We start from the raw sequence: 113,226 nt of genomic DNA, 5'->3' as shown, positions 1-113,226 counted from the left end.
CAACGGTTACCGATAAGACGGCGTCTTATTTCGGCAAGCCGTTCACCATCGACTATAGCGGCGGAACCGTCGGCGATCCGTTTACCGTTACGTTCTATTCAGACAACAGCCTCGCTACGCCGCTGGGCACGACTACCGGTGCCTTTGCTGTGGGTACAGTTGCTATTCCCGGCGCGGGGGTGAGCCTGGATATCGCGGGCGCGGCAGGCGCCGGCGACAAGGTCACCGTTCAGCCTGGACAGCCTACGGAGTTGAACATCTTCGATACCCTGGATGGCGTCATCAAAGCCCTGACCGCTCCCACAGAAGGCGACGCCGTCAAGACAACCGCCATGCTCAATACTCTGGGCGGGGCCATTCAGCGCATCGACCTGAACTACAACCAGGTGCTTACAGTCAATTCCTCGCTGGGTTCGCGCTTGAACGAGATCGATGCCATCGGCGGCAACGGCACCTTGCGCAATCTGGGCTATACCTCGCAGCTGTCCAGGCTGGAAGATCTGGACTACTACACCGCGACGGCGCAATTGCAATTGCGCCAGTCCGCACTTGAAGCGGCCGCCTTGGCATTCAAACAGCTTCAGGGAACAAGCTTGTTCAACATGGGTTCTAAATAAAATGCAATCGACGCGCGCGCAGCTTAAAGTCAGCTTGTTTTTGCTGGTTCTGCTTTTGTCCATTTCGACCTTGCTCGCGGCGGGCCTGGGCTGGTATAGCCTGCCGGAAGGCGGGGGCGACAGCCTGGCGCAGACTCGATACGCTTTTGTGGCCCTGGCTGTATTGTCAATAGTACTGGCGCTGCTTACCTGGGTGATACTGTCGCGCAAAGTCTGGCGGCCTCTGAAGCAGATCGGCCAGTATTTCGACCGTATTTCCGTGGGCGACCTTACTCAAAGGGTGGAAGCCGCCAGCCAAAGCGAAATCGGCGCCCTGTATGCCGCGGCCAAGCGCCTGCAAGAAAACCTGAGCCGCAATGTGGGCGCGGTACGGGCAGGGCTGGAGCGCATCAGCGTGGGAACGCGCGATATTGTCGTTGGCAATACCGACTTGAGCAGCCGCACCGAACAACAGGCGGCGGCATTGCAGCAAACCGCGGCCAGCATGGAACAGCTTGCCAGCACGGTCAAGCAGAACGCGGATAACGCCCGCCAGGCCAATCAATTGGCGGCCACCGCTTCCGAAGTGGCGCTGCGCGGAGGCAGTGCGGTGGGCGAGGTCGTGTCCACCATGGAAGGCATTTCCGCCAGCTCTCGCAAAATATCCGATATCGTAGGCGTTATCGACAGCATTGCCTTCCAGACCAATATCCTGGCCCTTAATGCCGCGGTCGAGGCCGCCCGGGCAGGCGAGCAGGGCAAAGGCTTTGCCGTGGTCGCGGCCGAGGTTCGTGCCCTGGCCCAGCGCAGCGCGAATGCGGCCAAGGAAATCAAGGGCCTGATCGACGACTCGGTCAAGAAGGTGGCCGAAGGCTCGCAACAGGTCGAGCACGCCGGTGCAACCATGCAGGAAATCGTTTCGTCCGTTGCGCGGGTTACCGACATCATGGGTGAAATTACCGCCGCCACCACCGAGCAATCCAGCGGCATCGAGCAGATCAATCTGGCGGTAACCCAGATGGACGGCGTTACGCAACAGAATGCTGCGCTGGTTGAACACGCGGCTCGGTCGGCCTCCGAATTGCAAGAGCAGGTGGGGCAGGTCAGCACTGCTATTTCGGTCTACAAGCTTTCTTCGGGCAACAAGGTCATTGACGTGACGCCAAAGACCCCAGCCCCCGCAGCCGCCGCTGGCCGCGCTGCACCTTTGGGACGCTCAGCATTGGCCGGCGCGCCGGGCAGCGCTGCGCTTCCCAGGCCCGCCGCAACCCCCGCCCTCGACAAACCAGCGTCTGCAGCCCGTTTGACAGGTGGTGCGACGGCCAGGGACGCCACGAATAACGACGGCGACTGGGAAGAATTCTAAAAATCATGAAACATTCGGCCAGAACGGTAGGGCGTTTTTCGTGGCGCCTGGCGACGGCGGGCGCCGCATTGGCCCTGTTGGCGGCATGCAGTACAACCGGCCAGTCGTTCGACTCGGCTGGCTTGTCCAAAATTGTCCCCGGCACTACCACCTTGACTCAAGCCGAGGGGCTACTTGGTGCAGCGCCAACGGATATTTATCGGCAGTTGGACGGCTCGCTTACCGCGCGCTGGGCCCAAAAGTCGTCGGTGCTGACCGATGCCATTTACTTGCGTAAAGAATTATGGCTGAGGTTCGACTCGTATGGGCGTTTCGAACGGGTGGTGAACAGCGTCAACGTGATGTCCGAACCCGGCAAACCGCCCGCTGCGCCAAACACGGTCCCCGGTCAGAACGCTCAGGCCGCGAGCCCGGCGCCCAACCCCCTGGCCGATACGTCGGCCAAGAGCATCGACAACACCGTCGTCAGCTATCCGTTGTCGGCTGAATAATCTGGTCGAACCCTGGACAGCGGCGTCGATGCTCGGGCCTTTGGGCTGGAGCCGTTCGCCTAGTATTCGAATTGACAGGCCAGCGCTAGCCGCCGGCCAGCGCTTGCGTCAGGCGGCTCATGGCCGCATACCCCGAATCAAATAGCCGGGTCAGGAACGGCGAGGTTTGCGGCAGCACGACCATAAGCAGGATCAATCCGGTCGTGAGCGAGATGGGAAAGCCCACGGCGAAGACTGAAAGCTGCTGCGCGGTGCGGTTCAGTATGCCCAGAGCAAGGTTGATGGTCAGCAGCACAATGATCAAAGGCAGGGCCAGCAGCATGCCGCTGGTCATGACCTGGGAGCTCCATTCGAACAGCACGCTGAAGCCGTCGGTATTCATGGCGTGTGCGCTGATGGGCAGGACTTCAAAGGTGCGCAGCACGCCGGCCAGCATTAGCAGATGGCCGTTCAGTGCCAGGAAAAGCAGCGTGGCCACGACATTCATGATGCGCGCCAGCACGGCGGTGTTGGCGCCGGTGGCCGGGTCGAAGAACGAGGCAAAGGAAAGCCCCATCTGCAGTCCGATGAATTCTCCGGCGGTCTGCACGGCGGCAAACACGATGCGCATGGTCAGCCCCAGCGCAATGCCTATCAATACTTGCTGCAGCGTAATCCACAGGCCTTCGTACGAGGCGGGTGCAACGGCGGGCATGGGGCCCAGGCTGGGCGCTATGGCAACGGTAACCATGGCCGCAAAGCCGACTTTGACGCGCAATGGAATGGATGCATCGCCCAGCACCGGGGCCGTGCCCATCAGCGAGAGGATGCGAAAGAACGGCCAGAGAAATGCCGTGATCCAGCCGTAGAGTTGATCCAGTTCGAATGAAACCATGACTTAGTGCATGCGGGCCGTTTGCCTTGCCCTGCGCTCAGGACACCATGCCCGGAATTTGCGAGAACAGCAGGGTCATGTAGTCCACCATGGTGCTGATGAGCCAGGGCCCCAGCAATACCAATGCGGCGCCCACCGCCAGCAGCTTCGGAATGAAAGACAATGTCATTTCATTGATCTGCGTTGCGGCCTGGAAAATACTGATGAGCAGTCCGACGGCCAGGGTAACCATCAGAAGAGGGCCGGCCATGATCAACGCCACTTTCATGGCGAGGTAAGTCATGGACATCACGGTTTCTGAAGTCATCGCATCGCCTTATTGGTAAAAGCTTCGCGCCAGCGAGCCAAGCAGCAGGTGCCAGCCGTCGGCCAGCACGAACAGCATCAGCTTGAACGGCAAAGAAATGGTAACGGGCGGCACCATCATCATCCCCAATGCCATCAGCACGCTGGCAATGACCAGGTCGATAATCAGGAAGGGGATGAAAATGGTAAAGCCGATCTGGAAAGCGGTTTTCAGTTCGCTTGTGACAAAGGCGGGCACGAGTACGCGCAAAGGAACTTCGTCCGGGCTTTGCAGTTCGCCAATATTGGCCATGCCGGCAAACAAGGACAAGTCGGTTTGCCGCGTTTGGTGCAGCATGAAGGTATGCAGGGGCTTGATGCCGCGGTCCAGGGCCGTGTCGAACGAAATCGTTCCGGCGTTCAGCGGCTGGTAGGCATCGGTGTATACCTGGTCGAATACCGGGGACATGGTGAACAGCGTCAGGAACAGCGCCAATCCGATCAATACCGAATTGGGCGGCGAGGCGCCCGTTCCCATGGCGTTGCGCAGCAGGCCCAGCACAATGATGATCCGGGTAAAGCCGGTCATCATCAGCAGGATGGCCGGCAAGAACGACATCATGGTCAACAGCAGCAGGGTCTGTATGCTAAGCGAGTAAGTCTGGCTGCCGTTGGGGCCGGTGGTCGACGTAATTGCAGGCAAGGCCGCCTGGGCCAGGCTGCTTGCAGGGTAGGCGGCCACCAGGAAAATCAGGCCGAAGAATATTGCAATTCTGAACGGCGGCGGCAAGCGGCTGGCGAAGGTAAAGGCATTCATGGTTGGTGATGCGTTGCGTCAGGCGCGGCGGCGGGACAACACCCGTGTAAGCGAACTCGCAAATGAAATCGGTTCGGCGGCGGGGCGGTCCGCTTGCTTTAATCCTGGCGCGGGCGAAGGAGGCATGGTGTGCAGCAGCGTCACCTGGTTGCCGGTCACGCCGATGACCAGCCTGGCGTCTTCGACCTCGACGATGGAAACGTAGGCGCGCCCGCCCAGGCTCTGGGTGCCGGCAAGCTTGATGCTTTGGCCTTGCGCTGCGCGCAGCCAGCCGCTGCGGCGCGTGATCCAGGCACAGGCCAGGATCAGCGCAACAATAATGAACAGGCTGGTTATCAGGCGCAGAATGTCGGCTTCGATCATGTTTAGCGGCGGCTGTTCAGTCGGTTCAGCCTGTCTGACGGCGTGATGATGTCGGTCAGGCGTATGCCGTACTTGTCTTCGACAACCACCACTTCCCCTTGGGCGATAAGGTAGCCGTTAACGAAAATATCCATGGGTTCGCCTGCCAGTCCGTCCAGCTCGACGACCGAGCCCTGGCCCAGTTGCAGAATATTCTTGATGGTGAGCTTGGTGCGTCCCAGCTCAACCGACAACTGCACCGGAATGTCCATGATCAAGTCGATATCGCTGTCGCCTTCGGCGGCGCTATCGACCAGCGGCTGGAAAACATGTGCGGCGGCGCTGGGGGCGGCGGGCGCGGCGGTATCTTCGGGTGCGGGTCCGATGGCCGCGGTTTGTTCGGCCAGGGCGCTGGCCCAGTCGTCCATGTCCTGCTGCAGGCCGTCGGCCTGATTGGCTTGCTTGGTTTGCGCCGTCTGCTCGGACAGGGCGGCAGCCCAATCCGCGTCCGTGGTTTCCGGCGTCTTGCTTTCTTTGTCGGCGTCTTGGTTTGGATCAGTCATGGTGAGTCGCTTTGGTTGGTTCGATTTCAGAGTTGGCCAGCATTTTTTGCACGCGCAGCGCATAGCGCCCGTTGTGCGTACCGTAGGTGCACTCCAGGACGGGGACTTCTCCGGCGCGGGCGGTGATGACAGGCTTTATGTCGATAGGCAATACATCGCCAACCTGCATCCTGAGCAGTTCGGCGATAGAAGAGGGTATGGTTGCGAATTCGGCGGTCAGCTCGACGTCGGCGCTGCGAACCTGGCGAGAAAGCTGGTGCATCCAGCGCTGATCCACCGCTTCCATGGTGTTTTCCTGCAATGGCCGCGTAAGCAAGTCGCGCACGGGTTCTATCATGGAATAAGGCAGGCAGATATTCAGGTTGCCGCCCGATGCGCCCAGTTCGATATTGAACGAAGATACGACCACGATTTCGTTGCCGCTGGTAATGCTGGCGAACTTGGTGTGCATTTCCGAGCGGATATATTCGAACTCGACCGGATACACGCTTTGCCAGGCTGTGCCGTAGCTGTCCAGCGTTAAATTCAGCAGACGGCGGATGATGCGCTGTTCCGTCGTGGTGAAGTCGCGGCCTTCGACGCGCGTGTTGTAGCGGCCGTGGCCGCCGAACAGGCTGTCGATAACAAGAAAGACCAGGTTGGGGTCGAAAGTGAACAGCGAAACACCGCGCAGAGGTTTCATGCTGACCATGTTCAGGTTGCTGGGCACGGGCAGGTTGCGTTCGAAATCGGAGTACTTCTGGACTTTGATCGCCGACACGGTGATGTCGGCATTGCGACGCATGAAGCTTAGCAAGGTAGAGCGCATGCGCCGGGCGAACCGCTCGTTGATGAGTTCGAGCGTCTGCATGCGGTGGCGCACGACGCGATCGGGGGAGCTAAGGTCGTAGGGCCTGACGCCGTTGGTATTTTTGGCCGCCGCTGGTGCGCTGTCGCTTTCGCCCGTTACGCCCGCCAGCAGCGCATCGACTTCATCTTGCGAGAGAAAGTTCGAGTACGGCATTTATTGGACCACGAACGCGGTAAACAAAACGCTGGAAATGGCGGGAGCGGCCAACTGGCTATCGTAGGGAGCTTTAAGGGCGGCAAGTACGTTATTGGTAAGCTGCGAGCGGCCTTCGGTGCTTTGCAGGCTGATCGCGTCGTATCGAGCCATCTCGGCCAATACGCGGCTGCGGACTTCGGGCATGTAGGTTTGAAGCTGTTGGCGCGCTGTGTCGTCCATCACGCGCAGGCTGATTTCAGCGTACAGGATGCGGTTGGCACGTGGTTCGTTCAGGGTAACGGTGAAGGGTTCAAGAGCCAGGAAAATAGGCTTGGGCACTACAGGCGCCTGCGGCTCGACGGCCAGCGCTGGCTGTGCTCCCAGCAAGCTGGGGCCGAACTGTTTCAGCAGAAAAAATGTGCTGGCAATGCTTATCCCGATGATCAGAACTATAAGCAATATGGTTTTAATGAGCTTCGAGGTGTTTTTTGCTTCAGGGGTTGCCATGGTTTCTTCGGGATCGATTCAAATGGTTCTTGGACTGTAGGTGCTGCCGGCGTTATGCGAAGGTGTCTACCAGCGAATTCGGATTCTGGGTTGCGCGTGCGCCGGCCTGGGCGACCGCGCTTTCAAGGCCGTTGGCGGCACCGGCGCTTGTGGAGCGGCCTGTGTGCTGGCCGCTGGCCTGGAATGATTGCTGGAAGGCGGACTGTTGCTGGCCTTGGTCGCTTACGTTGGCTTGCCCCAGGGAAATGCCTGCCTGCGCCAATTGCTGCTGCAATTGAGGCAGGGCATTTTCAATGGCGCTGCGTACTGACGCATGAGCGGAAACGAATACCGCATGGGCGACATTGTCATTGATGTTGATGGTAATGCGGATAGGCCCCAGTTCGGGGGGATCCAGGCGCAATTCGGCGGTTTGAGGCTGGTTGCCCGCATTCTGCGACAGCATCACGAATTGGCGGCCGAAGTCGCTGGGCCATTGCGGGCTTTGCAGCGGAGCGGAAATTCCCAGGCTGGCGCCGGTAAACATAGCGTTGCCGGCGTTTTGTGTCTGGGGGGCCGCGCCTGCCAGGGCCGAGATGTCATACGTGGGCGGGGTACTGAGAGGCGTTGAACTTATGCTGTCCGGCAGCGCCGCGGCGGTGTTTGCCGCGGCGATTGCGCCAAGCGCGTTCTGGGTGGAAGTGGGGACTTGCTGTGCGGCCTGGCCGGCCGGCTTGTCGACCGCTTGTGCGCCCGCGGCCGACGCGCGTACAAGCTTGGTTGCCGTACGTGCGCCGGGGGCGGCGGCTTCGGTCAGCGCAGGGTTGGCTGGTGCAAATTGCTGTGCGCCCGCGCCCGCGACGCTGAACCGCGCGGAAAGGACGGCTTCGCCGCCCACGGCCTGAGGGTCGGCCTTGGCGGGCGTGTCGCCTTGCGCTGGCGCGGCCTTGGCGAGCAGGGTGGCCAGATCGGCTTTGCCGCGTTGTAAAGCTTGCGTTGGCGCCTGCGCGGCCAAGTCCGAGTCTTCAGACGGCTGTGCCGGGCCTTGCGCTGTTCCTGCCAGGGCGTGGGCGGCAAGGCTAAGCGCGATCTGCGGCAGAGACAAACCTTGTTCGCCCGCCAGTTCGGACAGCGCGGCGTCGCTTGGGGCGTCTTCAGCGCCGGCCTTGTTCTTGGCGGACGGTTCGGCTTTGCCCTTTACGGTTTGCCCCGTTGCGCCGCCGGCGGCCGGGTGGGTCTCGGTGCGGCCTTGTTGCCCGATGGCGGCCTGTTGATCGCCCAGCACATGAGAAAAGCTGGCGCCGCTTTCAGCGTCGCTGGAATTGCCGGCCGCCCGCCCCGCTTGCGGGGAGGGGCTGGAAAGCGCAGCGGCGATTGTCGGTGTGTTCATGGCTGGACTCGAAATTAATGTAGGTTGCCGGTTCGGCGAAAAATATTGGCTGAAATTTCGTCGTTGGCGCGTTGTTCGTTGCGGTTGTCAACGACACGCTGCTGTTGTTTTTTCCTGGCTTGCAGCGTTTCAAACGAGCTAAGGCGGCGTTTTTCCGCATACCAGTGCTTTTTGCCGGCCTCGATTTTCAGGTCGATATGTGCCACCACTCTATTTTGCTGTGAAATGGCCTCGTCCAAAGTGGCGATAAACTGCCTAAAATTATGATAGTTCGAGGCCGACATCCCCGATTCCGTGGATTTCATCAGTCTCTCGGCGTAATCCTGGCGATAAACATGCAGGGTGGAAAGCTGTTCTTGCGCATTGCGCCGTTCCGCTGTCAGAAGCTGCAGTTTTCTTTCCGCCTGCTCGGCCTGGTTCAGGGTAAGCTCGATGAGCGTGTCGAGCGGATTGGATTTATGCATGGACGGCTCCCGGGTCCGGCTTTTCGTGGCCCAGCACGGCAGCCAGTTCGCCGGTGGCGCGTGCATAGTCGATGCGGCTTTCTATGCCTTGCTGCAAGTACGCTTCCAGCCAAGGGTATTTTTCGATCGCTTCGTCGATGTTCGGGTCGTTCCCCATGGTGTAGGCGCCCACGGCAATCAGGTCGCGGTTGCGCTGGTAGCGCGACAGCATTTTCTTGAACTGATGCACCATGCTGAATTGTTCCTTTGGAACAATGGCGGACATGACGCGCGAGATGGACGCTTCGATGTCGATGGCCGGATAGTGGCCGGACTCAGCCAGGCTGCGCGACAGTACGATGTGTCCGTCAAGTATGGCCCGGGCCGAGTCGGCAATCGGGTCTTGCTGGTCGTCGCCTTCGGTCAGCACGGTATAGAAGGCCGTGATCGAGCCCGCGGGCCTGCCGTCGACGGATGCGCCGTTGCCGGCGCGCTCGACCAGCGCCGGGAGTTTGGCAAAAACCGATGGAGGATAGCCTTTGGTGGCGGGCGGCTCGCCGATGGCCAGCGCTATTTCACGTTGCGCCATAGCATAGCGGGTAAGCGAATCCATGATCAACAGTACGTTCTTGCCCTGGTCGCGAAAATGCTCGGCAAGGCGGGTGGCGTATACGGCGGCCTGTAGGCGCAGCAAAGGCGACACATCGGCCGGCGCGGCGACGACGACAGAGCGCTTCAGGCCTTCGGGTCCGAGATTGTGTTCGATGAACTCCTTGACTTCACGGCCGCGTTCGCCGATGAGCCCGACGACGATGACATCGGCGGCGGTATAGCGCGCCATCATGCCCAGCAGTACGCTTTTCCCGACGCCCGACCCGGCGAACAGGCCCATGCGTTGCCCGCGTCCGACGGTCAACAGGCCGTTGATGGCACGCACTCCGACATCCAGGACCGAGTCGATCGGCGCCCGGGCCAAAGGATTGATGGCCGTCGCGCTGAGCGGAGCCGGTACGACGTTGCGCAAGGGGCCCAGGCCGTCCAGGGGCTGCCCAGCGCCGTCCAGCACGCGCCCCAGCAAAGCGTCCCCGACCGGCAAATGGCGGGTTTTGGTGGTGATGGGGTTCTCGGCCACAGCATACAGGGGCAAGTCGATGGCATGCCGCAATCCGGCCTCGACCGGCACGACGCGTGCGCCCGGGGGCAGGCCCGAGATATCGCTTTGCGGCATCAAGTACAAAGTGTGGTCATTAAAGCCAACGACCTCCGCGTCCGCCCAGCTATCTTGGCTGGGCGAAATTTCGATCTTGCAAGCCGCGCCGACGGCCAGGCGCAGTCCGGTCGCTTCCAGTACCAATCCCGTTGCGCGCGTGATCCTTCCTGTCGTGTGCCAGGACTCGGTGCTGGAGACCCGGCTTGCGCCGATATCCAACTGCGCCCGCCAGCGCTGAGCGGCGTTGGCAAGCCGGCCGGCGGGCGCGCCGCTCATGGAGCGATTTCCCAGGCGCCGGGCAAGCCCAGTGCGGATGTAACGCGTTTCCAGCGCGTTTGCAGCGTGGCGTCAATATTGCCCAGCAGGGTTTCGGCGGTGCAGCCGCCGCGCAGTATGGTTTCGTCGGCGATCAGACGCCATTTGGCGGCGCCCGGCTCATCGGCCAGGTGCTCTCGTATCAGTTGCAGATCGTCCGGGTGCACGCGCAGCTGCAGGGTACCGTCCTGGCCGCTTTCCAGATACAGGATGTCCCGTACGGTATCGAGGATTTTTTCCGGGTTGGCCTGCAATGTGCTGCGCACTACTTGTTGCGCAATATTGATGGCCAGGCCGATCAGCGCCTGCCCCACGTCGTTCTCTATAGTGCTTAGCGACTGGGCGCATGCCGAAGCCAGGGCGCCAAGTTGCTGGGCTTCTTGCTTGCTAAAGTCCAGGCCTTGCGCATGGCCGGCCTGGAAGCCCTGGTCGCGGCCTTGTTTGGTGCCGGTGTCGAGCCCTTGGGTCAGGCCGGCGGCGTAGCCTTCGGCGTGGCCCGCCGCGTAGCCGGCATCGTGTCCCGCGCGCTGGGCCTTGACACGAATAGAGCGGCCCAGCTCTTCGAGCTGAGCCACGACGTCGTTGGGCAAGGCGGCAGGGGCATTGCCTGTTTGCTCGGCGGCCGGGGCGGGCGGTTGCGCGACAGTGTCCATTTCCCAACGCCGCCAACCCAGGTTGGCGTAGGGCTGCGAAGATGCCGGCTTGTGTTCAGACATATTCGTCTTTTCCAAGACCGCCCAAGGTAAATTGACCGGTTTCGGCCAGGCGGCGGGCTACTTGCAGGATGGCCTTTTGCTCTTCTTCCACTCGGGACATGCGTACCGGGCCCTGGGCCTCGATATCGTCGCGCAGCATTTCCGCGGCGCGGTTGGACATGTTCTTGAGGAATTTTTCGCGCAGCTCTTCGGCCGAGCCCTTCAGGGCGATCATCAGCGAATCGGTATCGATTTCCTTGAGGATGAGCTGGATGGCAAAGTCTTCGATGTCGATCAAGTTTTCAAACACGAACATCTCGTCGACGATGCGCTGGGCCAGGTCGGCATCCAGATCGCGCAAGCTGGCAATGACGGCTTCTTCTTCGCTGGAGTTCATGAAGTTTAAGAGCTCGGCGGCTGTGCGCACGCCGCCCATCTTGCTGCGCTTGGCGCCTTGGCCGGACAGCATGTCGTTGAGCACATCGGTCAACTCGTGCAAGGCGGCGGGCTGTACTCCACCGAAGGTTGCGATACGCAGCATGACGTCGTTGCGCAGGCGTTCGTTCAGCAAGGCCAGCACGCCTGAGGCGCGGTCGCGTTCGAGGTGGACCAGGATGGTGGCGATGATTTGCGGATGCTCGTCGGCGATCAGTTCGGCAACGCTGTTGGCATCCAGCCAATTTAATGCATCTATACCGTTGGCGCCGTCCCCCGCTTCCAGAATGTCTTCAATAAGGCCCGCGGCCCTGTCATTGCCCAGCGCCTTGTTAAGGACGGCGCGTATGTATTCGTCGGAGCCGACAGTAACCGCCATGAATTGGTCCGCCTCCTGGCGAAAGCCTTCCAGGACTTCGTCGACGTCGTGCCGGGTAATTTGCTTGAGATTGGCCATGGCCGCGCCCACTTGCTGGACTTCATGGGCGGACAGGTACTTGAATACTTCGGCGGCGGAGTCTTCGCCCAGCGACATCATCAGAATGGCGCAGCTCTCGAGGTTGGGATTCTTACTTGCCATTTTTTTCCATCCAGGAGCGCAATACCATTGCCACGGCGCGCGGATCTTTTTCAGCCAGATTGCGCGCCACGTTCAGGTTGTCTTCGTAGCGGCTGATCTCCGAGGCCCGCTTGGCCGCGATTGCGGCCGCTGCCGCCGCTGCCGCCTGCTCGGACTTCAGTTCGGCGCTGGCAGCAAGCTTGGCGGCGCCGGCCTGGCTTATGTTATTTACCAACGGCTTGACGATTTTCTTCCAGACAAAGAACAGGCCGATGATGATGAACAGGTATTGCGCTAATTGCATGGCTAAAGCCTGGTATTCCGGGTCCTTCCAGATGGGCAGGCTGGCCGCCGAATTGTCGTTGAACGGGCTGTTGATGATACTGAGCGTGTCGCCTCGTTCAGCCGAATACCCCATGGCGTCCTTGACCAGGCTATTGAGTTTTTGCAGTTCGTCGTCGGACACAGGAACGAACTTGCCGTCTTCATTGAGCTGGTGGTTGATGACTACAGCAACCGACAGGCGCTGCAGCTTGCCGGTGGGATCCTTGACATGGCTGATCGTGCGGTCCACTTCATAGTTGATGGTTGCGTTGTTCTGGCTGCTGCTTGGCACGGTGTTTTGTGCGGCATTGCTGCCGGTGCCCAGGGCTGTCTGCGCGGCCGCGGTGTTTGCGGCGTTATTGGCAGCGTTATTGCCGGCTCCGGCGCCGGGCCGGGCGGGCGGCTGCGCCGGTGCTGTGGTGATCGGCGCCGTGGCATTGGCCGGCGGCTGGTTGGTCAGCGCGCCGGGAATGCCTTCGGGCGGCTGGACGCGCGATTGCACCGATGAACTGGTTTGTTCGCTGCGCACAGCGGCTTCGCCCGGGGTTTGATTGGGGCGGTAGACTTCCGATGTTTGCTCGCGCTGTGAAAAGTCGACCTCGGCGCTTGCCTGTGCGCGGACATTGCCGGCGCCGACCAGCGGCGTAAGCAGGGTCATGATGCGTTGCACAGTGCGCTGTTCTACGTCGTGAACAAAGCTGCGTTGCGTACCGTCCACGCCGGCTTCGCCGGTGGGCGAGGTAAGCAGGCGCCCGTTCTGGTCGATTACCGATACGTTCTCGGCGGACAGATTGGGCACGCTGGACGACACCAGCCAGGTAATGGCTGCGACCTGGCCGGCGCTGAGAGTTCGGGCCTGTTGCAAGGTCAGCAGCACCGATGCGGTCGGTGCCTGGCGTTCGCGCACGAACAAGGATTCGCGGGGAATGGCAAGATGAACGCGGGCGGTTTTTACAGCATGCACGGCCTGGATGGTATTGGCCAGTTCACCTTCCAGCGCGCGCTGGTATGTAATTTGTTCGGTGAACTGGCTGGCGCCAAAGCGGGTGTTGTCCATCAGCTCGAAGCCCACTCCGCCGCCGCGCGGCAGTCCCTGGCCCGCCAACTGCAAGCGTACTTCGTGGACCTTGTCTTTGGGAACGAGAATGGCGCTGCCGCTTTCCGAAAACTGGTAGGGCACATTCATTTGCGTCAATGCCGTAACAATGGCACCGCCGTCGCGGTCTTCAAGATTCGAGAACAGCAAGCCATAGGCGGGGGCTCGGCCCAGCAGAAGAAGCACAACGACAACAGCGATCACGGCGGCCGCGGCACCGATCAACACCGGCTTGGGTAGATTGCTTAATTTCTCGAGTGCGGGAAAGCGGGCCAGCAATGCGGCCTGTTGGCTCATCGAGAGCCTCTTGCTGCGCAGGGGCGAAAATACGGCGGTGGCGTAAGGCAGTTCGTGAACAGGTTAGGCATGCGGCGGGAATCAGGTTGACGATATCTTGTGGCCTGAATTATTGCGTGTATCTTTCGGTAGCCAATGGTTGAAAAACGATGGTTTTGGGGCTCAGTTATCTGTAATGGATAGCGTGGTCGCCCATTTGCAATGTCGTAAGAATGGAATAAGCCGGTGTTTTGCCGCTTGATGCGCCGCTTGCTTGCGGGGCGTTTTGGATACAGTACGTTATAGAGAAGGCCGGCATGTTTTGTACTGGCCCGTTTTTCCGCTTTTGTATCCGGACATAATGGCTATTTCACAATTATCCAGTATCGAGAACATGCTTGCGCAGATGCGCGCGGTGGCGCAGGCGGCTTCGTCGCCTTCAATGCGCACCGACGACAAGCCTTCGGTCCAGGGTGGCTTTGCCGCAGAACTGCAGCGTTCACTGCAAAAAGTATCGGCAACCCAGAACGCTGCCACGGCACAGGCCCAGGCTTTCGAGTTGGGAGCCCCTGGCGTTTCCCTGAATGACGTAATGATAGACATGCAAAAGGCGGGCATTGCATTTCAGGCAACGGTCCAGGTGCGCAATCGCCTTGTGGCCGCCTACCAGGAAATCGCCAGCATGCCTGTTTGATGGCGCCGGCTATATACATACATATCAAGCTACATATCAAGCGCGGTTTGCGGGCCTAGCCTGCCTTGGGCCGATGATGCCGCAACGGCATGGGCCTGCAGTCAGGGCTGCTTGAAAGATTCGCCTTCCAGCTTGTAAAGCCAGGCAAGCAGTTCCGCGATGGCTTGATAAAGCTGGGGCGGAATATGTTGATCCAGGTCTACTTGCATCAGCAGCCCGACCAGTTCGGGCGACTCATGAACATACAAACCATTTTCCTTGGCCGTCCGGATAATGGTTTCGGCCATCGTTCCATAACCTTTTGCCACGACGCGCGGCGCGGTATCGCTTTTGTCGTAGGTAATGGCGACAGCGCCGGGGCGGCCCGCATTGGGTCCGGGGACGGGGCTCATGCGCGTGCCTCCGGCGCCGCGGCAACTTGCTGCGCAGGCTGGTCTTCCGCCGCTTGCTCACGCACGGACAATGCACCGACTTGCAGGCCGCGAGCCAGCAAATGGCTTCGCAATGCATCCTGGTTTTGATCCAACAGCGTGGCCGATTCGGGCGCGACGAGCTGCATGACGATTTGCCGGTCCGAAAGGTTGATGCGTGCCTGGATTTCACCCAGATTGGGCAAGTTCAACGTCAGGCGGGTTGCCCAATGCGAAACGGCTTCTTCGTGTTCCGAGCTGCTGTTTTCGCGTGTCACTTCCCATTGCATGGGCGCGTTGGGCCAGGCTTCGCCGCGCCAGGCGACGGTTTGATTGGCCAATACTTCAAGTTGCTGGCGCACCAGCAAGTGCGTGTCGGGATGCAGTCCTGCAAGAGCGCTGTTCTGGGCGGCACCGGCTTGCGCCGCGGTTGCCGTGCCGGCGGTGTTCGGCTGGGCCGCATCCGCGCCGGAGCGGGGGGCGGCTTCGGCCGGCGCTGGGGCTGCCGTAGAACCTGGATGGGCGCTTGCGTTGCGTCCGGCGTGGGCCTGGGGTTCATTATGCAGGGTGGCGGCATCTTGCGCGCCGAAGGCGACGTTGCTTAGGTGTGACTCGTAGAACAGGCCGCTGTTTTGCAGGGTTTGCGACAGCGCCTGGACGAACTGCGCCGCGGTTGCCGCGGGTGCGTTGGGCACCGCGCCCGGCGGCGCGCCTGCCACGCCGCTGGCTGCGTTGCCGACGGCCGAGTTTGCGGATGGCAGGCCGCCTGAAGGCGCGGAGCCGCCGCTTGGGCCGCCGGCTTGATTCGTTGCTGCCGCGCCCGCCGTTGTTCGTGGAGTTTGCTGCGAATCTTGCGTCGGCGTGCCGGCCTGGGCGGGCGCTGCCTTGGGGTCGGCCCCGGCAAGTGGCGACTTGCCTTTCAATGGGGGCGCGCTTTCGGGGAAACTTTGCAGCAAAGCCAGAATAGCCCTGGCTGCCGATCCCAACGTAGTGGGTGCGGAGGGTGTGCTGGAGGTGGCCGGCTGGTTGCGTCCGGCCAGAATGGACTGCTGCGCATCGAGCTTGGTTTTCTCCACAGTCTGGCGCAGTTGCTGGCCGCTTTGCTCCAGCACTTTGTCGACCGTACTGCGCGAGTCGCGCGCTGTCTGGTTTTGCGCGGGGTCGGGACTAAGCGGCTGCCCCGGCTGGCTGACCGCGTCGGGCCGGGCGCCCGAAGCAAGATTCGTCTGTTGCGAAAGCGTCGTTCCCAGGACGGCATCCAGCCGCTGGACCAGCAAGGTGCCAAGAGCGGAAGGGCCGCCTATGCTCATGAACGCTCAGTACGGGCGGGAGCGCAATAGGTTTCCAGAACGGACTGTTGGCGTTTCATGTTGCCCAGCATCGCACCCAGTCGGCGCAGCTCGGGCGAGGCCAGGTCGCGGATGCGGGCGTCGTCGTCCAGGATTTTGGTGAGCAGGGATTGACGGGCGATTCTGTCGTTCTGATCCAGCGGTGCGAACCTGCGCAACTGCTCCACAGCCTCGTAGTAATTTTTACTGAGCTCAATAACAGTGTCCCAGTCGTTGGAGCGAGCTTGCTGCAACATATGTCCGGATATCTCTGCAATGATTTCGTACTGGCGCAGCACGGGTGCGGAGGTTGGCGTCATAAATTTTTGCCGTGCCGAGGCGACGGTCTTGCTTAATAGGTGAAAACAGTGCAAACAGCGAGGCTTGGCAAGCAAGCCTTGTTCCTTATTGGGATGGAGCGTGCTCGGAGCGGCTTGGGTCGACGGAAATTCGCCATGCGTCGCCGATTTCGGTAAGCAGGCGGTTCGCCAGGTCCAGCTTTTCCAGGTCGGCATTAAGATTGGCCAACAGCAGATTGCGGATGATCAGTTCATAGGTGGCTGTCAGGTTGGTAGCCAGTTCGCCGCCGGCTTCCCGGTCGACACTGGCTTTCAAACCCGAATCGACGATGTCGATGGCTTTTGAAATGGCCGTGCCGCGGCCCTGGATATTGCCGTTCTGCATATATAGCCGGGCCTTGGCGATGGCCGCCTGCGCCCCGTTGAACAGCAGGGTGATAAGGTGCTCGGGACTGGCGCTGAGCACCTGGGTTTCGAGCCCAATAGTGGCATAGGCCTGGGCCGATCGAGGGCGCCGGGCGCCTTGCGGTAAGGAATAGGTCATTTATTGCTGCTATTGTTGCCCAGCATGGAAAGCTGTTGGGTCAGGTAGGTACTGACAGAGTTCATCTGGGCCACCATGGTGTCCAGCGCGGTGAACTGTGCGCGATAGACTTCCATCTTGGAGTCGATGCGCGCCGATGTTGCGTCGTATTGTTTTTTCAGGTCGACAATGCTGCGGTCGGTGCCTTCTTTTGCTGCGTTGATGAGCCCGTCTGTGGCCAAGAAGCTATCGGCGATCGTGGCTATTTTTTTGGTAAGCCCATTTTCGCCGGTAAGCAGATTCTGCACATCCGGCAGATGGTCCTTCAGAGCGGCGGTCAGTTTGTCGTTGTCGATGCTGAGCACGCCGGTCTTGGGGTCGGACTTGATGCCTATCGCGCCCAGGCTGCGTATTGTGCCGGTATCGCCGACGACGTTCAGGACGCTTTGAAACTGGGTTTGTACGCGCCGGGCCAGGGAGTCGCCGGTAAGGGCGCTGCCCTGTTTTTGAGTGACATCGTATGTAGTCAGCGACTTGATCGTACTTTGCAGGCTGTTGTAGGCCGATACGAAAGCGCCGATGGCCTTGGTTGCGGCAGAATCGTCGCGGGAAATCACGACGGTATTGGTGGCGTTGAGGTCTGCCTTGGTCAACGAGAGCGTCACGCCGTCGATGGCATCGGTAATGGTGTTGGCCTGGCTGCTGATGGCAATGCCGTTGATCGTAATGGCCGCATTGGTTGCGGCCGTTACGGACATATTCGCAGCAGGGGGAGTGGTGGCGCTGTCGTAGCCGATGATGCCTTGCAGGGTGCTGTTTCCTGAAACGTCTATGGACGCCACCGAGGCCTTAGTGCCGGTTTTCGTGCTGGTAAGCAGCAGGCGGTGGGGAGTGCCCGAGCCGTCGTTGACGATGGTGGCTTGTACGCCCAGCTTGGGGTCGGCATTGATGGCGCTGACCAGGCCTTCGAGCGAGGTGCTTTTGCCGGCAAGATCCAGCGTCTTTGCCGTGCCGTCGTCCAGGGTGATGGTTATGATGCCGTCAGTGCCGTTGGCGTCGGTGCGGCTGGCCTGCCCCGAAGTAACCAGGGTTTGCGCGGTGGCCAGGGTTTCTACCTTGATGCTGTATTGCCCGGCAATTGCCTTGCTTGAGGCGCTGACGGTCAGGCCGTCCCCGGTGACGCTGGATTTGAGCGCGCCGAATGTGTCTGTGTTGGAAATAGCCGCGCCGGCGGCCTTGAGGGCGTCGATGCTGCTGGCCAGCTTGCTGTAGGCCGACAGGCGGTTCTCGGCCGTGATTTGCTTGGACTGGATAGCCAGCAGCGCGTTGTTTTCGCTGTTGCGCAAGTCGTCAAGCAGCTTATCCAGAGGCAGGTTCGAACCTACGCCGATTGAAGAAATTGCCATTTTAAAACTCCTGATCCATGTATTGTCGCGTAGTCGAAGCAGGTTTAATGTAAGTGATAAACATGCTAAAGCTACCTATTTTGTTCGTTTGCCTTGCCGTCCAGCGGCAAATGCCGCAAGCCGAACCGCGTTCAGGCCTGTGTGTCGATGCCTTTACCCTGTAACTGCACTATCATTTTCGCGACCCGCACGACCGCGTCGCTGGGAACGGTACGCAGCACTTCACCGGTTGCGCTGTCAATAATGGAAACAACAACCCGTTGGGCGTCTTCATCGACGTCGAAGCGCATTCCGGTGGACCAGGCCTGCATGCTGTTGTTCAACTCTTCCAGCGCTTTATCCAGCGGCAATTGGAAGGTGTCTTGCGGGGTTTGCTGCCTGGCGTCGTTGAAGGCATTGGCGCTTAAGGTTTCTGCCGTAGCGGTTACTTGCCGGGCCGGTTCCGGAAAGACGGCAGGTCTTTCGATTTCAGGCGGAGCCGGGTTGATGGCGCTAGACAAAGCGGAAGATATTGGGTTGACCATGAAAAAATCCCCGAGTTTCGGAAAACCAGCCGCTGACGGATAATGCAGCGCCCCCAGGTCTTGAGTAATTGGCCATGTGGCCAGCCTGCTAGGGCTCTGCTCGACAAACTGTCGAATACCTTAACGGTGTTCCAAAGGGAAACTTTAGGGTTTTTTGCGTCTAATCCGGCGAATAGGCGATAAAAGTCGGGGCAGCTTCAGTCTATCTTTTGGTTGAAACCGGGGAAAATACGTAATCTGTTCATTTTTGCGACCAAATTATTAACGCATGTCGAGTTCCGAAGACCAAATGGTCGGGCAGTACGCTCCTATGGTGCGCCGCCTGGCTTTGCAGCTTATCTCAAGGCTTCCCGCCAGTGTCGAGCTTGATGATTTGATGCAGGCGGGGCTTATGGGTTTGCTGGATGCCATCCGTCGCTACCAGAAAACGCCCGACGCTCAATTCGAGACTTATGCGGTCATGCGGATTCGCGGGTCCATGCTGGACGAACTGCGCAGCCAGGATTGGCTGCCGCGCAGCGTACGCACCAAAACCAAAGGTATCGAGCAGGCCATTCATCAATTGAGCCACCGGCTGATGCGCCCGGCCACCGAGCTTGAAATAGCCCAGGAAATGGGGCTGTCGCTGCAGGAATATCAAGAGCTGCTGGAAGATGCACGCGGCGTTCAAGTCATTCACTACGAAGATCTGGCACGCAATCACGGCGAGTCCGGCGACGGCCTGGATCATCCGCAATTGCAGTCCGAAGCACAGGGCGAATGGTCCAATCCCTTGAATGCACTGGTTTCGGACGGCTTGCGCGAAGCCCTGGTCGGCGCAATCCAAAGCTTGCCGGAACGTGAAAAAATGCTGCTTTCCCTGCAGTTCGAGCAGGATTTGAACCAAAAGGAAATCGGTGCGGTCATGGGGATTACAGAAGGGCGGGTGTCGCAGTTGCGCTCGCAGGCCGTAACCCGCATCCGCGCTATGCTGGCCAGCGACTTCTGGGACGAAAGCCCCGGCGAGTACGCCTTGCAAAACCTTTTGTAGCCTCCGAATCGTCCATTCGGGGGCCGCGAGCCGCGCGGCAGCGAAGCATCGAGGCGCCCCTTTCCGCCTCGCGTTTATAATGCAGCATTGCGGTTCTCGAGAATAAAATTGGACTACGTTACTTCCTGCAAATTGCCCACGCCCTGGGCCATGTTCCAGTTGCATGCCTTTGTCGTGCCTGAAACAGGCAAAGAACACGTCATGCTTACGTTAGGTGACCTGGACAACGGCGAACCCGTGCTTGCGCGTGTCCATTCCGAGTGCCTGACCGGCGACGGCCTGTTCAGCCAACGCTGCGACTGCGGCGCCCAACTGGAAACGGCGCTGGAAATGATCGCGGCCGAAGGGCGCGGAGCCTTGCTTTATTTACGCCAGGAAGGCCGCGGCATTGGCCTGCTGAACAAGATCCGTGCCTATAACCTGCAAGACCAGGGGGCCGATACGGTCGAGGCCAACGAACAGCTTGGCTTTCCCGCCGATCTGCGCCGCTACGACCTATGCAAGCCCATGCTGGACCACTTCGGCATTGAGCGTTTGCGCCTGATGACCAACAATCCGCGCAAAGTCGACGCATTGCGCGAACTGGGCATCGATGTAACCGAACGCATTCCATTGCAGGTCAACCGAAACCGCTATAACGAAGGCTACCTGCGCACCAAGGCCATCAAGCTGGGCCATTTGTTCAAAGGCTATCTCGTCGAAGAAGAGTAGGAGCCCAGAAAATGAACGATTGGTATATTTTGCCCAATGGCAATATCAAACATTTGGATGGACTTGAAGTCCAGCCCGAGCGCGACTGGCTGCCCACCGACGAGAGCCTGGAGGCTTATGCCGGCCGCCAGCGGGAAGCCGGCAAGACCGAGCTGCAGATCGTGCGGATGGTCATGCAGCTTGCCATGGACGGCGAGGCCTGGGTCAAGGAAAATCTGAGCTAGGGCAGGCGTTTGCCGGCAATCAAAGATACAAGTCGTTGTGCATGAAGCGCATTCTGAAACGGCGGCCTTTGATAGTGCCTTCGCTAAGCTTGTCGAATACATCATTGGCGATATGCCGGTTCAGCGCAACGAAAGTCACAAACTCGAATACCGTGATTTTGCCGATTTGCTCGAAGGCAAAGCCGGCGTCCTTGGTCAATGCGCCCACCAGGTCGCCCGGGCGCAGTTTGTCTTTTTTGCCGCCCTGTATGCACAAGGTCACCATGGGGGCCTGAACCGGGCCTTCGCCTGTCGGTTTGAGCTTGTCCAGCTTGGACCAGACGATGGGTTTGCCTTGATACGCTTCTATAAGCGCCGCCCATCGCATTTCGGCCGGCGCCACCAGGCTTAGGGCCAGTCCTTTGGCGTCGTTGCGGCCGGTGCGGCCGATGCGGTGGATATGCACTTCCGCGTCCGGTGTGATGTCCACGTTGATGACGGCATCCAGCGTCTGGATGTCCAGGCCTCGGGCGGCCACGTCGGTTGCGACCAGCACCGAACAACTTTGATTGGTAAATTGCACCAGCACATCTTCGCGCTCGCGCTGTTCCAGGTCGCCGTGCAGGGCCAGCGCCGAGAAGCCGCGCTCGCGCAGGTCCACGACCAATTCGCGCACCTGTGCCTTGGTGTTGCAAAATGCCAGGGTCGATGTGGGCCTGAAGTGTTCAAGCAGCTTGGCGACCGCGGCATTGCGGTACGCCGGGTTTATTTCATAGAAAAACTGTTCGATTTGCGAGCCGTCGTGCACGGATTCCAGCCTGACCTCGACGGGTCGATTCAGGAAGCGGGCGCTGGCCTTGCGAATATTGTCGGGATAGGTGGCCGAAAACAGCAAGGTTTGCCGGCGTATGGGGCAGGCTTTGACGATAGTGACCAAGTCATCATAGAACCCCATGTCCACCATGCGGTCGGCCTCGTCCAGCACCAGGGTTTTCAGGCCCGACAAATCCACGCTGGCGCGTTCGATGTGGTCCAGCAGGCGCCCGGGCGTTGCCACGATAATGTGGGCCCCGTGCTGCAGCGATTCGATCTGCGGCCGGATGGGGGCGCCGCCGCATAGCGTCAGAATCTTGATGTTGTCCGCGGCCCGCGCCAGGCGGCGCAATTCGGTTGCTACCTGTTCGGCAAGCTCGCGCGTAGGGCAGAGCACCAGGGCCTGCGTGCCGAACCAGGCTTGTTTGAGCGTATGCAGGATGCCCAGCCCGAACGCGGCGGTTTTGCCGCTGCCGGTCTTGCCCTGGGCTATGACGTCCTTGCCTTGCAGTATCAAGGGCAGGCTCTGGGCCTGTATGGGCGTCATGCTGCGATATTCCAGCCGCTCGAGGTTTTCGAGCAGGGCGGGAGACAGGGGCAGGCTGGAGAAAGTAGAAGAGGTCACAGTGCGGCAAGGCCAACGTTTGAGGAGAAGGCCAATTCTAACAGGCCGGCTGCCCGCTACTTGCACGTCGCCGCATATTGGGGATTCCAAGGGACGACCGGGTTTGCCGGGCCGCCCTTGGATTAGCCTTGATGGCGTGTTATTGCGATTTCCCGAATAGGCCGGCCTGGAAGTCGCTGACCGCTTCAACCAGTTCCTGCTGGGTATTCATGACGAAAGGTCCGTACTGGGCGATAGGTTCGCGCAGCGGCAGGCCGGCAATCAGCAGCACGCGCGCCGAGCCCTGGCTTTCCAGGACGACGCCGTCGGCTTTGGGGTCGTTGCGCAAAATGGCCATCGTATGTTCCGGCACCGTTTGCCCTTCAATGCTGGCGCTGCCCTGGTACACATAAACAAATGCATTGGCGGCCGCCGGCAGCGTTTGGCTGAAGCTGCCCGCGGAGTCGAAATGCAGGTCGAGGTAGAGCGGTTCGGTGGTGGCGCGCTGCATGGCTCCGTCCAGCCCGTGGCTGCGGCCGGCAATGACGCGCGCCTTGACGCCGTTGTCCAAGCGCAATTCGGGAATGGAATCGTTCTGGAAGTCGTGATAGCCCGGGGCCGTCATTTTGTCTTTGGCGGGCAAGTTAAGCCATAACTGAAAGCCTTCCATGCGGCCTTCTTCCTGCTCGGGCAATTCCGAGTGCACGACACCCCGGCCGGCTGTCATCCATTGCACGCCGCCGTTTTGCAGGATGCCTTCGTGGCCGTAGCTATCGTTATGGCGCATGCGCCCTGAAATCATATAGGTAACGGTTTCGAAGCCCCGATGCGGATGGTTCGGAAAGCCGGCAATATAGTCGTCGGGATCGTCGCTGCCGAAAGCGTCCAGCATAAGATAAGGATCCAGCCGCTGCTGTAAATCGTGTGTCAGTACGCGGGTAAGCTTTACGCCGGCGCCGTCGGAAGTCGGCACGCCCTTTACCAGGCGTTCGATGCCGCGAGGCTGCGTAACGGTTTCGGGCGTATAAGCGGTTGTGTTTTGTACAGTGCTCATGGTGAGGCCTCGCAAGTATGATGGGCCTGGCATCAGGCGCCGAAATTGACCTTGCGCACCGGACAGGCAGGACGCTGGGTTTTGATGAATCCATTATAAGTACTCGGCGCGGCGTCGGTAAGCCGTCCCGGTGCGCCACAGCGTTCTGTTTTTGCGGCCTATGCCGCGCGACCCTTCCGCGGGCGCCGCAGCACCGAGCGCAGGGGGGCTTTAGCGCGGCATTCGACGCGTCGGCGGCCATCCTGTACAATCACGCCGTCATTAGGGAGTAGCTTCGCCCCGCAACGGGGCGGCTTGCATCAACATACTTGGCATTGTCCATGGTGCAAGCGGCGCGGCAATAGCCGTATGTGCTTAGCAAGACTTTTGGCCATAAGGTGTCCGACGCTGGCGGGACCCTCATGGTCAATCGTGTCCGCCAGCACACTAGGTACTCCAATCCATGGAAGCTTTTCTCGTTTCAACAGGCGTTGTTGCGCTGGCGGAAATCGGCGATAAAACGCAATTGCTGGCCTTCATTCTTGCCGCCCGTTTCAAGAAACCCGTGCCCATCGTCCTGGGCATACTTTGCGCCACTTTGGTCAATCATGGCCTGGCGGGTGCATTGGGCACCTGGATCACGTCGGTCTTGAATCCGGAAGTGCTGCGCTGGGTATTGGGCCTGTCGTTTCTGGGAATGGCCGCATGGACCTTGATTCCCGACAAAATGGAGGACGACGAGGCGCAACTGGGCCGGCGTCTTGGGGTGTTCGGCGCAACCTTTATTACGTTTTTCCTGGCGGAAATGGGCGACAAGACGCAGATCGCCACCATCGCCCTGGCGGCCAACTACATGGCGCCTTACTTGGTGATTGCCGGAACGACGCTGGGTATGTTGATAGCGGATGTGCCGGCGGTGTTCGTAGGCAACAAGTTTGCCGCGCGCATTCCCATGAAGCTGGTGCACACGATGGCTGCCGCCATTTTTGCAATTATGGGACTGCTGGTTCTGTTCAAGGTGGAGCAACTGTTCTAGGCCGCCACGCACGTGCGCCGCGGCAAAGCTTAATGCACTTGTGCCAGTTCGTAAGCCAGGCGGTTGTGGCGCTCGCACAGCAGCGCGGTGTCGAGTGTTGTAAGCCGGCCTTCCCGAACCACCACGCGGCCGTTGATCAGGCTGTAGGCCACGTTGGACGGGGTGCAGAACACCAGCGCGGCCACCGGGTCGTGCAGCGCGCCGGCAAAGCCGATTTGCCGCATGTCGAATAGTGCGATATCGGCGGCCATGCCGGGCTTCAAGGCGCCTATATCGTCGCGGCCAAGCACCTGGGCTCCGCCCAGCGTGGCAATTTCGAGCGCCTGGCGCGCGCTGAGGGCCGCCGGGCCCAGGCTGTCCCAATGCGCAACCCGCTGCAGCAGCATGGCCTGGCGCACTTCGCCCAGCATATGGCCGCCATCGTTCGATGCAGAACCGTCCACGCCCAGCCCCACCGGCACCTGCGAGTCCAGCATCTTGCGCACCGGCGCTATGCCGGACGCCAGCCGCATGTTCGAGCACGGACAATGGGCGACACCGGTACGAGTGCGGCCGAAGACCTCTATACCGGCATCGTCCAGCTGCACGCAATGCGCATGCCATACGTCATGGCCGATCCAGCCGCAATCCTCGGCATACTGGGCCGGCGTCATATTGAATTTTTCGCGGCTATAGGCTACGTCGTTGGTGTTTTCCGCCAGATGGGTATGCATCGACACCTTGAAGCTGCGCGCCAGCACCGCCGATTCGCGCATAAGATCGCGCGAGACCGAAAACGGCGAACACGGCGCCACTACGATGCGCTGCATCGCATAGGGCTGTGCATCGTGATAGCGTTCTATCAAGCGCTGCGTATCTTTCAGAATGGCGGCTTCGTCTTCCACCACGCTATCGGGCGGCAGCCCGCCTTTGGACTGGCCCACGCTCATTGAGCCGCGCGCGGCGTGAAACCGCATGCCGATTTCCTGCGCGGCTTCGATACTGTGGTCGAGCGTGCAGCCATTGGGATAAATATAAAGATGGTCGCTGCTGGTAGTGCAGCCCGACAGCATCAGTTCGGCCATTGCCGTCTGCGTCGAGACCCCGACCATCTCGGGCGTCAACCCCGCCCACACGGGGTAAAGATTGGTGAGCCAATGAAAGAGCTCCCCGTCCTGCGCGGCGGGCAGCGCACGGGTCAGGGTCTGGTACATGTGGTGATGCGTGTTGATCAGGCCGGGTATAGCCACATGGCCGCTCGCATCGATGACTTCGTCGGCCGTTTGGGGAAGCTCATTGCCGGGGCCGACCTGCTCGATGACATTGCCGCGAATGAAGATGGAGCCTTGCGCAATCTCACGTCGTTGATCGTCCATGGTGACGACTATATCGGCATTGCGGATAAGCAGGGTTTTCGTCATGCGCAGCTTCTTGTGTTTATTCCGGACGCGGGCACGCGCCGGCTGATAAATAAAGGCGTCTGGTCTTCAAACAGCTTGCCCCTGCACAAAAAGGGGCAAGCTGCTTTTTTATGCGCGCATGGTCTTTAGCGGGCCGGTCCAGCGATGCAGTTCGTCCAGCATGGTGCGGGCCGAAGTGTCGATGAGGTCGTTGGACTTGAATTTGCGGTTTTCGTCCAGAAGCGTGGCAACCATGGGGATGGCGACGCCTTCGACCATGGGCATCATCTTCAGTGTGGTGACCAATTGCTTTTCCATTTGCACAGCGCGCAGGCCGCCTGAAACCCCGCCATAGCTTACAAAGCCGCAAGGTTTGTAATTCCATTCCTTGTAGACGTAGTTCAGTGCGTTGACGAAAGCGGGAGGAGGGTTGTAGTTGTATTCGGGCGTGACAAAAACATAGGCGTCCGCCGCGGCCACGCTGGCGCTCCATTTTTTGGTGTGGTCTTTTTCGTATTTTTGCATTACGGGATGGACCGGCTCATCGTACAAAGGCAGATTGAATTCCGCGAGGTCGACGAGGGTTGTTTCGAACTTGCCGTGCTGGGCGGCAAAGTTTTCGAACCACTGGGCGACGGAAGGCCCGACACGGCCGGGCCGGGTACTGCAGATAATCACATGAAGCTTGAACGCCATTTTCTACATCTCCAGATATAACGGGAAGCAAGCCGCCAGGCTATCGAAATGGCTGAACGGTTGCGGTGTTGGGCAGAGCAACGATGACGGAAGTCAGCGTGCTTGGATGGTAGCTTGAATTCGTTTCCAGATCAAAATCAATGTGGGCCCGTTGTGCCGTGCCGTTGCGAATGGGATCAATAAGCTGCGTTATGCGTGCGGGATGGGCATGCTGCTTGCTTTGGCCTTGGCGGGGCCGTGGTTCCCCCAATAAAAGGAGAAAACATATGCGATCCATTCTGCTGTGGCTGTTGGGCGTTCCTATCCCGATAATTATTTTGCTTGCGTTGTTCTGGCATTGACTCTTTGCCTGGCAAAGAGCGGTCAATCACTGAAAGGATATGTCATGCAAAGAACTGAACCGATTCCCGCGTATGCGCAAAGCCCGGATATTCTGGTGGGACCCGCACATTCCGCGGTATCCTGGGGCGCTGTAATAGCCGGCGCCGTCATAGCGGCGGCCCTGACGGCCACCTTGATAATCGGAGGCACCGGCCTGGGATTTCTTGCGGTGTCGCCTTGGCATAGCGAGGGCGCCTCTGGCACCGCGTTCGCCGTTGGCACCCTTGTTTGGCTGTTTGTGACGCAACTTATCGCCTATGGCATTGCGGGATATGTGGCGGGAAGGCTAAGGACGAAATGGACGGATGCAAGAGGCGATGAGATCTACTTCCGGGACACAGCCCACGGCTTTCTGGTCTGGGCGCTGAGTGCCGTGGTAAGCCTGGTCTTGTTGGGAACCACAGCGGCTTCGGTTGTTTCGGGCGCGTCGCAGGCCGGCGCCTCGCTGGCGGGATCCGGGGCGGGGGCGATCAGCGCGGTGGCGGGTCAAGCCGCGGGGGGCGGCGAAAGGTCCGCGATGGATTATCTCACCGACACCATGCTGCGTCCGGCCGACCCCGCCCAGGCGGTCGGCCAGGGAGACGTTCGCCCCGAGGTCAATCGCATTCTGGCCAGGAGCGTGGCACAAGGAAAGTTGTCCCCCGAAGACCAGTCGTATCTGGTGAAACTTATTTCCGCATGTGCGGGCATCCCCGAAGTCGAAGCTCAGCGGCGCTTGAGCCAGGTTACTGCCCAGGCAGTCGAGTCGGCGCAGGATCTTAAGAAAAACGCCAAGGAAGCGGCGGATGCGGCACGCAAGGCGGCCGCTGCGTTTTCCCTTTGGGCATTCGCCTCGCTTTTGTTCGGCGCGTTCATAGCCAGTTTTGCCGCCACCATCGGAGGCCGGGCCAGGGACCTGTAGAACCGTGGTCCGGGCTTGCCTGGCAGCCATGTTTCGTTACACAAACATGGCTGTTTTTTTCATGGTAAATATGGATTTCGCTTCTTGCTTATTGTTAATATGTGTACGCCGTACACAAGGAAATGACATGGTTGTGTTTTCTCATTAAGCAAGGAAATATCATGCAAGTCTTCTCTTATTTGTTCCTGGATGGCAAAGCCGACCAGGCCATCGAGTTCTACCGCCAAGCAATCGGCGCGAAGGTCGAGGCGCTTATGCGCTTCAAAGAATCCCCGGAACCGCCGCCGCAGCGCGAAGGCCAGCCCGACAATTCTGAAAAAGTCATGCACGCCAGCCTGAAGATCGGCGATACCACCCTGTTTCTGTCCGACGGCGAGTGCGCGGGCAAAGCCAAGTTCGAGGGCTTCGGGTTGGCCCTGACGACGCGCGACGAGATCGAGGCCAAAAAAATGTTTTCGGCCTTGTCCGAGGGTGGCCAGGTTCGAATGCCATTGGCGAAAACGTTTTTCTCGCCCAGCTTCGGCATGGTGGCCGATCGCTTCGGTGTCTTGTGGATGGTGATGGCCGAGAGCAAAGGCGCGTCTTAGGCGGCTTCTGCCGTTGTCGGCAAGTTCTGTGGCTTCGCGACATGTGCAAAGGCACGACGCTGGCGGTTTTTCGTAAAACGGGCTGTTTTCGGAAAAATTTGGCCGTTCTGCTCCAGGCCCGGGAACTAAATGCGGTAACGCCACTCCAACCTAGTAATGTAAGGTACACTTGCATTACTGGGGTCGATCCGGTTTCGACGTGGGTCGCGAAACAGAGCAGGGCATGCCGAGCGCCAGTGAGCTCGTAAATCCAACTGGAAACAATACAAACGCCAACGACGAGCGTTTCGCTTTAGCCGCTTAATGCGGTAAGCCGTTGCACTGATTTGTCTTTGGGTCAGGTAGGGTAAAACCTACAGCAACGTCACTTACAAAGAATCGGGGTTGGTTGGGTCACTCAGCCAATTCTTAAATTAATGTGAATCGCCAAGGAAGGGCCTGTTGGTTGGCACGCACCGAGGTTAAAACTTTAAAATTAACCGACTAAGCATGTAGAACTGCCTGCAGAGGGCTTGCGGACGGGGGTTCAATTCCCCCCGACTCCACCAGCTAACACTACGCTACACTATGTAGCACTAGACGGGGCCAGACGAAAATCTGGCCCTTTTTAGTGTCTGGTGGTGTAGCAGTCAGGCCGGAGCGCAGTCCACCGGCAAAAGCCGCTGTACCGCATGCCAGATTTCGGCAGGGGTACGCGCGATGGCGTCGGCTTGCCACGAGCTGACTTCGCCCAGGCCGCAATAGCCATAGGCGGCAGCTATGGTGGGCATGCCGGCGGCTTTGCCGGCGATGACGTCGCGTTCGTCGTCCCCTACGTAAATGCATTGCTCGGGCGTAAAACCGGCCTTATCGGCGGCGTACAGCAGGGGGGCGGGATGCGGCTTGGGATGGCTTGCGGTGTCTCCGCCTACTGTTACCGTGCAGTCGGCGGCCAGGCCCAGATGTTGCACGATCGGCAAGGCCAGGTATTCGACCTTGTTGGTGACAATGCCCCACCGGTAGCCATTTTGCCTTAGTGTGGCCAGCAACTGCGGAATACCGTCGAACAGGACGGTCAGCGAGGTCATGTCTTGTTCGTAATCATCGAGAAACTGCCGTTTCAGCACTTCGTATTCGGGATGGCCGGGGTCGATGTCCAGCCCAGCCTTGAGCAGCCCGCGCGCACCTTGCGAGGCCATGGGCCGCAAAGTTTCGTAGGGCAGGGGCGCAAGCCCCTTGCGGGCGCGGGCCTTGTTGGCTGCCGCAGCCAGGTCGGGGGCGGTGTCGGCCAGGGTGCCGTCGAAATCGAACAGTACTAGTTTGCTCATGGTATATATCAGGCTTCGCGCCGGGTGGCGACGAGGTAGTTGACCGAGGTATCGCGGGAAAGCTTGTAAATGTCGGTGATGGGGTTGTATTCCATGCCGGCCAGTTCGGTCAGGCTTAGGCCTGCGCGCCGCGCCGCAGCGGCCAGTTCGCTGGGCTTGATGAAATTTTCGTAGCTGTGGGTGCCGCGCGGCAGCAGGCGCAGCAGGTATTCGGCGCCGACGATCGCGAACAAGAAAGACTTTGGGTTGCGGTTAAGTGTGGAGAAGAACACGTGACCGCCCGGTTTGACCAATTGGCTGCATGCCTGGACGATGGAGCCGGGATCGGGAACGTGCTCCAGCATTTCCATGCATGTTACGACGTCGAATTGGCTAGGCTGCTCGGTGGCGAACTGTTCGGCGCTGACCGCGCGGTAATCGACCTTGACGCCCGATTCCAGGCTGTGGAGCTTGGCGATCGTGAGGGATCTTTCGGCCAGGTCGATGCCGGTGACGTCCGCGCCCGCCTGCGCCATGCTTTCAGACAGAATGCCGCCGCCGCAGCCTACATCAAGGACCCTCTTGCCCAATAACGGGCCGGCATGCTGCAAGATCCAGTTCAGTCTTAGCGGGTTGATGGCATGCAGCGGCTTGAATTCGCTTTCAGGATCCCACCAGCGCGAGGCGAGGGCGCTGAATTTGTCCAATTCGGCCTGGTCGACGTTCGCAGAAGGGGCGGAGGAGGTAGTTGCTGTCATAAGGGGCCTGCTGAAATGAATAAGGGCCCCGCTATGCGGGGCCCTTTATTGTAGCCGTTGCGGCAACAAATATTACCCGAAGGTATTATTTGCGAACGCCAACGATTTCGATCTCGACGCGGCGATTTTTAGCACGGCCTTCGCGAGTCTTGTTGCTGGCGATGGGTTGTGCTTCGCCCTTGCCTTCAACATAGATACGGTTGGGGTCCATGCCTTTTTGCACCAAGTATGCCTTGACGGCATTGGCGCGGCGCTGCGAGAGCTTCAGGTTGTAAGCATCAGTACCGATGGAGTCGGTATGGCCGGTAGCGATCAGGGTTTCGAGGTTGATCGAACCAGCTTGCTGAGCAACTTGGTCGAGAACCTGGCGGCCTTCAGGCTTGATGGTGGACTTGTCGAAGTCGAAGAACGTATCTGCATTCAGGACGACTTTAGTGGACGTAGGTGCGACCACATTGTTTTGAGCGACTGGCACGCCGTCGCAGCCGGCGATGCCGGTTGCAGGGGTCCAGAAGCTGTCGCGCCAGCATAGTTCGTTGGTACCGTTTTTCCAAACGTGACCGTCCGAATTTTGCCAATTATCGACTGTTTGCGCAGATACTGCACCCGAAGCCGAGAAGGCTGCAATGGCGAGCGCTAATGCGATTTTGGAGGGTTTGTTCATGTTTCTCCTCATTGAGCTTAATGCTGGTAAGTGATCGCAGCGAACCTCCGCCGCACATATAAAAATAAAGAAAACCAAAACGTAACCAGTATAGCAACGCAGTGTGTTCAAACAAAGAATTGCACTGTATATCATTCGTTGTTAGGGCAAATCTTACGGCATTTCCGCTGGCTAAGCTAAGCCCGTTTTACGTCTGGTAGCCAGATAGACGGAATTCTACCGTAACTTTTGCATTAATGTTGGATTTAGGCAACAGGGGCTACTACTTAATGTGGTTTCTCACCTCGCATAAGCAAAAGTGCGGTTTTGCGCTGTCCGGATGCGTCCAGGTCTTTTAGTGGGGCTGTCTTATATGTGCCGAAGGGGGAAGTGCTAGAATTTCCTATTCGCCCGCTAGCGGTCACCATCACGATTTTACCTTTTAGATACTTCTATGGATTCCTTCGCCAAGGAGACCCTTCCAATTTCGTTGGAAGAGGAAATGCGCCGCAGTTATCTCGACTACGCCATGAGCGTGATTGTCGGGCGCGCTTTGCCGGATGTACGCGATGGCCTCAAGCCAGTGCACCGCCGCGTTCTATTCGCCATGCACGAACTGAACAACGACTGGAACCGCGCTTATAAGAAATCGGCGCGTATCGTCGGTGACGTTATCGGTAAGTACCACCCTCATGGCGACTCTGCTGTCTATGACACCATAGTTCGCATGGCGCAGGATTTTTCCCTGCGCTATATGTTGGTCGACGGGCAGGGCAACTTCGGTTCGGTCGACGGAGATAGCGCGGCAGCCATGCGTTATACCGAAATCCGCCTGGCCAAGATCGCTCATGAGCTGTTGGCCGATATCGACCAGGAAACCGTCGATTTCGGGCCCAACTATGACGGCAGCGAGCAAGAACCGCTATTGTTGCCTGCGCGTCTGCCCAATCTGCTGGTCAACGGCAGCTCGGGCATTGCCGTGGGTATGGCAACGAATATTCCCCCGCACAACCTCGCCGAAGTCATCGACGGCTGCCTGTTCTGCTTGCGCAACCCGGATTGCAGCGTCGACGAGCTGATAGAAATCATTCCGGCCCCCGACTTCCCCACCGGGGGAATCATTTACGGCATGTCCGGGGTACGCGAGGGCTACCGCACCGGGCGCGGGCGCGTCATCATGCGCGCCAAGACCCACTTCGAAGACATGGAGAAAGGCAATCGGCAGTCCATCGTCGTCGACGCCATTCCTTATCAAGTCAACAAAAAGTCGTTGCAAGAGCGCATTGCCGAGCTGGTCAACGAGAAGAAAATAGAAGGCATTTCCGATATCCGCGACGAGTCCGACAAGGACGGTATGCGCCTGGTTATCGAACTGAAGCGCGGCGAAGTGCCCGAAGTGGTCCTGAACAACCTGTATAAGAATACGCAGTTGCAGGATACTTTCGGGATGAACCTGGTTGCGCTGGTCGACGGCCAGCCCCGTTTGCTCAATCTTAAGCAAATGGTCGAATACTTCCTGCTGCACCGTCGTGAAGTCGTTACGCGCCGCACGGTGTTCCAGCTGCGCAAAGCGCGCGAGCGCGGTCATGTGCTTGAAGGCCTGGCCGTGGCGCTGGCCAATATCGATGAGTTCATCGCCATTATCAAGGCTGCGCCCACGCCACCCGTGGCGCGCCAGGACTTGATGGCGCGCACGTGGGATTCGTCCCTGGTGCGCGAGATGCTGGACCGTGCCGAAGGCGGCACGCCGGGCGGGCGGGCGGCGTATCGCCCCGATGGGTTGACCGAGGACTTCGGCCTGCAAAACGACGGCATGTATCGCTTGAGCGATGTCCAGGCGCAGGAAATCCTGAACATGCGCCTGCAACGCCTGACCGGTCTTGAGCAAGACAAGATTGTCGGCGAATATAAAGACATTATGTCCACCATTGCCGACCTGCTTGATATCCTGGCCCGGCCCGAGCGCGTCACCACGATCATCGGCGACGAGCTGATCGCCATCAAGACTGAATTCTCGACCAATGCCAAAGATACCCGGCGCGCCGAGATCGAATACAACGCCACCGAGCTTGATACCGAAGACCTCATCACCCCCATGGATATGGTGGTGACCCTGTCGCAGAGCGGCTATATCAAGAGCCAGCCGCTTTCCGAGTACCGGGCGCAGAAACGCGGTGGGCGCGGCAAGCAGGCCACGGCAATGAAGGAAAACGATTGGGTCGACCAGTTGTTCATTGCCAATACGCACGACTTCCTGTTGTGTTTCTCCGACCACGGCCGCGTGTATTGGCTGAAGGTCTGGGAAGTGCCGCAAGGTTCGCGCAATTCTCGCGGCCGCCCCATCGTCAACATGTTCCCCTTGGTCGACGGCGAAAAAATTACCGTCGTGCTGAATGTCAAAGAGTTCAGCGAAGATCATTATGTCTTCATGGCGACATCGCGCGGCACGGTTAAAAAGACACCGCTCTCCGACTTTTCCAATCCGCGCAAGGCGGGCATTATTGCCGTTGCCCTGGATGACGGCGACTACCTCATCGGCGCCGACCTTACCGATGGCGAACACGACGTCATGCTGTTCTCCGATTCGGGCAAGGCTGTGCGCTTCGACGAAAACGATGTGCGCCCAATGGGCCGTACGGCTCGCGGCGTGCGCGGCATGATGCTGGAAGAAGGGCAGGCCGTCATTTCCCTGCTGGTGGCCGAAGATGAAACGCAAAGCGTGCTGACAGCCACTGAAAACGGCTTTGGCAAACGCACCTCCATACTCGAGTACACACGCCATGGCCGCGGCACCAAAGGCATGATCGCCATCCAGACCAGCGCCCGCAACGGCAAGGTGGTTGGCGCCGTGCTGGTCAGGCCGTCCGACGAAATCATGCTCATCACCACGGGTGGCGTGCTGGTTCGCACCCGCGTTTCTGAAATCCGCGAAATGGGCCGGGCAACCCAGGGCGTGACCCTCATCAACGTTGACGAAAACACCCTGCTGTCGGGCGTACGCCGCGTGGCGGAAAGCGACGTCGATGACGATGACGAAGCATCTGAGGCCAATGGCGACGATGCTGCCGTGGATTCCGGCTTGAACGCCGCGGGCTCCGCCGGCAGCGATTCCGACGGCACCGGTCCTGAAGACGGCGATGCCAATGATGCCGATTCGGGCGAGGATGCAGGAGACGACGAGTAATGCGTCCGTGGAATTTTTCGGCAGGTCCGTCGGCCATGCCCCTGGAAGTGCTGCAAACGGCTGCCGCCGAAATGAGCGATTGGCACGGCAGCGGCATGTCGGTCATGGAAATGAGCCATCGCGGCAAGCAGTTCATACAGATCCATGCCGAAGCCGAAGCCGATCTACGCGAATTGCTGGGCGTGCCCGACGATTTTGCCGTGTTGTTCATGCAGGGCGGGGGCATAGGCGAGAACGCCATTCTGCCTTTGAACCTGATTGGCCGCGGCGGCGCGGGCAAGGCCGATTACGTGCTTTCGGGTTCGTGGTCGAACAAGTCGTATAAAGAGGCAAGGCGCTACGGCGACGTGGCCATCGCGGCAAGCAGCGGCGACTCCTGGGAAGCCGGCGAGGCCGAGCAAGGACCCTGGACCTGGTTTCCAGACCCGGCTATCTGGAAGGTTCGTCCTGATGCGTCGTATGTGCATTTTTGCAGCAACGAAACCATCGACGGAGTGGAATTTACCGACTGGCCCGATCTGGCCGAACTGGGTGCGCCCAATGCGGCGCTTACCGTGGATGCGTCTTCGCACATTCTGTCGCGGCCCATCGACTTTTCCAGGACGGGCCTGGTGTTCGCGGGCGCCCAGAAAAATGCCGGGCCGGCGGGCGTGACGCTGGTTTTCGTGCGCCGCGACCTTATCGGCCATGCATTGCCGATATGCCCCTCTGCATTTGACTACAGCAATGTGGCGGCGGCGGACTCCATGTTCAACACGCCGCCAACCTACGCCATTTACATGGCGGGCCTGGTATTCAAGTGGCTTAAGAAACAGGGCGGCATCGCAGCCATGGAAAAGGCCAACGCGGCCAAGGCCCAGGCCTTGTACAGCTACCTGGACAGCAGCGGCTTCTATGCAAATCGGGTCCATGCTGATGTGCGCTCGCGCATGAATGTGCCGTTTTTTCTGGCCGACGAAGGGCTGAATGCCGAATTCCTGAAGCAGGCCGACCAGGCCGGCCTTTTACAGCTTAAAGGGCATAAAAGCGTTGGAGGCATGCGTGCCTCCATATACAACGCCATGCCCATCGACGGTGTGAACGCCTTGATAGCGTTCATGCAGGAATTTGAACGCCGCCATGGATAATTCACTTCAAAACCAGTTATTGCCTCTGCGCGAGCGGATCGATGCTTTGGACGAGCAAATTCTTGCCTTGTTGAACCAGCGCGCGCAAGCGGCGCTGGACGTTGGCAAGGTTAAGCAAGAATTCGATGCCGGCGGTCCCATCCTCAAGCCCGAGCGCGAAGCCAGCATTATTCGCCGGCTGCAGGGTGCCAACCAGGGCCCATTTCCATCGCAAGCCATCGATGCCGTCTGGACCCAGATAATTTCCGCGTGCCGCGGCCTGGAAAGCGTACTGACCGTGGCCTATCTGGGACCGCAAGGCTCGTTTTCCGAACAGGCGGCGCTTGAACAGTTCGGCAATTCGGTCGAAAAGCTGCGCTGCGCTTCGTTCGACGAAGTGTTCCGCGCCGTCGAGGCCGGCCAGGCCCAGGTCGGCATGGTGCCGGTCGAAAACTCCACCGAAGGCGCGGTCAACCGCACGCTCGATCTACTGCTTAATTCGCCCTTGAAGGTGCTGGGCGAGCGTTCTTTAAGCATTCATCATTGCCTGATGACCCAGTCGGGCAATATGCAGGGCGTTACCCGCGTGATGGCGCATCCGCAGGCGTTGGCGCAGTGCCAAAGCTGGCTGACGCTGCACCATCCCGGTTTAATCCGCGATGCGGCGTCCAGCAATGCCGAAGCGGCGCGTATTGCGGCCGAGGACCCCACAGTTGCCGCGATTGCGGGTGCGATGGCGGCCGAGGCCTGGGGCCTGGGCCTTGTCGCTTCGGGGATCCAGGACGACCCTCAAAACCGTACACGCTTTCTGGCCGTGGGCGCTATCGACACCCTGCCTACCGGGCATGACAAGACCAGCGTGATCCTGGCCGTGCCCAATCGCGCCGGCGCGGTCTACGACATGCTTGCCCCGCTGGCCGATAACGGCGTGTCCATGACGCGGCTGGAGTCGCGCCCGGCTCGTACCGGACAGTGGGAATATTATTTTTACGTCGACTTGCTCGGCCATCGCAACGACCCTGCCGTAACCAAGGCCCTGGCGGACTTGAAGCGGCGTGCGGCCTTCTTTAAAGAGCTAGGCTCTTATCCCATCCAGTAAGGGCCTGTACGCATGACCCTGCGCGATTTCGATTCCGAGGCACCGGCCGCCGCATCGCCCGTACTGGTCGGCGTACTGGCGGTGGTGGGTGTCGGCCTGATCGGCGGTTCGCTTGCCGCCGCCTTGCGCCAGCAGGGCGCCGTGGGCCGTGTACTGGGCGTCGGCCGGCAGACGCGAACGCTCGAGCGGGCTTGCGGGTTGGGGCTTATCGACGCGGCGGCCAGCCTTGAAGAGGCGGCGGCGCAAGCCGACATGATAGTGCTGGCGGTGCCGGTGGGGGCGATGCCGGCCATTTTGCAGGAGCTTGCACCGCTTTTGCGTCCGCATACGCTGGTGACTGACGCCGGCAGCACCAAGTTCGATGTTCAGCAGGTAGCTTACGCGGCGCTGGGCGAAAAGGCCGGCCAGTTCATTCCGGGCCATCCGATCGCGGGTTCTGAAACGACCGGGCCCGACGCCGCCGATGCCGGCTTGTACCGGCAGCGTACGGTGGTGCTGACCCCCTTGCCCGAAAACAGCGCCAAGGACAAAGCTTTGCTGACCAAGGTATGGGAGCGCTGCGGCGCGCGCGTTGTCACCATGGACGCGCAGGCGCACGATATTGCGCTGGCCTCGGTAAGCCATGTTCCGCATTTCCTGGCCTCGGTCTTTATGGAACAAGTGGCGGCCGCCTCCGACTCCGATCTGCGCATGGCCCTGGCCGGCACCGGGTTTCGCGACTTTACCCGCATCGCGGCGGGCTCGCCCGAAATGTGGCGCGATATCTTCCTGGCCAACCGCGAAGCCCTGTTGTCCGAGCTGGGCGAAGTCAAGGCGGCGCTGGAGCGCGCCGAGCAGTGCGTGCGCGATGGCGATGGCCAGGGTTTGCACGATTTTCTTGAGCGCGCGGCGCTGGCGCGTCGTTTTTGGGGCAGCAGGAGCGGTTTGTCATGACATCAGAACCTAAATTGTGTTTGTCGCCGGTGCGGCTTGCCCACGGCGATGTCCGCTTGCCGGGTTCCAAAAGCATTTCGAATCGGGTGCTGCTGCTGGCGGCTCTGGCCCAGGGCGTCACTCGTCTTGATGGACTGCTCGACTCCGACGATACGCGCGTCATGCTGGCCGCCCTGCGTCAGTTGGGCGTGGTTGTCGATGACGTTGGGCCGGCCCAGGTCGACGTCCATGGCGTAGGGCGCTTTCCGGCGGCCAGCGGCGAGCTGTTCCTGGGCAATGCGGGTACCGCGTTCCGGCCCTTGACGGCGGCGCTGGCTTTCATGGGCGGGGACTATCGGCTTTCGGGCGTGCCGCGCATGCATGAGCGCCCGATCGGCGACCTGGCCGATGCCTTGACGCATGCGGGCGCCGAGATTGAATACCTGGGGAACCCGGGTTATCCGCCACTGGCGATAGGGCGGGGACGCATCCGTACGGACAGTCCTATTCGAGTCAAAGGTTCGGTTTCCAGCCAGTTTCTTACCGCTATTCTTCTTGCCGCGCCGATCCACACTTCACAGTATGACGAGGCTATTACCATCGAGGTCGATGGCGAGCTTATCTCCAAGCCCTATATCCTCATTACGCTCAATCTGATGGCGCGTTTCGGCGTGCATGTTCAGCGCGAGGGCTGGCAGCGCTTTACGATTCCGGCGGGTGCGGCCTACGGTTCGCCTGGTTCCATGCTTATCGAGGGCGATGCTTCGTCGGCTTCGTACTTCATGGCCTTGGGCGCCATCGGCGGCGGTCCGGTCGTGGTGCGCGGCGTGGGTTCGACCAGCATCCAGGGCGACATTGCCTTTGCCGACACGCTGGAAGCCATGGGCGCAAGCGTGCTCAGGCGCGCCGATGCGTTTGAAATAAGCGGCATGCGTGTGGCCGACGGTGAAAAGCTCAAGGCCTTCGATGGCGATTTCAACCTGATTCCCGATGCGGCCATGACGGCGGCCATGCTGGCCTTGTTCGCCGACGGCCCGTGCACATTGCGCAATATCGGCAGTTGGCGGGTAAAGGAAACCGACCGGATTCACGCCATGCATACCGAACTGGTCAAGCTGGGCGCGAAGGTGGAATCGGGGCCGGACTGGATACGGGTATATCCCATGGAGCCCGGGCAGTGGCGGGCGGCCAGCATTGCCACGTACGACGATCATCGCATGGCGATGTGTTTTTCGCTGGCATCGTTCGGCCCAGCGCCGGTTACAATTCTCGATCCCGACTGCGTCGTCAAGACCTTTCCCGATTATTTTTCTGTTTTCCATAGCCTGGTTCATGCATGAGTTCAGCCGATAAAGCCCCCGTCATTGCCATTGACGGCCCGACCGCGTCGGGCAAGGGCACGATTGCCCATTGTGTAGCCCAGGCTTTGGGCTGGGCCGTGCTTGATAGCGGGGCTTTGTATCGGCTTACCGCGCTGGCTTGCCTGGATTCGGGTATAGATCCGGCCGATGAAGCGGCGGTGGCGAATGCAGCCCGCGAACTCGATGCGCGCTTTGAAGGCGGGCTTGTTTTCATGCACGGCCAGGATGTTACCGACCGCATTCGGGCTGAAGTGGTGGGCAATCTGGCTTCGCAGGTAGCCGCGGTGAACGAAGTGCGCCAGGCTTTGCTCGATCGCCAGCGAGTATTCCGGCAGGCTCCGGGCCTGGTCGCCGACGGGCGCGACATGGGCACGGTGGTGTTTCCCGATGCGCCCCTGAAGATATTTCTTGTGGCCGATGTGGCGGCCCGTGCGCAAAGAAGATGTAAGCAGTTGAAGGAAAAGGGTTTTTCTGCTAATCTAGCAAACCTCATGCAAGATATGGAAGCGCGTGATGCGCGCGATCGTTCTCGCACGAATGCGCCGCTGGTTGCTGCAGCGGACGCAATTACTATCGATTCGTCGAATTTAAGCATCGATGAAACGGTTGATGCAGTTCTCGGCCTTTGGTCGAAATTGGTGTCTTCAAAGGCGTAGTTGGTACGTAAAACTGATACGTAACAGGTGATACGTAACAGGTGATACGTAACAGGTGATACGTAACAACAGGCTTTTGCAGGCTTCTACTCACTCCACCAGGGCTTAGGCCCCAGTGTGTTTTTAACAGCCATTCCGGCTTAATGGAATTATTTAATGTCCTCCATTCCAACCCCAGCCGCCTCCGGCGGCGAAAGCTTTGCCGACTTGTTTGCAGAAAGTATCAAGAACCAGGACATGAAGTCCGGTGAAGTCATTTCCGCTGAAGTCGTCCGTATCGACCATAATTTTGTCGTGGTCAATGCCGGCCTCAAGTCCGAAGCGCTTATCCCACTTGAAGAATTCCTGAATGATCAAGGCGAAGTCGAAGTCCAGCCCGGCGACTTCGTTTCCGTAGCCATCGATTCGCTCGAAAACGGTTATGGCGACACCATCCTGTCGCGCGACCGCGCCAAGCGCCTCTCGGCCTGGCTGCAACTCGAGCAGGCGCTCGAGTCCGGCGAAATGGTCACTGGCACGATTACCGGCAAGGTCAAGGGCGGTCTTACCGTCATGACGAACGGCATCCGCGCGTTCTTGCCTGGTTCGCTGGTCGACCTGCGTCCCGTCAAAGACACCACGCCCTACGAGGGCAAGACCATGGAATTCAAGGTCATCAAGCTTGACCGCAAGCGCAACAACGTTGTGCTGTCGCGTCGCTCGGTGCTTGAAGCCAGCATGGGCGAAGAACGCCAGAAACTGCTCGAAACCCTCAGCGAAGGCGCTGTGGTCAAGGGCGTGGTCAAGAACATCACCGATTACGGTGCGTTCGTCGACCTGGGCGGTATCGACGGCCTGCTGCACATTACCGACATGGCATGGCGCCGCGTTCGCCACCCTTCCGAAGTCCTGCAAGTGGGCCAGGAAGTCGAAGCCAAGGTCCTCAAGTTCGACCAAGAGCGCAGCCGCGTTTCGCTGGGCGTCAAGCAGTTGGGCGAAGACCCATGGGTCGGCCTGGCTCGCCGCTATCCGCAAAACACCCGTTTGTTCGGCAAGGTTACCAACCTGACCGACTACGGCGCGTTCGTTGAAGTGGAATCGGGCATTGAAGGCCTGGTGCACGTTTCCGAAATGGACTGGACCAACAAGAACATCGATCCGCGCAAAGTGGTTACGCTGGGCGATGAAGTCGAAGTCATGGTTCTGGAAATCGACGAAGAACGCCGCCGCATTTCGCTGGGCATGAAACAGTGCCGCGCGAATCCCTGGGAAGAGTTCTCCATCAACTTCAAGCGCGGCGACAAAGTCCGCGGCGCCATCAAGTCCATCACGGACTTCGGCGTGTTCGTCGGCCTGCCTGGCGGCATCGACGGCCTGGTTCACATGTCCGACATTTCGTGGGCCGAAACAGGCGAAGAAGCTGTGCGCAACTTCAAGAAGGGCGACGAGATCGACGCTGTTGTACTGGGCATCGACACCGACAAAGAACGCATCTCGCTGGGTATCAAACAGCTTGAAGGCGACCCGTTCAACAACTTCGTGGGCACCTACGACAAGGGCGCGGTTGTTCCTGGCGTGATCAAGTCTGTCGAAGCCAAGGGCGCTGTCGTAACCCTGTCGCTCGACGTCGAAGGCTATTTGCGCGCTTCCGAGATCTCTTCGGGCCGCGTCGAAGATGCAACGACCGTACTGAAGGCTGGCGAAAACGTCGAAGCCATGATCATCAACATCGATCGCAAAACGCGTGCGATTCAGTTGTCGATCAAGGCCCGCGACAATGCCGAAACAGCCGACACCATTCAGCGCATGTCCGATGCAAGCGCCTCGTCCGGCACCACTAACCTGGGCGCTTTGCTTAAAGCTAAGCTGGATCAGCAACGCGACGACGGTTAATCAGTGTGACTAAGTCAGAACTGATCGCAATCCTGGCCAGCCGCTACCCGCAGCTGGCCGTGCGCGATACCGATATTGCCGTCAAGACGGTGCTCGATGCCATGACCCAGGCCCTGGCCAATGGTCAACGCATCGAGATCCGCGGTTTTGGCAGCTTTTCGCTATCAGAGCGTTCGCCGCGCGTGGGGCGCAATCCGAAGTCCGGAGAAAAAGTGATGGTGCCCGGTAAACGGGTGCCGCACTTCAAAGCGGGCAAGGAATTGCGCGAAAGGGTCGATGCCGCATTCGATGAAGAAGTCAAAGCGGCCAACGAGGCCGACTTCGTATCGTTGCAAGCCGACTCCCGCATCATGCACGGCTGAACACTTCCCGCAAAGTATTGCAGTGTTGAATTGAACAGGCCTCCCGGTAAATCGGGAGGCCTGTTTTCTTTAGCGTTGGTCGAGGTTCGATCTGGGCGCAATCGAAAAACTTTGTGCCCAGGTTCGGCGAGGGGGGCGATTCCCCTTACAATTACCCCATTCCCGAGCTATTGGAGTTTTGTTATGCGCTATCTGGTCTGGATACTAAGGCTGCTGGTGTTTGTGCTGGTGCTGTTGTTCGCCCTTAAAAACACCGACCCGGTCGATGTCCGTTTCTATGCCGACCATATTATTGCGGGCGTGCCGCTGATTGTGGTCATGCTGGCCGCATTTGTTGCCGGCGTGGTGTTTGCGCTGCTGGCGGTGCTTCCGGCCGGGCTGCGGCGTCGCCGCGAGATCCGCCGGCTGCGGCGCGAGGTGCAGCGCTTGCAAGAGCCGGAGAGCCCGTCCGCCGCCGCGGCACAAGGCATCTCTCCTGAAACGATAGCGCCGCTGGCGCCCTTGTGATCAAGCGAGGCTGAAACCGTGGATTTCGAACCCTGGTGGTTGATTTCAGTGCCGGTGCTGTTTGCGCTGGGCTGGATAGCGGCACGCGTCGACATTCGGCAGATGTTGTCCGAAACCCGCGCCTTGCCCGATTCGTACTTCAAGGGGCTGAACTTCATCCTGAATGAAGAGCCCGACCGCGCCATCGATGCCTTTGTCGAAGTGGCCAAGCTGGACCCTGAAACAACCGAATTGCATTTCGCCCTGGGCAGCCTGTTTCGGCGCCGCGGCGAAATGGAGCGAGCCATACGGGTGCATCTAAGCCTGCTGGCGCGCGCTGATCTGCCCGTTGCCGAACGCGAGCACGCGCAGCATGAGATTGCCCAGGATTATCTCAAGGCGGGCATGCTGGACCGCGCCGAACTGGCGTTTCAGCAAGTCATGGATACGCGCTTTGCGGTACCGGCAGTGCGTGCTCTTATTCGCATCTACGAGTCCGAGCATGATTGGCCCCGGGCCATCGAAGCCGTCAAGCGGCTGCGCGCGCTGATCGACGAACCGGTTCCGCAATTGGTGCATTATCAGTGCGAACAAGTGCAGGCCGCGCTGGCCGCCAAGCCGCCCAATATCGCCGAGGCCAATGCGGCGCTCGATGCTGCCGACAACGCGGCGGCCGCTTTGCACGGCCAGGAACGCGGGCAGCCTTCGCAGGCCCGCATTGCCATGTTGCGGGCCGCACTGGCCAAGTTAAGCAACAACGCCGAATCGGAGCGCACGTATCTGGAATCGGTATTGGCCATTGCACCCGAGTACGGGGGGCTGATCGCCGACGATTTGATCAAGAGCTATCGCAGTGTCGGCCGCGAGGCCGATGGGCTGGCGGTGCTGAAAAAACATTACTTGCGCCATCCTACGCTGGATACTTTCAATGTGGTGTTTCGCGAGATGCGCGCGCAGCAAGGCCACGATGTTGCCTGGGAGTTCGCGCGCGATGCCTTGCGCGCCCAGCCTTCGCTGCTTGGGCTGGACCGTCTGCTGGAAATTGAACTGGCGGCCGGCGACAGATCCAGCCTGACGCAGATAACTTCCGACGCCGATCTAAGCTTGCTGCGTTCGCTCATTCACAAGCATACGCAACGCCTGGATCGCTACGCTTGCAATGTGTGCGGTTTCGAGGCCCGGCATTTTTATTGGCAGTGCCCGGGATGCAATTCCTGGGAAACCTACCAGCCTCTTCGCCTAGAGGAAGTCAAATGAAGCCGTTTCCGGCCGATGCTGTAAATAAAGTCAATGTTCTGGTGGTCGGCGACATCATGCTCGACCGCTATTGGTTCGGCGAAGTCGACCGCATTTCCCCCGAGGCGCCCGTCCCGGTGGTGCGTGTCGCGCACCGTGAAGACAGATTGGGCGGCGCGGCCAACGTGGCGCGCAATATCGTTGCCCTGGGCGCCCGCGCCACGCTGATCGGCGTGGTGGGTGATGACGAAGCGGGCCGCCAAGTGCGCAGCCTGCTTGCCGACGAAGGCATAGAGCAATCGCTTATCGACGACCCCGCTCTGCATACCACGCTTAAAATGAGAGTGCTTGGGCGCCAGCAGCAACTGCTGCGTATCGACTTCGAAGAAACGCCGAGCCCCGCAAGCCTGGTTCGGGTTCAGGCCGACATGCAAGAACTGCTGTCCACGCACAGCATGGTCGTGCTTTCCGATTATGCCAAGGGCACGCTGGCGCAGGTGGAAACCTTGATCAAGGCTGCGCGTGCGCAGGGCGTTCCTATCCTGGTCGATCCCAAGGGGCATTTATACAAGCGCTACGCGGGGGCTACCATCATCACGCCCAATCGCGCAGAAATGCAGGAGGCCGTTGGGCGCTGGCAGAACGAAGACGAGCTTGCCGAAAGGGCGCAGCATCTGCGTATTGAACTGGGGCTGGAAGCTTTGCTGGTTACTCGTTCCGAACAAGGCATGACCCTGTTCAGCGAACAGGGGCGCCATCACATCGATGCACAGGCCCAGGAGGTCTTCGATGTATCGGGTGCGGGCGACACGGTGCTGGCCACGCTGGCGGTCATGCGGGCGGCGGGCCTGCCGTGGTTTGAAGCCGTCGACTGGGCAAATCGGGCGGGCGGTATTGTGGTTGGCAAGCTGGGCACTTCGGTGGTCTCGGCGGGAGAATTGGCATGATAGTGGTCACAGGCGGAGCCGGCTTCATAGGCAGCAACCTGGTGCGGGGCTTGAACCGGCGCGGGTACGATAATATTTTAGTGGTCGACGACTTGACCCAGGGCGACAAGTTCTTGAACTTGGTCGACGGCAAGATCGCCGACTACCTGCACAAAGACGACTTTCGCGAGCGCTTGCGGCAAGGCCAGTTTGACGATATCGAAGCAGTCCTGCACCAGGGAGCCTGTTCCGATACGACCGAGCGCGACGGCCATTACATGCTTGACAACAACTATCGTGTCACCCTGGAAATCTTTCAGTATTGCCAGGCCGCAAAAGTGCCTTTGCTGTATGCCTCTTCGGCCGCCGTGTATGGGGCCGGCCCGGTTTATATAGAAGACTTGCGCCACGAATCGCCTTTGAACGTCTATGGCTATTCCAAGTTCTTGTTCGACCAGGTCTTGCGCCGGCATCTCCATGACCTGGCCGCGCCTGTCGTGGGCTTGCGCTACTTCAACGTATACGGCCCCAACGAACAGCACAAGGAACGCATGGCTTCGGTCGCATTCCACAACATGAACCAGTTCCGCAAGGAAGGGCATGTCCGCCTGTTCGGCGGCTGGGACGGCTATGCCGACGGCGGGCAATTGCGCGACTTCATTCATATCGACGACGTGGTCGACGTGAATCTGCACTTTCTCGACCACCCCGAAACCTCGGGCATCTTCAATTGCGGTACAGGGCGCGCCCAGCCTTTTAACGACGTGGCAAGTACCGTCGTCAACGCGCTGCGCGCCGATGCAGGGCTCGAGGCCTTGTCGCTGGCGCAGCAGGTCGAACAGCAACTGATACGCTACATACCGTTTCCCGACGATTTGAAAGGGCGCTATCAAAGCTATACCGAGGCCGACCTGAGCCAGCTGCGGGCAGCCGGCTTCACGAAGCCGATGCGCGACGTGCAAACCGGCGTGGCCGAATATGCAAGCAGTCTGCTCAAGCAAGGCAGGATTTAAACAGCGGGGCTAGGGCCGGTAAGGTTTTTGTGCTGTCGCTTGCGGCATTGTGCCGGCCGCAGCTTTGTAGTTTTACCCATGGATCTTTGCCTGCCTGCCAGCTATCGGTTTTATCGGCGGCACTTCAAGATGGAACTTCGTACCCAGGGCTGCAATACTGGCGTCCTCTTCGGTCGCGGGGGGATGCGGGCACGCCCGGGTTTGTAGGTTTATTCCACTTTTGGAGCTTGCCATGAACCCGTTTACCGAATCCACAGTAGCTCGTCCTTTATCGGAAAGCACGCAGGCGCAGAACCCTGCACAATCCAGTGCCATACCCGCGCAGGGTCCCGATGCTTCGTCCGGCGCCCCATCTGATGCCGCTGCTCCTTCAGGCCAGGCACATGTCGCGCGCCTGGCTTTTTTACAGGCCTTGGGCCGGCGTTTAAAAGGTCGCTCGCTCAGCGCCGCCAGCGCACGGATACTGCTGGCTTTGGGGCTTGGCCTGGCCGCGTCCAGCCTGGCGCATGCGGTCGACGTCAATACCGCTACGGCCGAACAATTGCGCGCGGTACGGGGTATTGGGCCCAAGACCGCACAACTAATCATCGAAGAGCGTACCCGTGGCGGTAAATATGAATCGTTCGACGACTTTTCAGAACGGGTAAAGGGAATAGGCCCCAAGAAAGCGGCGGCGATGCAGGCTTCAGGCCTTACAGTCGGAGGCGCGGCAAGCAGCCTCAGTATGGCAGGCGCAGCCACTGCGGGCTCCCCTTCGCCTCGCGCCGCGTCCGCCGTCCCGGCGCGGGGCGGCAAGCCCGGCACAAAGTAAAGCGCTGTCAGGCTACAGCGCGGCGTAGGGGTTTATTCCGTACCGGTGCAGGTTGGGTGTATTATTTCTTCTATGAAAAAGTACTCCACAATCGAAGACACAATCGGCTCGACTCCGCTGGTACGTTTGCAGCGTATCCCCGGCTCGGCAATCGAAGCCCGCGGCAATGTTGTCCTGGCCAAGCTCGAAGGCAATAACCCGGCCGGCTCGGTCAAAGACCGTGCCGCTCATTCCATGATCCGCGGCGCTGAAGAGCGCGGCGAAATCAAGCCGGGCGACACGCTTATCGAAGCCACCAGCGGCAACACCGGCATTGCGCTGGCCATGGTGGCTGCGGTACGCGGCTACAAAATGACGCTGATCATGCCCGACAATCTTTCACTGGAACGGCGCGCTTCCATGACGGCCTACGGCGCGAAGCTAATACTGACGCCCGCTAAAGAGGGCGGCATGGAATATGCCCGCGACCTGGCCACGCAAATGCAGAAGGACGGCAAAGGCAAGGTGCTGGACCAGTTTGCCAACCCCGACAACACCCGTGCGCATATTGAGACGACCGGGCCCGAGATATGGCAGCAGACCGACGGCGAGATCACGCATTTTGTCAGCGCCATGGGCACGACCGGCACAATCATGGGGGTGGGCACGTATTTGCGCAGCCGTAATCCGTCCATCCAGGTCGTGGGGGCACAGCCGGCCGAGGGCTCGCAGATTCCCGGCATTCGAAAATGGCCGGAAGCCTACCAGCCTAAAATCTACCACCCCGAAAATGTCGATGCATTCGAGCTTATCAGCCAGACGCAAGCCGAAGACATGGCCCGGCGCCTGGCGATCGAAGAAGGTATTTTTGCCGGCATTTCATCGGCGGGCGCGCTGGTTGCGGCGCTGCGGGTTGCCGAACGCGCGAACAACGCCACCATTGTCTTCATCGTATGCGACAGGGGCGACCGTTATATGTCGACCGGCGTATTCAATTAGCCTGGACGCGTGCTTGCGCCGCAGCGCATGTGCTGTGGCCATTATTCAGCCTGTCACCGCATGCCGGCGCTTTCATGCCGCAGAACGGGCAAGCCGGATGGCGCTGAATTGCCAGCGCGCATGGCTGGGGAAAAAATTACGGTAGCTCAGCCTGCTGTGCCCCGGGGGCGTGGCACACGAGCCCCCGCGCAAAACATACTGGTTCACCATGAATTTGCCGTTGTATTCGCCGACGGCTCCGGCGGCGGGCTGGAAGCCCGGGTAAGCCGCATAGCTGCTGCAAGTCCATTGCCATCCCGTGTCCAGCAGTTGGGTCAACCTGACCGAACCGGCTTGCCCGGCCTCGCCCGAAAGCGCTGCTTGGCGCGAAGCCGCGCATTCCCACTCGGCTTCGGTCGGTAGCCGCGCGCCCGACCAGCGGGCGTAGGCGTCGGCTTCAAAAAAAGAGACATGGCGGGCCGCGCGTTCGCCGTCCAGTTCTACCAGCCCATTCAGGGTGAATTCATACCAGCTGTCTTTGGAGCGGTGCCAATATAAAGGGTGGCTGATGTTGTTGGCTTGCAGCCAGTCCCATCCTTCGGCCAGCCACAAGCTGGGGTCGTCGTAGGCGCCGGCTTTCACGAAGGCCAGGTATTCGGCGTTGCTTACCAGGCGCGAGGCCAGTTCGAATGGCTCGACATAATGGCGGTGGCGCGGCAGTTCGTTGTCGAAGCAGAATCCGCCGCCTGCGTGGCCGATTTCGACTATGCCTTCGGGCACGGCCACCCATTGCAGCGCATGCGCCGAGGCTGCCGGTTCCATGCGCCGTTCGGTGTAGGCGGGATAAAGCGGATTGTTCGAGAGCAGATGCAAAACATCGGTAAGCATCAGCTCCTGGTGCTGTTCCTCGTGGTTCAAGCCCAGCGTAATCAATTGTTCCAGCTCGGGCGAGGGGATGTAGGTAGGGGCCGCCGCAATGAGCAGCAAGGCCTCCATGCGGGCATCGACCTGGCTGCGGTAGTCTTCGACTTCGGCCAGGGATGGGCGCGTGATCAGGCCCCGGCGGGCGCGAGGGTGCCGCGCTCCGACCCCGTTATAGTACGAATTGAACAGCATGCGAAAGGCCGGATGGAAGGGCTTGAAATTGGCTTCGAATTTTTCCAGGATGAAGGTCTCGAAAAACCAGCTGGTATGGGCCAGATGCCACTTTATGGGGCTTGCGTCCGGCATTGACTGCACGCAGCAGTCTTCGTCGGAAAGCGGTTCGGCAAGCGCCATCGATGCGCTTCTGACGCTTTCGTAGCGATCGAGCAGGGAACTGAAAATAGTCATTGCTTGCTCGGCGACTATCATGCGGCGCGGGCATGGACCACGGCAAACCAGCCGTTTTCGTCGGTCCAGGCGCTGGCATGCTCGAAACCGGCTTCCGCCAGCATGCGGGTGAAAGAAGGCAATGTGTATTTGTGGCTGTTTTCCGTGTGTATGCGGCTGCCCTCATCGAAGGCGCGCCGTCCGCCGGGCCAGCGCACGACCGCGGGGCGGCGCGCCTGCAAATGCATTTCAACGCGCTGTTCGCGCTGGTTGAAATATGCCGTATGCATCCAGTCGGCGACGTCGAAGTCGGACCCCAGCAGGCGGTTCACATTGCGCAGCAAGTTCAGATTGAAGGCAGCGGTCAGGCCCAGCGCGTCGTCGTATGCTGCCTGCAGCATGGCGGCATCCTTGATGAGGTCGATGCCGATGAGTACTGAGCCATCGTCATCGCAGGCCGCGCGTATGCGCCGCAAAAACATGCTGGCCTGGGCGCGTGAAAAATTGCCGATGGACGAACCGGGATAGAAAAACACGCGTCGTTCGGCCGGGATGGACGAAGGCAATACCAGTTCTTGTGAAAAATCCAGACCCAGCGCGGTAATGTGCATTTGCGGATAGCGCCGCTGCAATTGAGCAGCGGCATGCACCAGGAATTCTTTGGAAATATCTATGGGTACGTAGTGGCGCGGCGCCAGCGCCGGGAACAAGCGCGCCGCCTTGGCGCAGTTGCCGGCGCCCAGGTCAATAAGCGTAGCGCCGGTGCCGATCGCTTCGCGGATGTCCCCCATGTGGGTGCCGATGATGGCGTCTTCTGTGCGGGTGGGGTAGTACTCGGGCAGCAGGCAAAGTGCTTCGAACAGTTTCGACCCCAGCGTGTCGTACAGATATTTTGGCGAGACGAAGGCCGCGTCGGCCAGCAGGCCATGCGCCAGTTCGGCGGCAGCAGCCGTGTGCGCGGTGACGATGCTGCCGGATTCAATGCGAGTGATGGGTTCTTGCGTTATTGGTGCTTGTGCAATGGATTCAGATTGTGTCGACATGTACGAACATCCCAATGAGCCGTCAGGTATTCAAGGCAGAATATTTAGAGTAACACCGTGAGCCACGGCGGCCAAAGCAATGAGTGTTGAAGAATGTGTCGACGGCAACCGTTGGTGCCCGCATGTCGGCCGGATTCGGCACGTGTCAGTTGGGTGCCCCGTAGCCCACTCGGTTGGCCAGCTCTTGTGCCAGGTCGGCCACCGAAGCTGCATAAAAGTAGCTGCGGTTGTAGTGCGTGATGGCGAAGAAGTTGGGCGTTCCAGTGCGGTATTCAGCCGTGCCGCGCGGTTCGTCCAGCAGGTCGACGATGCCCAGCAGGTGTTCCCGCCAAGCGTAGGGCGGCGGGCTTTGGCGTTCTCTGGCGCCCAGTTGGCGCAATTGTTCCCATGTGTAGGTGGGCTCCAGTCCTCCCTTGACCAATTTTGCGGCATCGCCCGGCAGGGCGACCGGGGCGAATACCGGCAAGCCGGGTTGCCAGCCGTGCTGGCGCAGGAAGCTGGCAACCGAGGCGATGGCGTCGTCGGGACTGGTGCGCAGGTCGATGTGCCCGTCTTTGTCGCCGTCGACGGCGTAGCGCAGGATACTGCCCGGCATGAACTGGGGCAGGCCCATCGCGCCCGCAAAAGAACCAGTCTCGGTGCGTGCGTCCAGCTCGCGGCGGGCATCGAGCTGGATAAGGTCGGCCAGTTGGTCGCGGAATAGCTGGCTGCGTTCGGGACGGGCAGTGTCGGGATGCCTGAAACCCAGTGTGGCCAGCGCATCCAGAATCCGGAAGTTACCCATATGGCGGCCGTAAATGGTTTCTACGCCGATAATGGCAACGATGATCGACGGCGGAACGCCGTATTGCTTTGCGACGCTGTCCAGCTTGGCGCGGTGCTCTTGCCAGAACTGGACGCCGGCCTTGATGCGCACAGGCTCGATGAAGCGGTTGCGGTAAGTGAACCAACTGCGGCGGATGCGCGTGGGGCTGGGGGTCATCAGCCGCGCGACGGTGGCGTTGTAGCGCGCTTCCTTCAACAGGCTTTGTACCTGCGCCAAAGGAATGTTGCGGGTTTGCGCGACTTGTGCGGCATACACTTGAACATCGGGCAGCAAAGTTCCGTTGGGAGCTAGAAATCCTTCCTGGCCCTGGGCCGAGCGGGCTGCCGCGACGGAAGCCCGGCCGTTGCGTTGCGATGGACTGCCTTTGCCTGTCGCGGCCCCGTTTTCTGCCGGGGCGGATGCCGCTGCGGACTGCGCCTGCGTGTCGGCGGGCAGCGCCGTAACCGGGGTTTTTGGGGACGAAGCACAGCCCGCCAGTACGATGGCTACGAGGGCGACTTGCAATACATGGGCGGGTTTGAACATAATCATCCCTTATGGAAACGCTATATATTACCCACCCCGCCTGTCATCTGCACGAAATGGGCGATTGGCACCCCGAAAGCCCGAGCCGGCTGGACGCCATCAACGACCAATTGCTTGCCAGCGGCATCATGGGCCTTGTCAGCAGTAAAACGGCCGCCGTGGCGACCCGCCACGATCTGCTGCGGGTCCATGCGCCCGAATACCTGGCGCGGCTGGACACCTTGCTGCCCGCGCAGGGCTATGCCCAGATCGACCCCGACACCCTCATGAACCCGCACACTCTGGAAGCGGCCTATGCCGCAGCGGGATCGGGCATAACGGCGGTCGACGCCATTATGGAGGAAACAGCGCAAACCGCGTTCTGCTCGGTGCGCCCGCCAGGGCATCATGCGGGCCCCGCTCGCGCCATGGGGTTTTGTTTTTTTAACAATCTTGCCGTAGCTACAGCGTATACGCTTGAAAAATACGGAATACGCAGAGTAGCCATTATTGACTTCGATGTGCACCATGGCAATGGTACAGAGGAGATTTTCGCGGGAAACGATCAGGTTTTAATGTGTGGTTTTTATCAACATCCATTTTTTCCTAACGTACACACTCAAAATTGTGTTAAAAACATGGTCAATGTACCAGTGGATGCTTATACGTCCGGCGAAGCCATACGCGAAGTGATCAACGATTCGTGGCTGCCGCGCCTTCGCCAGTTTCAGCCCGAATTCATTTTTATTTCGGCGGGTTTCGATGCGCACCGCGAAGACGACATGGGGCAGTTGGGGCTGGTCGAATCCGACTATGCCTGGATCACCAGCCGGGTCGTCGAGATTGCCGATGAGTTCGCGCAGGGGCGTATCGTCAGCTTTCTGGAAGGCGGTTATAACCTGTCGGCGTTGGGGCGTAGCGCCGTAGCTCATATTAAGGCCTTGGCAAAGCTGTAAAATGGCACAATGTTTTTTTTGGCTTGATCGAAACTGCTTGCCGGCAGTATTGCCCTGACGGGCGTGCACGGCATAAAAGCAGGGCGGTTTTAATTTATTTCTCTGGAGGAAGGCTCGATGAAGGTATTAGTGCCTGTCAAGCGTGTAGTTGATTTCAACGTCAAAGTGCGCGTAAAGTCGGATCAAAGCGGCGTGGATATTGCCAACGTCAAAATGTCAATGAACCCCTTTGACGAAATTGCAGTCGAAGAGGCAACACGCCTGAAAGAAAACTCGGTTGCAACCGAAGTCATCGCCATTTCCTGCGGTGCCCAGCAATGCCAGGAAACGCTGCGTACGGCGATGGCCATTGGCGCAGACCGCGCCATGTTGGTACAGACCGATGCCGAACTTCAGCCCCTGGCCGTAGCCAAGCTGCTCAAGGCGGTGGTCGACAAAGAACAGCCGCAGCTGGTCATTCTTGGCAAGCAGGCCATCGACGACGATGCCAACCAAACCGGCCAGATGCTGGCCGCCTTGCTCGACTGGCCCCAGGCCACTTACGCCAGCAAGGTCGAAGTCGCAGGCGATACCGTCAAGGTCACTCGCGAAGTCGACGGCGGGCTGGAAGTTCTGTCGCTGAAGCTGCCGGCCATCATCACGACCGACTTGCGCCTTAACGAGCCGCGTTACGTGACGCTGCCCAACATTATGAAGGCCAAGAAAAAGACGCTCGACGTCGTCACGCCCGAGGAATTGGGCGTCGATGTTGCGCCGCGCCTTAAAACCCTGAAGGTTTCCGAACCGCCAGCCCGGTCCGCCGGCATCGTCGTCCCCGATGTTGCAACGTTGGTCGACAAACTCAAAAATGAAGCAAAGGTAATTTAATCATGTCGATCCTTGTCATTGCAGAACACGATAATGCGCACCTGAAGGGTGCAACGCTCAATACCATTGCCGCGGCCCAGAAAATCGGTGGCGACATCCACGTTCTGGTGGCTGGTGCCGGCATGCAGGCTGTAGCCCAGCAGGCCGCCCAGGCAGCCGGCGTGGCCAAGGTCCTGGTCGCCGATGCGCCCGCCCTGGCCGACAGCCTGGCCGAAAACGTCGCGGCCCAAGTGCTGGCGCTGGCGCAAAACTACAGCCACATTCTGTTCGCTGCTACCGCGGGCGGCAAGAACGTGGCGCCGCGCGTGGCCGCCAAGCTTGATGTCGCCCAGGTCTCCGATATTATTGCGGTCGAATCGGCCGATACCTTTGCGCGGCCCATTTATGCCGGCAACGCAATTGCCACGGTGCAGTCCGCCGACGCAATCAAGGTAATTACCGTGCGCACGACCGGTTTCGACCCTGTGGCCGCCACCGGCGGCCAGGCCGGCATCGAGTCTGTCGACGCGGTCGCCGATTCGGGCCTGTCGTCGTTCATCAGCCGTGAATTGGCCCAGAATGACCGCCCCGAACTGGCTGGCGCGGGCAAAGTGGTTTCGGGCGGCCGCGGTCTGGGCAGTGCAGAAAACTTCAAGTTGCTCGAGCCCTTGGCCGACAAGCTGGGCGCGGCTATTGGCGCGTCGCGCGCGGCGGTCGACGCCGGCTATGCGCCCAACGACTGGCAGGTGGGCCAAACCGGCAAGATCGTTGCGCCGCAGCTGTATGTGGCCGTGGGCATTTCGGGGGCCATTCAGCATTTGGCCGGCATGAAAGACTCCAAGGTCATTGTGGCCATCAACAAAGACGCCGAGGCTCCCATTTTCGGCGTGGCCGATTACGGCCTGGTTGCCGATTTGTTCCAGGCCGTGCCTGAGCTGGCCGCCGCACTGTAAGGTTTGCGCATAAGGTTTGCGGCCCTTGTGCCGCAAGATGCTCCAGCCGTTCGGCCAGAGTTCTTTATAGAGATTCCCCTCGGGTTCGCCTGCGGGGAATTTTTTTATTGTGGGCCTGCCGCAAGGTTGCCAAAGGCGATTAAAGGCCGCAATATGCCTGTATACCTTTTTATCCAGCGGGCAAACGGGTAAGGCCCGGTGCCAGGCCGCGGTGGCGGTTTGCCCATTATCCGGAGATTGCAATGGCTTTTAGCGCACCCATTCAGGACATTCTGTTTGTGCTTGACGAGTTGGCAGACCTGCCCGGCGTACTGGCTTTGCCGGGGTTCGAGGACTGTTCCAGAGATTTGGTGCAGGCTGTACTCGAAGAAAACGGCAAATTCGTCGAGCAGGCGCTGGCTCCTTTGAACCGAGTCGGCGACCGGGTATCGGCGCAATGGGCCGATGGCACGGTGACGATGCCCGCGGGTTTCGCCAAGGCTTTCCATGAGTTTGCGGCCGCGGGCTGGCAAGGCCTGCAGCACGATACGAAGTGGGGCGGCCAGGGCTTGCCCAAACTGGTGGGCGCGCCCGCCAGCGAAAATCTGAACGCGGCCAATCTGTCGTTTTCTTTATGTCCTTTGCTGACGGACGGCGTTATCGAGGCGCTTACGCGCGTAGGCAGCCCGGAACAGCAGTCGGCGTTCATGCCGCCGCTGTTGCAGGGCCGCTGGACCGGCACCATGAACTTGACCGAGCCCCAGGCTGGGTCCGATCTGGCGCGCGTTGCCGCCAAGGCGGTACGCCAGGACGACGGCACTTACCGGATTAGCGGACAGAAGATCTTCATCACTTACGGCGAGCACGATCTGGCTGAAAACATCGTGCACCTGGTGTTGGCCCGCACGCCCGACGCTCCAGCCGGAGTCAAAGGCATTTCACTGTTCATCGTGCCCAAGTTCCTGACCGCGCAAGATGGCTCTTTGGGGGCGCGCAACGACGTGTGGTGTGCTTCCATCGAACATAAGCTGGGCATCCATGCCAGCCCCACGGCCGTGCTGTTGTATGGTGCGGGAAAAGGCGAAGTGGGCGAGGGCGGCGCGGTCGGCTATTTGGTCGGCGAGGAAACGCACGGGCTTGAATACATGTTCATCATGATGAACGCGGCACGGTTTGCGGTGGGCCTGCAAGGGATTGCGGTTTCCGAACGTGCCTTGCAACAGGCGCAGGCCTATGCGGCCGAGCGCGTGCAGGGCCAGGCGCTGGACAACCCGGGCCGGTCCGTCACGATAGACCAGCATCCCGATGTGCAGCGCATGCTGGCCAGCATGCGTGCGTTGACCGAAAGCGCGCGGGCCTTGGCGTATTGCGCGGCTGGTGCGCGCGACAAATCGCTGCGCCATCCCGATGAACGCGAGCGTGCCTGGAACCAGGCCTTGTTCGATTATCTCGTTCCCATCGTTAAGGGATTTTCCACGGAAAACGCGGTCGAGGTGGCGTCCCTGGGCGTGCAAGTGCACGGCGGCATGGGATTTATCGAAGAGACAGGGGCGGCACAGCATTACCGCGATGCGCGGATATTGCCAATTTATGAAGGAACGACCGCCATTCAGGCCAATGACCTGGTCGGCCGCAAAACATTGCGCGATGGCGGCAAGGTGGCTGCCGAGCTGGCCAGGCGCATGCGCGCCACGCTGGCCGAACTGCAAGCGCAAGCGGATTCGGGGGGGAGGTCAGGACCAGGCACGGGGGCGTCGGCAGCAGGGGCAACGGGCGCCGTTTCGGGTTCCGGCGAACTGGCCTTGATTGCGCGGCGTTTCGAGGCGGCGATACAAGCTTATGAGCAGGCGGTCGCCTACGTGCTGGACACGGCCTCTAAAGAGCCGCGCGCGGTGTATTTGGGCAGCGTTCCGTACTTGATGCTGTCGGGATTCGTGTTGGCCGGATGGCAAATGGCGCGTGCCGCCCTCGCGTGCTGCCGGATTATGCCAAGCGGTGCCGGCGACGCCTTCCATGCCCGCAAGCTGGCAAGCTGCGTTTTTTACGCCGCGTACATTCTGCCGCGGACCCAGGCCTTGGCAACCGCGATTCTGGAGGGGGATGGCGCCGCCAACGCGGCGCTGGTTATATGTAAAAAATGATGGTTTAGCTTGTTTGTTATGCTGGGACGTGATTAAGATATGCAAAAACGATATTTCGTTTAGCCGTTAAACAATGCCACAATCTTTTGGAACGCCCCATAGGGTTTATGGCAGCGGACAATAACCCACTTTTAAGAGAGATATTATGGCTACTTTACGACTTGGCGATACCGCCCCCGACTTCGAACAAGATTCGAGCGTTGGAACTATCAAGTTTTATGAGTTCCTGGGCGACAAGTGGGGCGTCTTGTTCTCGCATCCCGCCGACTTTACTCCGGTTTGCACAACCGAACTGGGCTACACCGCCAAGGTGGCCGACGAGTTCGCCAAGCGCGGTGCCAAGGTTATTGCTGTTTCAGTCGACGACGCCGATTCGCATCGCAAATGGATCAGCGACATCAACGAAACCCAAAACACCACGGTCAATTACCCGATTCTTGCCGATGCCGACCACAAAGTCGCCAATTTGTACGACATGATTCACCCTAATGCCAGCACGACGGCAACGGTGCGTTCGGTATTCATTATCGACCCCAATAAAAAAGTGCGCCTGATCATCACTTATCCGGCCAGCACGGGCCGCAACTTCAACGAAATCCTGCGCGTTCTCGATTCGCTGCAACTGACCGACAGCCATAGCGTTGCGACACCGGTCAACTGGGAAAGCGGCGATGACGTGATCATCGTGCCCTCCATCAAGGACGAAGCCGAGCTCAAGGCCAAGTTTCCCAAGGGCTATACAGTGGTTCGCCCTTACTTGCGCATTACTCCGCAGCCCAACAAATAAAGCTGCGGCGCCCGCGCTGCGCAGCAGCGGTAAGCGCGGCAGCCGTAAAACCGCCAGGCCGCCCTGTAAACCGCTGGGCGGCCCGTCACGCAGGCGGCTCAGAACCGGCCATCTTGCCAACACGGCAGATGGCCGGTTTTTTATCGCCTGAAGCCCGTACCTGTAGCTGAGGCTGAGGCTGAGGCTGAAACCGGCCTAACCCTGGAATCCAGAGTAGGGCTCAAGCCGAAGGCCAAGGCGTTGTGCACGGCGGGCCATCTGCGTGCCGAAAGGCAACAATCTAAAAAAAGTGCTTGCAAAGATATCTGTAATTTTATACAGTACGTTTATACGTTTACTGTTAATAAAAACAGTGTTGTTTAAAGCAGTGTTTATCCAGAAAGAGAGGCAAGCATGCGTAACCAACCTTCCCAAGCTCCCGGCAAATGGCCGTTTCCTCCCGCCCCAAAACGCGGCGGTTTTCCAAAGCTTACGCGCGGCGCGATGGTGGCCGACATCTGCCTGGTTGTCGTATGGGGCGCAACAATTCCTGGATTAATGTGGCTGGGTACGGCAGGGGGCTTTTAAAAAGGCCTTTTTCACTGTAGAATGTTGGGTTTTGCAACTTCATCCTCTGGCGGCAACAGAAGCTAAGCATCAACTGGCATATACCACGGTATATACCGCTTGCGGTTTACTTCGAACATAAAGCAATCTGCCAAGCGCGTTAGCGCAAAATTTGCCGCGTCATGATGATACCTGGAGCCTAGTATGGACCTCATCGCCCTTCTTGAACAAGAAGAAATCGCCCGCCTTACCGGTGGCCAAGCCAAGCCCGAATTCGCCCCCGGCGACACCGTGGTTGTTAACGTAAACGTTGTCGAAGGCACTCGCAAGCGCGTGCAGGCCTACGAAGGCGTTGTTATTGCCAAGCGTAATCGCGGCCTTAACTCGGCGTTCATCGTGCGCAAAATCTCGTCCGGCGAAGCCGTCGAGCGTACTTTCCAGCTATATTCCACGCAAATCGCATCTATCGAAGTCAAGCGCCGCGGCGATGTTCGCCGTGCTAAACTTTATTACCTGCGTAGCCGTTCGGGCAAAGCTGCACGCATCAAGGAAAAACTGGTTCGCAAGGCCGCCAAGGTACAAGCCGCAGAATAATTTCTGCAGCCCTTTCGGCGCAAACCAGCAAAGGCACCCGAGCGGTGCCTTTGTTTTTTGGGTCTTATGTCATCAAGCATATTGCGTCCTTCTGCCAAAAAGCGTATTGCCATTGTTCCGGGCTTCGATCCTCGGACCCAGCCCCTTGTGTTGTCCGATTGCTCTTTGCAACCGTTGCCGTTCGCGGCCATGCGGCTGGAGTTCATTTGCGAGGCATTTAAAGACCGCATCGACTGGGAGGTCGAACCGGTTTTTACCGCGGCCTTTCATGTCGACGACGTCTGCCTTGAAAATATCGTGCGTGCGGCGGTATTCGTTCCGCTGGTACAGCGCACGGACGGACTGCACGTGATTTTTACGCGGCGCGCGTCACACTTGTACGACCACGCCGGACAGATCAGCTTTCCGGGCGGGCGGATCGAGCCCACCGATACCGATGCCGTAGCGGCGGCGCTGCGTGAAACCCGCGAAGAAATCGGCGTAGAGCCCCAATATATTCAGCTTATCGGCACCCAGCCCAGCTTTCTGACTTCGACTCATTTCATCATGAAGCCCGTTATCGGCTACATACGCGAAGGCTTCAGCATCCAGCCCGACGCGGCTGAGGTCGCCGAGGTGTTCGAAGTACCGCTGGCATTTCTCTTGAATCCGGACAACCACCGTTTGCATCGGGCCGAGTTGCCGGGCGGCGGCCATCGTTTTTATTTTTCCATCTCGTGGGGGCCGTACTTTATATGGGGCGCCACGGCCGCGCTGGTGCGCAATCTTTACCACTATCTGGCGGCGGCTGTGGCGCAGTCCGCCTTACCGCGCTGATCGCCAGTTTCTGGCCTCCCGGTGCGGGGCCATCATTCAATAACGGTTCTGGTCTTCGTGTTCCGCCAGAAGGCGCTTGTACAGGTCGTGGCGCTCGCGCGCGATGGTGCCCTTTTCGACGGCGGCCAGAATACCGCAGCCAGGTTCATGCAGGTGGGTGCAATTATAGAAACGGCATTCGCCCAGCAAGGCTTCGAACTCGGGAAAGCCGCGTTCGATATTGCCCGCGCTAAGGTGGCTAAGGCCAAAATTCTGGAAGCCGGGAGAGTCGATAAGATCGCCGCTGCCATCGGGCAAATGATACAGGCGGGTGCTGGTGGTCGTATGCTTGCCCGCATCCAGGGCCACTGAGTGTTCTTGCGTTGGCGCCAGGGCCTTGGGTACCAGCGCGTTGAGCAGCGTCGACTTCCCCATGCCGCTTTGACCCAGCAACAGGGCGGTCCGGCCTTTCAATAAAGGAAGCAGTTTTGCATTGACCTGCTCGGTATCGAGTGCGCTCAGTTCAATGACTTCAAGGCCCAGGCCGCGCAGTTTTTCGATACGGGCTTGCGCGGCCGGCAACTGGGCAAGCAGGTCTACTTTGTTAAGAATGACCAGGGGCTTGATGCCGGCGCAGCGTGTGGCCACCAAGGCTCGCCCGATCAGTTCGTCCGAAAAGGCGGGTTCCACCGCCACGACGATAAGCAGCAGGTCGACATTGGCGGCAAAGAGCTTGGTGCGCATTTCGTCGGATCGGTACAGCAGGTTGCGCCGTTCCAGTTGGCGGACGATCACGCCTTCGTCAGCGCCTTGGGGTTCTATGACCACTCGATCGCCGACGGCGGTTCCGGCCTTCTTGCCGCGCGGAAAGCATTTGCGCAGGCTGCCATCGGGCATCTCGACGGTGTAATGGCGCCCGTGGGCGGCCACAACAAGCCCTTCATGCAAGGGGTTATGACCCATGTTTCTTTAGGTTCTGGATACGCAGCACCGCGGGAGGGTGGCTGTCGTAGTAGGCTGAATGCAGCGGGTCGGGAGTCAGTGTGGCAGCGTTGTCGTCGTACAGCTTTACCAGCGCATTGACGAGTGCGGCGGGCGAACACTGTTTTGCGGCGTAGTCGTCGGCCTGGAACTCGTCGCGCCGCGAAAACCAGGCCGCCAACGGCGTTGCCCAGAAGGTGAATACCGGCATGACCAGGAAAAACAGGATCAGGGCCAGCCCATCGTTGGGGCGGCCCAACTGGGGAATGACGCCAAGTTCGGTGTAGAACCAAATTTGTTGCGACAACCATCCCAGGGCCAGCAGAAACACCAGGGCCAGCACCAGGCTGATCACCATGCGCTTGATGATGTGCCGGTGCTTGAAGTGGCCCAGCTCGTGCGCCAGCACGGCTTCGATTTCGTCGGTGTTCAGCCGTGCAAGCAGCGTATCGAAAAACACGATGCGCCGCGCTTTGCCAAAGCCGGTAAAGTAAGCATTGCCATGAGCGGAGCGCTTGGATCCGTCCATGACGAACAGTCCGCTTAGCGAGAATCCGCAGCGCTGCGCCAGCGTCTGGATGCGTTGGGCGATTTCGGGATTGTCCAGCGGCTTGAATTTATTGAACAGCGGCGCTATGGCGGTGGGAAACAGCCACAGGATGAATATATTGAAGACAACCCAGATAAGCCACGCCCACCATACCCAGGCCGGGCCTGCGCTGCCCATGACCCATAGCACCAGGGCAGCCAGGGGGCCGCCCAGAATGATAAGCAGCAGCGCGCCTTTAATGGTGTCGGCGCAAAACAGGGCAGGGGTGACGCGGTTGAAGCCGAAGCGCTCTTCAAGCTTGAACTTACGCCACAGGGTGAAAGGCAAGCCTATGACGCTGATAATGAGCAACACCGACCCGATCAGGGCCAGTTGGCGCAGCAGTTCATGGTCGATCAATCGCGCCATTTGCGTGTCCAGGAACTGCAAGCCGCCCAGCAGCGTAAGCGCCACCAGCACCGCCGCTTCGGTAAATGATTCGAGCAGGGCCAATTGCACCTTTGCGTGGGTGTAGTCGGCCGCGCGCTGGTGGCTGGCCAGTCCGATGCGGCCGAGAAACTCGGTGGGAACCTCGTTTCGATGCCGCCTGACGTAGCGAATCTGGCGCATGGACATCCAGGTGCGCAGGCCGATGTCGACAAGCAGGAAGGCGATAAACAGCAGGGTAAACATAGGCGGATTGGGGAGTATGCGAAAATCTCTGTTTTAAGGATGGATTATATGGCGGTTAATGATCAGCGTTTGGTTTGGCTCGACCTTGAAATGACAGGGCTGGATCCTGAAAAAGAGCGGATTATCGAGGCGGCAATCGTTGTAACCGAGGCCGACCTTACTTTTGTGGCCGAAGGGCCAGTCATGGTTATACACCAGAGCGACGAGCTGCTCGATGCGATGGACAAGTGGAACACTTCCACCCACGGAAAAAGCGGCTTGACGGACAAGGTCAAGGCCTCGACGATAACCGAGGCCCAGGCCGAGGAAGAGTTGCTGGCTTTTCTGGCGCAACACCTGCCGTCGGGCAAGTCGCCCTTGTGCGGCAACACTGTGGGACAGGACCGCCGCTTCCTGGTCAAATACATGCCCCGCCTGGAAGCCTTCTTCCATTATCGCAATCTTGACGTCAGCACCTTGAAAGAGCTGTCGCTACGCTGGAAGCCCGAGGTATACAAGAGTTTCGTCAAGAAAAGCCGCCATGAGGCGCTGGCCGACATTTATGAGTCGATCGAGGAACTCAAGCATTACCGCGAACACTTCATTAAACTATAAGGCCGGGGCGCCAACGCCCATAACCCTACTTGGCGCATAGCGCGTGCGTGCGCATTTTGCTTGGCTTGCCGGCGAGACAGGACCCTATGACCTACGAAAATATTCAGTTTGAATTGGGCGATGCAATCGCCCGCATTACGCTGAACCGGCCCGACAAGCTCAATAGCTTCACGGCCGACATGCACGAAGAAGTGCGCAGCGCGCTGACCGAAGTCGAAACGCGCGGCGCGCGGGTTTTGGTTCTTACCGGAAACGGGCGCGGGTTTTGCGCCGGACAGGACTTATCGCAGCGCGTGGCCAAAGCCGGCGGCCCCCCGCCGGACCTGGCTGAAAGCATAGAAAAAAACTACGCGCCGCTGGTCAAGCGCTTGCGCAATTTGCCCATGCCAGTGGTGGTTGGCGTCAACGGCGTTGCGGCGGGCGCAGGCGCCAACCTGGCCTTGGCGGGCGACATCGTCATCGCCAAGGCATCGGCCAGTTTCATTCAGCCTTTTTGCCGTCTGGGCCTGCTGCCCGACACCGGCGGAACCTACGCCCTGCCGCGCCTGGTGGGCCCGGCGCGGGCCATGGGACTGGCCTTGCTGGGCGACAAGCTCGGTGCCGAGCAGGCCGCTCAGTGGGGGCTGATCTGGCAGTGCGTGCCCGACGATCAGTTCGACGCCCGGCTCAATGAGTTGGCCGCGCAATTTGCCAGCGCGCCCACCAAAGGCCTGGCGGCCTCGAAACACGCCCTCAATCAAAGTCTGAACAACACACTGAGCGAACAGTTGGACCTGGAGCGCGACTTGATGCGCGAACTCGGCCGCAGCGAGGACTATGCCGAGGGCGTCGCCGCCTTCTTGGCCAAACGCCAGCCAGTATTCAAAGGAAAGTAGTATGGCTTTGGCCGCGTTGCCCGGTTCGGTGGCTGGAATAGGCACGGACATTGTGCGGCTCGAGCGCATCGTCAAAGCCTACGAGCGCCAACAGCTCAAGTTCGCTCAACGGATACTGGGCGAACAAGAGCTTGCAGTATTCCACCAGCGCCTGGCACGCGATGCAAGCCGCGGCATGCGCTACCTGGCTACGCGCTTTGCCGCCAAAGAGGCGTTTTCCAAGGCAATAGGCCTGGGCATGCACAGCCCCATGAGCTGGACGCGCATGCAAGTGCTGAACCAGTCTTCAGGCAAGCCCGAAATCAGCCTCAGCGAGCCCTTGGCCGCATGGTACGCTGGACGCTACGGCGCAGCCCACGTGTCGCTGACCGATGAAAGCGATATTGTGATGGCCTTTGTGGTGCTGGAGTCGCGTCCGCCCGCCTGATGCGCCCAGGGTCTTTGCACAGCGGCCGGCATACGCCTATCCACCAATACATCAATACCTATTTCGCACGGACGATATTATGAGAGTAGACGCATTGCACGCCAGCCAGCCTCCGGGGCCGGTCATGGTGGACATTGAAGGCACCGAACTGACGGCGCACGAGAAACAGCGCTTGCGCCACCCGTTGGTGGGCGGAGTGATCCTGTTTGCCCGCAACTTCGAGAACCGCGCGCAATTGACCGCCTTGTGCCAGGCCATCCATGCCGAGCGCGACGAACCCCTGCTGATTGCCGTCGACCACGAAGGAGGGCGTGTGCAGCGTTTTCGCGAAGACGGTTTTACGCCGCTGCCCGCCATGAATGTGTTCGGTGAAATCTGGATGGACGATTCCCTGGCGGCAATGCGCCTCGCAACGGAAACCGGCTATGTGCTGGGTGCCGAGCTTCGTGCCTGTGGCGTGGACCTTAGCTTTACGCCGGTGCTGGATCTGGATTACGGGGTCAGCAAGGTCATTGGCAATCGCGCTTTTCATCGTGAACCGCAGGTGGTTTCCATGCTGGCCCGCGGCTTGATCCAGGGCTTGATGCTGGCCGGCATGGCTTCTTGCGGCAAGCACTTTCCGGGCCATGGCTGCGTCGAGGCCGACTCGCACCACGAAATTCCGGTCGACACGCGCGAGTTCGACGAAATCATGCAGGAAGATGCGGCCCCTTACGGCTGGCTGGGCGACATGGTGCTGCCTTCAGTCATGCCCGCGCATGTCATTTATTCCAGCGTTGACCCGAACCCGGCGGGATTTTCCCCGTTCTGGATACAAGAGGTGTTGCGCGACAAGCTGGCTTACGACGGCGTGGTGTTTTCCGACGACCTGACCATGGAAGGCGCGACCGTCGCCGGCGATATCCTGGCGCGCGCGCAGGCCGCCCTGGGTGCGGGCTGCGACATGGTTCTGGTCTGCAACCGCCCCGATCTGGCCGACGACCTTTTGAGCCGCTTGCAATTTACGCTTTCATCCGCCTCCGTTAACCGTATCCGCCGCCTGATGCCGCGCCTGCCGGCCCCCGACTGGGCCGAGCTGCAGGGCCTGGGCCGCTATCAATATGCCAGACAGCTTCAATCTCAAATCATTTCTGGCTGAACTGCCGCGCCTGCCCGGCGTGTATCGCCATATCGATGCCGCGGGCGAGGTGCTGTATGTAGGCAAGGCCAGCGACCTCAAGCGGCGGGTTTCGTCCTACTTTCAGAAAACAGGCCATAGTCCGCGCATTACCCATATGGTGGCGCGGGTGGCGCGGGTGGAAGTGACGGTCACGCGTTCTGAAGCCGAAGCGCTGCTGCTTGAAAACAACCTCATTAAAAGCCTGCATCCGCGCTACAACATTCTGTTTCGCGACGACAAGTCCTATCCGTACTTGCAGATTACCGGGCATGCCACGCCGCGCATCGTCTATTACCGGGGCAGCACCAGCGGCAAGGGCCGTTACTTCGGGCCGTTTCCCAATGCCTGGGCCGTACGCGAAACCATACAGATCCTGCAGCGTGTATTTCGTTTGCGCACTTGCGAAGACAGCGTGTTCGCCAATCGATCCCGGCCATGCCTGCTGCATCAGATAGGGCGTTGTTCGGCCCCTTGCGTCGGCCTGGTTTCACCCGAGGACTACCAAGCCGACGTTGAGCGCGCCGTGCGTTTCCTGGACGGGCAGGCCAAGGAGGTTCTGGGCGATATCGAGCGGCGCATGAAGCATGCGTCCGATTCATTGCAGTTCGAGCAGGCTGCCGTTTTGCGCGACCAGATGGGTGCGCTGGCCCGGGTGCTGCAGCAGCAAACCATGGAGCAGATCGGCAACGACGATGTCGACGTGATCGCCATTGCCTCCAGCGGCGGGCGGGTGTGCGTCAACCTGGCCATGGTGCGGGGCGGACGTCATTTGGGCGACAAGCCGTTCTTTCCCACCCACACCAACGGCGATGAAGCCGGCGATGTGCTGGCCGCATTTATCGCCCAGCATTATATGGACAGCGCCATGCCCGCGGTACTGGTCTGTTCGCACGCGCTGCCGGACGCGGGCCTGATGAAGCTGCTGGCAGAGCAGACCGGCGTGAAAGCCCGAGTCTTGACCAAGCCGCAGGGTGTGCGCAGAAGCTGGCTGGAGCAGGCGCAAAAGAACGCCGACATTGCATTGGCCCGCGCGTTGACCGAGTCCGGTGCACGCGTGGCGCGTACCCTGGCGCTGGCTGAAACCCTGGAGCTGGACTCCGACGAGGCGGCCCTGGACGCCATGCATGTCGAATGCTTCGACATCAGCCATACCGCGGGCGAGGCGACGCAGGCTTCCTGCGTGGTTTACAAGCACCATGCCATGCAGCCTTCGCTTTACAGGCGCTATAACATTGCCGGCATTACCCCGGGCGACGATTACGCCGCCATGCGCCAGGTCCTGATGCGTCGTTTTGCCCGGGTGGCCGATGGTCACGCTGAAATGCCGACCATCGCCCTGATCGACGGCGGCAAAGGACAGGTTGAAATGGCCCGGCAGGTTTTTGCCGAGCTGGGCCTGGATATGCGGGCCATTGTCGGGGTGGCCAAAGGCGAAGGGCGCAGGGTGGGACTGGAAACTCTGGTCTTTGCCGACGACAGGCCGCCTGTGGCGCTGGGGGTCGAGTCGGCAGCGCTGATGTTGGTTGCGCAGATACGCGACGAAGCCCATCGGTTTGCCATAACCGGCATGCGGGCTCAGCGCGCCAAGGCGCGCAATGTGTCGCGGCTGGAGCAAATCGAAGGGGTGGGCGCGAAGCGCCGCCAGAAGTTATTGGCGCGTTTTGGCGGATTTACCGGTGTGGTCGATGCCAGCATCGACGATTTGAGGTCGGTGGAGGGAATTTCCGATGAACTGGCCGAGCGAATCTACGAGGCGTTGCGATAGGGTAGTATTGCTGTTATGCCTATAAATGTACCTATTATCCTGACATGGCTGAGAATCGCCATGATTCCGCTGCTGGTGGCGCTTTTTTATGTGCCTGACAGCTGGTTGTCAGCTTCCATGCGCGACACTATCGCTGCATTGGCATTTATATTCGCGGCTTTGACGGATTGGTTCGACGGCTGGCTGGCGCGGCGCTGGAACCAGACCTCGTCGTTCGGCGCCTTTCTAGATCCCGTGGCCGACAAGCTGATGGTATGTGCGGCTTTGCTGGTGCTGCTTGACCTGAACCGGGTCGACTCATTCATTGCCCTGATCATCATCGGACGCGAGATCACTATTTCGGCCCTGCGCGAATGGATGGCCAAAATAGGCGCTAGCGGCAGCGTGGCGGTTCATTGGCTGGGCAAATTCAAAACGGCAGCGCAGATGATTGCAATTCCGTGCCTGTTGTACTGGCACCCTTTGTACGGCGTCAGCACGCAAGCGCTGGGCCAATGGCTGATTATCGTGGCCGCCGTCCTGACCGTCTGGTCCATGTGCTACTACCTGCGCCGGGCCTGGCCCGAAATCCGGGACCGATCAGGGCATTAAGCGGCCGGTGTAGAAGGTGTTTTGCCGCCGGGCCGCCCCAAGGCAAAAAGCACCCCCTCGGGGGGCAGCGAACCGCGTAGCGGTGAAGCGTGGGGGCATTTTTTTGCCGCCGGGCCGCCCCAAGGCAAAAAGCGCCCCCTCGGGGGGCAGCAAGTCGCGTAGCGGTGCAGCGTGGGGGCATTTTTCTATTTTTTATCGTTTGCATCATGACAGCCACAACTCTAGACCAGTTTCCCGATAGTCCCGCCATCTTGCGCCAGGATTGGAAAATCATCAGCCTGATAGGCGCGGCGCACTCTTGCTCGCATTTTTTCCAACTGCTGCTGCCTACTTTGTTCCTGTCGCTGGCCAATGAATTCGGCTACAGCTTCAGCGAACTGGGTTTGCTGGCATCGGTCTTTTATCTGGTGTCCAGCTTTGGGCAGGCATCGTCCGGTTTTGTCGTCGACCGCGTCGGACCGACGCCAGTGTTGCGGTTCGGCCTGGCGTGTTTTGTCGCGGCGGGGGTGTTGATCGGCCTGTCCAATGGCTATGCCATGCTTTTGCTGGCGGCATTTATCGGCGGTGCCGGCAATTCGGTATTCCACCCTGTAGACTATTCCATCATCAACCACCGCATCAGCGCGCCGCGGCTGGGGCACGCCTACAGCACGCATGGCCTGACGGGCAACCTGGGCTGGGCGTTGACGCCGGTCTTCATGACCACCATCATCCACCTGGCCGATTGGCGCGTGGCGACATTCAGCGCAGCGGGCCTGGTGGCCATCGTGCTGTTGTTTGTCTGGCTGGGCCGCCATCTTTTGTCGGGCCGCAACGAGGCACAGCCTTCCGCCGTGCCAGCCGCCAAAGAGCAGCAACAGGAACCGACCGTTTCGCTGGCCGAGCAGACCGTGGGCCAGACCCTGGCGACCTTGCTCAGGCAGCCGGCCCTGTGGGGCGCATTTTTCTTCTTCGTATGTACTTCAATCGCGTTGTCGGCGGTTCAGAACTACACCATTCCCATGCTGGGCGACGTCTATGGCATCGACAAAGTCCTGGCCGGCTCGACCTTGTCCGGCTATATGGTGGCATCGGCGGTAGGCATGCTGGCAGGCGGCTTCTTGGTCAGCGCCACACCCAAGACCGAGCTGACGGTTGCCGCTTCGCTTGTCATGGCGGGTGTATTCCTGGTGGTGCTGGCCTTGGGGGTATTGCCGCCGACCTGGGCCATGCTCCTGGTCGGCCTGGCCGGTTTCAGCGCCGGCGTGGCCACGCCTTCGCGCGATATGCTGATTCGGCGCGTGACGCCCAAGGGCGCAACAGGCACTGTTTACGGACTCGTCTATTCGGGCATGGACGTCGGTTCTTCGCTGGGGCCGGTGGGCTTCGGCCTGATGCTTGACGCGGGCCTGAGCCAGGGCCCGTGGGTGGGCGCGGCGGTGGCGTTCGTCGTGGCGGCCTTAGCCGCCATGATGGTGGCCAGGTCGGTGGCAAATCGTCCGGCCATGGCCGCGGCCTGACAGCGCAATTGTGCTCGCGGCCGTCGGCCCGCTTTATTGCCTTGGCGTACGCGCCTGTTCTACAGAGACGGGTTCGCTGCTGCGCCAAGGATTGATATCCAGGCCGCCGCGCCGGGTATAGCGGGCATAAACGCATAGCGCGACGGGCTTGCAGGCCTGCCAGATATCGCAATACATCTTTTCTACGCAGTGCTCATGGAACTCATCGTGCTGGCGCAAAGAAACGATATAGGCCAGCAGGGCCTCGCGGTCGATGCGCGGGCCTGTGTAGCGGATCTGTACGCTGCCCCAGTCGGGCTGGCCGGTGACCGGACAGTTGGACTTCAAAAGATCGGAAGTCAGGGTTTCGCTGACGACTTGCGCCTGGTCCACGCAGCGCAATAATTCGGGCGCCGGCCGATAGGCCGTAATTTCTATGTCGGCGTCGTCGATATTTTCGCCTTCCAGCGGTGTGCACTCCACACGAGTATTCACGGGCTCGAACTCAATCTCTATTTCAGCCCCCGCGGCGCGGCTCAGGTCGCGCCGCATAATATCCAGCACAGCCGGTGCGCCGGGATAGCGTTCTTCGTTGAAAGAGTTCAGATACAGCTTGAACGACTTGGACTCGATCAAGTTGGGCGTCGACTGTGGAAATATGAAGCGCGCCATTGCAATCATGGGCTTGCCTTTCTGGTTAAGCCACGAAATCTCATAGCCGTGCCAGATGTCCGCACCGATCCAGTCGGGCATGTGCGGCAACGCGTGCCGGTTCGTGGCGCGCGCAATCGGAAACAACAGGCTTGCATCGTATTTTTGCGGGTAGGCCACCTCGTGGCCAAGCGGGGCATCCGCCAATTTGGGGTCAAACATGGGTTGTGTATCCAGGACAGCTATCAATATGCCTCTTATTGTACCGCCCCGCTTTCCGGCTTTTCATATTGTGAAATAGGCGTTGCGCAATATAAAAAACGAATGCTGTGTCGCGTTATTCTTATTTTCACAACGGGGAAAATCATTTCGTATTATGAAAGAAAATTAGCAACCTACTGATTTATATGACAAATATAATTGGTCTTATATAAGACATAAGTCTACTGTGCGACGCAACAAAAGCTTAGAATTTTTCTCATGGGTTCCAGGCTTTGACAATAGATTCCAGCTTTTATTTCTCTTTGTTTTTAATATTTAAGGAGCAGCACCATGAGCACACGCGAAACCGAGATCCGCAATCTGCAAAAAGATTGGGCCGAAAATCCCCGCTGGCAAGGCATCAAACGCGGCTATGGCGCCGAAGAAGTCGTTCGTTTGCGCGGTTCTGTCGTGGCCGAACATACTCTGGCCCGCCGCGGCTCCGAGAGGTTGTGGAGCCTGCTGCATTCCGAGCCTTTTGTGAACTCGCTGGGCGCACTGACCGGCAACCAGGCCATGCAGCAAGTCAAGGCCGGCCTGAAGGCGGTTTACTTGTCGGGTTGGCAAGTCGCGGGCGACGCCAACGGCGCGGGCGAAATGTACCCTGACCAGTCTTTGTACCCCGCCAATTCCGTGCCGCAGGTGGTACGCCGCATCAACAATGCCTTGACGCGCTGCGACCAGATCCAGTGGATGGAAGGCAAGAACCCGGGCGACGAAGGCTATATCGACTATTTCGCTCCTATCGTGGCCGATGCCGAAGCCGGTTTTGGCGGCGTGCTGAATGCTTTCGAGTTGATGAAAGCCATGATCGAAGCGGGCGCCAGCGGCGTTCATTTTGAAGATCAGTTGGCTTCGGTGAAAAAATGCGGCCATATGGGCGGCAAGGTGCTGGTGCCTACACGCGAAGCCGTGGCCAAGCTGGTTTCGGCCCGTCTTGCCGCCGACGTTCTGGGTGTGCCGACCTTGTTGCTGGCGCGTACCGATGCCGATGCAGCCGACCTGATCACCAGCAATATCGACGAGAACGATCACCCCTTCATCACCGGCGAACGCACGGTCGAAGGTTTCTTCCGCACCCGTCCGGGTCTGGAACAGGGAATTTCGCGCGGCCTGGCGTATGCGCCTTACGCCGATTTGCTGTGGTGTGAGACGTCCACGCCCAATCTGGAATACGCACGCCAGTTTGCCGAGGCCATTCACCGCCGCTTCCCCGGCAAGATGCTGGCTTACAACTGCTCGCCGTCGTTCAACTGGAAAAAGAACCTGGACGATGCAACCATTGCCAAATTCCAGCGCGAGCTGGGCGCCATGGGCTATAAGTTCCAGTTCATTACGCTGGCCGGCTTCCATGCTTTGAACTACGGCATGTTCGATTTGGCGCACGGCTATGCACGCAATCAAATGAGCGCTTTTGTCGAACTGCAACAGAAAGAGTTCGCCGCGGCTGATCTGGGCTTTACCGCGGTCAAGCACCAACGCGAAGTCGGCACCGGGTATTTCGACGCGGTAACGCAAGTGATCGAAGGCGGCCAGTCATCCACCACAGCACTGAGCGGATCGACTGAAGAGGCCCAATTTCACGCCGCCGAAGCTGTTTAATCCATGACCTGTGCGCCGGCTTCCGGCGCGTGTGGCAGCAAAAAGGGCGCTTCGGCGCCCTTTTTGCGTACGGTGTGCGAGCGGCCGGCCTATGCCCGTGCCGCCATGCGGCGCCCGATGTTTGATTTTGATCAAGGCTTGTCGCGCAATACATCGCTATAGTGCGAAGCTATGCGCGCATTCTCATTATTCTCGCCGGTTGAAGGTCTTCCAGACGACGAACGAAAAAGACGCCGTCGTATGCTGGCGCGGCTGGGCCTGGCGTGGTTGGCCATGATGCAAGTCATGATGTTTGCATTTCCGGGGTATTTGCGCAGCAGTCCCATGTCCGCCGACGAAGTCTCGCTGCTGGACGAAGCCATTTTCCTCATGAACTGGTGCAGCCTGGTGCTGACGGTGCCGGTGGTGCTGTATTGCGCCTGGCCGGTCTGGCAGGGCGCGCTAAGCCGCCTGCGCCTGGTGCACGTGGGTATGGACGTGCCGGTTGCCCTGGGTATTGTGGCGGCCTTTGTGCCCAGCGCCGTTGCGACCTGGACCGGGCAAGGAGAAGTGTATTTCGACTCTGTCACGATGTTCGTCGCATTTCTTCTTACCGCCCGCTATCTCGAACTTTGCGCCCGCCAGGCGATCGGCGTCGGCGGCTTGCATCGCATCATCGAGCAATATCGCCTGGTGTTGTCGGCCCGCGCCGACCGCATTGCCGTCTGGTTCACCCTGGGACAGCTGATGCTGGCGTTTGCCGCCGGCGCTGCCTGGTCAGCCATCGAGCCGTCCCACGCCATCGGCGTCATGGTGGCCTTGCTTGTCATCAGCTGTCCTTGCGCGATGGCCATGGCGGTTCCCACGGCGGTGGCTGCCGCACATGCAAGCGTTATCGAGCAGCCGGGCTTGAGCCAGGCGCAATTGCAGCGGCTGGTGCAGGCCACCGGCAAGATTTCGCAACAGAACCTCTATGGCTCCATGGCCTGGCATTTTCTGATGACGCCCTTGGCGGCGCTGGGATGGGTGCAGCCTTGGCTGGCAGCCGTCACCATGCTGTTGTCGTCGTTGGCCGTGGCGGCCAATTCCTGGCGCTTATACCGCGGCCAAAGCCGGGCGCTGGCCATGCCATGGCGGGCGGCGGCCGAGAGCGCCTGATGGAAATATTGTATTTGCTGCTGCCTGTCTCCCTGGTTTTCGTGATTGGGATAGGCGTGGCGTTTTGGTGGGCCATTTTCGCGGGCCAGTTCGACGATGCCGACGCGGCAGCCAGGTCGATACTGGAAGACGACGATGCGCCGCCACCGGCCTAGGTTGTACAGGGCCGCGGGCTGGCGGCTGAAGAATTCAAGCAGTCTTATTTGTTAGTTTGAGAGGATACTCATGGGCAATTCCGGTACGCTGGGAAAAAAGGCCGAAACCTTTAATTATGGGGTGGTCAGGCAGTTCACCATCATGACCATATTCTGGGGCGTCGTCGGTATGGCGGTAGGGGTCTTGATTGCATCGCAATTGATCTGGCCCGAATTGAATTTCAATATTCCATGGCTCAGCTATGGCCGCCTGCGCCCGGTACACACCAACACCGTGATCTTCGCTTTTGGCGGCACGGCCTTGTTCGCCACCTCGTATTATGTGGTGCAGCGAACTTGCCAGGCCCGGCTGTTCAGCGACAAACTGGCGGCCTTCACATTCTGGGGCTGGCAGTTGTCGTTGTTTTTGGGTTTTGTCACCTTGCCCATGGGTTATACCAGCACCAAGGAATACGCCGAATACGAATGGCCCATCGATATCCTCATCACCCTTGTGTGGGTGGCGTATGCCGTGGTGTTCTTCGGCACGATAGCCAAGCGGCGGGTCAAGCATATTTATGTGGCCAACTGGTTTTTCGGGTCTTATATCGTCACGATCGCGGTGCTGCATATCTTCAATAACCTGGCATTGCCGGTGTCGCTCTGGAAGTCGTATTCGGCCTACGCAGGCGTGCAGGACGCCATGGTGCAGTGGTGGTACGGCCATAACGCCGTGGGCTTTTTCCTGACCACCAGTTTTCTGGGCATGATGTACTACTTCGTGCCCAAGCAGGCCGATCGCCCGATTTATTCGTATCGCCTGTCCATTGTGCACTTCTGGGCGCTGGCCTTTACCTATATGTGGGCCGGGCCGCACCATTTGCACTATACGTCGCTGCCCGACTGGACCCAAGCCCTGGGCATGGCGTTCTCGCTGATTCTTCTTGCGCCTTCGTGGGGCGGCATGATCAACGGCATCATGACGCTGTCCGGCGCGTGGTACAAGCTGCGCACCGATCCGATACTCAAGTTCCTGGTAACGGCGCTGTCCTTTTACGGCATGGCCACCTTCGAAGGCTCGATGATGTCCATCCGCACGGTCAACGCGCTGTCGCACTATACCGACTGGACTGTGGGGCACGTGCACGTAGGAGCCCTGGGATGGGTGGCGATGATTACCTTTGGCTCGTTCTACTACATGATTCCGCGCCTGTACGGACGCACGACCATGGCCAGCATGAAGATGGTTGACGTGCATTTCTGGCTGGCCACCATTGGCGTCGTGCTGTATATCTCGTCGATGTGGGTGGCAGGCGTCATGCAGGGGCTGATGTGGCGCGCGACCGGCGACGACGGCACGCTGACGTACAGCTTCGTCGAAAGCGTGAAAGCCACTTATCCCCTTTACACCATCCGCATGATAGGCGGGCTGTTCTTCCTGGGCGGCATGTGCCTGATGGCCTGGAACACCTGGAAGACCATCAAGGGTCAGGTCAAGGTGGACCCCGTGATTTACCTGTATAACCCGGACAGCACGGAACCCGCGCTGGTCGGCCCGGCATCGCCCGCGGCAGCGGCATCGGCTTAAAGGAGAGCTCTATGTCCAATCAGAAAAAGCAGAGCTTCAGCCATGACAAAATCGAAACCAACGTCGGCTTGCTCATCGTCCTCAGCATTGTCGTCATTCTGTTCGCCGGGCTGGCGCAAATCGTGCCGCTGTATTTCCAGCACTCGACCACGGCGCCGGTAGAGGGCGCAAGGCCCTACGAAGCCTTGCACTTGGTAGGGCGCGATATCTACATTCGCGAAGGCTGCGTAGGCTGCCATTCGCAGCAGATCCGCATGCTGCAGTCTGAAGTGCAGCGCTACGGCCCGTATTCGCTATCCGGCGAGTTCGTGTACGACCGTCCGTTCTTGTGGGGCTCCAAGCGCACCGGGCCGGACCTGGCGCGGGTCGGCCAGCGTTATTCCGACGATTGGCATCGCGTGCATTTGCGCAATCCGCGCGATGTCGTGAAAGAGTCGAACATGCCCGCCTATCCATGGCTGCAGAACAACACGGTAGAGGGCAGCGATGTTCAGGACCGAATGAATGTCCTACGCACACTGGGGGTGCCTTACACCGACGAGGAAATTGCCAAGGCGCCCGCACAGCTGGCCGGCAAGACCGAAGAAGACGCCCTGGTGGCGTACCTGCAAGGACTAGGCGTGGCAACCCGCGCCGCGGCCCAGCAGGCCGTGACGGAAGGGAGGCGGTAGTCATGGGCGTGCTCAATGGCATCATAACGGCCGTCGCCCTGGTCACGTTCATCGGCATCGTATGGTGGGCGTACTCGCGGGGGCGGGCCAAGGACAATACCGAAGCCTCTCTTTTGCCGTTCGCCTTGCCGGACGAAGATGAGAGCGGCAAGGGAGAAGAAGGCGGCGAAGACGATTCGTCCGGCCCAAGCATGAACGACAAGAAACAAGGGGATACTCATGAGTGATTTTGTGAGCGGCTTTTGGAGCTATTACATCTCCGCCATTGCCCTGGGCGGGATAGCGTTCTGCCTGTGGCTGATCTATACGCAGCGCGCATGGCTCAAAAAAGAGGTCAAGCAAACCGAAGAAACCGGCCATGTATGGGATGGCGATCTGTCCGAACTGAACAATCCTGTGCCGCGTTGGTGGACGGTGTTTTACGTGGGGCTTTGTATATTTGCCCTGGGCTATCTGGTGCTTTATCCGGGCCTGGGCACTTATAAGGGCGTGCTCGAGTACACCACGGCGCAGTCGGTGCAGGATGCACAGGTAGAGCTGAACGACAGGATCAAGCCGGTGTACCAGCGTTATGCCGGCATGGAAATTACCGAGGTGGCCCATGACGAGCAAGCGCGTGAAATCGGGCAGCGTCTTTTCCTGAACAATTGTGCGCAGTGCCATGGTTCGGACGCGCGCGGCGGACCGAGCTTTCCCAACTTGACCGATCATGACTGGCTGTATGGCGGCGAGCCGGCGCAGATCATGCAGTCCATCACCAAGGGTCGCCATGGTGTCATGCCGGCCTGGAAGGCGCAGATCAAGCCAGGCGAAGCCGCCGATATTGCGCAGTACGTGCGTTCTTTGTCGGGCCTGGCCAGCGATGCCCTGCGCGTCGTGCCCGGCAAGCGCGGTTTCGATACTTTCTGCGTAGCGTGCCACGGCGCGGAAGGCAAGGGCAATACGGCATTGGGCGCGCCCAATCTAACCGACGGCGTATGGCTTTACGGCAGTTCTGAAGCAAGCATCGTCGATACGATCCTGAACGGGCGCAATAACCAGATGCCGGCTCAAGAAGCGCATCTGACGGCCGACCAGATCCGTATGCTGACCGCCTGGGTGTGGGGATTGTCCAATCCGGATCCCGCGGCGAAATAAAGCCAAGGAGCAAGCAGCATGAGCGACCGTCCGCCCGATAGTCCGAAGCAAGCCGCTGTGCCGGGATGGCAGCCGCCCAGGGTTACAAAGGCTGCCATGGGCGGAGCCTCGCCCCAGGTCGAAGTTGCACTGGCCGACGTACGCAGCAAGATATATCCGCGCTCGGTTGCGGGTGTGTTTGCGCGCTGGCGAATCGCCATGGTGTACATCACGCAAATCATTTTTTACGGTTTGCCATGGTTGCAATGGAGCGGCAGGCAAGGCGTTTTATTCGATCTGGGTGCGCGCAAGTTCTATATTTTCGGCATGGTGCTGTGGCCGCAAGATGTGGTGTATCTGGCTGTTTTGCTGGCCGTTTCAGCGTTTGCGTTGTTTTTGTTTACCGCAATGGCGGGACGCCTGTTCTGCGGCTATGCCTGCCCGCAAACCGTATATACCGAAATCTTCATGTGGGTAGAGCGCAAGATCGAAGGCGACCGCCTTGCGCGCATCCGGCTCGATGAAAGCCCCTGGAATCTGCGCAAGCTGCGGCTTAAAGCAGCCAAGCATTTCGTCTGGATCGTGATTGCCTTCTGGACGGGCTTTACTTTTATTGGCTACTTTGCCCCCATTCGCGAATTGGGGGCAGGGCTGCTGGCAATGTCGCTGGGGCCCTGGCAATGGTTCTGGATGCTTTTCTACGCGTTCGCCACCTGGGGCAACGCCGGCTTCATGCGCGAGGCCGTGTGCAAATACATGTGCCCTTATGCGCGCTTTCAAAGCGTGATGGTCGACGACGATACCTTCGTGGTCACCTACGACCATGTGCGCGGCGAGCCGCGCGGCGGGCGTTCGCGGCGCGTCGACCATAAAGAGGCCGGCATGGGCGATTGCGTGGACTGCAGCCTGTGCGTGCAGGTTTGCCCCACCGGCATCGACATCCGCGACGGCTTGCAGTATATGTGCATAGGATGCGGCGCTTGCGTCGACGCCTGCGACCAGGTCATGGACAAAATGCATTACGACCGCGGGCTTATCCGCTATACCTCGGGCAAGGCCATTACCGAGCGTTTAAGCCAAAGCCAGGCGCGCAAGCGCCTTTTCCGGCCCAGGGTGCTGGCCTATCTTGCCGTACTGGGCGTCATCGTCGTCGGCTTTGCCATTGCGCTGGCTATGCGCACGACCTTGCGGATTGATGTGATTCGCGATCGCGGTGCGCTGGGGCGCGAAGTGGCGGGCGGACAGATCGAAAACGTCTACCGCTTGCAAATCATCAATACCAGCGAAGTTCCGCTTGAAATCAAGCTTAGCGCCAGCGGCCTGTCCGAGCTCTCCATCGTGACCGCCGACCATGGTTCGGAATACGTGCACGTAGAAGGTTCGTCCAACCGGCTGGTTCCGGTCGTGGTCAGGGCTCCGGCGTCGGACATGACGCCCGGAGTGCACGAGATCAGTCTGCTGGCGGTGGCCAGATCGTCCGACGGCAGCGAAACCTCGGTCGCTGAAAAATCGAGTTTTTTCGTGCCTCGCTAATATTCAAGGTTTAGGAAGAATTTTATGTCGAACACATATTCCGGTAGTGGCGCCCAGGCCGAGGCCGCGGCCAGGCCCTGGTGGCGCCAGCTTTGGCCATGGCTGCTTATCGCCGGTCCGGCCGTGACCATGGTGGGCTGCATCATTACGATAATCTTGGCGGTACAGAATTTTGGCGACCAGGCCATGACCGACGGCGCGGTCAAGCGTGGCCTTAAAGTAGAGCGGGCGGCGGCACCCATGGACCAGGGTTCCAAAAAATAACCCGGCAATGACGGATAAAGGACAAATTTTCTTATGAACTGGCGCTCGTTGATGTGGACTTTATGGCCGTCGTTTCTGGTAGGAGCTGCAACCAGTGCGACGGTTTTTGCCATGGTCGATCCACTGGACCTGGTGTTGTTCGGCGCTGTGCAGCTTAGCCGCCAGGCTGTCTATGCGGGAGGGTTTTTTTTGTTTTGGCTGATGGCCGCGCTTTCAAGCGCGCTTAGCCTTTTCATGGCACCACCGGCGCGCACTGAAGAACCCGACGACTTCTAGGGTAGCTCTGAATAAGTCGAGCGGTTAGCAGTCCGCCCGAGTCCGCAGATGCATGCGCCGCGGTGACTTGTTCAGGGCTTCCCCAGCTGTATCAGCCGCAATCGGTGCCGGCCAGGTCCCGCAGGGCTTGCATGTCCAGCAGCTGGACATCGCGCTGGCGCACACGCAGCAGGTTTTCGCGCGCAAAACGCGAAAACAGGCGGCTTACGGTTTCCAGGGTAAGGCCAAGATAATTGCCGATTTCTTCGCGGCTCATTCTTAGGACGAATTCCGAGGGCGAATAGCCCAGTACCGCAAGGCGTTGCGAAATACTGAGCAAAAAGCCGGCCAGGCGTTGTTCGGAGCGCAATACCCCCAAGGACATGACCAATTGCTGCGAGCGCTTGATCTCGTTGCTGGTAAGGCGCCTGAGCTGATATTGCAAAGCGGGGACCTGGGCGGTAATGCGGTCCATATCGTCGATGGGGGCGACGCAGACCTCGGTGTCTTCAAGGGCAATGGCGGTGGATAGCTGGGATTCTTCCAGGAAGCCGTCAAGGCCGACGAGTTCTCCGGCCAACAGAAAACCGGTAATTTGAACCAAGCCGGCGGAATCCACCAGTTGCGTCTTGATCGAGCCGGAACGGATGCCATAGATGGCATCGGCTACGTCGCCCTGGTGAAACAGGGCTTTTCCTTTGGGTATCCGGATACGTTCGTTTACAACTTCATCCAGATGAAAGACTTCGTTTTGCTCTATGCCGATAGGTAGGCAAAGGGTACTGAGCATGCATGCCGAACAACGCATTGATTCGGGTGTAAGCAAAATTTTTTTTGGCATACGCATCCTACGGAACTTCCGAAAGCCAACACTTCCATCGGCTGTTTGGGGCTCCAGTTGAACGGCCATTGTACCTTGTTTGGCTTAAGGAATTTGTCAGAGAAGCTTACAGACGCTTAATGACTTTCCCAGTACTCGGCTTGTGCGTAGGTTGTTTTGAGCAGGTCAAGAAATGCGCGAACGCGAAGAGGCAGATGCTTGCGCTCGGTCAGCATCGCGAAAATGCCGTTGGGCGGCGCGGCGTATTCGTCCAGGACGGTTACAAGCCGGCCTACTTCGAGATCTTCGCGAACCTCCCAGAGGGAGCGCCAGGCCAGGCCGCAGCCCGCCAGGGTCCAGTCATGCAAGACTGAGCCATCGCTGCAGCTCAGGCTGCCCTTGACGCGTACGGCTCGCAACTGTTCGTCCTGCTTGAGCAGCCAGCCTTTGGACTGGTTGCCTTGAGGACCAAACGAAAGGCAATTGTGCAAAGCCAGGTCCTGGGGCGAATTGGGCCGTCCGAACTGGGCAAGGTACGCCGGCGACGCCACGATGACGCGTCGATTGTCCGCCAGACGCACACCGATGATCTGGGAGTCGTCCAGGTCGCCAATGCGGATGGCGCAGTCGTAGCGCTCTTCAATAAGGTCTACCAGCCTGTCGCTGAGGTCGAGGGTTACGCTTACGTGAGGGTGGGCGGCAAGAAAGCGCGGCAGCAGGGGCGCCACATGGCGCCGGCCGAAGCCCGCCGGCGCGCTGATGCGTAGATGGCCACTGGGCTGGGCGCTGCCCTGGCTGATGCGGGTCTCGACTTCGGCAAGGTCGCGCAAGATGCGTTGGGCCTCTTCGAGCAGTGCTTCGCCTTCGGCCGTCAGCGACAGGCGCCGGGTCGAGCGTACCAGCAGCTTGATGCCCAGCCGGGACTCCAGCGCGCTGATGCGCCGCCCCATCATGGCCGGAGCCACGCCTTCAATGCGTGCCGCGGCCGACAGGCTGCCTAGCGTGGCGGCGGCAATAAAGCTTTCCAGCTGTTTGAATTTATTCATGATTGAACGCGAGTCGAGCCGAAGCGCAAGCCTCGTCCCTGAGGCCGAGGTGGAACAAGAAGCACGGCCTCTATTGTGCCCTAAGCGGCTGGGCGGCGGAAAGGAGTAAAGTAGGCGAGGGAGGCGCCGCCGCGCCGTTCTTCGGGCGGTTTGCATTTCACATCTTGAAATCCGGGGAATTGACCGCAACTATGGTTCATTCGGGCCAAAGCCCTCAATCTTAAATGACACGACTATGCGATTCGATAAACTAACCACGAAATTCCAGCAGGCGATTGCCGATGCGCAAAGTCTGGCTGTAAAGCACGATAATCCTTATATCGAGCCTGTGCATGTCCTGGCGGCTTTGCTGGCCGATTCCGATAGCGGTACCAGCAGCCTGCTGGCGCGCGCCGGCGTTGCCGTAAGCCGGCTTGGGCCCGCGCTTAATTCGGCCATCGAGCGTCTAAGCCAGGTCCAAGGCGCCGAAGGCAACATCCAGGCCAGCCGCGAACTGCAAACGGCTTTGACGCGTACCGACAAAGAGGCGTCCAATCGCGGCGATACCTATATTGCCAGCGAGCTGTTCTTATTGGCGCTGGCCGACGACAAAGGCGAAGCCGGAACCATATTGCGCGAGGCCGGCCTGCAACGCAAGGCGCTTGAGGCGGCCATCGACGCCGTCCGCGGCGGAGCATCGGTTTCCGATGCCGAAGGCGAATCCAACCGCGAGGCGCTCTCCAAGTACACCACCGATCTTACCGAACTTGCCCGCCGTGGCAAGCTGGATCCGGTCATCGGGCGCGACGACGAAATTCGCCGCACCATCCAGATCTTGCAGCGCCGCAGCAAGAACAACCCCGTGCTTATCGGCGAGCCCGGCGTGGGCAAGACCGCCATCGCCGAAGGCTTGGCGCAACGCATCGTCAACAATGAAGTGCCCGAAACCCTCAAGGGCAAGCGGGTGCTGGCGCTGGACCTGGCATCGTTGGTGGCCGGCGCCAAGTTCCGCGGCGAGTTCGAAGAACGCCTAAAGGCCGTGCTGAAGGAACTGGCGCAAGACGAAGGCGGCATTATCGTCTTCATCGATGAGCTGCACACCATGGTGGGCGCGGGCAAGGCCGAAGGTTCAATGGACGCCGGCAATATGCTCAAGCCGGCCCTGTCGCGCGGCGAGTTGCATTGCATTGGCGCCACCACGCTGGACGAGTACCGCAAATACATTGAAAAGGACGCGGCTCTGGAGCGCCGTTTTCAGAAAGTGCTGGTCAATGAACCCGATGTGGAATCGACCATCGCCATTTTGCGCGGCTTGCAAGAGCGCTACGAATTGCATCACGGCGTGGCTATCACCGACCCGGCCATCGTCGCCGCGGCCGAGTTGTCCCATCGCTATATTACCGACCGCTTTTTGCCCGACAAGGCCATCGATCTCATCGACGAGGCTGCGGCGCGCATACGCATGGAAATCGACTCCAAGCCCGAGGTCATGGACAAGCTCGACCGGCGCATCATTCAGTTGAAGATCGAGCGCGAGGCCGTCAAGAAAGAATCCGACGAGGCATCGCTGCGCCGCCTCAAGGCCATTGAAGACGAGCTGGAACAACAGCAGCGCGAGTACAACGACTACGAGGAAATCTGGAAGGCCGAGAAAGCGGCCGTACAGGGTTCGCAGTCCATCAAGGAAGAGATCGAACGCACCCGGGCCGAGATGGCCGAACTGCAGCGTAAAGGCCAGTTCGACAAATTGGCCGAGCTGCAATACAGCAAGCTGCCCGAACTGGAAGGGCGCCTCAAGTCGGCCGAAGCCAACAAGGGCGAAGCCAACGGCAAGCCGCATTTGCTGCGCACCGAGGTGGGTGCTGAAGAAATCGCCGAAGTCGTGGCTCGCGCCACCGGCATTCCTGTGGCCAAGATGATGCAGGGCGAACGAGCCAAACTGCTGGGCATGGAAGAACATCTGCACGAGCGCGTCGTGGGGCAGGATGAAGCCGTGCGCCTGGTGTCCGACGCCATCCGCCGTTCACGTGCGGGCTTGTCGGACCCTTCGCGTCCATACGGTTCATTCTTGTTTCTTGGGCCCACCGGTGTCGGCAAGACCGAACTGACCAAGGCGCTGGCCAATTTCCTGTTCGATTCCGAAGAGCACCTCATACGCATCGACATGAGCGAATTCATGGAGAAGCATTCCGTGGCGCGCCTGATCGGGGCGCCTCCGGGCTATGTCGGCTACGAAGAGGGCGGCTATTTGACCGAAGCGGTACGGCGTAAACCGTATAGCGTCATCTTGCTTGACGAAATTGAAAAAGCGCATCCCGATGTGTTCAATGTATTGCTGCAAGTCCTGGACGACGGCCGGCTTACCGATGGCCAGGGCCGCACGGTGGACTTTCGCAATACGGTTGTCGTCATGACCTCCAACCTGGGCTCGCAGCACATCCAGAGCATGGTCGGCCAGCCTTACGATGTCATCAAGGAAGTCATCTGGGACGAACTTAAAACGGCGTTCCGCCCCGAGTTCCTGAACCGCATCGATGAGGTGGTCGTTTTCCATGCGCTGGAAGCCAAGCACATCGAGTCCATTGCCCGCATTCAGCTGCAACGCCTGGCCGCGCGCATGGCGCAGCAGGAAATGCGCCTGGAGGTATCGGAAGAGGCCGTCGCGCAGCTGGCGCGTACCGGGTTCGATCCGGTGTTTGGAGCGCGTCCGCTGAAACGGGCCATCCAGCAGAACATCGAGAACCCCGTTTCCCGGCTTATTCTGGAAGGCAAGTTCGGGCCCAGGGACGTGGTGCCGGTAGATTGGAAAAACGATAAATTCGTTTTCTCTAGAACCCTGCAATAAGCCACGGCGCTGAAAGCGGGAAAGTGAAGAAGGCGGGGATGCCGGGCATCCACCGCCTTTTTCATTTACGCGCCAACCCTGGTCGGGCGCGGCGCTGAAAGCGCTGAAGGCCCGGCGGCCAGTTGCGGATGCTCAGTCCCGATTGGCAAATTCCAATAGCCGTTGATTCAGCTCGGTGCCGCGCTTGACGTTATCGTGCGCCACCTTCAAGAGGTGTTCTATTTTGTCATTCTGGATGTATTGTTCTTTGAGCAGGTCGAGGCTCAAGTCGATGATCATCAGAACGTTATTGAGTTCATGGGCAATGGCCTCGGCGGTTTGATCGGACTTTTCCATTCTTGATACTCATTCAGGCGGTTCGGTGCGATGTAAGATACTCGATGGCGAAGTAGGCGGGCGCCGCCGCGCACAAAGGGATAAGCTGGTACAGCACACGATACATGAGCAATGCGGCCAGGACTTGGTGGTCGGGCATACGGCCGGCCAGCGCGGCAACGAAAATCGCCTCGGTTACCCCCAGCCCGCCGGGAATATGGGCAATAATGGCCGCGATGCTGCAAAACAATAAGATGCTCAGGACTTCCCCGTAGGGTATCTGGCGCTCCAGCAAGATATAGACGATTGCGCCCATTATGCTCCATGACACAATGGCAACGGCGCTTTGGGCTAAGGCCATCCATACAGACGCAAGCATAATACGATGCTTGCGCCAGGTCCAACTCCGCTTGCGGCTTGCGGCGCAGGCAACCACGTATGCCGTGGCCACTGCCAGCAGGCCGAATCCTACAAGCTGCACGGTGGCGCGGCTGACTCCCCATTTATCGGGGGCGGGCACGGCGCCAATGACAAATACTGTGCCGGCCAGCCAGAAGTAGCCGAGCCAGTTCGTCAAAGAGCTGAAGAGCACGATTTCGGCCGCTGTCGTGTTGTCCAGTCCCAGTTTGCGATAAAGCCGAAGCCGCACGCCAATACCGCCCAGCAAGACCCCCAGATTCAGGTTGATCGCATAGCTGACAACCGCGACGACGAGTGTCTTCCATATTGCTACAGAGTGATTCACGACCTGTCGCGAAAGGTATTCGATGCTGGCGTATGTAGCGTAGCCGGCGCACACCAGCCCGCCGGACACGGCAAGAGTCGTTTTGTCGATCTGGGCGGAGGCATGAATCACGTCGCGCCAGTTGATCCGGCTTCCCATCTTGAATACCAGAACTCCCACCACCGTGATGATGGCCAAGGTGAACAAGCGTAGCAGCCACGGCCACGCGGCGAGCGTGTATTGCTGGATCGCGGCGCGCGAGATGATCATGGGAAGTTTCGCTGGTCGGGACAGGCATGGCTTTCCGGTTCTGGGGCGACGATGGACTGCAATTGCGGCTTGTGGGCGGGAAGGCTGCCCGCCCATACAGGAAAACGCCGCAGAAAATGAAAAACCACCACCCCTACCCACAGGCGGCGCAGTCCCCCGCCGGCATGAGCGGTAACAGGCACAGCACGGCAATATTTGCTCAATAGGTCTTCCAGCGTTCGGTGCAGCGCGGCGGTAAACTTGCTGTCCTGGATAAAGACATTGGCCTCCAGGTTCAGGGCCAGGCTCAAAGGGTCCAGGTTACTTGACCCGATCGTGGACCAGACCTCGTCGATGCAAGCGACTTTGCCATGCAGGGGCCGTTCGCAATACTCGTATACGCAGACGCCAGCGTCGACCAGATATTGATAAAGCATGCTGGCCGCATACCGGGCGATCAACATGTCGGGCTGGCCCTGTAGAATCAAGCGCACCCGCACTCCGCGGCGCGCCGCGCCAGCCAAGTCGCGCAGCAGGCGGTAGCCGGGGAAAAAATAGGCGTTGGCGATAATGATGTCCGATTGCGCCAGACGGATGCTGGCCCGATAAGAGTGTTCAATGTCGTCGCGATGCTTGGCATTGTCCCGTATGACCAGCCGTGCATAGCCGTCACCCACGGGGGTGGCTTGCTTGCGCGGCTTGAGCCTTTTCCTGCGCCCGGTTGCGGCATTGGGTTCGGCAAGTGCCTCGCGCGCAAACTCCATGATGTCCTCGGCAAGCGGGCCTTCGATTTCAACCGAATAGTCCTGCTTGGCTTCGGGGCCGAAATCGGGCAAATGGTCGGCCGAAAAGTTGATGCCGCCAATAAACGCCCGTGCCCCGTCTACCGCGACGATTTTCCGGTGCATGCGGCGAAACAGATTGGTGCGGATGCCCAGCAATCGCGGCCGCGGATCGAAAATGTGGAAGCGCACGCCGCTGTCGGTCAGTCCCGCAATGAACTCCTGAGATAGTTCGTCCGAGCCATATCCGTCGACTGTCATGTCGATTTCCACGCCCCTGGACCTTGCATCGATCAAGGCGCTGCGCAAAGCCTGGCCGACTTTGTCGTCGAACAGAATGAAGGTCTCGAGCAGGACCTCCGACTTCGCTTCTTTTATGGCTTGCAGTACTCGTGGAAAATACTCCTCGCCATTTTCCAGCAAGAGAAACTTGTTGCCTCCGCGCCATTCATTGATCATGTTGTTCCGCTCCCCACGCGAGAACCGACCACCATTTCGGTCGTCCAGTTGGCCAGGATCGACGTGTACGCCTCTTGCGACGGCTTGGAGCTTAGCGCGTGGTCGGCCTTGTCGACAACGCGGTAGGTCAAGGAATGGGCCGAGCGAAAAGCCGCCACGTAATTCATGATCGTCGAATGCGGGACGAAGTCGTCATGCTCGGCCTCCACGATCAGGGCGTCCCCCTTGAACGTACTGCAAGCCGCCAGGGCTCGATTGTCGTCGGGGGTGATCTGCGATCGGCGGTAGGTCATGAGCGCGTCGCGGTTCAATTGGCGCTTGGGCAGCATCCATTCGTCGTCGCGATAGAGGGCGGGAACATGCAAAGCCAGCCATTTGACCGGACGCACCTGCGTAAGCAGCGCCGCAAGATATCCGCCGTAACTGCTTCCGACCACGGCGATCGCGGTGGTGTCGATGGTGGGGTGCGTGATCAGTTGATCGTAAGCGGCCACCACATCGCGCAGGTTGTCGTCGCGCGATACGCTCATTTGCTGCGAAACGGTGTCGGCATGGCCGCGCAGGTCGAACGTCAGGCACACGCATCCCATGCCGGCTATACGCTTGGCACGCAACAAGTCGAAAGCCTGGCTGCCGCCCCAGCCGTGCACGAAGAGCACGCCGGGGACTGTGTTGCTGGGAACAAGGAAAGTGCCGGCAATGCTTTGATGTTGTACCTCGATACGAATGATTTCGCTATCCGTCGTCATACGAATAAATGCCTGCGCATTTGGTTATGAATCCTACCTTTTCGTCGTCTCCCCGGTAGGTAAGCCGCGCGTTGCGTGGAGGATTGGCGGCTTCGCCATAGCGTTCGTGGGTAAAGGCGCGCACCGAACGCAGTTGCGGCTGCTGCAGAAAAGCCTCCAGTGCAAGAACCTCCGCCATGCTGGCGCCCCCAGGGCGCCACGACTGCTCCAACACTCCAAGTTTCACGGTTCCGGCGGCGTCCCTACCGTGCGCGATATCGTAGTTGCGCCTTGATGCATACAAGCCGCGGTAGCAGCTCATGGCCGCCTCGTCATAGAGGCGCGCCAAACGGATCGCTTCGCGCTCCAGATCCGTCAGGGCCAGCGCCAGCAGGGCTTCGAAATCTCCGTGGGCCAGGCGCAGGTCCGAGCCGCCGTACACTGACGCCCCAGTGTTGTCCGTGGTCAGGCTTTGCGTTCCTACATAGGTCGATAGCAGGCTGCCTATTTGGACTTTTCCTACGCTGAGCGTAGCGACTTTCTCCAGATGTTCTTCCAGGACCAGTCCCTGCGTGGCCAGGGCGCGGGAGTCGCACTCATCGATTGCGGCTTCCAGGGCGGCCATATCCTTCAGCAGCCGTTGTCCACGTCCGGCGGTGCCGTCTACCGGCTTGAGCCGTATCGGGCCGTGGCGCAGCAATTCGGCCCCGGCACGGTGTGCGTCCTGAATGCAGAAGACTGTTGTGCCGCGCAAGACGGCTTCCTGGACGCGGCGGCCGAACTCGACCGACCATCCTGGCGGCCGCTGAGCGTCATGGTCGAACAGGGCATGCGTGATTGCCTTGGTTGCTACAAAGGGATACGGCACCATGCCGCCGAACAGATCGCCGTGTCCTCCGATACGAGGCGGCGCCGCACCGGCTTGGGCAGGCGAGTCAACCAGCGTATCGCCCGGAACATAGTAGGGACGATGCGAATGTCGATACTCGCCAAAGTCGTCGCCCTCGGGCTGAAACTTCCAGCCAAACAAGCGCGCGATTTCGCGGGCCAGCCCATCCTGCGACGCGGTTTCGTGAGCCGATGCGTTTGCCGGCCTGGGCCTGGCAAACACTACGCGCGGAGCTTGCTCGAAGTACGGCACGCCGTTGGCCAGCGTGTCTCGCGTTGGTTGCGATTCAAGCTTCTCTTGCATGGCATTCTCACTCATGGCTGGTTACGGCTCTTTCCAGGATCGGGATCGTCGATCTTTTGCGGCGTTTCCCGGGGAGGAAGGTCGACTTCGTCGGGTGCCTCCGGCGGGATGCTGGGAGGCTCTTTTTGCTTTCCCGGTTCGTGGTCCGGTTCGGGATTCGGTGGAACGTGCGCCCACAGAAAATCCAGATATCTGCCGGGCGCTTGCATGGGGGTGCCGCCTATGTTCATGGTGCTCTCCTTGGTACATGGTTCGAACGTATGCAAATGGCATGCCCGGCCGTGTAGCTCCGTCGTTTTCAAGGCTCTCCCCAGGCACGGCGTTTGCTAGTCGGAAAGCGTGAAAGGGCAACAAATTGGGGCTCTTGTCCGAATCTATCAGGCCTTTGCTTTGGGCCGATCAAGACGCATCAAGGGAGAACAATTGTGGCGTTGAAAATATTGGCGGTAGCGGCGGAGGCGTTCCCTCTCGCCAAGACAGGCGGTCTGGCGGACGCGGTGAGCGGCCTGTGCCGCTCAGTGCAACAGGCCGGTGCCGAGGTGACTTTACTGCTCCCTGCATACCGCGGTGCGGCGCGCCACGTCGACAATCTGCATGAAGTAGCGCGCCTGGAGAATCTGCCCGGCGGGGCAGCGGTGCTGCTGGCTGGCGACTCGCCCGAGCTCGGCACATCGGTGTTGCTGATACAAAATGATGACTTGTACGATCGTGACGATTTATACGTGGACGGCAATGGAATGGAATACGTGGACAACGCCGTGCGCTTTGCCATGCTGGGCCAGGTCGGAGCCAGGATCGCGCAAGGTATTGCACAGGTACCGCGCCCAGATATCGTGCATGTGCATGACTGGCATGCCGCATTGGTGCCCTTGTATATGCGCCAGTGGGGCGTCAATAGCGTGAAAGTCATGCTGACGCTACATAATGTTGCGTTCCAGGGCATATTTCCCCTGGATGTCGCAAATTCGTTGGGCATCGAGAGCCGCTTTTGCACCGAGAGCGGCGCAGAATTCTGGAGTCAGCTGAGCTTTCTGAAGGCCGGCATCCAGTACGCCGACTTGATCAGTGTCGTTAGCCGCAATTATGCGCGGGAAATACTGAGTCCTCAGTTCGGTTGCGGACTCGAGCAGGTATTGGCCGCCCGCAGTGATAGGCTGGTCGCCATACCCAACGGCATCGACGCCGAGCTATGGAATCCCCGGGACGACATCTATTTGGCCGGCCGAGCGTTCGACATCGACAGGATGGGCGACAAAGAGGCATGCAAACGTGAACTGCAACGTAACTTTCAACTGGTTCCAGACTGCAATGCCACGATAGTCGCGGTCGGCAGCCGCATGACGACCCAGAAAATGGCGGATGTCGCTGCACAGGCGCTGCCGGCTGCGCTTGATGCCCATCCGGATCTGCAAGTATGCATTCTGGGCCATGGCGACAAGGCTATCGAGGCCGATTTGAGAGAGTTGGGCCGTCGGTATCCGGGACGCTGCGGGGTCAAGATCGGCTTCGATGAACAGCAAGCGCATATGCTGCATGCCGGCGCGGACATATTGCTGCACGGTAGCCGCTTTGAGCCGTTCGGACTGACCCCCTTGTATGCGATGCGCTATGGCACGATACCAATCGGTTCGAAAGTCGGCGGCATGGTCGACACTATTGTGGATCCCGGGCGTGAAAGCGGCATAACGGCAATGCGCCTTGCGACAGGAATTCTGTTTGAGGGCGAGGCGCCCGCCGACATGGAGATGGCGATTGCGCGGGCTATGGCGCTGCGACGCCACCCGCAGGTGTGGCGCGCGATGCAGCATAACGCGATGGCCGCTAATTTCAGTTGGTCGCGATCGACGCCGCTTTATGCCCGTGCCTATCAGTCGCTGCGGCCGGATATTCCCATGGAGACCAAGGTAGAGCACGTCGGCGCGGAGTCTGCGCCAGGTACCCGAAAGGAAGCGACAGTGACCAGCTTCGCGTTGGCCGCGGCGCGTTCCGAGACGGTCGATGCGCGCCGGGCCGCCAACAGGCGGATCCGCAGTCGCGGCCGGGCGGCGAGGGTCGGTTCGCTGCGTGAAGTCCCCGCGTCCTGACCATGCCTATTACTTGCACCCGTATCTGCTATATGCGTGAGACGTCCGAGGACGATCAATTCTGGCACGACAGGTGTCGCGATGCCAAAACGCTGGGATTCGATGCCGTGATGGCCGCAGATCCCGGCGGGGCGAGACGCATGCTGGCGGATGTATGCAATCAGTACGGGCTGCCCCTGATAATGGACGCGACACCGCCCTGGCCCGAAACGCCACAGGCTGCAAGCGGCGACCTTGGCGGGCAGGGGCAGGACGCCGCCGGTTTGATGGATGCCGGGTACGACTATCTGGCACAATGCGCAGCAGACGGAATCGCGGGATTCAGGTGCCGCGAACTTGCAGTCTTGCCGCCGGCGCACTGGCGCGCACTGATAAAGAGCGTTCGTTCGAATGCTCCGAATTGCCGATTCATGGCATGGACGCCGGGGCTTGCCGCCGGCCAGTTGCAACAGCTTTCCGATGTCGGTTTCGACACGGCGTTTTCCTCTTTACCCTGGTGGGACGGCCGTGCCTCGTGGCTGGTGGATGAGCATGCCCGGCTCCAAGCCATGGCTCGGGCAGTCTATATGCCCATCGCGGATCCCGACGCGCCGCAAGGCAGTACAGACGATGGTCCGTCAAGGGGCGTGGCGCGGCTATCCGTTCGAATGCAGGCGGCCATTGTCGCGGCAAGAGGCGTTCTGGTTCCGTACGACCTGGCATGCCGGGCGCATCGTAAGCAGGTCGTCGACATGAACTCGTGGATCGACAAGCGCGCTGCCATGTCCGGCCAAGTGCAAATGCTTAATGGCGCATTGTCCCCGCTTACAGTGCTATACCGTGCAGGCATGGGCCTGCTGGTCAATCCGGATGAGCATAAACCTGCTGCCATCGACTGGACGGCCTTGCTTGCCCGGCTGCCGCAGGGCCGAACTCGCCTGGAAGAGGTGCAAATTTCGACAGTGCGCAGTGACGGCCCGCTCATGCAGCGTTCGTCGATTGCAGCGGGCGAAACGGCTCTGTTCAAGGCGGCCGCGCTCGAGCCCATATGCCGCGACGTACTGGCAAGGGGCAAGCGGCGTGCGCCGGCCGTCTCGCCCGCCTTGCGCATCGCCATCGAGAATGTCGAACCGACGGTCGACTCTGGAAGATTTCCGGTCAAATGCACCGCCGGCGAAGCGCTGCGGGTCCAGGCCGATATATTGATGGACGGCCATGACCGCCTGGCAGCCCAGGTACTTTGGCGCGCGGCGGATGAAGCCGGTTGGCACGAAGAGCGCATGGCGCCGTTGGGCAACGATCGATGGGCCGCCACGTTCACGCCTGTGCGCATCGGTAAATATTACTTCACGATCCAGGCGTGGCGGGACACATGGGGCACGCACCGGGAACAAGTCGAGAAGAAGCATGCGGCCGGACAGGACGTATCTCTGGATGTCGAAGAAGGCAGGCAATTGGTGGCGGCTGCCCACAAACGCGCCCAGGGGCGCGATGCCGGCCTTGCCGCGACGCTTGGTGAGCTTGTGCGCCATTGGGACTTGCAGGCAATGTTGGCGCCTTCTACCGCGAATGCCATGAGCGCGGCCGACCCGCAGGACTGCAAGACGACGGATCCCGTGCATTATCCGGTAATGGCGGACCGCCGTGAAGCCGCCTATGCAAGCTGGTATGAGCTTTTTCCCCGCTCTTGCGGCGCTTCGCCGAATGAGCATGGACGTTTCCGGGATGTCATCGCGCGCCTTCCCGCGATTCGGGATATGGGTTTCGATGTGCTGTACTTTCCTCCGATCCATCCTATCGGCACGAGCAATCGAAAAGGGAAGAACAATGCGGTAAGAGCGCAGCCCGGCGACCCGGGCAGCCCCTACGCGATCGGGTCCGAGTACGGAGGCCATACGGCGGTCCATCCGCAATTGGGCTCTTTGCAGGACTTCCAGGCCTTGCTGAAGTGCACTCGCGACCACGACCTGGAGATCGCGCTGGACTTTGCAATTCAGTGCTCGCCGGATCATCCATGGCTGGCACAGCATCCTGAATGGTTTGCATGGCGGGCGGACGGCTCCTTGCATTATGCCGAGAATCCGCCGAAGCGATACGAGGATATCGTCAATCCCGATTTCTACAGCAGGCGCAACGGCGCATCGCACCAGGCGAGGCTATGGCGGGAACTGCGCAATATTGTGGTGTTCTGGATAGAGCAGGGCGTGCGCATGTTCCGTGTCGACAATCCCCACACCAAGCCCCTGCCATTTTGGGAGTGGATGATCGCCGATATAAAAAGCGACTATCCCGACACCGTGTTCCTGTCCGAGGCCTTCACACGGCCCAAGTTGATGTACCGCCTGGCAAAGCTGGGATTTTCGCAGTCTTATACTTACTTTACCTGGCGCAACGACAAGCAAGAGCTTACTGCCTATTTATCGGAGCTTAGCTCGCCGCCGGTTTCGGACTTCTTCCGCCCGAACTTCTTCGTCAATACGCCCGACATCAATCCGTATTTCCTGCAGGAGTCGGGGCGCCCGGGATTCCTGATTCGCGCGGCGCTGGCCGCGACGATGTCCGGTCTATGGGGGCTGTACAGCGGCTTCGAGCTGTGCGAGGCGCGCGCCGTGCCGCACAAAGAGGAATACCTGGATTCGGAAAAATATGAGTTGCGCACGCGCGACTGGAATCAGCCGGGCAATATCGTTGCCGAGATCACACGGCTCAATCAAGTCCGCCGGACCAACCCCGCGTTGCAGACTCATTTGGGCATTCGCTTTCATCATGTCGACGACGGGCAGATTCTGTTCTTCTCCAAATCGACGCGCGGCGGCGACAATGTGGTGCTGGTCATCATCAGCCTGAATCCCCACCAGACCCGCGAGGGCACTCTGGATCTGCCGTTGTGGGAGTGGGGTCTTCCCGACGATGCGAGGCTGGATCTTGAGGACATGGCCGACGATCGTCGCTTTTCGTTGTGGGGAAGGCACCATCGCGTGGCCTTGCCGCCTGAGCGTCCTTACTTGTTGTGGCGCAGGGTGCAGTCGCCATGAGCAAACCCATGAATGTACGCACGGTATCTGGCAATGAGCCTCTTTGGTATAAAGACGCCGTAATCTACCAGTTGCATGTGAAGTCGTTCTTTGACGCCAACAACGATGGCGTGGGCGATTTTGCCGGGTTGATGTCCAAGCTGGACTACATAGCCCAGCTTGGCGTCACCACGATTTGGCTGCTGCCGTTTTACCCTTCGCCGCGCCTGGATGACGGCTATGACATTGCCGAGTACCGGAATGTGCATCCGGACTATGGCACGCTTGCCGATCTTCGCAAATTCATACGCCTGGCCCATCGCCGCGGACTGCATATCATTACCGAGTTGGTGATCAACCATACTTCGGACCAGCATGTGTGGTTTCAACGCGCGCGCCGCGCCAAGCCCGGTTCGGCCGCGCGCAATTATTACGTATGGTCCGACAACGACCAAGGCTATGCCGGAACGCGGATTATTTTTTGCGATACCGAGAAGTCGAACTGGACCTGGGACCCCGTGGCTGGTGCATATTTCTGGCACCGATTCTATTCGCATCAGCCGGACCTGAACTACGACAATCCCCAGGTATTGAAAGAGGTCATAAGCGTAATGCGGTTTTGGCTGAACATGGGTGTGGACGGCTTGCGTCTGGATGCCGTGCCTTATCTGGTCGAGCGCGAGGGAACCAGCAACGAAAACTTGCCCGAAACGCACGCCGTGTTGCGCGACATCCGCGCGGTCATGGATGCGGAATATCCGGACAGATTGCTGTTGGCCGAAGCGAACCAGTGGCCGGAGGATGCGCAAGAATACTTCGGCAAGGGCGATGAATGCCATATGGCATTTCATTTTCCGTTGATGCCCCGCATATACATGGCCATCGCCCAGGCCGACCGCTTTCCGATCACCGACATCATGCAACAGACGCCGGAGATTCCGGCGAATTGCCAATGGGCGATTTTTTTGCGCAACCATGACGAACTCACGCTTGAAATGGTCACCAGCAGCGAACGCGACTATCTCTGGGACGTTTATGCCGCGGATCGCCGTGCGCGCATCAACCTGGGCATACGGCGCCGCCTGTCGCCGTTGCTCGAGCGCGACAGGCGCCGGATCGAACTGATGAACAGTCTACTGCTGACCATGCCTGGCACGCCGGTCCTGTATTACGGGGATGAGCTTGGAATGGGCGACAACATACATTTGGGCGATCGCGACGGTGTACGGACGCCCATGCAGTGGACGGCGGACCGCAACGGCGGCTTTTCCCGCGCCGATCCTGAGCGCCTGATCCTGCCGGTGCTCATGGATCCGCTATACGGCTATGAAGCGGTCAGCGTGGAGGCGCAGCAGCGGGATCCTCATTCGCTCTTGAACTGGACGCGGCGCATGCTGGCCAAACGCCAGCAAACGCGAGCCTTTGGACGCGGCAGCCAGCGCTTCCTGTTTCCCGGCAATCGCAAGATACTGGCATATCTGCGCGAGTATGAAGGCGCCATGCTGTTGTGCATCGCCAATCTATCGAACGCTTCGCAGCCGGTGGAGCTCGATCTGTCGAGCATGTCGGGGCGCGTACCCGTTGAACTGCTCGGCGGCACTCCGTTTCCGACCATCGGCGAATTGCCGTATCTGCTGACGCTTCCGCCTTATGGCTTTTATTGGTTCGATTTGAGCAGCGAGGCCGCGCCGCCGGCCTGGCATGCCATTGTTCCCGAACGCATGCCCGAGTATGCGACCTTGGTATTTCGCCAGAGGGGGCGTGCCCCGGTGCAGTTGTTGGAAGGATCCAGGAGTGTGCTGTGCCGCCAGGTCTTGCCCCTGTATTTGGAGAGGCAGCGCTGGTTCACGGCCGACCAGACGATCAAGGACATTCATATGGATTATCTGGCCGCGATGCCGGGCGAACCGGATCTGTTCATGGCCGAGTTTGAAGTAGAGGGCGCCAACGCGCAAGCGCATTATTTTCTGCCTTTGGCTGTTTTGTGGGACGACTCGGTGCCGGAGTCGGCCCAGCCATATCGCCTTGCACGTGTGCGTTGCGGCGCCGAGGTGGGGTTGCTGGCCGATGCCGCTCGTACTGCCGCCTTCGCACTGGCGCTGGTCGACAAGCTGTGCGGCAATTGTGAAATTGCCATGGACAGCCGTTCAGGCAAGTCTGTGTTGCGCTTCCAGGGCGAATCCGGCCTGCGCGACTGGAGCAGGCCGCCAGATGCCGACATAGTCTGGTTCAGCGGAGAACAATCCAATACGTCGATCATGCTGGGCGACGCTGCGGTGCTGAAGCTGGTGCGCCACGTCGTGCCCGGCATACATCCCGAGGCCGAGATGACCCGCTATCTGACGCAGGCCGGCTATGCCAACTGCGCTGCCCTGCTTGGCGAAGTCGTTCGCATCGGTCCAGACGGCCAGCCTCATACTTTAGCCGTCCTGCATGCCAGGGTGAACAATCAGGGCGATGCCTGGGGCTGGACCCAGGATTATCTGAAGCGTGCGCTCGACACGACCGGCCTTACCGAAGCCAACGAACCCGACTACAGCGACGAGTTGCTGGGCCTGGCCGCGGTCGCGGCAACCATAGGCAAGCGCCTGAAGCAATTGCATGCGGTATTGGCCCGGCCCTCTGACGACCCTGCGTTCGCCCCGGAAACGGCAAGCGCCGCGGATGCAAAGCAGTGGTCAAAGAGCGTGCAAGCGTTGGTGGGCGATGCCATCGCCGCGGCGTCGGCGGTAAAAGCGGCATCCGCCCAAGTTTCGTCGCAGCTTGCCCAGATAAAGTCGCTGCGGCGTTCTTTATGTGCCCGGATCGACCAAATGGCTCGCGATCTGATCGACACGCAATTGACGCGCATACATGGCGACCTTCATTTGGGCCAAGTATTGGTTGCGCAGAATGACGTCTATCTCATCGATTTCGAAGGCGAGCCGCTGCGTACGCTGGAGCGGCGCCGCATTAAGTCATCGCCCTGGCGCGATGTTGCGGGCATGCTGCGTTCCTTCGATTATGCCGCGGCGGTTTTCTCCAAGTCGATGCAAGGCTCGGTGGAGCAGGCGCCGCCGCCGGCTATGGTCAAGACGGATGCTCCGCTCCGTCCGGCCGAGACGGAACTGCTTGCCAGTCCGCCTGTGCTCGTGCCTCAACAAGACTTCCTTCGCTTGATCGAGCAGTTCCGCGATAGCGCCTATGCCTCGTTCCTCAATGCATACCGGGAATCGGAGCCCACGCGGCCGCAGACCGCGGCCGGGGCTGACATGGACGCGCTGCTGCGGCTGGCCTTGATCGAAAAAACCGCGTATGAGGTCTGTTACGAGGCCGCGCACAGGCCGGAGTGGCTGGCGATACCGCTGGAGGGGCTGTTGCGCCTGGCGCGGCAGACGAACGAGGCCTTACCCGCCGCTACACGGGGGCATGCGCGCCATGATGAAAAGGAATAAGACCGCCCGGCTTTGCGGAGGACCGAGCCGATGACAGAGCCCTTTGATTTCATGAGCGGAGTGGACCCGAGGCAGTTGCGCGCTTTGCTGGAGGGGCGGCAGAGCGATCCATTCTCCATCCTGGGTCCGCACAGCGTCGACGGCCAGGTCGTTGTCCGTGTATTCCAGCCGGGCGCGTTCGCCGTGCAGGCCATCCTGCCGGACGGTTCCGTCTTCGACCTGCGCGAGGGTCCCGACGGCTTTTTCTCGGGCCCGCTGGGCAAGGACAGCAACCTTGCCGGCCGGGGCGATTACCGGTTGCGGATCAGCAGGCCTGAAGGCGTGCAGCTTGCCGGCGATCCATACCGCTACGGCCTGTTGTTGGGCGAACTGGATTTATATCTTATTGCGCAAGGCACGCATCTTGATCTGGCGGATTGCCTGGGTTCCCACATCGTCGAGGTGGAGGGCACATCGGGTACGCGCTTTGCCGTATGGGCGCCCAATGCGCGCCGCGTGTCGGTGGTCGGCGACTTCAATGCATGGGACGGCCGGCGCAATCCCATGCGCCTGCGGCCCGAGGCCGGCATATGGGAAATATTCCTGCCCGATGTCGGCGAAGGCGCCTGCTACAAGTTTGAACTGCTGGCCGCGGATGGAAGGCTGCTGCCATTGAAAGCCGATCCACTGGCGCGCCGCATGGAAGCGCCTCCCGCGACCGCGTCTGTGGTCACCGGAGCCGGCGAGCTTGTTTGGTCGGACTCTGACTGGATGGCCCATCGCGCCGAACGCCAAGGTCTGGATGCGCCTCTGGCGATCTACGAGGCCCATATCGGATCGTGGGCGGAGCGGCACGGCGAGGAGGGCAGCGTCTGGCAGTCCGCGGGCGCACGCCTGATTGAATACGCCGGCGCGATGGGGTTCACGCATATAGAACTGTTGCCGGTCAGCGAGCATCCATTCGGCGGTTCGTGGGGATATCAACCGATAGGCATGTTCGCGCCGACGGCACGGTGGGGCGGTCCCGAGGACTTCGCCGGGTTCGTCGATGCCTGCCATCGGGCGGGGCTGGGACTCATACTGGACTGGGTGCCGGCCCACTTTCCTTCCGACCCGCATGGGCTTGTCGAGTTCGACGGCACGGCTTTGTACGAGCATGCCGACCCAAGGCAAGGCCTGCACCCGGATTGGAACACTTTGATCTACAACATGGGCCGCAATGAAGTACGCAACTTCTTGCTGAACAGTGCCCTGGAGTGGACCAGGCGCTACCATGTCGACGGCTTGCGCGTCGATGCCGTGGCGTCCATGCTGTACCTGGACTACAGCCGCGAGGCCGGAAGCTGGATTCCCAATCAGTATGGCGGGCGCGAGAACCTTGAAGCGGTCGGCTTTTTGCGGCAGTTGAATGCCATGGTGGCGGAGCAAACGCCGGGGGTGATGATGATTGCCGAGGAGTCCACAGCATGGCCCGGCGTTACCGCCCGGCAGGAGCAGGGCGGCCTTGGGTTCCAGTACAAGTGGAATATGGGATGGATGCACGACACGCTGCAGTATATGCGGCAGGACCCGGTATATCGCCGCTACCATCACCACGACATGACGTTCGGCCTGGTATACGCCTGGTCGGAACACTTTATTCTGCCTCTGTCCCATGACGAAGTCGTTCACGGGAAAAAGTCTTTGCTGCACAAGATGCCCGGCGACCGGTGGCAACAGTTTGCGAATCTGCGTGCCTACTACGCCTTTATGTGGAGCCATCCGGGCAAGAAGCTGCTTTTCATGGGCAGCGAGTTCGGACAGGATCGCGAATGGAATCATGACGCACCGCTGGACTGGGCGGCGCTGGACGATGCTATGCATGCGGGGGTGCTGGCCGTGGTGCGCGACCTGAACTTTCTCTATGTCGAGTCCGCTGCCTTGCATGCGTGGGACGCCATTCCTTCAGGCTTTCAGTGGCTTATCGGCGACGACATAGACAACAGCGTCTTTGCATTCTTGCGCCGTCATGAAGAGGAGCTTGCCCTGGTTGTGTGCAATATGACGCCGGTGCCACGCCATGGCTATCGGATAGGCATACCGAGGGCAGGCCGCTGGACGGAGCGGCTGAATACCGATGCGGCCTGCTACGGCGGTTCGAACATGGGCAACGGCGGGTCTGTTCTTGCGCAGGAGACCGATGCGCATGGGCAGCGGCAGTCGCTTTCGTTGGTGCTGCCGCCGTTGTCGACTTTAATACTACTTGCACAGGATGACTGACATGGGTTTGCATCTACCGGAACGGCTGGAAGTGGGATGTCCCAAGCCTTTGGGCGCCTTCAGCGACGGCCTGGGTGTGAATTTTGCGGTGTTTTCGGCCAACGCCGCCAAGATAGAACTGTGCATCTTCGACAGCCGGGGACGTGTAGAACTGGCGCGTCTGCCCATGCCGGAATGCACCGATGAAGTCTGGCATGGCTATTTGCCGGACGCCGGACCCGGACTGTTGTACGGTTATCGGGCGTATGGCCCCTATGACCCGAAAAACGGACATCGATTCAACCCGCATAAGCTCTTGATCGATCCCTATGCGCGCCAGTTGCGCGGCAACGTACGCTGGTCGGATGCCTTGTTTGGTTATCGCGTCCAGCATCAGAAGGCCGATCTCAGCATGGACAGGCGCGATAGCGCCGCATGGGTGCCCAAGTGCGTGGTCGACCAGGATGAATACAACTGGGGGGCAAGCCGCCGGCCCGGTACTCCTTGGGCGCAAACTTATATCTACGAAGCGCATGTGCGCGGCGTTTCCATGCGCCGTTCCGGCGTGCCGTCCAAGGCCCTGGGCACGTGTCAGGCCTTGGCGCATCCTGAATTCATCGATCATTTGAACAAACTGGGAGTGACCGCCATCGAGCTGATGCCGTTGCATGCCTACTTGCATGATCATTTTCTTGTTGAGCGCGGGTTGCGCAATTATTGGGGTTATAACAGTCTGGCCTATTTTGCCGCGGAGCCGGCCTATCTGGCCTCGGGCCAACCGGATGAACTGCGCAGGGCCATCCGGCGTTTCCACGAGGCAGGGATCGAAGTGATTCTGGATGTCGTTTACAACCATACGGCAGAAGGCAATGAACTAGGTCCCACGCTGTCATGGCGCGGCCTGGACAATGCCAGCTATTACCGCCTGATTCCAGGCGATGAGCGCTACTACATCAACGACACGGGTTGCGGCAACACAATGAATCTGTCGCACCCGCGCGTATTGCAAATGGTGATGGACTCTTTGCGGTACTGGGCCGAGAGCTTTCGCGTTGACGGCTTTCGCTTCGACCTGGGAGTCACCCTTGGGCGCGAAGGCACGGGCTTCGATCCTGGATCCGGCTTCTTTGATGCGTTGTTGCAGGATCCTGTGCTCAGCCGCCTGAAGCTGATTTCAGAGCCTTGGGATATCGGGCCGGACGGCTATCAACTGGGTAATCATCCTCCCGGCTTTGCCGAATGGAACGATAAGTTTCGCGACGGCGTCCGCCAGTTCTGGCGCGGTGACGCGGGGCTGCGCAGCCAGCTTGCCAGTTGCCTGCTGGCATCGCCGGAGATGTTCGATCGGCGCCATCGGCGCCCGTGGGCGTCGGTCAATTACCTGGCCAGTCACGACGGCTTCACAGCATGGGATGTCGTCAGCTACAACGACAAGCACAACGAGGCCAATGGAGACGGGAATGCCGATGGCCATAGCGATAACAGCAGCGCCAACTGGGGAGTGGAGGGGAATACCGGCGACGAGCTTGTGCTGGAATTGCGCGAGCGCGTCCTGCGCGCGATGCTGGCCAGCACCTTGCTTTCGAACGGCACGCCGATGCTGCTGGCCGGCGACGAATTCGCGAATAGCCAACAAGGCAACAATAATGCCTATTGCCAGGATAACGAGCTTTCCTGGCTGGATTGGGAGCAGGCCGCGTCCGCCAGGGGCCGCGAATGGACGGATTTCGTCGCGCGCCTGCATCAATTGCGGCGTGCCCATCCCTCGCTGCATCTGGCGCGCTTCGAAGATGCCGACCAAGACGTCGTGCAAGGGATCAAGCGCGTCGCATGGTTCGACTTGGACGGCGAACCCATGAGCGAGGAGGCATGGGGTTTTGCCGAAGGCAGGGTTCTTGGTTTCCGGCGCGCCGCTCGGGTCTTGCCGGGTCGGGCGGATCTGTCGCTGTTGCTGATGAATGCCAGTGCGGACGATATCGAGTTCAAATTGCCCGCCATGGCGTGCACCTGGCTGTGCGAGCTTGATACCGCCGATCCGGGCGCGGCGCCGGCCACGCTGTCGCAACCCACGGTGCTTGTTCGTGGGCATAGCCTGCTGGTGCTGACCTCTATGGTTGCAGAGGCAGCCAATGGCTGAGGCTTGCGCATCCTTCGATTACGCCTTTGGCGCCATACCCTGCGGCGATGGCCTGGTCCGCTTTCGGGTGTGGGCTCCCGGCATCGAGCGGCGGGATGTCGTCCTTGAAATAGAAGGACAGCAGCCGGTTCCAATGGACTACGAAGGCGGTGGCTACTATCGCCTGACGCTTCCTTGCCGAGTCGGCGCAAAATACCGTTATCGGATGGGCGGGGGACGGGCTGTGCCCGATCCCGCTTCGCGCTTGCAGGACGGCGATGTGCACGACGCCAGCGTCGTATGCGAGACCCGCGCATATCCGTGGAAGAACACCGATTGGCGAGGCCGTCCGTGGACGCAGGCTGTCCTGTATGAAATCCATTGCGGCCTGGCCGGCGGCTTCGAAGGCGTCGAGGCGCGCCTGCAAGGCTTGGCCCAGCTTGGAGTAACAGCTCTGGAACTGATGCCTATCGCAGATTTTCCGGGACCCCGAAATTGGGGATATGACGGTGTTCTGCCTTATGCGCCCGATTGCCGCTATGGCACGCCCGACCAGTTGCGGCATTTGGTGGATGCCGCCCATGGACTGGGGATGATGGTTTTTCTGGATGTCGTCTATAACCATTTCGGCCCTGACGGCAATTATCTGCCTTCGTATGCCGCGGATTTTTTTCGCGCCGATATCCAGACCCCCTGGGGGCCGGCCATCGACTTTCAGCAAGAAGCGGTGCAAGCATTCTTTTCGGAAAACGCCTTGTATTGGCTGAGCGAGTTCCGTTTTGATGGATTGCGGCTGGATGCGGTGCATGCCATTGCCGATCAAAGCTGGCCGGCCAAAATGGCACGCTTTGTGCGCAGCCATATTCCTCAGCAAAGGCATATCCATCTTGTGCTTGAGAACCATAACAACGCGGCGTCCTTACTGACCCAGGGTTTCGATGCACAATGGAATGATGACGGCCATCATGTGCTGCATTACATTCTTACCGGCGAAACGCAGGGCTATTACTCCGATTACTCGCAGCAGCCTACTGACAAACTTGCCCGCTTCCTGGCGGAAGGGTTCGTCTATCAGGGCGTCCGGGACGGTGTGGCGGACGGCGTCCGCGGCGAACCAAGCGCCGGTCTTGCGCCTACGCAGTTCGTATGTTTTCTACAGAACCATGACCAGGTCGGCAACCGCGCATGGGGCGAACGCCTGGTGTCGCTATGCAAGGGCGACCTGACGGCTTTGCATGCGGCTGTCGCCTTGCAATTGCTTATGCCGCACATCCCTATGTTGTTCATGGGCGAGGAATATGGCGCAGCTACACCGTTTCACTATTTTACGTCGCATGAAGATGAAGCGCTGGCGCGTGCGGTGCGCGAAGGCAGGCGCAAGGAGTTTGCCGCGCAGCATGCCTTCGAGACGAACGAGGGCCAAGCTGGCATTCCGGACCCCAATGACATTCAGGCCTGGGAAGCGTCCATCGTGGCCGCGGAGCCCCACGACCTCGAGGCGCGTCAATGGCGCGATTACTACCGCCGGTTGCTGGGCTTGAGACGCGGTCATGTCACTCCATATCTCGAGGGCTCGCGCAGCCTGGGGGTGGCTGTTCTTGCTCCGCTGTGCGTGCATGCGCGCTGGCGCCTGTCGCACGCAGGCGAACTAAGCATATATTGCAATCTGTCCCAGGCCGCTTGCGTCTCTTCCGGCGCGCAGGCCTGGCCCGACGACTTCGCTTTGTTTGCCAGCAAGAGCGGCGGCTATGAGGCATTGCGCCAGCGGAAATTATTGCCGGCCTGCACGGTCGCGGTCTTGCGGCCCAGCGCACATTACGGGCAGGAAGCATCGTGAGCGCTTCGATGATCGATCCAGGATTGTCCAGGCTTGCCGCGCACAGCGGCTTGATACAGTCATGGAAAGATGTCCACGGCCAGGTGCGTCAGGTCCGACCGGCCGTGCTGCAAGCCTTGCTGGAGGCCTTGGGCCTGCCTTGCGGCTCGGCCGCGCAGATACGCGAAAGCCAGGCCCGCATCGACCAAGCCGCTGGCGCGGATTGCGCCATGGTGTTTGCCGACGCGGGATCGTCCCCGGCTTTCAACTATCGCGGCGGAATGAGCTACCGCGTGGCGCTGGAGGGCGGGGGATACGAGGCCGGTTCGGCGGAACTGGCCGAGCCCGGCCGGGTTCGCATTGCGGCGGTTAGCGAACCTGGATATCACATGCTGGAGATCGGCGCCAGGCGCATTCCTCTGGTGGTTGCGCCCTTGCGCTGTCCGTCGATTGCCGAGCTGGCCGGACGGCCGCATCCCCGTCTTTGGGGAGTGGCTGTCCAGCTGTATGGCTTGCGTCGGTCCAGGCAGAATCCAGCTGGCGACGACGATGGCGCGGGCCTTACCGAGGCCGGCGACTATGCAGCGCTGGCCGAATTTGCGCGCGCCGCGGCGCATTGCGGCGCCGATGCCGTGGCCATCAGCCCGATACATGCGATGTTCAGCGCCGATCCGGCGCGCTATAGTCCTTACGCACCATCCAGCCGCATATTCTTGAATGCCAACTTTGCCGATCCGGGCATGGTCCTGGGCGCCGAAGCTATGAAAGCCGCTCGGGCAGGGGCGGCAAGCCATAAGCCGGGCCCGAGCGAGCAGCTTATCGACTGGCCCGAGGTCCTGCGATATCGGATGGAAGTCTTTTCCCAAGTATTCCGATGGTTCGAAAGCAAGTCGCCGGCGCAGCTATTGCGGGCATTCGAGGATTTTCGCGCACGAGGCGGGCAAATGCTCGAGAACCATGGCTGCTACGAAGCATTGCACGCGTACTTTGCTCCCATCCTCGGTGCTTCTTGCGGCTGGCAGGAATGGCCTTCGGCGCTGCGCGATCCCCAGTCAGCGGCGGTGCGGCAGTTTGCGGCCGAGCACGCAGCCGATGTCCGTTTTCATGTCTTTTTGCAATGGCTGGCCGATGAGGGCATACGGCTGGCGCAGCAAAGCGCCGTGCAAGAAGGGATGGCATTGGGCACTATCGTCGATCTTGCCATCGGAACCGATGCGCGCGGCAGCCATGTCTGGAGCCGCCAGGACGACTTCCTTGATGATGTTTCCATAGGTGCGCCGCCGGACCTGCATCAGCCGAAAGGACAGGATTGGGGATTGGCGGCATTTTCACCCAGGGCCTTGGCAGGCAGCGGCTACGAGCCGTTCAAAGAGATTCTGCGTGCCGCTTTGTCGCATGCGGGAGGCATACGGGTTGACCATATACTTGGATTGGCGCGAATGTGGCTGATCCCGCGAGGTGCGTCGGCGGCCGACGGCTGCTATGTCAGTTATCCGCTGGACAACATGTTGCGCATCCTCGCGCTGGAAGCCACACGCCATCGCGCGGTGGTGATCGGCGAGAATCTGGGCACAGTGCCTGCCGGTTTCAACGAGCATATCTACAATAAGAATGTGCTGGGGACATCCGTCTTGTGGTTCGAGCATACTGCGGCCGAACCCGGTGGCGCGGTGGCTTTTCCATCGTCGCGATCGTGGCCGCCCCAGGCGGTGGCGACTACAACCACGCATGACCTGCCGACAGTTGCCGGCTGGTGGTGCGCGCGCGATCTGCAGTGGCGCAGGCAATTGGGTCAGATTTCGCAAGAGGAGTCGACGGCGCTGGAGTCTGCGCGAAGGCAAGAAAAAAACGCCTTGTGCCAGGCGTTGAACCGGGCCGGCGAGGGCGATCTGCATCCATGCGACTCATCGTTGCACTCGATACGCCGAGCCATATTGTCGTTTGTCGCCAGCGCACCCGCGCCTTTGGTTCTGATTCCCATCGAGGACTTGCTGGGCGAGGCGGAACAAGCCAATCTTCCGGGAGCGCCGCGCGGCGGAACAATGGCCCACCCCGACTGGCGGCGGCGCCAGCCGCGTGCGGCCGCCGTTATTCTGGATTCCGGCGATGTGCGCGAGTGCGTGTCCGCTGTGGAGCGCGGGCGGAGGACGCCGTGAGCACTCCTCTGGCCACCGCGCGTCTGCAATTGAATGCCGGCTTTACACTGGCCGATGCCTGTGAGCAGGTGCCGTACTACGCGGCAATGGGAGTCAGCCATTTATATCTCTCGCCGATAACGCAAGCTGTTCCAGGCTCCATGCACGGCTACGATGTGACAGATCCCACGATCGTCAGCCGGGAGCTGGGCGGCGAGGCGGCGTTCGCCGAACTGGCGCAACGACTGCGCGCCCATCGGATGGGCATTGTCCTGGATATTGTGCCGAACCATATGGCGGCGCATGCCGCCAACCGCTGGTGGTGGGACGTGCTGCTGTTGGGGCAAGCCAGTGCCTATGCCGATTGGTTCGACATTGACTGGAATTCGGAAGACCCAGAGCTGAAGGGCAAGGTTCTTGCGCCTTTCCTGGCGCAAAGCCGCCAGGCAGAGCTTGACTGCGGTACGTTGTCCTTGGTGTTCGATGATGCGTCGCGTTCATTTCAGGTTCAGGCCGAGGGCGCCCGCTATCCCTTGAGGCACGAATCCTTGCCCTTGACCGGCGATTCCGTTGCACAGACTCTTGCCCAGCATGATTGCGCCACGCAGGCGGGCCGCATGCGCTTTGAAGCATTGCTCGATCGGCAGCATTATGTGCTGGACTGGTGGCGTTGCGCCGGCGAACGCATCAACTGGCGCCGCTTCTTTGAAATCAGTTCGCTGATTGGAGTGCGAGTCGAGCGGCGGGCGGTGTTCGACGCGGTGCACGCGTTGCCATTGCGCTTGTTTGCCCAGGGCCTGATCGATGGCCTGCGTATCGACCACGTTGATGGGCTGGCGCAACCGTTGTCGTACTGCCGGCAATTGAGAGCCCGGCTGCGGGCCGGATCGGTGCAACGTCCGGATGCGTTGCGCCATGACGAACCCTGGATTGTCGTGGAAAAAATCCTCGCCCATGACGAGGTGCTGGACGGACGCTGGGCCGTGCATGGAACCACAGGCTATGATTTTATGGACCAAGCCAATGCCGTGCTGCATGATCCGGACGGTGAGGCGGCTTTGGCCGATTGCTGGAGCGAGATATCGAACGTGAAGTCGCCGGCCCAAGAGTGGCTGGTCGAAGCGCGCCAATTAATGCTGAACCAGCATTTTGCCGTTGAGTACCGGGCATTATTGCGAGCTTTGTGGAGCCTGGTGCAATTCGACGCGGCAAAGCACGGCTGGACATTGGCCGCCATCGACCGTGCCATGCAGCGCTTCTTGAGCGTTTTTCCGATCTACCGGACGTATCTGGAGGAAGGCAACGGCGACTCACGCGATATCGGTTGGCTTTTAGCAGCGGCTGCGCAGGCCAGCCAGCGGTTCGGACAGGGTGACGACGCAAGTCTTCGCATGCTGCTGGATGGGCTGTTTCGCAGCTTGAGCACTCCCATGGCCGCGACGCAGCCTCAAGGGAAAGAACGCGAACAATTGCGCCGCAATGCGATCAATCGCCTTCAACAGCTTACTCCGCCGCTTGCGGCCAAGTCGCTTGAAGATACGGTGTTTTATCGCTACGGCAGGTTGTTGTCCCGCAATGAAGTCGGCTCGGGCCTGAGCGATTTCTCGCTTTCCAGCGCCGACTTCCACCGCCGCAATGCGTGGCGGCTGGCCCATATGCCGGAATCGATGGTTAGCACCGCAACGCACGACCAGAAACGCGGAGAGGACTCCCGCGCCCGCCTGGCGGTAATCAGCGAGATGCCCGGCCGGTGGGCCGCGGCCAGCCAACGCTGGCTGAGGTGGGCAGGCTTTCAGGACAATGCCAAGCCTGTTCACACGGCGGAGCGCTATATGCTGATGCAGACAATAGTGGGATCATGGCCACTGGATCTTTCGCTGGACGACGCCGAAGGCTTGGCGCGCTACACCGAGCGCCTGGCGCAATGGCAAGTCAAGGCGCTGCGCGAAGCCAAGACCAGTTCAAGCTGGTTCACGCCGGATCTTCGCCATGAGGAGCGCTGTGTGCAACAGTTGCGAGCGCTGATGCTGGGCGACCAAGCGGATATGCGGGCCGATATCCAGCGGTTCATAGAAGACCTGGCCCCGGCGGGCGCCGTCAACAGCCTGGCGCAGCTTGTGCTGCGAATGACGGTGCCGGGCGTGCCCGACCTATATCAAGGTACGGAGTTCTGGGACTTCTCTCTGGTCGATCCCGACAATCGTCGCCAGGTCGATTTCCGCGCACGCCGCCGCGCGCTGGAGGCTTTGCAAATGCAGCCCAGCATTGAAAAGCTGCTTGCAGGCTGGCGCAACGGCCGTATCAAACAGGCGGTGATTGCGCGGGTGCTGCGGCTACGCCGGCAAGTGCCGCATGTTTTTGCCAGGGGCGGCTATACGGCCTTGCTGGTTGCCGGAGAGGCCGGCAGCCACGCCATAGCCTTTTTGCGTGCAGGCGGCGACGATGCGGTGCTTGTGGTGGTTCCGCGCTTGTGCTGGCATGCCATGGCAGTCGGGAAGGGCACCGGCTTGCCTTTGATCGGCCTTGATTTTTGGCGCGAGACCTATGCCCAGTTGCCCGTGCATATGTCCAGGCGGACCTGGCTGAACGCGTTGACCGGTGAAGAGCATTACTTTCATGACGTCCGGCTTCCGCTGGAGACTCTGCTTGGGCGTTTCCCCGTTGCCGTACTGCACAGTCCGGCGGCATGAAACAAGGCGATGCCGATGGCTGCCATAGGTTCTGTGGCATTCATATGGCCGGCGCGGCACGAGGATTGCTGCGCCCTGGACCTATACTTGCGACGGAAAATCATGGCTATCGAACGCGCAGATCTTGCACTGAAAGTACTTACAGTCAATGCTCATAAGGGATTTACGATTTTCAACAGGAAATTCATGCTGCATGAGCTGCGCGACGCAATCCGGGCTACCGAGGCCGACGTGGTTTTTTTGCAGGAGGTACTGGGCGCGCACGAGAGGCATGCAAGCCGCCAGACTCGATGGCCGTCCACCAGTCAATACGAGTTCCTGGCCGATTCCATCTGGTCGGACTTTGCCTATGGGCGCAACGCTGTTTATTCTCATGGCCATCACGGCAATGCGTTGTTATCCAAGTACCCGATCGTCAGTTACGAGAACGTCGATGTTTCCGTGGACAAATTCGAAAAGCGCGGCTTGCTGCATAGCGTACTGCGCCCGCTTGGCCTGGGCCAGGATGTTCATACCATCTGTGTACATTTGGGATTGCGCGCGCGGCAGCGCAGAGCGCAGCTGGAGGCGCTTTGCCGCTGGATTGCCAACGAGATTCCCGCGGACTCGCCGTTGATCGTCGCCGGCGACTTCAATGACTGGAATTTGCACGGCCAGCGGTTTCTATCAAGATCCAGCGAACTGAAAGAGGTATTCAACGAATCGCGGGGACGGGTGGCGCGATCTTTCCCGGCGCGTTTTCCAGTGCTGCGGCTCGACCGGATTTACGTGCGCAATGTAGCCGAGTATGCCCCTGTGGTACTGAAGGCCAGCCGATGGGGATTGCTGTCCGATCATGCGCCCCTCGCGGCGCGCATCAGTCTATAGCCGCTATTTTTGCGCCGGACGCTTCTGCGGCGCTTTCGACGGCTTCTCGACTTGAGCCAGCAGTGCGCCGCAGTCGCTGGAGTCGTTGGTTCCCAGGTTCAACAGGGGCAGGATCGCTGCGAAAGGCGAAGCCAGGCCCAGGGCAATGGCGGCTCCGGCGCGCGCCGCCAGCGGCCCCGCCTGGACGCCTACGTCGGGATTCTTGAATGTGCCTTTCACGTATAACGGGGAACGCAACGTAAAAATGCGCAGTGATTTATTGTCGGGCTTGACGTCCAGGTCCAGCCGTTCGTTGGCGAAGGTGATCTGCCCCGTCAGCTCGACCAGCGCGTCATCGGTTTCAAGAGTGAATACGCGCGTTTGCAGCAGACCGTCGGTCATGACGAAGTCGCCCGCCAGGCAATTCAGGACGACCTGCTTGTCGCCGAACAGTTTGCCGATGATGATGTTGGCAATATTCAACCCAGCCGTTTCCAGTAGCGCCTTGCTTATGGTGCCCCTGCTTACCAATAGCTGGACCTGGCCGTTGGCATGCGCCAAAAGCGTTGCAACCGATGTCCCGCTGCCGGTAAGTGACAAGTCCCCATACACTTCGCCGAAGCTTGCTTTCATGGAGGCGGCGGCGGGAAAGAGCTGTTTCAACTTCAGGTGCTTGGCGGTGGTTTTGATGCGGGCCTTGATGGTTTTTTCCTGGCCGTTGAGCACCAGGGTATTGCTTAGCGTGCCGCCCGCTACACCGAAGTTCAACGGCCTGAATGAAAGTACGCGATCATTAAGTTCGACGTGTGCGGAGATGTTGTCCAGCGGCAGCGATTTGTCGCGCACAATCTTGCGCCCGGTAAACTTGACGTCGGCATCCATGGCCCCCCAGCGGGCCGTGTCGATATGCTTGACGGGCAGGGCCTTGTTCTTGGGCTGGGCTTGCGCCGCCTGGCGAGCGGTTTTGCCTTTTACCGTGCTGGTGTCGATGCCGATCAAAGGCCCCAGATCGCGCAGCCGCAGTAGCTTCGACTCCAGCTGTCCGGTCAGAAGAGGGCGCGGCTTGCGTACTTGGTAGCGCAGCGTTCCGGCCAAATCGCTTTTTCCGACTGTGCCTTTGAAGTTTTCATAGAGCCATGTGTCGCCGTCCGCACCCGGCGTGCGGACCAGCCGGCCTTCCGTGTGATAGGGCGCGGTCGTTGGCAGCACCACGCCAAGAATCGAATAGAGTTCGTGCATGGAATCGCCCGACAGGCGCAGTTGTATGTCGAGCGGGCCGGAGAGATCCAGCTTTGGCAGAGTCCCGGTTGCGCCGATGCTGGTCGAGTCGATCCGGACGTCGCCGTCCACCCGCAGCGGCGCCGCGTCGGCTCGCAAGGAAAGCAGCGTTCCCATCCGGCCCTTGCCCTGCACGGCCTTGTCTTGGTACGTGCCTTTGACGACCCAGTCGACTTCGTATGGTTCGGGATTGGAAGCGGTACTTGAGCTGGCTTGCCGCAGACTGTTGAACGTGGCTGTAAGGTCCAGTTGCCGCGTCTGGTCGGCGAATCGCAGCTGTACATTGTTCAGGATCAGGTGCTGGATTTCGAAATCCCAGGCCGAAGGCTTGGTGTCCTGTTGTTTCCCAAAAGTCCAGTTATTGCTTTTATCTTCGCGTTTTTCAAGAGAGATGTTGCCGTCGCGGACTTCGAGGTTTTGAATCTGTACCGTATGTCCCGGCAGAGCCCAAGGGTTGAACACGACTTTGAGGCTTTTAATATCGGCCATGTTCGCCGCGTCTTTCCAAGGATTGCCCAGCATGATGTTGTCAGCGGAAATTTCCGGCCACGGAATCCAGCTGCGCCAGCCTTCCTGGTTCGACGGCTTTACCCAGCGCAGTGTCAAACGGCCGTTGACGGCGACGGGACGATTCGCCAATGTACTTGCCTGCTGGTTTATCCAGGGTTTTGCGTACTCCCAGCTAACGGTCGATATCACTATGACGCACAGGATCAAGCTCAGTAAAAGAGCGGCCAATCCTGCGAGTATTATTTTGACGTAACGCGGCATGCTGCTCTGACTCCTGGAGCGCGGAAAATGCCGGCTTTCCTGGTGGCCGGGCCGACGGCATTTTCCGCATATCCCAACGCCGAGAATAACGAGTTCGGCGTTATTTCATGTAGCGCGTCTTAGCATTGGCGATACATTGGTCTTTGGCATCGCCTGACATAGCGTCGCATTTCTCTTTTGCAACTTTATATTGGGCATCCGCCTTTTCGGATTGCGCATCGTGGTGGGCTTCGGCCTTTTCCTTGGCTTCCTTATTGTTGGCCTTGGCTGTGTCGCGCTTGGCTTTTGCTTCTTTCAAGCATACATCCTTATCGTTGCCCTTCATATCATTGCACCGTTGCTTGTCCTGCCTGTATGTATCGTTGATGCTGCTTCGGTTGGATGACGCGGCTGCACCGGTGGTTGCCGCAGCATTGGGCGTTGCGGCTGGAGCGGTGGAGGTTTGCGCCTGGACCCCGAAGGCGGCAACGCACAAGCCTAATACCAGAGTACCGATAGCGGGTTTGATAGCTTTCATGTGGATCTCCAAAAAGTTGCGGCCGAGTAGCGGGCGCTTTCCCGGCTCATGCCGGTTCTAGCAAGTGGCGTGCCCCCCCCATGCCTTGCACATAGCCTTTACGCATGAGGCCGCGCCGAGGGGAGAGTGTGGAAAAAGTCGGGCATTCTTGCGGAAACCACCACTGCACGACGTTTGCGGGCATGGAACTTGCTCACGATGGGTGTGTTTCACCGGGCAATCGTATTGCGCAATATCTTATTGAAGGAGCATTGAATGAACAAAGACCAAGTGAAGGGGCGTGCCAAAGAAGTCACAGGTACCGTCAAAGAAGCCGCGGGCCGGGCCACTGGCCGTCCATCGACCGAACTGAAGGGGGCCGCGGAAAAAGTGATAGGCAAGACGCAGGCGGAGTACGGGGACGCCAAGGAGCGCACGACGCACAAAAGCAAAAAACCGTAGCCACAAGGTAAGCATCTGATACGCGGATGGCGGACCAAGCTGGACTGCGGTATCTTATAAGTTCATATTCCGACCATTTGATCTGGAGAGGATAATGCAAAAGGCCAACACGCCAACCGGCACGCCGCCATCGCCCGCGCATCGTGGCACGCCAACCCGTACCGATGCGGACGAAAAAGGCAAGCCTTCGTCTGAAGGAAGTACAGAAGAGGTCAAGCCGGTCCAGAATCGCGAAGACGCCCTGGACGACGCCCTGGAAGAAACATTTCCGGCCAGCGACCCGATTTCGATCGTTCCTGAAAAGCCGCAAAAACCCAAGAAGCCCAAGTCCTGAAGGCAGCCACACCGGCCGGCGCCTGGCGCGGCCAAGGCGGCTTTTAGGAAGCTTATGAAAGCCGTTGTGGCAGGGCTTGCGCCTACTTTCCGGCCTTGGCCGGAGCACGCTCGTCTTTGCCGTAGAACTTTACGCCTATCGTGATTGCTTCGCGCCCATGTTCGCGCCGATGGCGATTTGTGTCTCGCAGCGAGTAGATGCAGCCGCAATACTCTTGCTGGTAGAACTCTTCGCGCTTGCTGATTTCGATCATGCGCGCCGAACCCCCACCTTTGCGCCAGTTGTATGTCCAATACACCAGTTCCGGGTAGCGTGCCGCGGCGCGCTCGCCGCAACCGTTGATCTGGTTCATGTCTTTCCAGCGCGAAATGCCCAGTGAACTTGTAATCGTATCGAACCCATGTTCGTGCGCATAGAGCGCTGTACGTTCAAAGCGCATGTCGAAACAGACGGTGCAGCGTGCGCCGCGTTCAGGTTCGTTCTCCAGGCCTTTGACGCGTTCGAACCAATTGTCGCGGTCGTAGTCTGCATCGATGAACGGAATATTGTGTTCTTCAGCAAAACGGATGTTTTCGTTCTTGCGGATTTCGTATTCGCGATCGGGATGAATGTTGGGGTTGTAGAAGTAAATGGCGTAGTCGATGCCTGAAGCTGTCATGGCTTCCATGACCTCGCCGGAGCAGGGCGCGCAGCAAGAGTGCAGCAAAACTTTTTTGCTGGATTTGGGCAGATCGAGAACGGGGCGTTGAAATTCAGTCATACCCGGTATTTTAATACCCAAAGCCGGTATTCCAAAATACAGAGTTGTAGGCGGCGCGGTCCTGGCGGCGCCCAAAAACGAGCAGCCGGCAGGAAGCCGCCAAAACTTCAAAAGGGGCTGGTGTCCTGTTTGCCTGGTTTCAAAGCAGGGTATTAGTCGCCCATGACCAGGTCCCAAAGCGCGGCTACGGCGTCGCGTTCGGCAATTAACTGGCCCGCATCGATTCGGGCTTTTTCCGCGCCTTGCAGGCGCAGCGCATGTTGGGTCTTGCGGAAGGTCCGGTAGGCAGCGGCGCATTGCACTGCCAGCGGCGGCGGAATTAGCCCTGCCTGGGCGGCTAGCCCCAGCAACGCGATATTGCCCAGGTTTTCGAGCAGTTCAGGATGGGACGAGGCTTGGCTCAATACCAGGTATTGGATGACGAATTCCAGGTCCACCATGCCGCCCCGGTCATGCTTCAGGTCGAAATTGCCCGAGGGGTTGGGGTGGCCGGCGCTGATTTTCGCGCGCATCTGGCGCACTTCGTGCTTGAGCTTTTCCGCGTCGTGCGGCAGCAGAAGCACATCGCGCCGTATGTTTTCGAAGCGGGCACCTACTTGCGGATCCCCGGCGGCGAAGCGTGCGCGCGTGATGGCCTGGTGCTCCCAGGCCCAGGCGTGCGAGGTCTGGTATTGGGCAAACGCCTCGACCGAGGCGGCCAGCACGCCCGCATCGCCGTCGGGGCGCAGGCGCAGATCGATCTCGTACAGCCGGCCCGACGAAGTCATGGTCGAAAGCCAGGACGACATGCGCCGCCCGAGCTTGGCATAGATTTCGGCCGCATCCTCGCGGCTGTCGTCATACAGGAAGACCAGGTCCAGGTCCGAGGCATAGCCCAGTTCTTTGCCGCCCAGCTTGCCGTAGGCAATGACGGCGAAGCGGGGAGGCGGCAGGTGCTCGCGGTTTTGGCCCTTGGGCTGAACCAAAGGCCAGACCCTGTGTATGGTTTCGGCCAACAGCATGTCGGCCAAGGCTGAAAGCTGATCGGCCAGCTTCTCGACGCTGAGTTCGCCGGCCAGGTCCTGAGCCAGCAACTGGAAGCTGATTTGGCGCTGGGCGTCGCGCATCAGGTTCATTTGCTGTTCTACATCCGGTTGGCCGGTGGGCAGCAGGCAGGCATCCATTTCTTCGTGCAGTTGCTGGGCCAACTGAGGAAAGTCGGGCGCGGCCATGAGCGAGCGCCATTCGATCAGGCTGTCCAGCAATAAAGGGTACTGGCGCAGATACTGCGAGGCCCAGGGACTGGCGCCGACGATGCGGGCGACACGCGCCAGAGTTTCCGGGTATTCGGCCAGCAAGGCCAAGTAGGCGCTGCGCTGTGCAATCTGTTCGATAAGGTCGAACAGCCGAATGGCGGTTTGCTCGGGATGGTCGGTTTTAGCTGCCGCGCTGATCGCGGCCGGCAACAGTGTTTCCAGGCGCTTGCGGCTGGTGGTGGGCAGGCTGCGTATACGGTGGCTGTCGAGCAGCGAATCGATGCGGCGGGCCAGCGTTTCGGAATGTTCGTCGAACTGCGCCTCTACTTGCCGGTTCAGACTGGCGCAGGAGGTTCCAGGGCCGACGCTCTGGTCGGCCTGATCGACTTCTTCGCCTACGCCTGCGATGCGGAAGGCGTCGCGGAAAGTCCGGTTGACGAAGGCACGGTGGCGGGCCAGGGTGGCTTCGAAGTCGGCCGGACTCATGTTCATGGCCTGGGCAAGGTCGTCGCGCAGCGCCGCGTCGTGCGGCAATAGATGGGTTTGTTCATCTTCGCGATACTGCAACATGTGCTCGGTGCGCCGCAAGAATGTGTAGGCCGCTTGCAGTTGCGTGGCGATATCCGATTCTATGACGCCCGCCGCTTCTTGCTTGCGCAGGGCCTTGAGCAGATTGCGCTGTTGCAGCGAAGGCAGTCGTCCGCCGCGTATCAGTTGAGTCAGTTGCACGACGAATTCGATTTCGCGTATGCCGCCGTCGCCCAGTTTGACGTTGTGCGTGGTGTCTATGCCGTTGCGCGCCATGGCGCGCCGTTGCCAGTCCTGGCGTATACGTTCGCGCAATGAGCGCAAGGCCGAAAGCGAGTCGAAGTCGAAATACTTGCGGTAGACGAAGGGCGTGCGCAGGGATTCCAGTTGGGCCTGCTGGGTGTCCGTATCGCTGTCGGCGTAGGCTTTGCAAGGGATGGCCCGCGCCTTGAGCCAGGCATAACGTTCCCACTCGCGGCCCTGCGTGATCAAGTAATTTTCCAGGGCATCCAGGCTCCAGGCCAATGGGCCCGAGTCGCCGTCGGGCCGCAGGCGCAAGTCGGTACGGAACACTTGCCCATGGGCGTCGATTTCAGACAGCACAGGCATCATGCGTTGCGTTACCCGGCTATAGAATTCGTGGTGGCTGATTCTGCGCCTGCCTGTGGTTTCTCCTTCTTCGCCATAAAGCATGATCAGGTCGATATCGGACGACACGTTCAGCTCTTTGCCGCCCAGTTTGCCCATGCCGATGATCAGCATTTCCTGCGGCTTGCCGGTGGCCGGATCAAGCGGCATGCCGTGGGTCTCGGCCAGATCGGCTATTACGCTTTTATAGGCCTGGGCTATCGCCAGGTCGGCGAAAAGGCTCATGGCCGCCACGACTTCCTGCAAGGGGGCGTCGCCGTTTATGTCGCGCACCAGCAGCGTAAAGAATACGCGCTCGCGCACCTGGCGCAGCAAGCGGCGCGTGGCGTCCAGCGCCAACGGCGTATCGGCCGGTTGGCCGCGCAGCTCGTCCAGCCATCCATGAATGACGGACGAGCTAACGGGCTGGGCGCAGGCCTGAATCAACCATTGCTCGAATGCCGCATTGGCGCCGACTTTGCGGCGCAGCGCGCCGGACCAGCGCAGGGAGCGCTCCAGAGGGGAAGGGTGAGGCATAGATTGATTACAAATAGTGAGGACGGTTGACCCAAATTCAGGTATAAGTCTTGGTATAGTCGTCAAAGATACTGCATATCACCCCGCTCTGGCTAATTTCAATCTGTGCTGCAACCAATAACCTATTTTCGCTTTCTTGCCCGAGCCGCCCTGGTCGTTTATTTTCTGGCCGCTGTACTTTTTTTAGGGGTGCGTTATTGGGTCTTGCCCAATATCGACCAATGGCGCCCGCAAATTGCGCAGCAACTTTCCTTGGCCACCGGCACAAAGGTTACGTTGGGCCAGGTAAGCGCACAGTGGCATGGGCTCAATCCCCGTTTGCAGATCCAGGACATCTCCTTCACCACCGAGCAGCGGGGCCAGGTCCTG

At 59.8% G+C, this 113,226-nt stretch carries 105 protein-coding genes, 1 other RNA gene, 1 pseudogene and 1 riboswitch (2 of these 108 only partly in view); of the genes and pseudogenes, 63 read left to right on the top strand and 44 right to left on the bottom strand.

The features are described from left to right. The 3 genes and pseudogenes from flgL to DFR37_RS02075 form a co-directional block, all read left to right on the top strand. Positions 1-617: the end of a flagellar hook-associated protein FlgL gene (gene flgL, locus DFR37_RS02085; RefSeq protein ID WP_113931582.1), read on the top strand. Its footprint begins 943 nt before the window's first position; only the last 617 of its 1,560 coding nucleotides appear in the window; its start codon lies beyond the left edge, outside the window; the stop codon is at positions 615-617. A gap of 148 nt (positions 618-765) precedes the next feature. Continuing rightward, a pseudogene (locus tag DFR37_RS02080) lies at positions 766-1,962 on the top strand (methyl-accepting chemotaxis protein); the annotation flags it as partial. Positions 1,963-1,967: 5 nt separating this feature from the next. Then, on the top strand, positions 1,968-2,453 hold the full coding sequence (locus DFR37_RS02075; RefSeq protein WP_113931580.1) for a hypothetical protein: 486 nt from the start codon (positions 1,968-1,970) through the stop codon (positions 2,451-2,453). 85 nt (positions 2,454-2,538) lie between these two features. Here DFR37_RS02075 and fliR read toward each other — a convergent pair whose 3' ends face one another. From fliR to fliF, 13 genes are read right to left on the bottom strand one after another with little or no spacing between them, the layout of a single operon-like run. Further along, entirely contained in the window at positions 2,539-3,327 is a 789-nt protein-coding gene (fliR, locus tag DFR37_RS02070) for a flagellar biosynthetic protein FliR (protein WP_113931579.1), read from the bottom strand. A gap of 37 nt (positions 3,328-3,364) precedes the next feature. After that, on the bottom strand, positions 3,365-3,634 hold the full coding sequence (fliQ, locus tag DFR37_RS02065) for a flagellar biosynthesis protein FliQ (protein WP_113931578.1): 270 nt from the start codon (positions 3,632-3,634) through the stop codon (positions 3,365-3,367). Between the two features lie 9 nt (positions 3,635-3,643). Then, positions 3,644-4,429, bottom strand: coding sequence for a flagellar type III secretion system pore protein FliP (fliP, locus tag DFR37_RS02060; RefSeq protein ID WP_113931577.1), 786 nt, complete (start codon positions 4,427-4,429; stop codon positions 3,644-3,646). Positions 4,430-4,447: 18 nt separating this feature from the next. Further along, positions 4,448-4,792 (bottom strand): flagellar biosynthetic protein FliO, encoded by a 345-nt coding sequence (fliO, locus tag DFR37_RS02055; RefSeq protein WP_113931576.1) that lies wholly within the window; start codon positions 4,790-4,792, stop codon positions 4,448-4,450. A 2-nt stretch (positions 4,793-4,794) separates the two neighbouring features. After that, positions 4,795-5,334, bottom strand: a complete 540-nt coding sequence (gene fliN, locus DFR37_RS02050) for a flagellar motor switch protein FliN (protein WP_113931575.1) — start codon at positions 5,332-5,334, stop codon at positions 4,795-4,797. Then, positions 5,327-6,337, bottom strand: coding sequence for a flagellar motor switch protein FliM (gene fliM, locus DFR37_RS02045; RefSeq protein ID WP_113931574.1), 1,011 nt, complete (start codon positions 6,335-6,337; stop codon positions 5,327-5,329). The genes fliN and fliM overlap by 8 nt, the downstream gene beginning before the upstream one ends. Then, complete coding sequence (locus DFR37_RS02040) at positions 6,338-6,826, bottom strand: flagellar basal body-associated FliL family protein (RefSeq protein ID WP_113931573.1); 489 nt, start codon at positions 6,824-6,826, stop codon at positions 6,338-6,340. 52 nt (positions 6,827-6,878) lie between these two features. Continuing rightward, positions 6,879-8,195 carry a flagellar hook-length control protein FliK gene (locus DFR37_RS02035; RefSeq protein WP_113931572.1) on the bottom strand — a complete coding sequence of 439 codons (1,317 nt, stop codon included), beginning with the start codon at positions 8,193-8,195 and terminating at the stop codon, positions 6,879-6,881. A 14-nt stretch (positions 8,196-8,209) separates the two neighbouring features. Further along, positions 8,210-8,659, bottom strand: coding sequence for a flagellar export protein FliJ (fliJ, locus tag DFR37_RS02030; protein WP_113931571.1), 450 nt, complete (start codon positions 8,657-8,659; stop codon positions 8,210-8,212). Further along, entirely contained in the window at positions 8,652-10,124 is a 1,473-nt protein-coding gene (gene fliI / locus DFR37_RS02025; RefSeq protein ID WP_113931570.1) for a flagellar protein export ATPase FliI, read from the bottom strand. Before fliI ends, fliJ begins: the two co-directional genes overlap by 8 nt. Then, positions 10,121-10,879, bottom strand: coding sequence for a flagellar assembly protein FliH (gene fliH / locus DFR37_RS02020; RefSeq protein ID WP_113931569.1), 759 nt, complete (start codon positions 10,877-10,879; stop codon positions 10,121-10,123). Before fliH ends, fliI begins: the two co-directional genes overlap by 4 nt. Beyond that, the gene (gene fliG, locus DFR37_RS02015; RefSeq protein WP_113931568.1) at positions 10,872-11,873 is read right to left on the bottom strand and encodes a flagellar motor switch protein FliG; all 1,002 of its coding nucleotides are present in this window, start codon (positions 11,871-11,873) and stop codon (positions 10,872-10,874) included. The genes fliH and fliG overlap by 8 nt, the downstream gene beginning before the upstream one ends. Beyond that, positions 11,863-13,569, bottom strand: coding sequence for a flagellar basal-body MS-ring/collar protein FliF (gene fliF / locus DFR37_RS02010; protein WP_113931567.1), 1,707 nt, complete (start codon positions 13,567-13,569; stop codon positions 11,863-11,865). The genes fliG and fliF overlap by 11 nt, the downstream gene beginning before the upstream one ends. Positions 13,570-13,909: 340 nt before the next feature. Here fliF and fliE point away from each other — a divergent pair, with 340 nt between their 5' ends. Next, positions 13,910-14,242 carry a flagellar hook-basal body complex protein FliE gene (fliE, locus tag DFR37_RS02005; RefSeq protein ID WP_113931862.1) on the top strand — a complete coding sequence of 111 codons (333 nt, stop codon included), beginning with the start codon at positions 13,910-13,912 and terminating at the stop codon, positions 14,240-14,242. Between the two features lie 101 nt (positions 14,243-14,343). Here the strand turns inward: fliE and DFR37_RS02000 are convergent, their stop codons facing one another. The 6 genes from DFR37_RS02000 to DFR37_RS01975 form a co-directional block, all read right to left on the bottom strand. Then, a complete protein-coding gene (locus DFR37_RS02000) occupies positions 14,344-14,634 on the bottom strand; it encodes an EscU/YscU/HrcU family type III secretion system export apparatus switch protein (protein WP_113931566.1) in 291 nt (96 codons plus the stop codon). Continuing rightward, positions 14,631-15,962, bottom strand: coding sequence for a flagellar hook-length control protein FliK (fliK, locus tag DFR37_RS01995; protein WP_113931565.1), 1,332 nt, complete (start codon positions 15,960-15,962; stop codon positions 14,631-14,633). Before fliK ends, DFR37_RS02000 begins: the two co-directional genes overlap by 4 nt. Next, a complete protein-coding gene (locus tag DFR37_RS01990) occupies positions 15,959-16,300 on the bottom strand; it encodes a flagellar protein FliT (protein ID WP_113931861.1) in 342 nt (113 codons plus the stop codon). The genes fliK and DFR37_RS01990 overlap by 4 nt, the downstream gene beginning before the upstream one ends. A gap of 85 nt (positions 16,301-16,385) precedes the next feature. Next, positions 16,386-16,823: a flagellar export chaperone FliS gene (gene fliS, locus DFR37_RS01985; RefSeq protein WP_113931564.1), complete on the bottom strand. Its 438-nt coding sequence runs from the start codon at positions 16,821-16,823 to the stop codon at positions 16,386-16,388. After that, positions 16,820-18,208: a flagellar filament capping protein FliD gene (gene fliD, locus DFR37_RS01980; protein WP_113931563.1), complete on the bottom strand. Its 1,389-nt coding sequence runs from the start codon at positions 18,206-18,208 to the stop codon at positions 16,820-16,822. Before fliD ends, fliS begins: the two co-directional genes overlap by 4 nt. A 131-nt stretch (positions 18,209-18,339) precedes the next feature. Further along, positions 18,340-18,732 carry a flagellar protein FlaG gene (locus DFR37_RS01975; RefSeq protein ID WP_113931562.1) on the bottom strand — a complete coding sequence of 131 codons (393 nt, stop codon included), beginning with the start codon at positions 18,730-18,732 and terminating at the stop codon, positions 18,340-18,342. A gap of 268 nt (positions 18,733-19,000) precedes the next feature. Here DFR37_RS01975 and DFR37_RS01970 point away from each other — a divergent pair, with 268 nt between their 5' ends. From DFR37_RS01970 to DFR37_RS01960, 3 genes are all read left to right on the top strand, one after another. After that, the gene (locus DFR37_RS01970; protein WP_113931561.1) at positions 19,001-19,762 is read left to right on the top strand and encodes an RNA polymerase sigma factor FliA; all 762 of its coding nucleotides are present in this window, start codon (positions 19,001-19,003) and stop codon (positions 19,760-19,762) included. A 108-nt stretch (positions 19,763-19,870) separates the two neighbouring features. Further along, the gene (gene ribA, locus DFR37_RS01965; protein WP_113931560.1) at positions 19,871-20,473 is read left to right on the top strand and encodes a GTP cyclohydrolase II; all 603 of its coding nucleotides are present in this window, start codon (positions 19,871-19,873) and stop codon (positions 20,471-20,473) included. An 11-nt stretch (positions 20,474-20,484) separates the two neighbouring features. After that, entirely contained in the window at positions 20,485-20,697 is a 213-nt protein-coding gene (locus DFR37_RS01960; RefSeq protein ID WP_113931559.1) for a hypothetical protein, read from the top strand. A gap of 19 nt (positions 20,698-20,716) precedes the next feature. On the opposite strand, the gene dbpA is transcribed toward DFR37_RS01960, so the two are convergent. After that, positions 20,717-22,114, bottom strand: a complete 1,398-nt coding sequence (dbpA, locus tag DFR37_RS01955; protein WP_113931558.1) for an ATP-dependent RNA helicase DbpA — start codon at positions 22,112-22,114, stop codon at positions 20,717-20,719. A 139-nt stretch (positions 22,115-22,253) separates the two neighbouring features. Further along, positions 22,254-23,147, bottom strand: a complete 894-nt coding sequence (locus DFR37_RS01950; protein WP_113931557.1) for a pirin family protein — start codon at positions 23,145-23,147, stop codon at positions 22,254-22,256. Between the two features lie 251 nt (positions 23,148-23,398). Next, positions 23,399-23,503, top strand: a riboswitch (yybP-ykoY riboswitch). An 86-nt stretch (positions 23,504-23,589) separates the two neighbouring features. Here DFR37_RS01950 and DFR37_RS01945 point away from each other — a divergent pair. Beyond that, a complete protein-coding gene (locus DFR37_RS01945; protein WP_113931556.1) occupies positions 23,590-24,162 on the top strand; it encodes a TMEM165/GDT1 family protein in 573 nt (190 codons plus the stop codon). A 29-nt stretch (positions 24,163-24,191) separates the two neighbouring features. Here the strand turns inward: DFR37_RS01945 and DFR37_RS01940 are convergent, their stop codons facing one another. Continuing rightward, positions 24,192-25,562, bottom strand: coding sequence for an 8-oxoguanine deaminase (locus DFR37_RS01940; RefSeq protein ID WP_113931555.1), 1,371 nt, complete (start codon positions 25,560-25,562; stop codon positions 24,192-24,194). A gap of 108 nt (positions 25,563-25,670) precedes the next feature. Next, on the bottom strand, positions 25,671-26,237 hold the full coding sequence (locus DFR37_RS01935; RefSeq protein ID WP_113931554.1) for an NADPH-dependent FMN reductase: 567 nt from the start codon (positions 26,235-26,237) through the stop codon (positions 25,671-25,673). 385 nt (positions 26,238-26,622) lie between these two features. On the opposite strand from DFR37_RS01935, the gene DFR37_RS01930 reads away from it, so the two are divergent. The 3 genes from DFR37_RS01930 (at position 26,623) to ssrA (ending at position 28,654) form a co-directional block, all read left to right on the top strand. Continuing rightward, positions 26,623-27,519: a hypothetical protein gene (locus DFR37_RS01930; protein WP_113931553.1), complete on the top strand. Its 897-nt coding sequence runs from the start codon at positions 26,623-26,625 to the stop codon at positions 27,517-27,519. A gap of 161 nt (positions 27,520-27,680) precedes the next feature. Further along, a complete protein-coding gene (locus DFR37_RS01925; RefSeq protein WP_113931552.1) occupies positions 27,681-28,106 on the top strand; it encodes a VOC family protein in 426 nt (141 codons plus the stop codon). 179 nt (positions 28,107-28,285) lie between these two features. Further along, positions 28,286-28,654: a transfer-messenger RNA gene (ssrA, locus tag DFR37_RS01920) on the top strand. Positions 28,655-28,735: 81 nt separating this feature from the next. Here ssrA and gph read toward each other — a convergent pair. From gph to ompA, 3 genes are all read right to left on the bottom strand, one after another. Next, positions 28,736-29,413: a phosphoglycolate phosphatase gene (gene gph / locus DFR37_RS01915; protein ID WP_113931551.1), complete on the bottom strand. Its 678-nt coding sequence runs from the start codon at positions 29,411-29,413 to the stop codon at positions 28,736-28,738. Positions 29,414-29,421: 8 nt separating this feature from the next. After that, positions 29,422-30,150: a bifunctional 2-polyprenyl-6-hydroxyphenol methylase/3-demethylubiquinol 3-O-methyltransferase UbiG gene (ubiG, locus tag DFR37_RS01910; protein ID WP_113931550.1), complete on the bottom strand. Its 729-nt coding sequence runs from the start codon at positions 30,148-30,150 to the stop codon at positions 29,422-29,424. Positions 30,151-30,235: 85 nt separating this feature from the next. After that, a complete protein-coding gene (ompA, locus tag DFR37_RS01905; RefSeq protein WP_113931549.1) occupies positions 30,236-30,814 on the bottom strand; it encodes an outer membrane protein OmpA in 579 nt (192 codons plus the stop codon). Between the two features lie 433 nt (positions 30,815-31,247). On the opposite strand from ompA, the gene gyrA reads away from it, so the two are divergent. The 14 genes from gyrA (at position 31,248) to cysM (ending at position 46,795) form a co-directional block, all read left to right on the top strand. Further along, a complete protein-coding gene (gene gyrA, locus DFR37_RS01900) occupies positions 31,248-33,977 on the top strand; it encodes a DNA gyrase subunit A (RefSeq protein ID WP_113931548.1) in 2,730 nt (909 codons plus the stop codon). Further along, positions 33,977-35,104 carry a 3-phosphoserine/phosphohydroxythreonine transaminase gene (gene serC / locus DFR37_RS01895; RefSeq protein WP_113931547.1) on the top strand — a complete coding sequence of 376 codons (1,128 nt, stop codon included), beginning with the start codon at positions 33,977-33,979 and terminating at the stop codon, positions 35,102-35,104. The genes gyrA and serC overlap by 1 nt, the downstream gene beginning before the upstream one ends. After that, entirely contained in the window at positions 35,097-36,182 is a 1,086-nt protein-coding gene (pheA, locus tag DFR37_RS01890) for a prephenate dehydratase (RefSeq protein WP_113931546.1), read from the top strand. Before serC ends, pheA begins: the two co-directional genes overlap by 8 nt. Before the next feature lie 12 nt (positions 36,183-36,194). Further along, positions 36,195-37,115, top strand: coding sequence for a prephenate dehydrogenase (locus DFR37_RS01885; protein ID WP_113931545.1), 921 nt, complete (start codon positions 36,195-36,197; stop codon positions 37,113-37,115). Further along, positions 37,112-38,434: a 3-phosphoshikimate 1-carboxyvinyltransferase gene (aroA, locus tag DFR37_RS01880; protein WP_113931544.1), complete on the top strand. Its 1,323-nt coding sequence runs from the start codon at positions 37,112-37,114 to the stop codon at positions 38,432-38,434. Before DFR37_RS01885 ends, aroA begins: the two co-directional genes overlap by 4 nt. Continuing rightward, complete coding sequence (cmk, locus tag DFR37_RS01875; protein WP_113931543.1) at positions 38,431-39,111, top strand: (d)CMP kinase; 681 nt, start codon at positions 38,431-38,433, stop codon at positions 39,109-39,111. Before aroA ends, cmk begins: the two co-directional genes overlap by 4 nt. Positions 39,112-39,267: 156 nt before the next feature. Further along, complete coding sequence (gene rpsA / locus DFR37_RS01870) at positions 39,268-40,983, top strand: 30S ribosomal protein S1 (RefSeq protein ID WP_113931542.1); 1,716 nt, start codon at positions 39,268-39,270, stop codon at positions 40,981-40,983. Positions 40,984-40,988: 5 nt separating this feature from the next. Continuing rightward, complete coding sequence (locus tag DFR37_RS01865) at positions 40,989-41,345, top strand: integration host factor subunit beta (RefSeq protein WP_113931541.1); 357 nt, start codon at positions 40,989-40,991, stop codon at positions 41,343-41,345. Between the two features lie 183 nt (positions 41,346-41,528). Beyond that, a complete protein-coding gene (locus tag DFR37_RS01860; protein ID WP_113931540.1) occupies positions 41,529-41,852 on the top strand; it encodes a lipopolysaccharide assembly protein LapA domain-containing protein in 324 nt (107 codons plus the stop codon). Between the two features lie 18 nt (positions 41,853-41,870). Beyond that, complete coding sequence (lapB, locus tag DFR37_RS01855; RefSeq protein ID WP_113931539.1) at positions 41,871-43,088, top strand: lipopolysaccharide assembly protein LapB; 1,218 nt, start codon at positions 41,871-41,873, stop codon at positions 43,086-43,088. After that, positions 43,085-44,014, top strand: a complete 930-nt coding sequence (gene rfaE1 / locus DFR37_RS01850) for a D-glycero-beta-D-manno-heptose-7-phosphate kinase (protein WP_113931538.1) — start codon at positions 43,085-43,087, stop codon at positions 44,012-44,014. The genes lapB and rfaE1 overlap by 4 nt, the downstream gene beginning before the upstream one ends. Beyond that, positions 44,011-45,006 (top strand): ADP-glyceromanno-heptose 6-epimerase, encoded by a 996-nt coding sequence (rfaD, locus tag DFR37_RS01845; protein WP_113931537.1) that lies wholly within the window; start codon positions 44,011-44,013, stop codon positions 45,004-45,006. Before rfaE1 ends, rfaD begins: the two co-directional genes overlap by 4 nt. A 232-nt stretch (positions 45,007-45,238) precedes the next feature. Continuing rightward, positions 45,239-45,817, top strand: a complete 579-nt coding sequence (locus DFR37_RS01840) for a ComEA family DNA-binding protein (protein ID WP_113931536.1) — start codon at positions 45,239-45,241, stop codon at positions 45,815-45,817. A gap of 72 nt (positions 45,818-45,889) precedes the next feature. Next, positions 45,890-46,795 (top strand): cysteine synthase CysM, encoded by a 906-nt coding sequence (gene cysM / locus DFR37_RS01835; RefSeq protein ID WP_113931535.1) that lies wholly within the window; start codon positions 45,890-45,892, stop codon positions 46,793-46,795. Positions 46,796-46,867: 72 nt separating this feature from the next. On the opposite strand, the gene egtB is transcribed toward cysM, so the two are convergent. The 3 genes from egtB to mltB all read right to left on the bottom strand — a co-directional run bounded on the left by egtB (position 46,868) and on the right by mltB (position 50,479). Then, positions 46,868-48,106 carry an ergothioneine biosynthesis protein EgtB gene (egtB, locus tag DFR37_RS01830; protein WP_113931860.1) on the bottom strand — a complete coding sequence of 413 codons (1,239 nt, stop codon included), beginning with the start codon at positions 48,104-48,106 and terminating at the stop codon, positions 46,868-46,870. A gap of 17 nt (positions 48,107-48,123) precedes the next feature. Further along, the gene (gene egtD / locus DFR37_RS01825; RefSeq protein ID WP_113931534.1) at positions 48,124-49,128 is read right to left on the bottom strand and encodes an L-histidine N(alpha)-methyltransferase; all 1,005 of its coding nucleotides are present in this window, start codon (positions 49,126-49,128) and stop codon (positions 48,124-48,126) included. Between the two features lie 145 nt (positions 49,129-49,273). Beyond that, positions 49,274-50,479, bottom strand: coding sequence for a lytic murein transglycosylase B (mltB, locus tag DFR37_RS01820; RefSeq protein WP_113931859.1), 1,206 nt, complete (start codon positions 50,477-50,479; stop codon positions 49,274-49,276). Between the two features lie 11 nt (positions 50,480-50,490). Between mltB and DFR37_RS01815 the strand changes: the two genes are divergently transcribed. The 8 genes from DFR37_RS01815 (at position 50,491) to DFR37_RS01785 (ending at position 58,076) form a co-directional block, all read left to right on the top strand. Then, positions 50,491-51,414, top strand: a complete 924-nt coding sequence (locus DFR37_RS01815; protein ID WP_113931533.1) for a histone deacetylase family protein — start codon at positions 50,491-50,493, stop codon at positions 51,412-51,414. Positions 51,415-51,531: 117 nt separating this feature from the next. Beyond that, positions 51,532-52,281 (top strand): electron transfer flavoprotein subunit beta/FixA family protein, encoded by a 750-nt coding sequence (locus DFR37_RS01810; RefSeq protein WP_113931532.1) that lies wholly within the window; start codon positions 51,532-51,534, stop codon positions 52,279-52,281. Between the two features lie 2 nt (positions 52,282-52,283). Beyond that, entirely contained in the window at positions 52,284-53,213 is a 930-nt protein-coding gene (locus DFR37_RS01805) for an electron transfer flavoprotein subunit alpha/FixB family protein (RefSeq protein ID WP_113931531.1), read from the top strand. A 242-nt stretch (positions 53,214-53,455) separates the two neighbouring features. Beyond that, on the top strand, positions 53,456-55,333 hold the full coding sequence (locus DFR37_RS01800; RefSeq protein ID WP_113931530.1) for an acyl-CoA dehydrogenase: 1,878 nt from the start codon (positions 53,456-53,458) through the stop codon (positions 55,331-55,333). Positions 55,334-55,478: 145 nt separating this feature from the next. Beyond that, positions 55,479-56,120, top strand: a complete 642-nt coding sequence (locus tag DFR37_RS01795) for a peroxiredoxin (RefSeq protein WP_113931529.1) — start codon at positions 55,479-55,481, stop codon at positions 56,118-56,120. Between the two features lie 393 nt (positions 56,121-56,513). Then, positions 56,514-56,687, top strand: a complete 174-nt coding sequence (locus DFR37_RS23110; protein WP_211317196.1) for a hypothetical protein — start codon at positions 56,514-56,516, stop codon at positions 56,685-56,687. A gap of 183 nt (positions 56,688-56,870) precedes the next feature. Further along, entirely contained in the window at positions 56,871-57,260 is a 390-nt protein-coding gene (gene rplS / locus DFR37_RS01790; protein WP_113931528.1) for a 50S ribosomal protein L19, read from the top strand. A 66-nt stretch (positions 57,261-57,326) separates the two neighbouring features. Then, positions 57,327-58,076 (top strand): CoA pyrophosphatase, encoded by a 750-nt coding sequence (locus DFR37_RS01785; RefSeq protein ID WP_113931527.1) that lies wholly within the window; start codon positions 57,327-57,329, stop codon positions 58,074-58,076. A gap of 36 nt (positions 58,077-58,112) precedes the next feature. Here DFR37_RS01785 and rsgA read toward each other — a convergent pair whose 3' ends face one another. Together rsgA and DFR37_RS01775 are read right to left on the bottom strand one after the other, a co-directional pair. Next, positions 58,113-59,018 (bottom strand): ribosome small subunit-dependent GTPase A, encoded by a 906-nt coding sequence (gene rsgA / locus DFR37_RS01780; RefSeq protein WP_113931526.1) that lies wholly within the window; start codon positions 59,016-59,018, stop codon positions 58,113-58,115. Next, positions 59,008-60,258, bottom strand: coding sequence for a M48 family metallopeptidase (locus tag DFR37_RS01775; RefSeq protein ID WP_113931525.1), 1,251 nt, complete (start codon positions 60,256-60,258; stop codon positions 59,008-59,010). The genes rsgA and DFR37_RS01775 overlap by 11 nt, the downstream gene beginning before the upstream one ends. Before the next feature lie 48 nt (positions 60,259-60,306). Between DFR37_RS01775 and orn the strand changes: the two genes are divergently transcribed. The 7 genes from orn to DFR37_RS01740 all read left to right on the top strand — a co-directional run bounded on the left by orn (position 60,307) and on the right by DFR37_RS01740 (position 67,168). Continuing rightward, positions 60,307-60,852: an oligoribonuclease gene (gene orn / locus DFR37_RS01770; RefSeq protein ID WP_113931524.1), complete on the top strand. Its 546-nt coding sequence runs from the start codon at positions 60,307-60,309 to the stop codon at positions 60,850-60,852. Between the two features lie 86 nt (positions 60,853-60,938). Continuing rightward, positions 60,939-61,727 carry a 2-(1,2-epoxy-1,2-dihydrophenyl)acetyl-CoA isomerase PaaG gene (paaG, locus tag DFR37_RS01765; protein ID WP_113931523.1) on the top strand — a complete coding sequence of 263 codons (789 nt, stop codon included), beginning with the start codon at positions 60,939-60,941 and terminating at the stop codon, positions 61,725-61,727. A gap of 1 nt (position 61,728) precedes the next feature. Further along, the gene (gene acpS / locus DFR37_RS01760; protein WP_113931522.1) at positions 61,729-62,154 is read left to right on the top strand and encodes a holo-ACP synthase; all 426 of its coding nucleotides are present in this window, start codon (positions 61,729-61,731) and stop codon (positions 62,152-62,154) included. 79 nt (positions 62,155-62,233) lie between these two features. Next, positions 62,234-63,292: a beta-N-acetylhexosaminidase gene (nagZ, locus tag DFR37_RS01755; protein WP_113931521.1), complete on the top strand. Its 1,059-nt coding sequence runs from the start codon at positions 62,234-62,236 to the stop codon at positions 63,290-63,292. Beyond that, positions 63,255-65,078, top strand: coding sequence for an excinuclease ABC subunit UvrC (gene uvrC, locus DFR37_RS01750; RefSeq protein ID WP_113931520.1), 1,824 nt, complete (start codon positions 63,255-63,257; stop codon positions 65,076-65,078). The genes nagZ and uvrC overlap by 38 nt, the downstream gene beginning before the upstream one ends. 15 nt (positions 65,079-65,093) lie before the next feature. After that, the gene (pgsA, locus tag DFR37_RS01745; protein WP_113931519.1) at positions 65,094-65,669 is read left to right on the top strand and encodes a CDP-diacylglycerol--glycerol-3-phosphate 3-phosphatidyltransferase; all 576 of its coding nucleotides are present in this window, start codon (positions 65,094-65,096) and stop codon (positions 65,667-65,669) included. Between the two features lie 206 nt (positions 65,670-65,875). Beyond that, on the top strand, positions 65,876-67,168 hold the full coding sequence (locus DFR37_RS01740; RefSeq protein WP_113931858.1) for an MFS transporter: 1,293 nt from the start codon (positions 65,876-65,878) through the stop codon (positions 67,166-67,168). Between the two features lie 33 nt (positions 67,169-67,201). Here the strand turns inward: DFR37_RS01740 and queF are convergent, their stop codons facing one another. Continuing rightward, a complete protein-coding gene (gene queF, locus DFR37_RS01735; protein WP_113931518.1) occupies positions 67,202-68,020 on the bottom strand; it encodes an NADPH-dependent 7-cyano-7-deazaguanine reductase QueF in 819 nt (272 codons plus the stop codon). A 330-nt stretch (positions 68,021-68,350) separates the two neighbouring features. Here queF and aceA point away from each other — a divergent pair, with 330 nt between their 5' ends. The 10 genes from aceA (at position 68,351) to DFR37_RS01685 (ending at position 76,380) form a co-directional block, all read left to right on the top strand. Continuing rightward, on the top strand, positions 68,351-69,661 hold the full coding sequence (gene aceA / locus DFR37_RS01730) for an isocitrate lyase (RefSeq protein ID WP_113931517.1): 1,311 nt from the start codon (positions 68,351-68,353) through the stop codon (positions 69,659-69,661). 171 nt (positions 69,662-69,832) lie between these two features. Further along, positions 69,833-70,798, top strand: coding sequence for a P-type ATPase actuator domain-containing protein (locus tag DFR37_RS01725; protein WP_113931516.1), 966 nt, complete (start codon positions 69,833-69,835; stop codon positions 70,796-70,798). Beyond that, complete coding sequence (ccoS, locus tag DFR37_RS01720) at positions 70,798-70,953, top strand: cbb3-type cytochrome oxidase assembly protein CcoS (RefSeq protein ID WP_113931857.1); 156 nt, start codon at positions 70,798-70,800, stop codon at positions 70,951-70,953. The genes DFR37_RS01725 and ccoS overlap by 1 nt, the downstream gene beginning before the upstream one ends. 70 nt (positions 70,954-71,023) lie before the next feature. After that, complete coding sequence (gene ccoN / locus DFR37_RS01715; protein WP_113931515.1) at positions 71,024-72,520, top strand: cytochrome-c oxidase, cbb3-type subunit I; 1,497 nt, start codon at positions 71,024-71,026, stop codon at positions 72,518-72,520. An 11-nt stretch (positions 72,521-72,531) separates the two neighbouring features. After that, complete coding sequence (gene ccoO / locus DFR37_RS01710; RefSeq protein ID WP_113931514.1) at positions 72,532-73,191, top strand: cytochrome-c oxidase, cbb3-type subunit II; 660 nt, start codon at positions 72,532-72,534, stop codon at positions 73,189-73,191. 2 nt (positions 73,192-73,193) lie between these two features. Further along, a complete protein-coding gene (locus tag DFR37_RS23460; protein ID WP_113931513.1) occupies positions 73,194-73,418 on the top strand; it encodes a cbb3-type cytochrome oxidase subunit 3 in 225 nt (74 codons plus the stop codon). Next, entirely contained in the window at positions 73,411-74,328 is a 918-nt protein-coding gene (ccoP, locus tag DFR37_RS01700; protein ID WP_113931512.1) for a cytochrome-c oxidase, cbb3-type subunit III, read from the top strand. The genes DFR37_RS23460 and ccoP overlap by 8 nt, the downstream gene beginning before the upstream one ends. Positions 74,329-74,346: 18 nt before the next feature. Beyond that, a complete protein-coding gene (ccoG, locus tag DFR37_RS01695; RefSeq protein WP_113931511.1) occupies positions 74,347-75,840 on the top strand; it encodes a cytochrome c oxidase accessory protein CcoG in 1,494 nt (497 codons plus the stop codon). A gap of 24 nt (positions 75,841-75,864) precedes the next feature. Further along, entirely contained in the window at positions 75,865-76,104 is a 240-nt protein-coding gene (locus tag DFR37_RS01690; RefSeq protein ID WP_113931510.1) for a FixH family protein, read from the top strand. A gap of 33 nt (positions 76,105-76,137) precedes the next feature. Continuing rightward, positions 76,138-76,380: a hypothetical protein gene (locus DFR37_RS01685; RefSeq protein WP_113931509.1), complete on the top strand. Its 243-nt coding sequence runs from the start codon at positions 76,138-76,140 to the stop codon at positions 76,378-76,380. Positions 76,381-76,471: 91 nt separating this feature from the next. Here DFR37_RS01685 and DFR37_RS01680 read toward each other — a convergent pair whose 3' ends face one another. Together DFR37_RS01680 and DFR37_RS01675 are read right to left on the bottom strand one after the other, a co-directional pair. After that, entirely contained in the window at positions 76,472-77,200 is a 729-nt protein-coding gene (locus DFR37_RS01680) for a helix-turn-helix domain-containing protein (protein ID WP_113931508.1), read from the bottom strand. Between the two features lie 116 nt (positions 77,201-77,316). After that, on the bottom strand, positions 77,317-78,225 hold the full coding sequence (locus tag DFR37_RS01675; RefSeq protein WP_113931507.1) for a LysR family transcriptional regulator: 909 nt from the start codon (positions 78,223-78,225) through the stop codon (positions 77,317-77,319). 235 nt (positions 78,226-78,460) lie between these two features. Here DFR37_RS01675 and clpB point away from each other — a divergent pair, with 235 nt between their 5' ends. Further along, on the top strand, positions 78,461-81,049 hold the full coding sequence (gene clpB / locus DFR37_RS01670; RefSeq protein ID WP_113931506.1) for an ATP-dependent chaperone ClpB: 2,589 nt from the start codon (positions 78,461-78,463) through the stop codon (positions 81,047-81,049). A gap of 132 nt (positions 81,050-81,181) precedes the next feature. Here clpB and DFR37_RS01665 read toward each other — a convergent pair whose 3' ends face one another. Genes DFR37_RS01665 through DFR37_RS01640 form a run of 6 tightly spaced genes read right to left on the bottom strand, consistent with a single transcriptional unit; the run spans position 81,182 to position 85,728 of the window. Next, positions 81,182-81,385: a histidine kinase dimerization/phospho-acceptor domain-containing protein gene (locus DFR37_RS01665; RefSeq protein ID WP_113931505.1), complete on the bottom strand. Its 204-nt coding sequence runs from the start codon at positions 81,383-81,385 to the stop codon at positions 81,182-81,184. Between the two features lie 13 nt (positions 81,386-81,398). After that, on the bottom strand, positions 81,399-82,358 hold the full coding sequence (locus tag DFR37_RS01660; protein ID WP_170139803.1) for a putative bifunctional lysylphosphatidylglycerol flippase/synthetase: 960 nt from the start codon (positions 82,356-82,358) through the stop codon (positions 81,399-81,401). Continuing rightward, positions 82,355-83,578 carry a cardiolipin synthase ClsB gene (clsB, locus tag DFR37_RS01655; RefSeq protein ID WP_113931503.1) on the bottom strand — a complete coding sequence of 408 codons (1,224 nt, stop codon included), beginning with the start codon at positions 83,576-83,578 and terminating at the stop codon, positions 82,355-82,357. Before clsB ends, DFR37_RS01660 begins: the two co-directional genes overlap by 4 nt. Further along, positions 83,575-84,327 carry an alpha/beta hydrolase family protein gene (locus tag DFR37_RS01650; protein WP_113931502.1) on the bottom strand — a complete coding sequence of 251 codons (753 nt, stop codon included), beginning with the start codon at positions 84,325-84,327 and terminating at the stop codon, positions 83,575-83,577. The genes clsB and DFR37_RS01650 overlap by 4 nt, the downstream gene beginning before the upstream one ends. After that, positions 84,314-85,513 carry a DUF3182 family protein gene (locus tag DFR37_RS01645; protein ID WP_242341677.1) on the bottom strand — a complete coding sequence of 400 codons (1,200 nt, stop codon included), beginning with the start codon at positions 85,511-85,513 and terminating at the stop codon, positions 84,314-84,316. Before DFR37_RS01645 ends, DFR37_RS01650 begins: the two co-directional genes overlap by 14 nt. After that, positions 85,510-85,728 carry a hypothetical protein gene (locus tag DFR37_RS01640; RefSeq protein WP_113931501.1) on the bottom strand — a complete coding sequence of 73 codons (219 nt, stop codon included), beginning with the start codon at positions 85,726-85,728 and terminating at the stop codon, positions 85,510-85,512. Before DFR37_RS01640 ends, DFR37_RS01645 begins: the two co-directional genes overlap by 4 nt. 195 nt (positions 85,729-85,923) lie before the next feature. Between DFR37_RS01640 and glgA the strand changes: the two genes are divergently transcribed. The 9 genes from glgA (at position 85,924) to DFR37_RS01595 (ending at position 105,850) form a co-directional block, all read left to right on the top strand. Next, entirely contained in the window at positions 85,924-87,582 is a 1,659-nt protein-coding gene (glgA, locus tag DFR37_RS01635; protein ID WP_170139802.1) for a glycogen synthase GlgA, read from the top strand. Positions 87,583-87,614: 32 nt separating this feature from the next. Further along, positions 87,615-90,596 (top strand): alpha-1,4-glucan--maltose-1-phosphate maltosyltransferase, encoded by a 2,982-nt coding sequence (locus tag DFR37_RS01630; protein WP_242341678.1) that lies wholly within the window; start codon positions 87,615-87,617, stop codon positions 90,594-90,596. Then, positions 90,593-94,009 (top strand): maltose alpha-D-glucosyltransferase, encoded by a 3,417-nt coding sequence (gene treS, locus DFR37_RS01625; protein WP_113931498.1) that lies wholly within the window; start codon positions 90,593-90,595, stop codon positions 94,007-94,009. Before DFR37_RS01630 ends, treS begins: the two co-directional genes overlap by 4 nt. Positions 94,010-94,039: 30 nt before the next feature. Further along, positions 94,040-96,247 (top strand): 1,4-alpha-glucan branching protein GlgB, encoded by a 2,208-nt coding sequence (gene glgB / locus DFR37_RS01620; protein ID WP_211317195.1) that lies wholly within the window; start codon positions 94,040-94,042, stop codon positions 96,245-96,247. 1 nt (position 96,248) lies between these two features. After that, on the top strand, positions 96,249-98,363 hold the full coding sequence (gene glgX / locus DFR37_RS01615) for a glycogen debranching protein GlgX (RefSeq protein ID WP_113931497.1): 2,115 nt from the start codon (positions 96,249-96,251) through the stop codon (positions 98,361-98,363). Then, positions 98,356-100,179: a malto-oligosyltrehalose trehalohydrolase gene (gene treZ / locus DFR37_RS01610; protein WP_113931496.1), complete on the top strand. Its 1,824-nt coding sequence runs from the start codon at positions 98,356-98,358 to the stop codon at positions 100,177-100,179. Before glgX ends, treZ begins: the two co-directional genes overlap by 8 nt. Continuing rightward, entirely contained in the window at positions 100,176-102,314 is a 2,139-nt protein-coding gene (malQ, locus tag DFR37_RS01605) for a 4-alpha-glucanotransferase (protein WP_113931495.1), read from the top strand. The genes treZ and malQ overlap by 4 nt, the downstream gene beginning before the upstream one ends. After that, on the top strand, positions 102,311-104,983 hold the full coding sequence (gene treY, locus DFR37_RS01600) for a malto-oligosyltrehalose synthase (protein ID WP_170139801.1): 2,673 nt from the start codon (positions 102,311-102,313) through the stop codon (positions 104,981-104,983). Before malQ ends, treY begins: the two co-directional genes overlap by 4 nt. Positions 104,984-105,085: 102 nt before the next feature. Next, positions 105,086-105,850: an endonuclease/exonuclease/phosphatase family protein gene (locus DFR37_RS01595; RefSeq protein WP_113931854.1), complete on the top strand. Its 765-nt coding sequence runs from the start codon at positions 105,086-105,088 to the stop codon at positions 105,848-105,850. A gap of 3 nt (positions 105,851-105,853) precedes the next feature. Here DFR37_RS01595 and DFR37_RS01590 read toward each other — a convergent pair whose 3' ends face one another. Both DFR37_RS01590 and DFR37_RS01585 read right to left on the bottom strand, forming a co-directional pair. Beyond that, positions 105,854-107,878 (bottom strand): AsmA family protein, encoded by a 2,025-nt coding sequence (locus tag DFR37_RS01590; RefSeq protein ID WP_113931493.1) that lies wholly within the window; start codon positions 107,876-107,878, stop codon positions 105,854-105,856. A 100-nt stretch (positions 107,879-107,978) separates the two neighbouring features. Beyond that, a complete protein-coding gene (locus DFR37_RS01585) occupies positions 107,979-108,395 on the bottom strand; it encodes a hypothetical protein (RefSeq protein WP_113931492.1) in 417 nt (138 codons plus the stop codon). 255 nt (positions 108,396-108,650) lie between these two features. On the opposite strand from DFR37_RS01585, the gene DFR37_RS01580 reads away from it, so the two are divergent. Further along, entirely contained in the window at positions 108,651-108,836 is a 186-nt protein-coding gene (locus tag DFR37_RS01580; protein WP_113931491.1) for a CsbD family protein, read from the top strand. 94 nt (positions 108,837-108,930) lie between these two features. Beyond that, positions 108,931-109,170 carry a hypothetical protein gene (locus tag DFR37_RS01575; protein ID WP_113931490.1) on the top strand — a complete coding sequence of 80 codons (240 nt, stop codon included), beginning with the start codon at positions 108,931-108,933 and terminating at the stop codon, positions 109,168-109,170. A gap of 82 nt (positions 109,171-109,252) precedes the next feature. On the opposite strand, the gene DFR37_RS01570 is transcribed toward DFR37_RS01575, so the two are convergent. Both DFR37_RS01570 and glnE read right to left on the bottom strand, forming a co-directional pair. Then, positions 109,253-109,930 carry an epoxyqueuosine reductase QueH gene (locus tag DFR37_RS01570; protein ID WP_113931489.1) on the bottom strand — a complete coding sequence of 226 codons (678 nt, stop codon included), beginning with the start codon at positions 109,928-109,930 and terminating at the stop codon, positions 109,253-109,255. A gap of 152 nt (positions 109,931-110,082) precedes the next feature. Continuing rightward, positions 110,083-112,857, bottom strand: a complete 2,775-nt coding sequence (gene glnE / locus DFR37_RS01565) for a bifunctional [glutamate--ammonia ligase]-adenylyl-L-tyrosine phosphorylase/[glutamate--ammonia-ligase] adenylyltransferase (RefSeq protein ID WP_113931488.1) — start codon at positions 112,855-112,857, stop codon at positions 110,083-110,085. A 105-nt stretch (positions 112,858-112,962) separates the two neighbouring features. Between glnE and DFR37_RS01560 the strand changes: the two genes are divergently transcribed. Further along, positions 112,963-113,226, top strand: partial view of a YhdP family protein gene (locus DFR37_RS01560; protein WP_113931487.1) — the start only. 3,531 nt of this gene lie beyond the right edge of the window; only the first 264 of its 3,795 coding nucleotides appear in the window; its start codon is at positions 112,963-112,965; its stop codon lies off the right edge, out of view.

Origin of the sequence: Eoetvoesiella caeni, assembly GCF_003315175.1 — a bacterium.
Classification (GTDB): domain Bacteria; phylum Pseudomonadota; class Gammaproteobacteria; order Burkholderiales; family Burkholderiaceae_B; genus Eoetvoesia; species Eoetvoesia caeni.
The sequence above is the reverse complement of the archived record's forward strand: the minus strand, read 5'-3'. Positions and strand labels throughout refer to the sequence as shown.

Excerpts from the sequence above, each read along its gene's own strand:
- DFR37_RS02075 (WP_113931580.1), top strand. The coding sequence starts at position 1,968 with ATGAAACATTCGGCCAGAACGGTAGGGCGTTTTTCGTGGCGCCTGGCG.
- fliR (WP_113931579.1), bottom strand. The coding sequence starts at position 3,327 with ATGGTTTCATTCGAACTGGATCAACTCTACGGCTGGATCACGGCATTT.
- fliQ (WP_113931578.1), bottom strand. The coding sequence starts at position 3,634 with ATGACTTCAGAAACCGTGATGTCCATGACTTACCTCGCCATGAAAGTG.
- fliP (WP_113931577.1), bottom strand. The coding sequence starts at position 4,429 with ATGAATGCCTTTACCTTCGCCAGCCGCTTGCCGCCGCCGTTCAGAATT.
- fliO (WP_113931576.1), bottom strand. The coding sequence starts at position 4,792 with ATGATCGAAGCCGACATTCTGCGCCTGATAACCAGCCTGTTCATTATT.
- fliN (WP_113931575.1), bottom strand. The coding sequence starts at position 5,334 with ATGACTGATCCAAACCAAGACGCCGACAAAGAAAGCAAGACGCCGGAA.
- fliM (WP_113931574.1), bottom strand. The coding sequence starts at position 6,337 with ATGCCGTACTCGAACTTTCTCTCGCAAGATGAAGTCGATGCGCTGCTG.
- DFR37_RS02040 (WP_113931573.1), bottom strand. The coding sequence starts at position 6,826 with ATGGCAACCCCTGAAGCAAAAAACACCTCGAAGCTCATTAAAACCATA.
- DFR37_RS02035 (WP_113931572.1), bottom strand. The coding sequence starts at position 8,195 with ATGAACACACCGACAATCGCCGCTGCGCTTTCCAGCCCCTCCCCGCAA.
- fliJ (WP_113931571.1), bottom strand. The coding sequence starts at position 8,659 with ATGCATAAATCCAATCCGCTCGACACGCTCATCGAGCTTACCCTGAAC.
- fliI (WP_113931570.1), bottom strand. The coding sequence starts at position 10,124 with ATGAGCGGCGCGCCCGCCGGCCGGCTTGCCAACGCCGCTCAGCGCTGG.
- fliH (WP_113931569.1), bottom strand. The coding sequence starts at position 10,879 with ATGTCTGAACACAAGCCGGCATCTTCGCAGCCCTACGCCAACCTGGGT.
- fliG (WP_113931568.1), bottom strand. The coding sequence starts at position 11,873 with ATGGCAAGTAAGAATCCCAACCTCGAGAGCTGCGCCATTCTGATGATG.
- fliF (WP_113931567.1), bottom strand. The coding sequence starts at position 13,569 with ATGAGCCAACAGGCCGCATTGCTGGCCCGCTTTCCCGCACTCGAGAAA.
- fliE (WP_113931862.1), top strand. The coding sequence starts at position 13,910 with ATGGCTATTTCACAATTATCCAGTATCGAGAACATGCTTGCGCAGATG.
- DFR37_RS02000 (WP_113931566.1), bottom strand. The coding sequence starts at position 14,634 with ATGAGCCCCGTCCCCGGACCCAATGCGGGCCGCCCCGGCGCTGTCGCC.
- fliK (WP_113931565.1), bottom strand. The coding sequence starts at position 15,962 with ATGAGCATAGGCGGCCCTTCCGCTCTTGGCACCTTGCTGGTCCAGCGG.
- DFR37_RS01990 (WP_113931861.1), bottom strand. The coding sequence starts at position 16,300 with ATGACGCCAACCTCCGCACCCGTGCTGCGCCAGTACGAAATCATTGCA.
- fliS (WP_113931564.1), bottom strand. The coding sequence starts at position 16,823 with ATGACCTATTCCTTACCGCAAGGCGCCCGGCGCCCTCGATCGGCCCAG.
- fliD (WP_113931563.1), bottom strand. The coding sequence starts at position 18,208 with ATGGCAATTTCTTCAATCGGCGTAGGTTCGAACCTGCCTCTGGATAAG.
- DFR37_RS01975 (WP_113931562.1), bottom strand. The coding sequence starts at position 18,732 with ATGGTCAACCCAATATCTTCCGCTTTGTCTAGCGCCATCAACCCGGCT.
- DFR37_RS01970 (WP_113931561.1), top strand. The coding sequence starts at position 19,001 with ATGTCGAGTTCCGAAGACCAAATGGTCGGGCAGTACGCTCCTATGGTG.
- DFR37_RS01960 (WP_113931559.1), top strand. The coding sequence starts at position 20,485 with ATGAACGATTGGTATATTTTGCCCAATGGCAATATCAAACATTTGGAT.
- DFR37_RS01950 (WP_113931557.1), bottom strand. The coding sequence starts at position 23,147 with ATGAGCACTGTACAAAACACAACCGCTTATACGCCCGAAACCGTTACG.
- DFR37_RS01945 (WP_113931556.1), top strand. The coding sequence starts at position 23,590 with ATGGAAGCTTTTCTCGTTTCAACAGGCGTTGTTGCGCTGGCGGAAATC.
- DFR37_RS01940 (WP_113931555.1), bottom strand. The coding sequence starts at position 25,562 with ATGACGAAAACCCTGCTTATCCGCAATGCCGATATAGTCGTCACCATG.
- DFR37_RS01935 (WP_113931554.1), bottom strand. The coding sequence starts at position 26,237 with ATGGCGTTCAAGCTTCATGTGATTATCTGCAGTACCCGGCCCGGCCGT.
- DFR37_RS01930 (WP_113931553.1), top strand. The coding sequence starts at position 26,623 with ATGCAAAGAACTGAACCGATTCCCGCGTATGCGCAAAGCCCGGATATT.
- DFR37_RS01925 (WP_113931552.1), top strand. The coding sequence starts at position 27,681 with ATGCAAGTCTTCTCTTATTTGTTCCTGGATGGCAAAGCCGACCAGGCC.
- gph (WP_113931551.1), bottom strand. The coding sequence starts at position 29,413 with ATGAGCAAACTAGTACTGTTCGATTTCGACGGCACCCTGGCCGACACC.
- ubiG (WP_113931550.1), bottom strand. The coding sequence starts at position 30,150 with ATGACAGCAACTACCTCCTCCGCCCCTTCTGCGAACGTCGACCAGGCC.
- ompA (WP_113931549.1), bottom strand. The coding sequence starts at position 30,814 with ATGAACAAACCCTCCAAAATCGCATTAGCGCTCGCCATTGCAGCCTTC.
- gyrA (WP_113931548.1), top strand. The coding sequence starts at position 31,248 with ATGGATTCCTTCGCCAAGGAGACCCTTCCAATTTCGTTGGAAGAGGAA.
- serC (WP_113931547.1), top strand. The coding sequence starts at position 33,977 with ATGCGTCCGTGGAATTTTTCGGCAGGTCCGTCGGCCATGCCCCTGGAA.
- pheA (WP_113931546.1), top strand. The coding sequence starts at position 35,097 with ATGGATAATTCACTTCAAAACCAGTTATTGCCTCTGCGCGAGCGGATC.
- DFR37_RS01885 (WP_113931545.1), top strand. The coding sequence starts at position 36,195 with ATGACCCTGCGCGATTTCGATTCCGAGGCACCGGCCGCCGCATCGCCC.
- aroA (WP_113931544.1), top strand. The coding sequence starts at position 37,112 with ATGACATCAGAACCTAAATTGTGTTTGTCGCCGGTGCGGCTTGCCCAC.
- cmk (WP_113931543.1), top strand. The coding sequence starts at position 38,431 with ATGAGTTCAGCCGATAAAGCCCCCGTCATTGCCATTGACGGCCCGACC.
- rpsA (WP_113931542.1), top strand. The coding sequence starts at position 39,268 with ATGTCCTCCATTCCAACCCCAGCCGCCTCCGGCGGCGAAAGCTTTGCC.
- DFR37_RS01860 (WP_113931540.1), top strand. The coding sequence starts at position 41,529 with ATGCGCTATCTGGTCTGGATACTAAGGCTGCTGGTGTTTGTGCTGGTG.
- rfaE1 (WP_113931538.1), top strand. The coding sequence starts at position 43,085 with ATGAAGCCGTTTCCGGCCGATGCTGTAAATAAAGTCAATGTTCTGGTG.
- rfaD (WP_113931537.1), top strand. The coding sequence starts at position 44,011 with ATGATAGTGGTCACAGGCGGAGCCGGCTTCATAGGCAGCAACCTGGTG.
- DFR37_RS01840 (WP_113931536.1), top strand. The coding sequence starts at position 45,239 with ATGAACCCGTTTACCGAATCCACAGTAGCTCGTCCTTTATCGGAAAGC.
- cysM (WP_113931535.1), top strand. The coding sequence starts at position 45,890 with ATGAAAAAGTACTCCACAATCGAAGACACAATCGGCTCGACTCCGCTG.
- egtB (WP_113931860.1), bottom strand. The coding sequence starts at position 48,106 with ATGACTATTTTCAGTTCCCTGCTCGATCGCTACGAAAGCGTCAGAAGC.
- egtD (WP_113931534.1), bottom strand. The coding sequence starts at position 49,128 with ATGTCGACACAATCTGAATCCATTGCACAAGCACCAATAACGCAAGAA.
- mltB (WP_113931859.1), bottom strand. The coding sequence starts at position 50,479 with ATGTTCAAACCCGCCCATGTATTGCAAGTCGCCCTCGTAGCCATCGTA.
- DFR37_RS01815 (WP_113931533.1), top strand. The coding sequence starts at position 50,491 with ATGGAAACGCTATATATTACCCACCCCGCCTGTCATCTGCACGAAATG.
- DFR37_RS01810 (WP_113931532.1), top strand. The coding sequence starts at position 51,532 with ATGAAGGTATTAGTGCCTGTCAAGCGTGTAGTTGATTTCAACGTCAAA.
- DFR37_RS01805 (WP_113931531.1), top strand. The coding sequence starts at position 52,284 with ATGTCGATCCTTGTCATTGCAGAACACGATAATGCGCACCTGAAGGGT.
- DFR37_RS01800 (WP_113931530.1), top strand. The coding sequence starts at position 53,456 with ATGGCTTTTAGCGCACCCATTCAGGACATTCTGTTTGTGCTTGACGAG.
- DFR37_RS01795 (WP_113931529.1), top strand. The coding sequence starts at position 55,479 with ATGGCTACTTTACGACTTGGCGATACCGCCCCCGACTTCGAACAAGAT.
- DFR37_RS23110 (WP_211317196.1), top strand. The coding sequence starts at position 56,514 with ATGCGTAACCAACCTTCCCAAGCTCCCGGCAAATGGCCGTTTCCTCCC.
- rplS (WP_113931528.1), top strand. The coding sequence starts at position 56,871 with ATGGACCTCATCGCCCTTCTTGAACAAGAAGAAATCGCCCGCCTTACC.
- DFR37_RS01785 (WP_113931527.1), top strand. The coding sequence starts at position 57,327 with ATGTCATCAAGCATATTGCGTCCTTCTGCCAAAAAGCGTATTGCCATT.
- rsgA (WP_113931526.1), bottom strand. The coding sequence starts at position 59,018 with ATGGGTCATAACCCCTTGCATGAAGGGCTTGTTGTGGCCGCCCACGGG.
- DFR37_RS01775 (WP_113931525.1), bottom strand. The coding sequence starts at position 60,258 with ATGTTTACCCTGCTGTTTATCGCCTTCCTGCTTGTCGACATCGGCCTG.
- orn (WP_113931524.1), top strand. The coding sequence starts at position 60,307 with ATGGCGGTTAATGATCAGCGTTTGGTTTGGCTCGACCTTGAAATGACA.
- paaG (WP_113931523.1), top strand. The coding sequence starts at position 60,939 with ATGACCTACGAAAATATTCAGTTTGAATTGGGCGATGCAATCGCCCGC.
- acpS (WP_113931522.1), top strand. The coding sequence starts at position 61,729 with ATGGCTTTGGCCGCGTTGCCCGGTTCGGTGGCTGGAATAGGCACGGAC.
- nagZ (WP_113931521.1), top strand. The coding sequence starts at position 62,234 with ATGAGAGTAGACGCATTGCACGCCAGCCAGCCTCCGGGGCCGGTCATG.
- uvrC (WP_113931520.1), top strand. The coding sequence starts at position 63,255 with ATGCCAGACAGCTTCAATCTCAAATCATTTCTGGCTGAACTGCCGCGC.
- pgsA (WP_113931519.1), top strand. The coding sequence starts at position 65,094 with ATGCCTATAAATGTACCTATTATCCTGACATGGCTGAGAATCGCCATG.
- DFR37_RS01740 (WP_113931858.1), top strand. The coding sequence starts at position 65,876 with ATGACAGCCACAACTCTAGACCAGTTTCCCGATAGTCCCGCCATCTTG.
- queF (WP_113931518.1), bottom strand. The coding sequence starts at position 68,020 with ATGTTTGACCCCAAATTGGCGGATGCCCCGCTTGGCCACGAGGTGGCC.
- aceA (WP_113931517.1), top strand. The coding sequence starts at position 68,351 with ATGAGCACACGCGAAACCGAGATCCGCAATCTGCAAAAAGATTGGGCC.
- DFR37_RS01725 (WP_113931516.1), top strand. The coding sequence starts at position 69,833 with ATGCGCGCATTCTCATTATTCTCGCCGGTTGAAGGTCTTCCAGACGAC.
- ccoS (WP_113931857.1), top strand. The coding sequence starts at position 70,798 with ATGGAAATATTGTATTTGCTGCTGCCTGTCTCCCTGGTTTTCGTGATT.
- ccoN (WP_113931515.1), top strand. The coding sequence starts at position 71,024 with ATGGGCAATTCCGGTACGCTGGGAAAAAAGGCCGAAACCTTTAATTAT.
- ccoO (WP_113931514.1), top strand. The coding sequence starts at position 72,532 with ATGTCCAATCAGAAAAAGCAGAGCTTCAGCCATGACAAAATCGAAACC.
- DFR37_RS23460 (WP_113931513.1), top strand. The coding sequence starts at position 73,194 with ATGGGCGTGCTCAATGGCATCATAACGGCCGTCGCCCTGGTCACGTTC.
- ccoP (WP_113931512.1), top strand. The coding sequence starts at position 73,411 with ATGAGTGATTTTGTGAGCGGCTTTTGGAGCTATTACATCTCCGCCATT.
- ccoG (WP_113931511.1), top strand. The coding sequence starts at position 74,347 with ATGAGCGACCGTCCGCCCGATAGTCCGAAGCAAGCCGCTGTGCCGGGA.
- DFR37_RS01690 (WP_113931510.1), top strand. The coding sequence starts at position 75,865 with ATGTCGAACACATATTCCGGTAGTGGCGCCCAGGCCGAGGCCGCGGCC.
- DFR37_RS01685 (WP_113931509.1), top strand. The coding sequence starts at position 76,138 with ATGAACTGGCGCTCGTTGATGTGGACTTTATGGCCGTCGTTTCTGGTA.
- DFR37_RS01680 (WP_113931508.1), bottom strand. The coding sequence starts at position 77,200 with ATGCCAAAAAAAATTTTGCTTACACCCGAATCAATGCGTTGTTCGGCA.
- DFR37_RS01675 (WP_113931507.1), bottom strand. The coding sequence starts at position 78,225 with ATGAATAAATTCAAACAGCTGGAAAGCTTTATTGCCGCCGCCACGCTA.
- clpB (WP_113931506.1), top strand. The coding sequence starts at position 78,461 with ATGCGATTCGATAAACTAACCACGAAATTCCAGCAGGCGATTGCCGAT.
- DFR37_RS01665 (WP_113931505.1), bottom strand. The coding sequence starts at position 81,385 with ATGGAAAAGTCCGATCAAACCGCCGAGGCCATTGCCCATGAACTCAAT.
- DFR37_RS01660 (WP_170139803.1), bottom strand. The coding sequence starts at position 82,358 with ATGATCATCTCGCGCGCCGCGATCCAGCAATACACGCTCGCCGCGTGG.
- clsB (WP_113931503.1), bottom strand. The coding sequence starts at position 83,578 with ATGATCAATGAATGGCGCGGAGGCAACAAGTTTCTCTTGCTGGAAAAT.
- DFR37_RS01650 (WP_113931502.1), bottom strand. The coding sequence starts at position 84,327 with ATGACGACGGATAGCGAAATCATTCGTATCGAGGTACAACATCAAAGC.
- DFR37_RS01645 (WP_242341677.1), bottom strand. The coding sequence starts at position 85,513 with ATGAGTGAGAATGCCATGCAAGAGAAGCTTGAATCGCAACCAACGCGA.
- DFR37_RS01640 (WP_113931501.1), bottom strand. The coding sequence starts at position 85,728 with ATGAACATAGGCGGCACCCCCATGCAAGCGCCCGGCAGATATCTGGAT.
- DFR37_RS01630 (WP_242341678.1), top strand. The coding sequence starts at position 87,615 with ATGCGTGAGACGTCCGAGGACGATCAATTCTGGCACGACAGGTGTCGC.
- treS (WP_113931498.1), top strand. The coding sequence starts at position 90,593 with ATGAGCAAACCCATGAATGTACGCACGGTATCTGGCAATGAGCCTCTT.
- glgB (WP_211317195.1), top strand. The coding sequence starts at position 94,040 with ATGACAGAGCCCTTTGATTTCATGAGCGGAGTGGACCCGAGGCAGTTG.
- glgX (WP_113931497.1), top strand. The coding sequence starts at position 96,249 with ATGGGTTTGCATCTACCGGAACGGCTGGAAGTGGGATGTCCCAAGCCT.
- treZ (WP_113931496.1), top strand. The coding sequence starts at position 98,356 with ATGGCTGAGGCTTGCGCATCCTTCGATTACGCCTTTGGCGCCATACCC.
- DFR37_RS01595 (WP_113931854.1), top strand. The coding sequence starts at position 105,086 with ATGGCTATCGAACGCGCAGATCTTGCACTGAAAGTACTTACAGTCAAT.
- DFR37_RS01590 (WP_113931493.1), bottom strand. The coding sequence starts at position 107,878 with ATGCCGCGTTACGTCAAAATAATACTCGCAGGATTGGCCGCTCTTTTA.
- DFR37_RS01585 (WP_113931492.1), bottom strand. The coding sequence starts at position 108,395 with ATGAAAGCTATCAAACCCGCTATCGGTACTCTGGTATTAGGCTTGTGC.
- DFR37_RS01580 (WP_113931491.1), top strand. The coding sequence starts at position 108,651 with ATGAACAAAGACCAAGTGAAGGGGCGTGCCAAAGAAGTCACAGGTACC.
- DFR37_RS01575 (WP_113931490.1), top strand. The coding sequence starts at position 108,931 with ATGCAAAAGGCCAACACGCCAACCGGCACGCCGCCATCGCCCGCGCAT.
- DFR37_RS01570 (WP_113931489.1), bottom strand. The coding sequence starts at position 109,930 with ATGACTGAATTTCAACGCCCCGTTCTCGATCTGCCCAAATCCAGCAAA.
- glnE (WP_113931488.1), bottom strand. The coding sequence starts at position 112,857 with ATGCCTCACCCTTCCCCTCTGGAGCGCTCCCTGCGCTGGTCCGGCGCG.